This window comes from Aeromonas sp. FDAARGOS 1409, assembly GCF_019048705.1.
Lineage (GTDB): Bacteria > Pseudomonadota > Gammaproteobacteria > Enterobacterales > Aeromonadaceae > Aeromonas > Aeromonas sanarellii.
The window spans coordinates 1,352,501-1,455,000 of sequence record NZ_CP077395.1; the positions used below are offsets into that span (position 1 = coordinate 1,352,501).

At 62.3% G+C, this 102,500-nt stretch carries 94 protein-coding genes, 4 tRNA genes, 2 pseudogenes and 1 riboswitch (2 of these 101 running past the window's edge); of the genes and pseudogenes, 36 read left to right on the forward strand and 64 right to left on the reverse strand.

Annotation, left to right across the window (positions count from 1 at the left end; genetic code table 11):
- The 6 genes in view from I6L39_RS06485 to I6L39_RS06510 are tightly spaced (at most 2 nt apart) and all read right to left on the reverse strand, a layout consistent with a single transcriptional unit that may run on beyond the window.
- A protein-coding gene (locus I6L39_RS06485; protein ID WP_216991357.1) for a hypothetical protein crosses the window boundary here: on the reverse strand, window positions 1-115 show its 5' end (the start). The gene continues 1,064 nt to the left of window position 1, outside the view; 115 of the gene's 1,179 nt are visible here — the first part of the coding sequence; the start codon lies at window positions 113-115; its stop codon lies off the left edge, out of view.
- A gap of 2 nt (window positions 116-117) precedes the next feature.
- Entirely contained in the window at window positions 118-780 is a 663-nt protein-coding gene (locus tag I6L39_RS06490) for an energy transducer TonB (protein ID WP_216991358.1), read from the reverse strand.
- Complete coding sequence (locus I6L39_RS06495) at window positions 777-1,178, reverse strand: biopolymer transporter ExbD (RefSeq protein WP_216991359.1); 402 nt, start codon at window positions 1,176-1,178, stop codon at window positions 777-779. Before I6L39_RS06495 ends, I6L39_RS06490 begins: the two co-directional genes overlap by 4 nt.
- Entirely contained in the window at window positions 1,175-1,705 is a 531-nt protein-coding gene (locus tag I6L39_RS06500) for a MotA/TolQ/ExbB proton channel family protein (RefSeq protein ID WP_005307253.1), read from the reverse strand. The genes I6L39_RS06495 and I6L39_RS06500 overlap by 4 nt, the downstream gene beginning before the upstream one ends.
- Window positions 1,702-3,009 (reverse strand): MotA/TolQ/ExbB proton channel family protein, encoded by a 1,308-nt coding sequence (locus I6L39_RS06505; protein WP_216991360.1) that lies wholly within the window; start codon window positions 3,007-3,009, stop codon window positions 1,702-1,704. The genes I6L39_RS06500 and I6L39_RS06505 overlap by 4 nt, the downstream gene beginning before the upstream one ends.
- On the reverse strand, window positions 3,006-3,767 hold the full coding sequence (locus I6L39_RS06510; protein ID WP_216991361.1) for a DUF3450 domain-containing protein: 762 nt from the start codon (window positions 3,765-3,767) through the stop codon (window positions 3,006-3,008). Before I6L39_RS06510 ends, I6L39_RS06505 begins: the two co-directional genes overlap by 4 nt.
- A 211-nt stretch (window positions 3,768-3,978) precedes the next feature.
- On the opposite strand from I6L39_RS06510, the gene I6L39_RS06515 reads away from it, so the two are divergent.
- Window positions 3,979-4,755: a LuxR family transcriptional regulator gene (locus I6L39_RS06515; protein ID WP_042079092.1), complete on the forward strand. Its 777-nt coding sequence runs from the start codon at window positions 3,979-3,981 to the stop codon at window positions 4,753-4,755.
- 64 nt (window positions 4,756-4,819) lie between these two features.
- Here I6L39_RS06515 and glmS read toward each other — a convergent pair whose 3' ends face one another.
- Window positions 4,820-6,652, reverse strand: a complete 1,833-nt coding sequence (gene glmS, locus I6L39_RS06520; protein WP_216991362.1) for a glutamine--fructose-6-phosphate transaminase (isomerizing) — start codon at window positions 6,650-6,652, stop codon at window positions 4,820-4,822.
- A gap of 55 nt (window positions 6,653-6,707) precedes the next feature.
- The gene (locus tag I6L39_RS06525) at window positions 6,708-7,481 is read right to left on the reverse strand and encodes a DeoR/GlpR family DNA-binding transcription regulator (RefSeq protein WP_216991363.1); all 774 of its coding nucleotides are present in this window, start codon (window positions 7,479-7,481) and stop codon (window positions 6,708-6,710) included.
- Between the two features lie 123 nt (window positions 7,482-7,604).
- Between I6L39_RS06525 and blrA the strand changes: the two genes are divergently transcribed.
- The 4 genes from blrA to creD all read left to right on the forward strand — a co-directional run bounded on the left by blrA (window position 7,605) and on the right by creD (window position 12,073).
- Window positions 7,605-8,279 carry a beta-lactam response regulator transcription factor BlrA gene (gene blrA / locus I6L39_RS06530; protein WP_216991364.1) on the forward strand — a complete coding sequence of 225 codons (675 nt, stop codon included), beginning with the start codon at window positions 7,605-7,607 and terminating at the stop codon, window positions 8,277-8,279.
- Between the two features lie 34 nt (window positions 8,280-8,313).
- Window positions 8,314-9,735: a beta-lactam sensor histidine kinase BlrB gene (blrB, locus tag I6L39_RS06535; protein ID WP_216991365.1), complete on the forward strand. Its 1,422-nt coding sequence runs from the start codon at window positions 8,314-8,316 to the stop codon at window positions 9,733-9,735.
- A gap of 99 nt (window positions 9,736-9,834) precedes the next feature.
- Window positions 9,835-10,629 carry a class D beta-lactamase gene (blaOXA, locus tag I6L39_RS06540; protein WP_216991366.1) on the forward strand — a complete coding sequence of 265 codons (795 nt, stop codon included), beginning with the start codon at window positions 9,835-9,837 and terminating at the stop codon, window positions 10,627-10,629.
- A 121-nt stretch (window positions 10,630-10,750) separates the two neighbouring features.
- Window positions 10,751-12,073: a cell envelope integrity protein CreD gene (creD, locus tag I6L39_RS06545; protein WP_216991367.1), complete on the forward strand. Its 1,323-nt coding sequence runs from the start codon at window positions 10,751-10,753 to the stop codon at window positions 12,071-12,073.
- 50 nt (window positions 12,074-12,123) lie between these two features.
- On the opposite strand, the gene glmU is transcribed toward creD, so the two are convergent.
- The 15 genes from glmU to mioC all read right to left on the reverse strand — a co-directional run bounded on the left by glmU (window position 12,124) and on the right by mioC (window position 25,904).
- Entirely contained in the window at window positions 12,124-13,485 is a 1,362-nt protein-coding gene (gene glmU, locus I6L39_RS06550; RefSeq protein ID WP_216991368.1) for a bifunctional UDP-N-acetylglucosamine diphosphorylase/glucosamine-1-phosphate N-acetyltransferase GlmU, read from the reverse strand.
- Between the two features lie 93 nt (window positions 13,486-13,578).
- Window positions 13,579-14,007, reverse strand: a complete 429-nt coding sequence (locus I6L39_RS06555; RefSeq protein ID WP_010672259.1) for a F0F1 ATP synthase subunit epsilon — start codon at window positions 14,005-14,007, stop codon at window positions 13,579-13,581.
- Window positions 14,008-14,025: 18 nt separating this feature from the next.
- Window positions 14,026-15,414, reverse strand: a complete 1,389-nt coding sequence (gene atpD, locus I6L39_RS06560) for a F0F1 ATP synthase subunit beta (RefSeq protein ID WP_010672260.1) — start codon at window positions 15,412-15,414, stop codon at window positions 14,026-14,028.
- Window positions 15,415-15,447: 33 nt separating this feature from the next.
- Window positions 15,448-16,314 carry a F0F1 ATP synthase subunit gamma gene (gene atpG, locus I6L39_RS06565; protein WP_042079084.1) on the reverse strand — a complete coding sequence of 289 codons (867 nt, stop codon included), beginning with the start codon at window positions 16,312-16,314 and terminating at the stop codon, window positions 15,448-15,450.
- 42 nt (window positions 16,315-16,356) lie between these two features.
- Window positions 16,357-17,898 carry a F0F1 ATP synthase subunit alpha gene (gene atpA, locus I6L39_RS06570; protein ID WP_042079083.1) on the reverse strand — a complete coding sequence of 514 codons (1,542 nt, stop codon included), beginning with the start codon at window positions 17,896-17,898 and terminating at the stop codon, window positions 16,357-16,359.
- 15 nt (window positions 17,899-17,913) lie between these two features.
- Window positions 17,914-18,447 carry a F0F1 ATP synthase subunit delta gene (gene atpH, locus I6L39_RS06575; protein WP_042079082.1) on the reverse strand — a complete coding sequence of 178 codons (534 nt, stop codon included), beginning with the start codon at window positions 18,445-18,447 and terminating at the stop codon, window positions 17,914-17,916.
- Window positions 18,448-18,460: 13 nt separating this feature from the next.
- A complete protein-coding gene (gene atpF / locus I6L39_RS06580) occupies window positions 18,461-18,931 on the reverse strand; it encodes a F0F1 ATP synthase subunit B (protein WP_010672264.1) in 471 nt (156 codons plus the stop codon).
- 51 nt (window positions 18,932-18,982) lie between these two features.
- Window positions 18,983-19,222 (reverse strand): F0F1 ATP synthase subunit C, encoded by a 240-nt coding sequence (gene atpE, locus I6L39_RS06585; RefSeq protein WP_010672265.1) that lies wholly within the window; start codon window positions 19,220-19,222, stop codon window positions 18,983-18,985.
- Between the two features lie 58 nt (window positions 19,223-19,280).
- Window positions 19,281-20,063 carry a F0F1 ATP synthase subunit A gene (gene atpB / locus I6L39_RS06590; RefSeq protein ID WP_010672266.1) on the reverse strand — a complete coding sequence of 261 codons (783 nt, stop codon included), beginning with the start codon at window positions 20,061-20,063 and terminating at the stop codon, window positions 19,281-19,283.
- 8 nt (window positions 20,064-20,071) lie between these two features.
- Complete coding sequence (locus I6L39_RS06595) at window positions 20,072-20,482, reverse strand: ATP synthase subunit I (RefSeq protein ID WP_042079080.1); 411 nt, start codon at window positions 20,480-20,482, stop codon at window positions 20,072-20,074.
- A 190-nt stretch (window positions 20,483-20,672) separates the two neighbouring features.
- Window positions 20,673-21,581 (reverse strand): ParB/RepB/Spo0J family partition protein, encoded by a 909-nt coding sequence (locus I6L39_RS06600; protein ID WP_042079079.1) that lies wholly within the window; start codon window positions 21,579-21,581, stop codon window positions 20,673-20,675.
- On the reverse strand, window positions 21,578-22,381 hold the full coding sequence (locus I6L39_RS06605; RefSeq protein ID WP_209794776.1) for a ParA family protein: 804 nt from the start codon (window positions 22,379-22,381) through the stop codon (window positions 21,578-21,580). The genes I6L39_RS06600 and I6L39_RS06605 overlap by 4 nt, the downstream gene beginning before the upstream one ends.
- Window positions 22,382-22,408: 27 nt before the next feature.
- Window positions 22,409-23,008, reverse strand: a complete 600-nt coding sequence (gene rsmG, locus I6L39_RS06610; protein WP_216991759.1) for a 16S rRNA (guanine(527)-N(7))-methyltransferase RsmG — start codon at window positions 23,006-23,008, stop codon at window positions 22,409-22,411.
- Between the two features lie 47 nt (window positions 23,009-23,055).
- Window positions 23,056-24,945, reverse strand: coding sequence for a tRNA uridine-5-carboxymethylaminomethyl(34) synthesis enzyme MnmG (mnmG, locus tag I6L39_RS06615; RefSeq protein WP_216991369.1), 1,890 nt, complete (start codon window positions 24,943-24,945; stop codon window positions 23,056-23,058).
- A gap of 509 nt (window positions 24,946-25,454) precedes the next feature.
- Window positions 25,455-25,904, reverse strand: coding sequence for an FMN-binding protein MioC (gene mioC / locus I6L39_RS06620; RefSeq protein ID WP_216991370.1), 450 nt, complete (start codon window positions 25,902-25,904; stop codon window positions 25,455-25,457).
- A 383-nt stretch (window positions 25,905-26,287) separates the two neighbouring features.
- On the opposite strand from mioC, the gene I6L39_RS06625 reads away from it, so the two are divergent.
- The 5 genes from I6L39_RS06625 (at window position 26,288) to fhuB (ending at window position 33,843) form a co-directional block, all read left to right on the forward strand.
- On the forward strand, window positions 26,288-28,396 hold the full coding sequence (locus I6L39_RS06625; protein WP_216991371.1) for a TonB-dependent siderophore receptor: 2,109 nt from the start codon (window positions 26,288-26,290) through the stop codon (window positions 28,394-28,396).
- Between the two features lie 61 nt (window positions 28,397-28,457).
- The gene (locus tag I6L39_RS06630; RefSeq protein ID WP_216991372.1) at window positions 28,458-30,116 is read left to right on the forward strand and encodes a multidrug ABC transporter permease/ATP-binding protein; all 1,659 of its coding nucleotides are present in this window, start codon (window positions 28,458-28,460) and stop codon (window positions 30,114-30,116) included.
- Window positions 30,117-30,138: 22 nt separating this feature from the next.
- On the forward strand, window positions 30,139-30,903 hold the full coding sequence (locus tag I6L39_RS06635) for an ATP-binding cassette domain-containing protein (protein WP_216991373.1): 765 nt from the start codon (window positions 30,139-30,141) through the stop codon (window positions 30,901-30,903).
- Window positions 30,904-30,916: 13 nt separating this feature from the next.
- On the forward strand, window positions 30,917-31,867 hold the full coding sequence (locus tag I6L39_RS06640) for an ABC transporter substrate-binding protein (RefSeq protein ID WP_216991374.1): 951 nt from the start codon (window positions 30,917-30,919) through the stop codon (window positions 31,865-31,867).
- The gene (gene fhuB / locus I6L39_RS06645; protein ID WP_216991375.1) at window positions 31,864-33,843 is read left to right on the forward strand and encodes a Fe(3+)-hydroxamate ABC transporter permease FhuB; all 1,980 of its coding nucleotides are present in this window, start codon (window positions 31,864-31,866) and stop codon (window positions 33,841-33,843) included. Before I6L39_RS06640 ends, fhuB begins: the two co-directional genes overlap by 4 nt.
- A gap of 70 nt (window positions 33,844-33,913) precedes the next feature.
- Here fhuB and mnmE read toward each other — a convergent pair whose 3' ends face one another.
- From mnmE to I6L39_RS06685, 8 genes are all read right to left on the reverse strand, one after another.
- Window positions 33,914-35,275, reverse strand: coding sequence for a tRNA uridine-5-carboxymethylaminomethyl(34) synthesis GTPase MnmE (gene mnmE / locus I6L39_RS06650; RefSeq protein WP_216991376.1), 1,362 nt, complete (start codon window positions 35,273-35,275; stop codon window positions 33,914-33,916).
- A gap of 85 nt (window positions 35,276-35,360) precedes the next feature.
- Window positions 35,361-37,007 carry a membrane protein insertase YidC gene (gene yidC, locus I6L39_RS06655; RefSeq protein ID WP_042079069.1) on the reverse strand — a complete coding sequence of 549 codons (1,647 nt, stop codon included), beginning with the start codon at window positions 37,005-37,007 and terminating at the stop codon, window positions 35,361-35,363.
- A 5-nt stretch (window positions 37,008-37,012) separates the two neighbouring features.
- Window positions 37,013-37,261: a membrane protein insertion efficiency factor YidD gene (gene yidD / locus I6L39_RS06660; RefSeq protein ID WP_084203073.1), complete on the reverse strand. Its 249-nt coding sequence runs from the start codon at window positions 37,259-37,261 to the stop codon at window positions 37,013-37,015.
- Window positions 37,228-37,587, reverse strand: a complete 360-nt coding sequence (gene rnpA / locus I6L39_RS06665) for a ribonuclease P protein component (protein WP_010672281.1) — start codon at window positions 37,585-37,587, stop codon at window positions 37,228-37,230. The genes yidD and rnpA overlap by 34 nt, the downstream gene beginning before the upstream one ends.
- Window positions 37,587-37,721: a 50S ribosomal protein L34 gene (gene rpmH / locus I6L39_RS06670; protein WP_005307156.1), complete on the reverse strand. Its 135-nt coding sequence runs from the start codon at window positions 37,719-37,721 to the stop codon at window positions 37,587-37,589. The genes rnpA and rpmH overlap by 1 nt, the downstream gene beginning before the upstream one ends.
- 271 nt (window positions 37,722-37,992) lie before the next feature.
- Window positions 37,993-38,727, reverse strand: coding sequence for an amino acid ABC transporter ATP-binding protein (locus I6L39_RS06675; RefSeq protein ID WP_042079068.1), 735 nt, complete (start codon window positions 38,725-38,727; stop codon window positions 37,993-37,995).
- Window positions 38,728-38,739: 12 nt separating this feature from the next.
- Window positions 38,740-39,408 carry an amino acid ABC transporter permease gene (locus tag I6L39_RS06680; RefSeq protein WP_081843891.1) on the reverse strand — a complete coding sequence of 223 codons (669 nt, stop codon included), beginning with the start codon at window positions 39,406-39,408 and terminating at the stop codon, window positions 38,740-38,742.
- The gene (locus I6L39_RS06685) at window positions 39,409-40,167 is read right to left on the reverse strand and encodes an amino acid ABC transporter substrate-binding protein (protein WP_042079067.1); all 759 of its coding nucleotides are present in this window, start codon (window positions 40,165-40,167) and stop codon (window positions 39,409-39,411) included. It abuts the gene before it with no gap.
- A gap of 310 nt (window positions 40,168-40,477) precedes the next feature.
- Here I6L39_RS06685 and dnaA point away from each other — a divergent pair, with 310 nt between their 5' ends.
- The 4 genes from dnaA (at window position 40,478) to gyrB (ending at window position 46,549) form a co-directional block, all read left to right on the forward strand.
- Window positions 40,478-41,848, forward strand: a complete 1,371-nt coding sequence (gene dnaA, locus I6L39_RS06690) for a chromosomal replication initiator protein DnaA (RefSeq protein ID WP_042079066.1) — start codon at window positions 40,478-40,480, stop codon at window positions 41,846-41,848.
- A gap of 83 nt (window positions 41,849-41,931) precedes the next feature.
- On the forward strand, window positions 41,932-43,035 hold the full coding sequence (dnaN, locus tag I6L39_RS06695) for a DNA polymerase III subunit beta (RefSeq protein WP_039040646.1): 1,104 nt from the start codon (window positions 41,932-41,934) through the stop codon (window positions 43,033-43,035).
- 2 nt (window positions 43,036-43,037) lie between these two features.
- Window positions 43,038-44,141, forward strand: coding sequence for a DNA replication/repair protein RecF (recF, locus tag I6L39_RS06700; protein WP_010672287.1), 1,104 nt, complete (start codon window positions 43,038-43,040; stop codon window positions 44,139-44,141).
- Window positions 44,138-46,549 (forward strand): DNA topoisomerase (ATP-hydrolyzing) subunit B, encoded by a 2,412-nt coding sequence (gene gyrB / locus I6L39_RS06705; RefSeq protein ID WP_209794793.1) that lies wholly within the window; start codon window positions 44,138-44,140, stop codon window positions 46,547-46,549. The genes recF and gyrB overlap by 4 nt, the downstream gene beginning before the upstream one ends.
- A 115-nt stretch (window positions 46,550-46,664) precedes the next feature.
- On the opposite strand, the gene I6L39_RS06710 is transcribed toward gyrB, so the two are convergent.
- Together I6L39_RS06710 and I6L39_RS06715 are read right to left on the reverse strand one after the other, a co-directional pair.
- Window positions 46,665-47,042, reverse strand: a complete 378-nt coding sequence (locus I6L39_RS06710) for a VOC family protein (RefSeq protein WP_216991377.1) — start codon at window positions 47,040-47,042, stop codon at window positions 46,665-46,667.
- Window positions 47,043-47,108: 66 nt separating this feature from the next.
- On the reverse strand, window positions 47,109-47,813 hold the full coding sequence (locus I6L39_RS06715; protein ID WP_216991378.1) for a YafY family protein: 705 nt from the start codon (window positions 47,811-47,813) through the stop codon (window positions 47,109-47,111).
- A gap of 235 nt (window positions 47,814-48,048) precedes the next feature.
- On the opposite strand from I6L39_RS06715, the gene I6L39_RS06720 reads away from it, so the two are divergent.
- Both I6L39_RS06720 and I6L39_RS06725 read left to right on the forward strand, forming a co-directional pair.
- On the forward strand, window positions 48,049-48,462 hold the full coding sequence (locus I6L39_RS06720) for an Hsp20 family protein (RefSeq protein WP_209794794.1): 414 nt from the start codon (window positions 48,049-48,051) through the stop codon (window positions 48,460-48,462).
- A gap of 93 nt (window positions 48,463-48,555) precedes the next feature.
- Window positions 48,556-48,996, forward strand: coding sequence for an Hsp20 family protein (locus I6L39_RS06725; protein ID WP_010635613.1), 441 nt, complete (start codon window positions 48,556-48,558; stop codon window positions 48,994-48,996).
- 67 nt (window positions 48,997-49,063) lie between these two features.
- On the opposite strand, the gene I6L39_RS06730 is transcribed toward I6L39_RS06725, so the two are convergent.
- Complete coding sequence (locus I6L39_RS06730; protein ID WP_216991379.1) at window positions 49,064-50,314, reverse strand: valine--pyruvate transaminase; 1,251 nt, start codon at window positions 50,312-50,314, stop codon at window positions 49,064-49,066.
- A 283-nt stretch (window positions 50,315-50,597) separates the two neighbouring features.
- Between I6L39_RS06730 and I6L39_RS06735 the strand changes: the two genes are divergently transcribed.
- Window positions 50,598-50,831 carry a hypothetical protein gene (locus I6L39_RS06735; protein WP_042079061.1) on the forward strand — a complete coding sequence of 78 codons (234 nt, stop codon included), beginning with the start codon at window positions 50,598-50,600 and terminating at the stop codon, window positions 50,829-50,831.
- On the opposite strand, the gene I6L39_RS06740 is transcribed toward I6L39_RS06735, so the two are convergent.
- Window positions 50,761-51,585, reverse strand: coding sequence for a helix-turn-helix domain-containing protein (locus I6L39_RS06740; RefSeq protein WP_216991380.1), 825 nt, complete (start codon window positions 51,583-51,585; stop codon window positions 50,761-50,763). The genes I6L39_RS06735 and I6L39_RS06740 overlap by 71 nt on opposite strands.
- 91 nt (window positions 51,586-51,676) lie before the next feature.
- Here I6L39_RS06740 and I6L39_RS06745 point away from each other — a divergent pair, with 91 nt between their 5' ends.
- On the forward strand, window positions 51,677-52,804 hold the full coding sequence (locus tag I6L39_RS06745) for a multidrug effflux MFS transporter (protein WP_216991381.1): 1,128 nt from the start codon (window positions 51,677-51,679) through the stop codon (window positions 52,802-52,804).
- A 4-nt stretch (window positions 52,805-52,808) separates the two neighbouring features.
- Here the strand turns inward: I6L39_RS06745 and I6L39_RS06750 are convergent, their stop codons facing one another.
- From I6L39_RS06750 to I6L39_RS06795, 10 genes are all read right to left on the reverse strand, one after another.
- Complete coding sequence (locus I6L39_RS06750; RefSeq protein WP_216991382.1) at window positions 52,809-53,492, reverse strand: response regulator; 684 nt, start codon at window positions 53,490-53,492, stop codon at window positions 52,809-52,811.
- A gap of 53 nt (window positions 53,493-53,545) precedes the next feature.
- Window positions 53,546-56,134 (reverse strand): sensor histidine kinase KdpD, encoded by a 2,589-nt coding sequence (locus I6L39_RS06755; protein ID WP_216991383.1) that lies wholly within the window; start codon window positions 56,132-56,134, stop codon window positions 53,546-53,548.
- Between the two features lie 142 nt (window positions 56,135-56,276).
- Window positions 56,277-56,798: a potassium-transporting ATPase subunit C gene (locus I6L39_RS06760; protein WP_216991384.1), complete on the reverse strand. Its 522-nt coding sequence runs from the start codon at window positions 56,796-56,798 to the stop codon at window positions 56,277-56,279.
- A 158-nt stretch (window positions 56,799-56,956) separates the two neighbouring features.
- A complete protein-coding gene (kdpB, locus tag I6L39_RS06765; protein WP_216991385.1) occupies window positions 56,957-59,014 on the reverse strand; it encodes a potassium-transporting ATPase subunit KdpB in 2,058 nt (685 codons plus the stop codon).
- Window positions 59,014-60,696: a potassium-transporting ATPase subunit KdpA gene (gene kdpA / locus I6L39_RS06770; RefSeq protein WP_216991386.1), complete on the reverse strand. Its 1,683-nt coding sequence runs from the start codon at window positions 60,694-60,696 to the stop codon at window positions 59,014-59,016. Before kdpA ends, kdpB begins: the two co-directional genes overlap by 1 nt.
- 443 nt (window positions 60,697-61,139) lie before the next feature.
- Complete coding sequence (gorA, locus tag I6L39_RS06775; protein WP_216991387.1) at window positions 61,140-62,489, reverse strand: glutathione-disulfide reductase; 1,350 nt, start codon at window positions 62,487-62,489, stop codon at window positions 61,140-61,142.
- A gap of 76 nt (window positions 62,490-62,565) precedes the next feature.
- Complete coding sequence (locus tag I6L39_RS06780) at window positions 62,566-64,524, reverse strand: ATP-binding protein (protein ID WP_216991388.1); 1,959 nt, start codon at window positions 64,522-64,524, stop codon at window positions 62,566-62,568.
- 120 nt (window positions 64,525-64,644) lie between these two features.
- Entirely contained in the window at window positions 64,645-67,725 is a 3,081-nt protein-coding gene (locus I6L39_RS06785; RefSeq protein ID WP_042079049.1) for a multidrug efflux RND transporter permease subunit, read from the reverse strand.
- Window positions 67,726-67,740: 15 nt separating this feature from the next.
- Window positions 67,741-68,847: an efflux RND transporter periplasmic adaptor subunit gene (locus tag I6L39_RS06790; RefSeq protein ID WP_042079048.1), complete on the reverse strand. Its 1,107-nt coding sequence runs from the start codon at window positions 68,845-68,847 to the stop codon at window positions 67,741-67,743.
- Window positions 68,844-69,434, reverse strand: coding sequence for a TetR/AcrR family transcriptional regulator (locus I6L39_RS06795; protein ID WP_042079047.1), 591 nt, complete (start codon window positions 69,432-69,434; stop codon window positions 68,844-68,846). The genes I6L39_RS06790 and I6L39_RS06795 overlap by 4 nt, the downstream gene beginning before the upstream one ends.
- A 269-nt stretch (window positions 69,435-69,703) precedes the next feature.
- On the opposite strand from I6L39_RS06795, the gene I6L39_RS06800 reads away from it, so the two are divergent.
- From I6L39_RS06800 to I6L39_RS06820, 5 genes and pseudogenes are all read left to right on the forward strand, one after another.
- Window positions 69,704-69,780, forward strand: a tRNA-Arg gene (locus I6L39_RS06800).
- Window positions 69,781-69,831: 51 nt separating this feature from the next.
- Window positions 69,832-69,907: transfer RNA gene (locus tag I6L39_RS06805), tRNA-His, on the forward strand.
- A 20-nt stretch (window positions 69,908-69,927) separates the two neighbouring features.
- Window positions 69,928-70,013 (forward strand) — tRNA-Leu (locus I6L39_RS06810).
- A 64-nt stretch (window positions 70,014-70,077) separates the two neighbouring features.
- A tRNA-Pro gene (locus I6L39_RS06815) sits at window positions 70,078-70,154 on the forward strand.
- A gap of 179 nt (window positions 70,155-70,333) precedes the next feature.
- Window positions 70,334-70,845 (forward strand): annotated as a pseudogene (locus I6L39_RS06820) (ricin-type beta-trefoil lectin domain protein).
- A 58-nt stretch (window positions 70,846-70,903) separates the two neighbouring features.
- Here the strand turns inward: I6L39_RS06820 and I6L39_RS06825 are convergent.
- From I6L39_RS06825 to I6L39_RS06860, 9 genes and pseudogenes are all read right to left on the reverse strand, one after another.
- Window positions 70,904-71,716: a Cof-type HAD-IIB family hydrolase gene (locus I6L39_RS06825; protein WP_209794803.1), complete on the reverse strand. Its 813-nt coding sequence runs from the start codon at window positions 71,714-71,716 to the stop codon at window positions 70,904-70,906.
- A gap of 93 nt (window positions 71,717-71,809) precedes the next feature.
- Window positions 71,810-72,850: an alpha/beta fold hydrolase gene (locus I6L39_RS06830; RefSeq protein WP_216991389.1), complete on the reverse strand. Its 1,041-nt coding sequence runs from the start codon at window positions 72,848-72,850 to the stop codon at window positions 71,810-71,812.
- The gene (trmH, locus tag I6L39_RS06835) at window positions 72,840-73,586 is read right to left on the reverse strand and encodes a tRNA (guanosine(18)-2'-O)-methyltransferase TrmH (RefSeq protein WP_216991390.1); all 747 of its coding nucleotides are present in this window, start codon (window positions 73,584-73,586) and stop codon (window positions 72,840-72,842) included. Before trmH ends, I6L39_RS06830 begins: the two co-directional genes overlap by 11 nt.
- A 31-nt stretch (window positions 73,587-73,617) precedes the next feature.
- Window positions 73,618-73,698 (reverse strand): annotated as a pseudogene (locus I6L39_RS20250) (tRNA (guanosine(18)-2'-O)-methyltransferase TrmH); the annotation flags it as partial.
- Between the two features lie 107 nt (window positions 73,699-73,805).
- The gene (spoT, locus tag I6L39_RS06840; RefSeq protein WP_042079042.1) at window positions 73,806-75,923 is read right to left on the reverse strand and encodes a bifunctional GTP diphosphokinase/guanosine-3',5'-bis pyrophosphate 3'-pyrophosphohydrolase; all 2,118 of its coding nucleotides are present in this window, start codon (window positions 75,921-75,923) and stop codon (window positions 73,806-73,808) included.
- 135 nt (window positions 75,924-76,058) lie between these two features.
- The gene (gene rpoZ / locus I6L39_RS06845; RefSeq protein WP_005307060.1) at window positions 76,059-76,334 is read right to left on the reverse strand and encodes a DNA-directed RNA polymerase subunit omega; all 276 of its coding nucleotides are present in this window, start codon (window positions 76,332-76,334) and stop codon (window positions 76,059-76,061) included.
- 79 nt (window positions 76,335-76,413) lie between these two features.
- Window positions 76,414-77,040 (reverse strand): guanylate kinase, encoded by a 627-nt coding sequence (gmk, locus tag I6L39_RS06850; protein WP_209794806.1) that lies wholly within the window; start codon window positions 77,038-77,040, stop codon window positions 76,414-76,416.
- Window positions 77,041-77,136: 96 nt separating this feature from the next.
- Window positions 77,137-77,268: a guanylate kinase gene (locus I6L39_RS06855; protein ID WP_216991391.1), complete on the reverse strand. Its 132-nt coding sequence runs from the start codon at window positions 77,266-77,268 to the stop codon at window positions 77,137-77,139.
- Between the two features lie 27 nt (window positions 77,269-77,295).
- Window positions 77,296-78,408: a glycosyltransferase family 9 protein gene (locus I6L39_RS06860; RefSeq protein WP_216991760.1), complete on the reverse strand. Its 1,113-nt coding sequence runs from the start codon at window positions 78,406-78,408 to the stop codon at window positions 77,296-77,298.
- Window positions 78,409-78,535: 127 nt separating this feature from the next.
- Between I6L39_RS06860 and I6L39_RS06865 the strand changes: the two genes are divergently transcribed.
- Window positions 78,536-79,249, forward strand: coding sequence for a 3-deoxy-D-manno-octulosonic acid kinase (locus tag I6L39_RS06865; protein ID WP_209794827.1), 714 nt, complete (start codon window positions 78,536-78,538; stop codon window positions 79,247-79,249).
- Between the two features lie 238 nt (window positions 79,250-79,487).
- Window positions 79,488-80,351, forward strand: a complete 864-nt coding sequence (locus tag I6L39_RS06870; protein WP_200163980.1) for a sensor domain-containing diguanylate cyclase — start codon at window positions 79,488-79,490, stop codon at window positions 80,349-80,351.
- Window positions 80,352-80,426: 75 nt separating this feature from the next.
- Here the strand turns inward: I6L39_RS06870 and I6L39_RS06875 are convergent, their stop codons facing one another.
- A complete protein-coding gene (locus tag I6L39_RS06875; protein WP_216991392.1) occupies window positions 80,427-81,281 on the reverse strand; it encodes a carboxylate/amino acid/amine transporter in 855 nt (284 codons plus the stop codon).
- A gap of 42 nt (window positions 81,282-81,323) precedes the next feature.
- On the opposite strand from I6L39_RS06875, the gene I6L39_RS06880 reads away from it, so the two are divergent.
- The gene (locus tag I6L39_RS06880) at window positions 81,324-81,794 is read left to right on the forward strand and encodes a DUF6314 family protein (RefSeq protein ID WP_042079099.1); all 471 of its coding nucleotides are present in this window, start codon (window positions 81,324-81,326) and stop codon (window positions 81,792-81,794) included.
- 106 nt (window positions 81,795-81,900) lie between these two features.
- Here I6L39_RS06880 and I6L39_RS06885 read toward each other — a convergent pair whose 3' ends face one another.
- A complete protein-coding gene (locus I6L39_RS06885) occupies window positions 81,901-82,062 on the reverse strand; it encodes a hypothetical protein (protein ID WP_084203067.1) in 162 nt (53 codons plus the stop codon).
- Window positions 82,047-82,946: a DMT family transporter gene (locus I6L39_RS06890; RefSeq protein ID WP_042079037.1), complete on the reverse strand. Its 900-nt coding sequence runs from the start codon at window positions 82,944-82,946 to the stop codon at window positions 82,047-82,049. The genes I6L39_RS06885 and I6L39_RS06890 overlap by 16 nt, the downstream gene beginning before the upstream one ends.
- 91 nt (window positions 82,947-83,037) lie before the next feature.
- On the opposite strand from I6L39_RS06890, the gene I6L39_RS06895 reads away from it, so the two are divergent.
- Window positions 83,038-83,997: a LysR family transcriptional regulator gene (locus I6L39_RS06895; RefSeq protein WP_216991393.1), complete on the forward strand. Its 960-nt coding sequence runs from the start codon at window positions 83,038-83,040 to the stop codon at window positions 83,995-83,997.
- Here I6L39_RS06895 and trpS read toward each other — a convergent pair.
- Both trpS and I6L39_RS06905 read right to left on the reverse strand, forming a co-directional pair.
- Window positions 83,976-84,989: a tryptophan--tRNA ligase gene (gene trpS, locus I6L39_RS06900; RefSeq protein ID WP_216991394.1), complete on the reverse strand. Its 1,014-nt coding sequence runs from the start codon at window positions 84,987-84,989 to the stop codon at window positions 83,976-83,978. The genes I6L39_RS06895 and trpS overlap by 22 nt on opposite strands.
- Before the next feature lie 192 nt (window positions 84,990-85,181).
- Window positions 85,182-85,616: a universal stress protein gene (locus I6L39_RS06905; RefSeq protein WP_042079034.1), complete on the reverse strand. Its 435-nt coding sequence runs from the start codon at window positions 85,614-85,616 to the stop codon at window positions 85,182-85,184.
- 454 nt (window positions 85,617-86,070) lie between these two features.
- On the opposite strand from I6L39_RS06905, the gene fabV reads away from it, so the two are divergent.
- Complete coding sequence (gene fabV / locus I6L39_RS06910; protein WP_216991395.1) at window positions 86,071-87,258, forward strand: enoyl-ACP reductase FabV; 1,188 nt, start codon at window positions 86,071-86,073, stop codon at window positions 87,256-87,258.
- 27 nt (window positions 87,259-87,285) lie between these two features.
- Here the strand turns inward: fabV and I6L39_RS06915 are convergent, their stop codons facing one another.
- The gene (locus I6L39_RS06915; protein ID WP_042079032.1) at window positions 87,286-89,067 is read right to left on the reverse strand and encodes a diguanylate cyclase; all 1,782 of its coding nucleotides are present in this window, start codon (window positions 89,065-89,067) and stop codon (window positions 87,286-87,288) included.
- Window positions 89,068-89,276: 209 nt separating this feature from the next.
- Here I6L39_RS06915 and ftnA point away from each other — a divergent pair, with 209 nt between their 5' ends.
- On the forward strand, window positions 89,277-89,801 hold the full coding sequence (gene ftnA, locus I6L39_RS06920; RefSeq protein WP_042079031.1) for a non-heme ferritin: 525 nt from the start codon (window positions 89,277-89,279) through the stop codon (window positions 89,799-89,801).
- 158 nt (window positions 89,802-89,959) lie between these two features.
- Window positions 89,960-91,144 (forward strand): NAD(P)/FAD-dependent oxidoreductase, encoded by a 1,185-nt coding sequence (locus tag I6L39_RS06925; protein WP_216991761.1) that lies wholly within the window; start codon window positions 89,960-89,962, stop codon window positions 91,142-91,144.
- Window positions 91,145-91,219: 75 nt separating this feature from the next.
- Here I6L39_RS06925 and I6L39_RS06930 read toward each other — a convergent pair whose 3' ends face one another.
- Window positions 91,220-92,437: an MFS transporter gene (locus I6L39_RS06930; RefSeq protein ID WP_216991396.1), complete on the reverse strand. Its 1,218-nt coding sequence runs from the start codon at window positions 92,435-92,437 to the stop codon at window positions 91,220-91,222.
- Between the two features lie 299 nt (window positions 92,438-92,736).
- On the opposite strand from I6L39_RS06930, the gene leuE reads away from it, so the two are divergent.
- The 4 genes from leuE to I6L39_RS06950 all read left to right on the forward strand — a co-directional run bounded on the left by leuE (window position 92,737) and on the right by I6L39_RS06950 (window position 97,338).
- Window positions 92,737-93,375, forward strand: a complete 639-nt coding sequence (leuE, locus tag I6L39_RS06935) for a leucine efflux protein LeuE (protein WP_216991397.1) — start codon at window positions 92,737-92,739, stop codon at window positions 93,373-93,375.
- Between the two features lie 196 nt (window positions 93,376-93,571).
- Complete coding sequence (locus tag I6L39_RS06940) at window positions 93,572-95,245, forward strand: sensor histidine kinase (protein ID WP_216991398.1); 1,674 nt, start codon at window positions 93,572-93,574, stop codon at window positions 95,243-95,245.
- A gap of 46 nt (window positions 95,246-95,291) precedes the next feature.
- Entirely contained in the window at window positions 95,292-96,035 is a 744-nt protein-coding gene (locus I6L39_RS06945; RefSeq protein WP_216991399.1) for a LytTR family DNA-binding domain-containing protein, read from the forward strand.
- A 109-nt stretch (window positions 96,036-96,144) separates the two neighbouring features.
- On the forward strand, window positions 96,145-97,338 hold the full coding sequence (locus tag I6L39_RS06950) for an MFS transporter (protein WP_216991400.1): 1,194 nt from the start codon (window positions 96,145-96,147) through the stop codon (window positions 97,336-97,338).
- Between the two features lie 72 nt (window positions 97,339-97,410).
- Here the strand turns inward: I6L39_RS06950 and I6L39_RS06955 are convergent, their stop codons facing one another.
- Window positions 97,411-98,535, reverse strand: coding sequence for a 5-(carboxyamino)imidazole ribonucleotide synthase (locus I6L39_RS06955; protein ID WP_216991401.1), 1,125 nt, complete (start codon window positions 98,533-98,535; stop codon window positions 97,411-97,413).
- Window positions 98,532-99,041 carry a 5-(carboxyamino)imidazole ribonucleotide mutase gene (gene purE / locus I6L39_RS06960; protein ID WP_216991402.1) on the reverse strand — a complete coding sequence of 170 codons (510 nt, stop codon included), beginning with the start codon at window positions 99,039-99,041 and terminating at the stop codon, window positions 98,532-98,534. Before purE ends, I6L39_RS06955 begins: the two co-directional genes overlap by 4 nt.
- Before the next feature lie 207 nt (window positions 99,042-99,248).
- Window positions 99,249-99,427: riboswitch (cobalamin riboswitch) on the forward strand.
- 51 nt (window positions 99,428-99,478) lie between these two features.
- Between purE and I6L39_RS06965 the strand changes: the two genes are divergently transcribed.
- Both I6L39_RS06965 and murI read left to right on the forward strand, forming a co-directional pair.
- Window positions 99,479-101,344: a TonB-dependent receptor gene (locus tag I6L39_RS06965; protein WP_216991403.1), complete on the forward strand. Its 1,866-nt coding sequence runs from the start codon at window positions 99,479-99,481 to the stop codon at window positions 101,342-101,344.
- Between the two features lie 108 nt (window positions 101,345-101,452).
- Window positions 101,453-102,241 carry a glutamate racemase gene (gene murI, locus I6L39_RS06970; protein WP_216991404.1) on the forward strand — a complete coding sequence of 263 codons (789 nt, stop codon included), beginning with the start codon at window positions 101,453-101,455 and terminating at the stop codon, window positions 102,239-102,241.
- A 4-nt stretch (window positions 102,242-102,245) separates the two neighbouring features.
- Here the strand turns inward: murI and I6L39_RS06975 are convergent, their stop codons facing one another.
- Window positions 102,246-102,500 carry the 3' portion of an RNA-binding protein gene (locus tag I6L39_RS06975; RefSeq protein WP_042079006.1) on the reverse strand. Its footprint extends 240 nt past the window's final position, so only the last 255 of its 495 coding nucleotides appear in the window; the start codon falls outside the window, past its right edge; it ends in the stop codon at window positions 102,246-102,248.

Here is a 102,500-nt window from a genome sequence, read left to right on the forward strand (position 1 = left end):
CGGACTGATAGAGCTTCATCACGGGCTCCAGCTGGCGGGAGAAATGAGGGCTCACCTCCATCGCCAGACAGGCTTGGCTGACCAGGGCCAGCACACAGATCCAGATCCGCAACATGGTTATGACTCCAGTTTGAATTTGAGCGTGATGACTTGCACCAGCTTGTCGGTGGCGCCCGGTCTCGGCTGGTAGCGCCATTTGTTAATCGCCTGAATGGCCGCCCGCTCGAACTGACGCTTCGGCTTGGCCTCGACCACCTCCACATCCTGCACCCGGCCGTCTGCATCGACGCTGAAGCGCAAGGTCACCGACCCTTCGATGCCGGCCTGCTGGGCCCGATAGGGATAGACCGGCTCGATCCGCTGCAGCGGCATCAACATGTCGCCGGCACCGATCCCGACACCCTGCTGCTGGCCGTGGAAGTTGCCGCTCGCGACCGGGTTGGGGCTGGTTGCAACGCCAGGGGCATAGACCTGCACCGCACTGAGGCTGGAGACCAGATCCAGGCTCGGCTGCACCGAGGGCAGCGGGGCCGCCGCAGGCATAGGCAGCGGTGTCGAGGCCAGCGCGGCAGGCGGCTCCGGCAAGGGTTCCGGCTCCTGGGGTACCGGGCGCTCGCGCACCTGCACCTCGGTCACCTCGTTCTGCATATTGATGACGATGGATTTCTGCTCGGCGCTCGCCTTCTCCCCTCTGGGCGGCTCCACCAGGGTGGCCATGAACAGCAGGATCCCCAGACTGAGGGCAATCCCCAGTCCCAGGCTCATCAGCTTGTATTTCATTTCGTGGCCACCGCCACGGCGATGTTGGCGATGCCTGCCGCCTTGGCTTCATCCATCACCCGTACCACCTTGCCGTGGGGCACCCGCTCGTCGGCCTGGATCACCAGACTGGCATCAGGCTGTTCCGCCAGCAGGCGGGCGACGCTGGCCTGCACCCGCTCCACGTCGATCTGCTTGCGGTCGAGGAAGATCTGCCCCTGAGCGCCGATCGCCAGCATGATGCTGGAGGACTTCTGCGCCTTGGCCTGACTGGCCTGGGGCCTGTGCACCTCGAGCCCGGCTTCGCGCACGAAGGAGGTGGTGACAATAAAGAAGATCAACATGATGAAGACGATATCCAGCATGGGGGTCATGTCGATCTGCACTTCATCGCGCTGGCGTTTGGATTGCCGTCTCATTGCATTACCTTCTCTTCTCGCAGGCCGTCCCGGGTCTTGGCCAGCGCGCGCTTGGCCTGGCTCTCGAGTCGGCTGAGTAACAACACGCCGGAGAGAGCGACCACCATGCCAGCCATGGTAGGGATGGTGGCGCGGGAGATCCCACCCGCCATGCTCTCCGGGTTAAAGCGGTTGGCCGCGGCCAACGCATCGAATACGCCTATCATGCCGGTCACTGTACCCAGCAACCCCAGCATGGGGCAGAGCACCACCAGGGTGCGGATGAAGATCAGATGACGGTTGAGCTCAAGCTCGGCCTCGGCCAGCCAGCGCCCGCGAATCGCGCGAGCGTGCCAGCTGTGGCGCTCGCTGCGGGCCTGCCAGCGGCCAAGCAGCTGACGCTGCAACGGTGCAAACCCCAGGTTGAGGTAGAGCAGCCGCTCGATCATCAGAATCCACATCAGCACCAGCAAGGCCAGAATGACCCAGAGCACCGGGCCGCCACGGCCCATGAAACTCTGCAGCTGTTGCCAGATGTCGAGCATCATGCCACCCGCTCCATCCCGTCACGGTTGCTCTCGGCCCGCTCGGCCAAAATGCCGGCCACCTGCTGCTCCAGTACGTTGGAGAGTTCGGTGAAGCGGGATTGCAGCAGGCTGTGGGCCAGGATAAGCGGAATGGCCGCCACCAGACCCTGTACCGTGGTGACCAGCGCCATGGAGATGCCGCCCGCCATGATCTTGGGATCGCCGGTGCCGAACTGGGTGATGGCCTGGAAGGTGCCGATCATCCCGGTCACGGTACCGAGCAGGCCCAGCATGGGGGCAATGGCCGCGATCACCTTGACCATACCGATACCGCGCTCCATGCGAGGGGTCTCCTGCAGGATCGCCTCGTCGAGACGCAGCTCGAGGGTCTCCATACTCAGCTCGGGATGCTTGTCAGCCACCGTCAGCACCCGACCGAGGGCGTTGTCGGCATGATATTCGCCGCTCTTGAGCTGGCGACGAACCCGACCCAGTTCGCGGGAGAGGCTCCACAGCCGAACCCCGGCGATCCCCAGGCCGATGGCGGCCAGCAGCACGATAATGGCGCCAACCTGGCCGCCCTGCTGGACTTGCTGCCAGAAGGTGGGGGCTTGCGCCAGCATTGCCAGCAGGGTGCCGTGGGAGGGATCCAGCGGCAGCGCTTCCCCCTCCTGACCCTGATAGGCGGCCGCAGCGGAGAGCACGCTGCCGGGCAGACCCAGCACCGGGCTCAGGCCTTCGGCGGTTGGCTGCAGGAACCCCTGCTCGCCAAACAGCACGAAGCTGCCGATCCGGGTCAACGTCTGCTCGCTGGCAGCCCCCTGGGCATCCAGCACCTTGCCGTCGAACTGGGCAACCCGGCCCGATTCACGGATCTCCTGCAGCAGGGTGGCGGGCAGCAGGGCGAGGGCGGCGCGATCCGGCACCTGCTTCTCCTGCGCCATGGCCTTGAGCGGGGCGAGGCGCTCGGGGTATTGACCCTCGACGGCGGATTCGCTCAGCAGCTTGACCGCATCGCTGGCCCCCTGACGGGTCACCGCGAAGATCTCGTTCATGTCGCCGGAGGCCTGCTCCCACTGAGCATTGAGCTCCACCAGCTGCTTCTCGTTGCCGGCAAACTCGGCCGCCAGCTGCTTGCTCAGGCGCTGGGCCGCAGCCAGTTTGGCACGGGCACTGTTCAGCTCCTTGGAGACAGACGCCAGATCCTGCTGGGCCTGCTGCTCACGAGCCTGCTCCTGCTGCCGCCAGGCTTCATCGGCAACGGCAGTGGTGATGCCTAGGGAGAGGGCAATGGCGAGGGGGAACCACTTCATGGTGACGCTCATGACTGGGCCTCCTGACCACGGCTGACAGAAAGGGGGACATTCAACAACTGGGGAACCTTCTTGTCGGCAGCCATCTCCAGCGCCTCGGCAATGGGAGAGAGCCACTGGCTGTCGAGGGGCTGCCACTGCTTGCTCTGCGCAGACCAGCGCCAGGCCAGGGAGCGGTCGGCGGTCATCGCCAGCAGGGAGACCCGGCCCACCGCCAGCACATCGACCCGGCGCGGTGCGCCATCCAGCGCCAGCTCGGCAGAGTAGCTATCCAACCGGCTGCCGTATTCGGCTTCGATTTGGTAGGCCTGCAGCAGCTGGCGGAACTTCTCCGCCTCGCTCACGTCGGCGCGGGCCAGGGTCGCTTTCAACTGTTCAACCCGCGCCAGGCGATCTTCCTTGCGCAGCGGCATGTCATTTTGTACCAGCTGCTCCAGATCGGCCTGCATCTGCAGCATCAGCGGGATCAGGCCCTGCCGCGTCTCCTGTACCGCCTCCAGCTGCTGGCTCAGCTTGCCAAGCTCATTCTGCTGATCGGCCACCAGAGACTGCATGTAGCGGTTGTAGGCTTCCAGATCGCGCAGTTGCAGCTGGGCATTTTGCAGCTCCAGCCGGGCGGCAACGGCTGCATCGGCGGCTTTTTCCACGCGCTGCTGGGAGGCTTTCCCGGCGGCGATGCTGTTTTTCAGTGCCGGTGCGACCAACTCGTTGGCGCCAGCAGCGAAGTGGACTGACAGTGGCAACAAGGCCAAACCCCAAAACTTATTCATGATATAAATCTTAACAATGATAACTATTCTCATTGTCTCAAAGAGTCGGGCCAGTGGCAATCAGATGATTTTCTTGGCCTGCGGCTGAAAAAACAGGATACTTTTTAGACAAGCACGGGAATTACTGGCGTTGTTAGTCACAACACCATTCTAAATAACTAAAAAATGTCTTTTCGATCAGGATGATGAGTGGTCGAAAAAGGAGAGTTACATGTTTAACGATGCGATCTGGGAACACATAGATCGGTTCACCAAGGCCAAGAAAACGAGCGATATCCAGCAGCAACTGGAGCGCTTCAGCCATCAGATGGGCTTTGATTACTTTCGGCTGCTGATCATTTTTCCCATCAGCATGCAAAAGTCCCATGTGGCCTTGTTCAACAACTGTCCCACCAGCTGGTTTGACGCCTATTCGGAGCGCCACTACCTGACCCAGGATCCGGTCGTCTTCCTGGGACTGAAGCAGACCCAGCCCATCTTCTGGAACAAGCTAGATTGCGATTCCCCCTGGTTGCCCAGTGCCAGCCGGGAGGTGATGAATCTGGCCGCCGACTTCGGGGTGAGAAACGGCGTCTCCTTCCCGCTCCACACCCCGCAGGGGGAGCACGGCATCCTCTCCTTCATCAGCAAGGAGAAGTCCAATTCTGAACTGATGTTTGAAAACGCTCCCACACTGTCGTTTTGCGCCAGTTATATCTTCGGTGCGGCGCTGCAGTTGATAAAGCGCAGACCCGAGCTGATGAAGCACCTGACCGAGCTGTCGGACCGGGAGAAGGAGTGCCTGTTCTGGGCCAGCGAGGGTAAGACCTCCTGGGAGATCGCCACCATCCTCGGCATCAGCGAGCGTACCGTGAACTTCCACCTCAATCAGGTCACCAACAAGACCGACTCCAAGAACCGCAACCAGGCGATCGCCAAGAGCATCTCCAGCGGCATCATAGTGCCCTCCCTGGACGACGTGACCATCACCAACCTGCGGCTGTCATAACGGCCACTCGATCAGACAAACAAAAAGAGCCGCAATGCGGCTCTTCTTCATTTCTGGCGAGGGCTTATTCCACGGTCACGGATTTTGCCAGGTTGCGCGGCTGATCCACGTCGGTGCCCTTGATGAGGGCGACATGGTAGGAAAGCAGCTGCAACGGCACGGTGTAGACGATGGGCGCGATCACCTCTTCCACGTGGTTCAGGCTCATCACCCGCATGGTCTCGTCGCTCTTGAAGCCGGCGTCGGCATCGGCGAAGACGTAGAGGATACCGCCACGGGCGCGCACCTCTTCCACGTTGGACTTGAGCTTCTCCAGCAGGTCGTTGTTCGGCGCCACCACTATGATGGGCATCTCGGCATCGATCAGCGCCAGCGGGCCGTGCTTGAGCTCACCGGCAGCATAGGCCTCGGCGTGGATATAGGAGATCTCTTTCAGCTTGAGCGCCCCCTCCATGGCGATGGGGTACTGGCTGCCGCGACCGAGGAACAGGCTGTGGTGCTTGTCGGCAAACTCTTCGGCCAGGGTCTCGATCTGCTTGGCCAGCGCCAGGCCTTCCTTGATGCGCAGCGGCAGGGCCTGCAACGCCTTGACCAGCTCGGCTTCGGCGGCGGCACTCAGGTTGCCACGGCAGTGACCGACCGAGGCTACCAGCATCAACAGACCGGCCAGTTGGGTGGTGAACGCCTTGGTGGAGGCGACGCCTATCTCGGCACCGGCCCGGGTCATGAAGGCCAGGTCGGATTCACGCACCAGGGAGGAGCCCGGCACGTTGCAGATGGCCAGCGAGCTCATGTAGCCGGACTCCTTGGCCAGGCGCAGAGCGGCCAGGGTGTCGGCAGTCTCGCCGCTCTGGGAGAGGGTCACCAGCAGGCTGTTGGGGCGCACCACTGACTTGCGATAGCGGAACTCGGAGGCGATCTCCACGTCGCAGGAGACGCCGGCGATCTCCTCGAACCAGTAGCGGGCCACCATGCCGGAGTTGTAGGAGGTGCCGCAGGCCACGATCTGCACGTGTTCGACCTTGTCGAAGATGGCGCGGGCGCCGTTGCCGAAGGACTCGACCACCACGTGATCGCTGCCCAGACGGCCTTCCAGGGTGTTGGTGATGGCCTTGGGCTGCTCGTAGATCTCTTTCAGCATATAGTGGCGGTATTCGCCCTTGTCACCGGCATCGTGGGAGAGCTCGGACTCCAGCTCCTCACGTACCACGGCCTCGCCGTGGGTATCGAAGACATGCACGTCGCGACGGGTCACCTCGGCCACGTCCCCCTCTTCCAGGAAGATGAAGCGACGGGTCACCGGCAGCAACGCCATCTGGTCGGAGGCGATGAAGTTCTCACCGATGCCGCGGCCGATCACCAGGGGGGAGCCGGAGCGGGCCACCACCAGGCGGCTGTCGTCGCGGCTGTCCATCACGACGGTGCCGTAGGCGCCGCGCAGCTGCTTCACCGCAATCTGCATGGCGGCCAGCAGGCTAGGGGCGCTCTTCAGCTCGTGATGCACCAGATGGGCAATCACCTCGGTGTCGGTGTCGGAGCTGAACACATAGCCCAGCGCCTTCAACTCTTCCCGCAGCTCTTCGTGGTTCTCGATGATGCCGTTGTGTACCACCACGATATGCTCGGAGACGTGGGGGTGGGCGTTGCGCTCGGACGGCTCGCCGTGGGTCGCCCAGCGAGTGTGGGCGATGCCGGTGCCGCCGTGCACGGACTGCTCTTCGAGCGCCTTGGCCAGCTCGGCCACCTTGCCCAGACGGCGAACCCGCTGCAGCGGTCGATCGGCGCTGAACACGGCCACCCCGGCGGAGTCATAACCACGGTATTCCAGACGGCGCAGGCCCTCTACCAGGATTTCAGCCACATCACGTTGGGCGACGGCCCCGACGATGCCACACATAGACTTCTCCTTGAGACGTAAGACGTTAATTCGGTTGGATAATGGATTGTTTTGGTCACAGGGCCACGGGGGCGCAAATCAGCAGGATCCCCCTGGCCTGGATCTGTTCTCTGGCCTCGCTGGCCAACCCCTCGTCGGTCACCAGGGTATGGATGCCGGACCAGGGCAGTTCGAGATTGGGGATCTTGCGGCCTATCTTCTCCGACTCCACCATGACGATGACCTCCCGCGACACCTCGGCCATGACCCGGGAGAGACCCACCAGCTCGTTGAAGGTGGTGGTGCCTCGCTCAGGGTCTATGCCGTCGGCGCCGATGAACAACTGGTCGAAGTCATAGGAGCGCAGCACCTGCTCCGCCACCTGACCCTGGAAGGATTCGGAGTGGGGATCCCAGGTGCCGCCTGTCATCAGCAGGGTGGGTTCGTTCTCCAGCTCGCGCAGGGCGCCGGCCACGTTGAGGGAGTTGGTCATGACGATGAGGCCGCGCTTGCTGCCCAGCATGGGGATCATGGCGCTGGTGGTGCTACCGCTGTCGATGATGATGCGGTTGTGATCGCGGATCCGCTCGGCGGCGGCGCGGGCAATGGCCAGCTTTCGTTTCGAAACCTGATCAGGGTTGCTGTCCACCACCATCTCGCTGGGCAGGGGTACGGCACCGCCGTAGCGACGCAGCAACAGGCCACCGGTCTCCAGCACCGCCAGATCCTTGCGTATGGTCACTTCCGAGGTGGAGAAGTGTTTGGCCAGGGCGTCGACACTGACTTCACCCTGTTCCTGTACCAGGCTCACTATGGTGTGGCGACGCTGTTGAGTGTTGCGTTTGGTCATCGTTAAGTTTCGATTCGAAAGAATGGCGAAATATTAATGCCTTTTCGGGAAAAATCAAACGGCAAATAGGATCCGATTTGCTTCGATGCCAGAATGGGCAAGCCGATTTGCGACGAGGACGCCATGCAAAAACGACTCATCTGGCTGGTGGAAGACGAGACCAGCATTGCCGACACCCTGATCTACGCCCTGCAGACCGACGGTTTCGAGGTGGAGTGGTTCCCCCTCGGACAGCCGTTGCTGGCGCGACTGGAACAGACGCGACCGGATTTTTTGATCTTGGATGTGGGACTGCCGGACATCAGCGGTTTCGAGCTGTGCAAGCAGGTGCGGACCCTGACCGATATTCCCCTGATGTTTCTCACCGCCCGCAGCGAGGAGATAGACAGGCTGATCGGGCTGGAGATAGGGGCTGACGACTACGTGGCCAAGCCCTTCTCGCCCCGGGAGGTGTGCGCCAGGGTGCGGGTCATCCTGCGCCGCAGCCAGCCGGCCACGCCCCCACCGAGCCAGCTGCTGACTCTGGACGAGGAGCGGGCCCGCATCTGCCTCCACGGCCAGCCGCTGGCGCTCACCCGCTACGAATACCTGCTGCTCAAGACCCTGATGCTGGCGCCGGGCCGGGTCTATTCCCGCCAGCAGCTGATGGACCTGGTGTGGAGCGGGGCGGAGGAGAGCATGGATCGCACCGTGGACACCCATATCAAGACCCTGCGCGCCAAGCTGCGGGAGCGGGACCCTGACGCCAACCTGATCCTGACCCACCGCGGGCTGGGCTACAGCCTGGAGCTGGCATGAACTCAGGGTTGCCGGGCACCGGCAGGGGGATGAGATGAGAATCGGATTGCAACTGCTGTGCGGGCTGGTGCTGATCTTCGCCCTGGCCGCCTGGTTCGTGCTGGAGATCTTCGTCGAGGAGATAAAACCCGGGGTGCGCAGCGCCACCGAAGATACCCTGGTCGACATGGCCCAGATGCTAGCGCCGCTGGCCCTGGACGACATGCAGGAGGGCAGGATGGCGAATGGCCGGCTCGCCAGCGCCTTCGCCCGCCTCAACCAGAGCCCCATCAACGCCCTGATCGATGGTCACCTCAAGCAGCAGGCGGAGTACCGCATCTATGTGGTCGACCGCTGGGGCAAGGTAGTCTACGACTCGGACGGGGTGGATCTCGGCAAGGACTACTCGCGCTGGAACGACGTCTATCTGACCCTGCGGGGCGAATATGGCGCCCGCAGCACCCGCAGCGATCCGGACGATCCCGCAAGCTCGGTGATGCACGTGGCCGCCCCGCTGCGAGAAGGGGACGACATCCTGGGCTCCCTCACGGTCGCCAAACCCAACCGCACCCTGCTGCCCATGATAGAGCGCAGCGAACACCAGCTGCTACAGGGGGCGGCCCTGCTGCTGTTCATCTCGCTGCTCATCGGCGCCCTGCTGGTGTGGTGGCTCAACCGCGCCATCGGCAAGCTTGTGCACTACGCCGATGCGGTCAGCCAGGGGCAGCCTGCCAGCCTGCCGCGCCTCTACAGCCCGGAGCTGGATCGACTCGGCCGATCCCTGGAAACCATGCGCCGCCAGCTGGACGGCAAGGCCTACATCGAAGCCTATGTCCACAGCCTGACCCACGAGCTCAAGAGCCCGCTGGCGGCCATTCGCGGGGCAGGGGAGATCCTGGCCGAGGCACCGCCGGCCGAAATAGCGACGCACTTTATCGGCAACATCAATCTGGAGACGGCCCGCATGCAGCAGCTGATCGAGCGCATGTTGCAACTGGCCAGACTGGAATCTGGGCAGGGGCTGGACAGACAATCAGTCGAGCCGGCCCGGCTGGGCAGACGGGCGCTCGACGCCCGCCAGATAGTCGCAGCCCGTCGCCATGTGGCCCTGACGGCAGAGCTCGCCGACGCCCCCAGGCAGAAGTGGGATCCCCTGCTGGTGGAGCAGGCCCTCGGCAACCTGCTGGACAACGCCCTCGACTTCTCACCCGCCGGGGGGCATATCCGGCTGAGTGGCGCCATGGAGCAGGGGGGTTACTGCTTCCGGGTGCGGGATCAGGGACCAGGTATTCCCGACTTTGCGCTGCCCAGGATTTTCGAGCGCTTCTATTCGCTGCCCAGACCCGACAAGGGCAAGAGCAGCGGCCTCGGGCTCAGCTTCGCCACTGAGGTGGCGCGCCAGCACGGCGGCCGGCTGACCCTTGCCAACCAGCCGGACGGCGGCGTGCTGGCAGAGCTCTGGCTGCCCGGCAACTGAGGGCACTTCACACTGAGCACACAGAGCCGGGCTAAGCTGCGCCTCCTCGATGACGACCTTCCCCGTCGATGCGCATTCCCATGAATCAAGGAGAGAGTGATGCCCCGTATGCTGTTGTCCGGCCTGCTTGCCGCCGGCCTCTTCTGTGCCCTGCCCGCCAGCGCCGCCTCTGGTTGCATGCTGTTTGCCGATGCCACCGGCAAACCCCTCAGCACCCAGGGGGAGTGTGCCGCCCAGTTGACCCCGGCCTCCACCTTCAAGATCCCGCTGGCCCTGATGGGCTATGACAGCGGCTTCCTGGTGGATGAACAGCTGCCCGCCCTGCCGTTCAAACCCGGTGACCCTGACTTCCTGCCGGTGTGGAAGCAGACCACCACCCCAAGCCGCTGGATGCAATTCTCGGTCATCTGGTACTCACAGCGCCTCACCGAGTGGCTGGGAGAGGCGCGCTTCCAGCACTATGTCGACCGCTTCGACTACGGCAACCGGGATCTCTCGGGCAACCCGGGCAAGCACGACGGTCTGACCCAGGCCTGGCTCAGCTCCAGCCTCGCCATCAGCCCCCAGGAGCAGGCCCGCTTCCTCGGCAAGATGGTGAGCGGCAAGCTGCCGGTCTCCGCCCAGACCCTGCGCCATACCGCCAACCTGATGCGTCAACCCGGCATCGACGGTTGGCAGATCCACGGCAAGACCGGTATGGGTTACCCCAAGCTGCTGGATGGCAGTCTGGACAGGGAGCAGCAGATCGGCTGGTTCGTCGGCTGGGCCAGCAAGCAGGACAAGAAGCTCATCTTCGTCCACACCGTCATCCAGAAGCCGGGTAAACAGTTTGCCTCCCTGAAGGCCAGGGACGAGGTATTTGCCGCCCTGCCGGTCGAGCTGAAGAAGTTGTAATGCCAACAAGAACCGGCGCCTGGCGCCGGTTTTTTTACCCCCTTCACCACCCCTTCACACAGCCCCACCTTCCCTTCACCCGACCCCGGCACACTCCCTTTCAACCACAAGGAGATGAGTCATGGTCAAACAGATTTTCAACCACAAGATCTTTCTGCTGCTGTTGCTCAGCCTGCTGCTGATGGTGCCGGTGCAATCCATCATGGAGCTGAACCGGGAGCGCCAGGCTTATCGCTCAGAAGCCATCCAGCAAATCATGGCCAGCACCAGCGGGCCGCAACGGCTGCTGGGGCCGATCGTGGTACAGCCGTACACAAGCGAGAACATCCTGATCGATGGTGAGGAATCCCGGCGAGAAGTGGAAACCCTCTATCGCTACCTCCTACCGGAACAGCTGGATGCTACTGTCGACATGGAAGTTACTCCGCGCAAACTGGGGATTTACCAAACCCAACCATATCAGGCCAACGTCACTCTGACCGGTCAATTACCTTCGCTCCCTGATTGGCAACCTCCGCGCAACAGCCTACCCGGCCAGCCCTATCTCAGCCTGGTCGTCTCCGATGCCCGCGGCATCACCCAGATCCCGGCCATCACCCTCGCCAACGAACCACTGGCCGTCATCCCAGGAGCCCGTCTTGGCACCTTGTCCGGCGTGCATGTCCCGCTGACGACCAAACAACAGCAAGGAGGGCGTTTCGAGGTAAGGTTTTCCCTGCAGGGCATGGAGAAATTCTCCCTGATCCCGATAGGCCGTGACAGCAAGCTGACCCTCTCTGGTAACTGGCCTCATCCCAATTTTCTCGGTGACTTCCTGCCGACCAGCCGCAAGGTACAAGAGAAAGGATTCAACGCTCACTGGCAGACCAGCTGGTTTGCCACTGATATGGAAAATCAGTTCCACGACTCAATCTTCGGGCCCTCAGAAAAGCTGCCTAGTTTCAGCGTCAGCCTGGTGCAACCGGTGGATCACTATCAGCTTAACGAGCGGGCCGCCAAGTATGCCCTGCTGTTCATCGGCCTCACCTTCCTCAGCTTCTTCATGTTCGAGCTGCTCAGGGGGCTGCGGGTGCACCCGATCCAGTACGCCCTGGTGGGCATGGGGCTGGCCATCTTCTATCTGGTGCTGCTGGCGCTGACCGAGCATCTGGGCTTTGCCTGGGCCTATCTGATTGCCGCCCTGGCCAGCGTGGCCCTCAACGGCTTCTACCTGAGTCATGTGCTGGGCGGCCCGAAACAGGGTATGGGATTCTCAGCCCTGCTCGGGCTGGTCTACGCCATCCTGTTCGGCTTGCTGCAGGCCGAGGAGACAGCCCTGCTGCTCGGCGCCCTGCTGCTGTTCGCCATACTGACGCTTGTCATGGTGCTGACCCGCAAGCTGGACTGGTACCGGGTGATGAGCCGCCCGGACGACCAAATCCCCGCAGCTGAACAGGCAGACTGAAAACAAAACCGGCGCCATCAGGCGCCGGTTTGCATTTCATTGATCGGGCATCACTTCTTCTTGACCGGGCGGGCCCAGTTCTGGATGTGACGCTGGGGCACCCGGGTGATCACCAGCTCGTTCTCCGCCACGTCCTTGGTGATGGTCGAACCCGCCCCCAGGGTCGCCCCCTTGCCGATGCGCACCGGCGCCACCAGCTGGGTATCGGAGCCGACAAAGACGTCGTCCTCGATGATGGTCTGGAACTTGTTCACCCCGTCGTAGTTGCAGGTGATGGTGCCGGCACCGATATTCACCTTGGCACCGATCTCCGCATCCCCCAGATAGGTGAGGTGACCGCACTTGGAGCCCACCCCGAGGCGCGCCTTCTTCATCTCGACGAAGTTGCCGACGTGGGCATCCTGCTCCAGCACGGCGCCGGGGCGCAGACGGGTGAAGGGACCGACCGAGCACTGATCCGCGATCTGTGCCCCTTCGATGACGGAGTAGGGTTTCACCTCGGTGTGGTCGCCAATCACGCAATCCTTCAGCACGCTGCCGGCCCCGATGTGGACATGGTTGCCGAGCACCACCTTGCCTTCGATGATGACGTTGACATCGATCACCACCTCTTCCCCGATCTCCAGGGTGCCCCGCAGATCGAAACGGGCGGGGTCGATCAGGGTGGCGCCGGCGATCATCAGCTTCTCGGCCTGCATCTGCTGGTAGCTGCGTTCGAGCTGGGCCAGCTGCACCCTGTTGTTGGCCCCTTCCACTTCCATGGCGTCGTCCGGGTGGACGGCGGCGATGGGGCAGTTGTCGGCATGGGCCATGGCAATCACGTCAGTCAGATAGAACTCGCCCTGGGCATTCTTGTTGTCCAGACGCGACAGCCAGCTGCGCAGCTGGCCGCCGTTCGCCACCAGCACGCCGGTGTTCACCTCGCGGATGGCGAGCTGCTCGGCGTTGGCATCCTTCTGCTCGACGATGCCGACCACCTGACCGTTGCTGCGCACGATGCGGCCATAGCCGGTCGGGTTGTCCAGCACCACGGTCAGCAGGGCCATTCCACCTGCCGCCTTGGCGGCCAGCAGCCGTTGCAGGGTCTCCGGCTGGATCAGCGGGGTATCGCCATAGAGCACCAGCACATCGTCTTCGTCGTTCCAGAAGGGGATGGCCTGAGCCACCGCGTGGCCGGTTCCCAGCTGCTGGGCCTGCAGTACCCAGTTCACATCTTCCGCGACGATCCGCTCCTTCAGCAGCTCGGCACCGTGGCCATAGACCAGATGCAGCTGTTCGGCACCGATCTGGCGAGCGGTATCGATCACATGGGAGACCATGGGCTTGTTGGCCACGGGGTGCAGCACCTTGGGGAGAACAGAACGCATACGAGTACCTTTACCCGCAGCCAGGATCACGACATTGAGAGACATAGCTAGCCTTTGAAACAGGTGGAAATGCTAGGCGGAGTCTATCCAACGGGCAAAAAAAAAGCGACCCGAAGGTCGCTTTTTGCATCACCGTGATTAGCGGTAATTCTTTTTGACGATATCGATAACCCGCAGCTGGGCCATCGCTTTGGCCAGCTCGGCAGATGCCTGAGCGTAGTCGATATCACCATGGGAGCTGTTGATCCGCTCTTCGGCGCGACGCTTGGCTTCCTGGGCTTTCGCCTCATCCAGGTCGTCGGCACGAATGGCGGTATCGGCCAGCACGGTCACGGCTTCGGGTTGTACTTCCAGCATGCCGCCGGAGATGTACAGCACCTCTTCGCTACCATTTTGCTTGATCAAGCGGACCAGGCCCGGCTTGATGGCAGTCAGCAACGGAGCATGACCGTGGCGGAGACCCAGCTCACCTTCGGAGCCTGATACCTGGGCAGATTGCACCCGACCGGAAAACAGTTTTCCTTCGGCGCTCACCACATCCAGGTGAAAGGAGATCATCTCAGCCATGGGCCCTCCTATCGAGGCTTACAGTTTCTTGGACTTCTCGACGACTTCGTCGATGCCGCCAACCATGTAGAACGCCTGCTCGGGCAGATCGTCGTACTCGCCCTTCAGGATGCCCTGGAAGCCACGGATGGTTTCCTTCAGCGGCACGTACTTGCCCGGAGAACCGGTAAATACTTCGGCCACGAAGAACGGCTGGGACAGGAAACGCTCGATCTTACGGGCACGGGCTACGGTCAGTTTGTCTTCTTCTGACAGTTCATCCATACCCAGGATGGCGATGATGTCCTTCAGCTCCTTGTAGCGCTGCAGCACGGTCTGGACACCACGAGCGGTCTCGTAGTGCTCCTTGCCTACCACCAGCGGATCCAGCTGACGGGAGGTGGAGTCCAGCGGGTCAACGGCCGGGTAGATACCCAGTGCCGCGATCTGACGGGACAGTACGACGGTCGCATCCAGGTGGGCGAAGGTGGTCGCCGGAGACGGGTCGGTCAAGTCATCCGCAGGGACGTAAACGGCCTGTACGGAGGTGATGGAACCGGTCTTGGTGGAGGTGATGCGCTCTTGCAGAACACCCATCTCCTCGGCCAGGGTCGGCTGGTAGCCTACTGCGGAGGGCATACGGCCCAGCAGTGCGGATACCTCAGTGCCCGCGAGCGTGTAACGGTAGATGTTGTCCACGAAGAACAGCACGTCACGACCCTCGTCACGGAACTTCTCGGCCATGGTCAGGCCGGTCAGCGCCACGCGCAGACGGTTTCCGGGCGGCTCGTTCATCTGACCGTAAACCAGAGATACCTTGTCCAGTACGTTGGACTCCATCATCTCGTGGTAGAAGTCGTTACCCTCACGGGTACGCTCGCCCACACCGGCGAACACGGAGTAACCGCTGTGCTCGATCGCGATGTTACGGATCAGCTCCATCATGTTGACGGTCTTGCCTACACCGGCGCCGCCGAACAGACCAACCTTACCACCCTTGGCGAACGGACATACCAGGTCGATAACCTTGATGCCGGTCTCCAGCAGCTCGGTGCTGTTGGACTGATCTTCGTAGCTGGGGGCTTCGCGGTGGATGGACCAACGCTCTTCTTCGCCGATCGGGCCCTTCTCGTCGATGGGATCGCCCAGTACGTTCATGATACGGCCCAGGGTCGAGGTACCGACCGGTACCTGGATGGCCTTGCCGCTGTTAACTACTTCCAACCCACGACGCAGACCGTCGGAGGAACCCATGGTGATGCAACGCACGACGCCGCCGCCGATCTGTTGCTGAACTTCCAGTACCAGACCCTGGCCTTGGCCTTCGCTGACAACCTTCAGTGCATCGTACACCTGGGGCACGGCATTCTGCGGGAACTCGATGTCCACCACAGCGCCGATGATTTGGACGATGAAACCGTTACTCATGTCAAATCCTCTAAACCTTTGATAACCCTTGCCTTACACCGCGGCAGCACCGGAAACGATCTCTGTGAGCTCCTGGGTAATACTGGCCTGACGGGCCTTGTTGTATACCAGTTGCAGATCGTTAATCAGGTTGCCGGCGTTGTCAGTCGCGGCTTGCATGGCAACCATTCGGGCTGCCTGTTCACTTGCCAAGTTTTCTACCACACCCTGGTAGACCTGGGATTCGACGTAGCGAATCAGCAGGGTATCCAGCAGTTGCTTGGGATCCGGCTCATAGAGGTAGTCCCAGTGGTGCTTCTTGGCGAGCTTGCTGTCTTCTGTTACGGGCAAAGGCAGCAGTTGATCGACTTTTGGTTGCTGAACCATGGTGTTGACGAACTTGTTGTACACCAGATACAGCCTGTCAATCTCACCGTTGTCGTAAGCCTTCAGCATGACCTTCACTGAACCAATCAGGTCATTGACGCTCGGGTTGTCACCCAGTCCGGAGACATGGGCTTTCACCTTGGCGCCGTGCCGTTCAAAGAAGTTGGAGGCCTTGTTACCGATCAGTGCCAGGTCAACCTTGGCACCGTTCGCGCTCCATTGCTTCATATCGTTGAGGGCAGCCTTGAACAGGTTGATGTTCAAACCGCCACACAGGCCACGGTCGGTGGAGACGACGATGTAACCCACTCGCTTCACCTCACGTTCCATGAGGTAGGGGTGCTTGTATTCCAAGTTCCCCTGGGCGATATGGCCGATCACCTTGCGCATGGTTTCAGCGTACGGACGGCTGGCAGACATGCGTTCCTGCGCACGGCGCATCTTGCTCGCTGCCACCATTTCCATAGCGCTGGTGATCTTCTGAGTGTTCTTCACACTCCCGATCTTGTTACGTATCTCTTTTGCGCCGGCCATCTCTTCTCTCCATCAGGTGGCAGCTTGCGCTGCCACACACGCTTACCAGGTCTGGGTTGCCTTGAAGTCATCCAGCAACGCAGTCAGCTTGCCAACGATCGCATCGTTGTAGTCAGCCTTGGCATTGATTTCAGCCATCAGCTCACCATGCTGGGTATTGGCGTAAGAGAGCAGAGCGGCTTCGAAGTCGACGATCTTGCTCAGTTCGACATCGGCGAGATAACCCTTCTCGGCGGCGAACAGCACCAGGGATTGCTGGGCCACGCTCATCGGAGAGTACTGCTTCTGCTTCATCAGCTCGGTCACTTTCTGACCGTGATCCAGCTGCTTGCGGGTCGCATCGTCCAGATCGGAGGAGAACTGGGCGAAGGCCGCCAGCTCGCGGTACTGGGCCAGCGCGGTACGGATACCACCGGACAGCTTCTTGACGATCTTGGTCTGAGCCGCACCACCCACACGGGATACGGAGATACCCGGGTCAACCGCCGGACGGATGCCGGAGTTGAACAGCTGGGAGGTCAGGAAGATCTGGCCGTCGGTGATGGAGATCACGTTGGTCGGAACGAACGCGGAGACGTCGCCGGCCTGGGTTTCGATGATCGGCAGGGCGGTCAGAGAACCGGTCTGGCCTTTCACGGCACCCTTGGTGAACTTCTCGACGTACTCGGCGTTCACGCGAGCGGCACGCTCGAGCAGACGGGAGTGCAGATAGAAGACGTCACCCGGATAGGCTTCGCGTCCAGGCGGACGGCGCAGCAGCAGGGAGATCTGGCGATAGGCAACGGCCTGCTTGGACAGGTCATCATAGATGATCAGCGCGTCTTCACCGCGGTCACGGAAGTACTCACCCATGGAGCAACCGGCATAGGGAGCCAGGTACTGCAGGGCGGCGGCTTCGGAGGCAGAGGCGACGACGACGATGGTGTTGGCCAGGGCACCGTGCTCTTCCAGCTTGCGCACCACGTTGGCGATGGTGGAGGCCTTCTGGCCGATCGCAACGTAGACGCACTTAATGCCGGAGTCTTTCTGGTTGATGATGGTGTCGATGGCGATGGCGGTCTTACCTACCTGACGGTCACCGATGATCAGCTCACGCTGGCCACGACCGATGGGGATCATGGCATCGATGGCTTTCAGACCGGTCTGGACTGGCTGGTCAACAGACTTACGCTCGATAACGCCCGGGGCGATCACTTCGATCGGCGAGTAGCCGTCGTGTTCTACCGGACCCTTACCGTCGATCGGCTGACCCAGGGTGTTGACCACCCGGCCCAACAGACCACGACCGACCGGCACTTCCAGAATACGGCCGGTACCCTTTACCTTCATCCCTTCCGCCAGGTTGGCATAGGGACCCATGACAACGGCACCAACGGAGTCACGCTCCAGGTTCAATGCCAGAGCGAAGCGGTTGCCCGGCAGCTCGATCATCTCACCCTGCATGGCATCGGCCAGACCGTGGATACGAATGATACCGTCGCTCACAGAGACGATGGTACCCTCGTTACGCGCTTCGCTTTTGACATCAAACTGCGCAATGCGCTGCTTGATCAGCTCGGCGATTTCAGTGGAATTCAGTTGCATGCTCTAATACCCCAATCAAGATTGCAGCGCATCGGCCATGCGATCCAGCTTACCGCGGACCGTGCCGTCGATAACGAGATCACCGGCCTTGATGAGCACCCCGGCCATCAAGGACGCATCTGTGCTGCAATTCAGCTTCACTTTGCGCGCGAGACGTTGTTCCAGAGAAGCCTGAATATTGGCTTTCTGCTGGTCGGTCAGTTCGATCGCCGAAATCACGTCAGCCTGAACTTCTTTGTCCAGTTCAGCCTTGAGCGCGACGAATTCGGCAACGACCGCCGGCAGCACACCCAAGCGACCATTCTCGGCCATCACCCGGATCAGGTTCTGACCGTGCTCGTTGAGCTGCTCACCGCAGACACCGACAAACAGGTTTGCCAGTTCTTCGGCAGCCACGGAGCCGTTTACCAGGTTGTGGATGGTCTCGTTCTCTGCCACCTGAGCGGCGAAATCGAGCATCTCCAGCCATTGGTCAACCGCCTTGTGCTCAACGGCAAACTCGAAAGCAGCCTTGGCGTAGGGGCGAGCGATTGTAGTCAGTTCAGACATAGCCCCGTTCCCGTTACAGTTCTGCTACCAGTTTGTCGACGATGTCGCTGTTGGCAGCCTGGTCGATTTGGCGTGCCAGGATCTTCTCTGCACCCGCGATGGCAAGAGCAGCAACCTGCTTGCGCAGTTCTTCTTTGGCACGATGACGTTCAGCTTCGATCTCTGCACGGCCCTGAGCCAGGATTTTTTCCCGCTCTGCTTGAGCTCCGACAGCGGCCTCGTCAATGATCTGGGCTTTGCGTTTGTTGGCCTGATCGATGATTTCAGCAGCCTGAAGCTTGGCTTCTTTCAGCTGATCGGTGGCGTTGGCCTTGGCCAGCTCCAGATCTTTCTTGGCACGCTCTGCAGAAGAGAGGCCGTCAGCGATTTCTTTCTGACGGGCTTCGATGGCAGCCATCAGCGGCGGCCATACGTACTTCATGCAAAACACTACGAAGATGAAAAAAGCAACTGCTTGGCCGAGGAGGGTGGCGTTGATATTCACAGCCGATGTCCTCTTTAGTTAGTTAATGGGTTCTGCGTGAGTCGAGACGACTTAGGCAACCGCAAACATCACGTACAGACCCAGACCAACGGCGATCATCGGGATCGCATCCACCAGACCCATCACGATGAAGAACTGGGTACGCAGAACAGGGATCAGGTCAGGTTGGCGAGCCGCACCTTCCAGGAACTTGCCACCCAGGATACCGATACCGATGGAGGCGCCGATAGCCGCCAGACCCATCATCATTGCAGCAGCGATGTACAGCAGGTCCATGTTCAAGTTTTCCATGAGGATCTCCATTTATTTAGATGTAATTGATTGTATAAAAAGGATTATTTGAGTTGCATCAACCATGGTCTTCCTGCGCCATCGACAGATAGACGATGGTCAGAACCATGAAGATAAACGCCTGCAAAGTGATGATCAGGATGTGGAAGATTGCCCAAGGCACGGACAGGATCCACTGTGACCACCAGGGTAACAAACCCGCAATCAGGATGAAGATCAGTTCGCCAGCATACATGTTGCCGAACAGTCGCAGACCCAATGAAACAGGCTTGGAAATCAACGTGACGGTTTCAAGGATGAAGTTAACCGGGATGGCAGCAGGGTGGTTGAAAGGCTGAAGCGTCAGCTCCTTCACGAACCCGCTGATACCCTTGACCTTGATGCTGTAGTACAGGATCAAGAAGAACACGCCCAAAGCCATGGACATGGTGATGTTAACGTCAGCAGAGGGAACCACACGCAGATAGGGAACACCCATCAACTGTGCAGCGTGAGGGATAAAGTCAACGGGGATCAGGTCCATGAAGTTCATCAGGAAGATCCACACGAACACCGTCAGAGCCAAAGGCGCGATGACCTTGTTGCGACCATGAAAGATGTCTTTGACGTTACCATTCACAAACTCGACCAGCATCTCCACAAAGCACTGAAGCTTACCGGGCACACCGCTGGTGGCCTTGACGGCAACCTTGCGGAACAACCAGATAAACAGGGCGCCTAGCACGACGGAAAATATCATGGAATCGATATTCACCGTCCAGAACCCGGACCCTACTTGCAAATGGGTCAGGTGGTGGGAGATATATCCCTGAGGAGTCAGGACTTCTCCGGTTGCAGACATGAGTTTTCCTAATAGTGGTTGTTAAGCGTGAATGAAACTATCCACTGTACAACGAGGGCGAGGATATAAGTGGCGAAGAACGAGACGGTGTCGACCTCGATCCCGGCGCCAAACATCAGGGCGAAAAGTCCTGTTGTAGTAATGAGCTTAATCCCTGCCCCACCATAAAAGTCCCGCAAGACCAGGCCCACGCTCTCTTTCGTCACCTTGCGGCGCAGAACCCAGAGCGTGAACAGGGCCTGAGGAACCCAGTACATCCCCCCTCCGTAGAGAGAGGATTGTCCGGCAAAGACCCCCTTCTGATAAAACCAGACGGAGCCGATTGCCAGGATCAGGATGAGCTGACAAACGAGCATAGCCAAGGCCAGCGTCAAACCTTCCAAGGCTATTTTCTGCTTCACCAACCTACCCCTGAACATTACAGAACTGTAAAAAATCGGGATCCGAAGACCCCAGGTTCACAGCTCGAAAAGCCGGTCAAATTATACCCGTGGAGACGGCTATTGCAACATGGCAAAAATCCTTAATTTTTGCGGCTTTCCGCGCGAAATTAAGGTTATGTTCATAACGAAAGGAATGGATGTTTTATTACTACAAAAAGCGTAAAAATCACGATTCTGACAGGCCAAAATAGCCCAATACCCGGTCCAAATCCGCTAAGTTATCGTAACTAATTACTAACTTGCCGCTATCTTTTTTGCCCGGCTGAAGTTGCACCTGATTGCCAATTTTTTCTGAAATCTGGCGCTCGAGATAACCAAACTGGGGATCGCGGACAGGCTCGACCCTGGTTTTTGCCGGTTCCAGCGCTTTTTGCACCAGCTTCTCGGTATCTCGCACTGTCAGCCCCTTCTGGGACACCAGTTTGGCCAGCTCGGACTGGGCCGGGCCGCTCAGGGCCAGCAGGGCACGGGCATGGCCCATGTCGAGATCGCCATGCTCCACGAAGCGCTTCACGTCCTCGTTGAGCTGGTTGAGGCGCAACAGGTTGGTCACCGTGGTGCGGGACTTGCCCACCGCATCGGCCACCTGCTGATGGGTCAGTTCGAACTCGGTCAGCAGGCGCTGCAGGGCGACCGCCTCCTCGATGGCGTTGAGATCCTCGCGCTGGATGTTCTCGATCAGCGCGATGGCGACAGCCGCCTCGTCAGGCACCTCCTTGACCAGGCAGGGTACCACCTCGAGCCGGGCCAGCTGGGAGGCACGCCAGCGCCGTTCACCGGCGATGATCTCGAATCGATTCTCGCCGATGGAGCGTACCACTATGGGCTGAATCACACCTTGCGCACGGATGGAGTTGGCCAGATCCTCCAGCGCATCCTGTGACATGTCCTTGCGGGGCTGGTACTTGCCGGACTGCAGCCACTCCACCGGCAGCTTGCGCAGCTCGCCCTGATTGGCGGGGGCCATGGCTTGTTCGGTACGCTGGTCGCTCATCACCTGTTTCTGGCGGGCGGCCGTGCTGGTGCTGAGCAGGGCGTCCAGCCCCTTGCCCAACCCACGTTTCTTCGGCGTCATAGGCTCTCTCGATCTGCGGTGATCGGCTGGAATTCCTGCTCCTGGCGACGCAGGATCTCGCCAGCCAGGGCCAGATAGGCCTTGGCTCCCACCGATGATTTGTCATAGTGCATGGCCGGAGCGCCAAAGCTCGGCGCCTCCGCCAGTCTTACGTTGCGGGGGATGATGGTGCGGTAGACCTTGTCCCCGAAATGCTGTTTCAGCTGATCGGACACATCATTGGCCAGCCGGTTGCGGTGATCGAACATGGTGCGCAGCACCCCCTCGATCTTCAGCTCCGGATTGACCACGGCTGCCAGCTTGCTGATGGTGTCCACCAGGGCGGTGAGCCCTTCCAGCGCATAGTATTCGCACTGCATGGGTACCAGCACGGAGTCGGCGGCGGCCATGGCGTTGACGGTCAGCATGTTGAGAGAGGGCGGGCAGTCGATGAAGACGTAGTCGTACTTGTCCCGGACCGAGGCCAGGGCGTTGCGCAGGCGGATCTCGCGGGCAAAGAACTCCATCAGGCGGATTTCTGCCGCGGTCACGTCGGCATTGGCGGCGATCAGGTGATAGCCTCCCGAGGTCTCGGGGATGATCACCTCGCCGATGGGGGCATCTTCGATCAGCAGTTCATAGGCGGTGCGTTCGACATCGTACTTGTCGACACCGCTGCCCATGGTGGCATTGCCCTGCGGATCCAGATCGATCACCAGCACCTTGCGCCGGGTGGCGGCCATGGAGGCGGCCAGATTCACACAGGTGGTGGTTTTACCCACTCCACCCTTCTGGTTGGCTATGGCAATGACTTTTCCCACACTGTCCCCTAAATGAATGCGGCGGCCCTATTCGGGCTGGATGGCTTTAAACTCCAGCAGATGGCGCTCGCCTTCCAGTTCCGGCACCACCAGCTTGTGGGTGGCGACCAGACGAATGCTGGCAGGCAACTGTGCCAGTTCCTGCTCGGGGTACTGTCCCTTGAGCGCCAGGAAGCTGCCCTCGGGTGACGGCAGATGATGGCACCAGCTCAGCATGTCCTCCAGGGAGGCGAAGGCCCGGCTCAGTACACCATCAAATCCCGTCTCGGGTTGATACTCCTCCACCCGGGATTTGACAGGGGTCACATTGGTCAACCCCAGCTCCAGGATCACCTGGCGGATGAAGTTGATCCGCTTGCCCAGGCTGTCGAGCAGCACAAACTCTTTGTCCGGATTGATGATGGCCAGCGGCAGGCCGGGCAGGCCCGGGCCGGTCCCCACATCGATGAAACGCTTACCCTGCAGGTGAGGGCTCACCACCAGGCTGTCGAGGATATGCTTGACCAGCATGGCGTCCGGATCTCGCACCGAGGTGAGATTGTAAGCCTTGTTCCACTTGTGCAGCAACTCGACCAACTGCACCAACTGGGTCTTCTGGGTATCGGTGATAACAATGCCGGCCTGCATGAGCAGGCCGTTCAATCTTTCCAGCTTGTTTTCCAACGGGGAATTCCTCAGGCGGTTTTACGCAGCAGGCCGTGTTTCTTCAGGTGTACCAGCAGGATGGAGATGGCGGCCGGGGTAATGCCGGAGATGCGGGAAGCCTGACCTATGGTCTCTGGCTTGGCATCGTTCAGCTTGGCGATCACCTCGTTGGAGAGACCATTCACGTCGCGGTAGTTCATGTCCAGCGGCAGCAGGGTGTTCTCGTTGCGCAGCTGCTTCTCCACCTCGTCGTGCTGACGCTCGATGTAACCGGCATACTTGATCTGGATCTCCACTTGGTCGGCGGCGGCGGCGTCTGCCAGGGCAGGGCCCACACCCTCGATGGCCATCAAGGCATCGTAGGTCACTTCGGGGCGACGCAGCAGCTCTTCCAGGCTCTGCTCCCGGGTCAGCGGGGTGTTGACCAAGGCATTGACGGCCTCCAGAGATGGATGTTGCGGGTGGATCCAGGTCGAGCGCATGCGCTGGCGCTCCTGCTCCACCTGTTCCACCTTGGCGTTGAACAGGCTCCAGCGATGATCGTCCACCAGACCCAGCTCGCGACCGATGGCAGTCAGGCGCAGATCGGCGTTATCTTCCCGCAGCAGCAGGCGATATTCGGCACGGCTGGTGAACATGCGATAGGGTTCGCGGGTCCCCAGGGTGGAGAGGTCGTCCATCATCACGCCCATGTAGGCCTGATCCCGGCGCGGGTGCCAGGCTTCCTTGCCCTGGGCGCGCAGACCGGCGTTCAGACCGGCCATCAGCCCCTGGGCGGCGGCCTCTTCATAGCCTGTGGTGCCGTTGATCTGGCCGGCGAAGAACAGGTTCTCGATGCACTTGCTCTCCATGTTGGCCTTGAGATCCCGCGGATCGAAGAAGTCGTATTCGATCGCGTAGCCCGGGCGGGTGATGTGGGCGTTCTCGAAGCCGCGGATCGAGCGGACGATCTGCACCTGCACGTCGAACGGCAGGCTGGTGGAGATCCCGTTCGGGTAGAGCTCGTGGGTGGTGAGGCCTTCCGGCTCGACGAAGATCTGGTGCGCCGTCTTGTCGGCGAAGCGGGTGATCTTGTCCTCGATCGACGGGCAGTAGCGCGGGCCAATGCCTTCGATCACCCCGGCGTACATGGGGCTGCGATCCAGGTTGTTGCGGATCACCTCGTGGGTCTGCTCGTTGGTATGGGTCACGTAGCAGGGCACCTGGCGCGGATGCTGGCTGGCGTTGCCGATGAAGGAGAAAACAGGGCGAGGATCGTCGCCATGCTGCTCCTGCATCACGGAGAAATCGACGGTGCGGGCATCGATGCGCGGCGGCGTGCCCGTCTTGAGACGATCGATGCGCAGCGGCATTTCACGCAGGCGCTGGGCCAAGGCGATCGAGGGAGGATCCCCGGCGCGACCGCCCTTGTAGTTTTCCATCCCGATGTGGATCAGGCCGTTCAGGAAGGTGCCGACGGTCAGTACGACCGTCTTGCCACCGATGCGGATCCCGCTCTGGGTAACGACACCGGCCACCCGATCCCCGTCCATGATGAGATCGTCGCAGGCCTGCTGGAAGATCTTCAGGTTCGGGTAGTTCTCCAGCGTCTGGCGCACCACCGCCTTGTAGAGCAGGCGATCCGCCTGGGCACGGGTAGCCCGTACGGCAGGCCCCTTGGAAGAGTTGAGCGTGCGGAACTGGATCCCGCCGAGATCGATGGCCTGGGCCATGACTCCACCGAGGGCATCCACTTCCTTGACCAGGTGTCCCTTGCCGATCCCGCCAATCGCCGGATTGCAGGACATATGCCCCAGCGTGTCTATGTTGTGGGTCAGCAACAGGGTGTTGAGGCCCATACGGGCAGCTGCTGTCGCTGCTTCTGTGCCTGCGTGACCGCCACCGACGACGATCACATCAAATTGTTCATGGTATTGCATTGGGGATCACCTTGATCTGCACGCCTGAAGATCGTTGTTTGCCTGGTCTGAAGGGCGGATCATTCTATCTGTTTAGCATCCGGAGGGGAACGTCTACTTCAGGATCAGTATGGATCAGGGATCCGCTAAATAGATCTTAAGGATCTTTAGATCGATCTTTTATTGGATCTCTTATTAGGATCCGACACTTCTGTTGATAAGCCATTTTTGATCATAAAGATCATTCGCTTAAAGACGATCGCTGCTTGTGGAAAAGCTTGGATCCTGGAAGGGCGAACGGGGGGATAACCCTGGTTTTTATACACAGGAGCACGTCACATGGGATCTAATACATGAATAACTATAGGTTTTGCAGAGCTTTGCACCGTAGTTATGCACATTTATCCGGAGTGCTGTGGGTGACGAGCCGGAACAACTTCTCCGGATCCCCCTGTTAATAACCTGGTGGATAGGGATCTGGGGATAAAGGGGGAGATCGGGGGAGTGAGACCGGATCTCCCGCCCCCTGATCAGGCGATCGAGGCCATCCAGTCGTGGATCCAGGCTTCGGCGGCGTCTTCCGGGATCTCGTGCTGGGTCACGTCTATCTCCAGACGATCCCCGATCCGGCTTGCTCCGCACTCGGCCAGCAGCCGATCCAGCGTCTTGCCACCCTGGCAGAAGGTGTCATAGCTGCGATCCCCCAGGGCGATCACCCCATATTTCAAGGCGCTGAGATCCGGGCGCTGGTCCGCAAGATCCTTGGCGAAGGGTTGCAGATTGTCGGGCACGTCGCCGGCACCGTGAGTGGAGGTGATCACCAGCAGTATGGCCTCGGGCTCGGCCAGGATCTCGGCCAGCCTGGCCGGGTTGTGGATCTCGGCTTGGTGGCCCGCCTGTTCCAGCAGGCTGGCCACATGATCTGCGACATATTCGGAGGCCCCCAGCATGGAGCCGACGACGAGGTTGAGTTTGGCCATGGAATGATCCTGATGTCATCGAAAGAGTGAAGAGCAGGGATCTTACCGCCAAAGCATGTGGATAAATATGGATAAAGCTTGGGGATAAGGATCCTTCACTATTTTTATGGCAGAGGCCGCCCTCACCATCTTTTTTATCTTCCCCTGTGTTCCCTTCTTTTGACCACCCATCCTGAATGAGTCTTTCTGCCGGAAAAGTCGTCCGTTGATACAGCAGGTAACAATAGAGATGCAAATGATTAGCAATTATTGAATCGATTCGATCATGGCTCCTGTAGTAGCATTGTGCCGCTTTATTCGCCTAAGGAGTCGGGCAAACCGGCCGCATTGGGCACCCATAATAAGAAACCAAATTATAACTCATTGATATTTGAGACACTTATATGATTGCGCAAAGAAATACCCAGAATGCAGTGATGCGAAAGAAGGGGGCCCAGCTGTTGCCGCTCTCCTGCCTGCTGGCGAGCCTGCCGGTGCTGGCCGCCGAACCGGCGGACAAAGAGCTGCCCAAGGCGGCTGAAACCATGGTGGTCACCGGCACCGCCATGAAGGTCGAGGTGCCCATGGCCGAGACTCCTCGCGCCGTCTCCGTGGTCAACCGTGAAGAGCTGGATCAGCACGCCGTGCAGCAGCTCGACGAGTCCGTGCGCTACCGCTCCGGCGTGCTCACCGGTTTCTATGGCTCGGACAACAATACCGACTGGTTCAAGGTGCGTGGCTTCGATGCCGCCCAATACCTCGATGGCAACCGGCTGTTCGGCACCGGCTACTATGTCTGGACACCGGAGCCATTTGGTCTGGAAAGCGTGGAGCTGCTCAAGGGCCCGGCCTCCATCCTCTACGGCGAGGCGCCTCCCGGCGGTGTGATCAACGCCATCAGCAAGCGTCCCACCGCGACCCCGCAAGGCCTGGTCAATCTGCAACTGGGCAACCGGGATCTACGCCAGGTCGGGGTCGACTTCTCCGACGATCTGACCGATGACAGCCGCTACCGCATGGTTGCGCTCTATAAGGAGCGCGACGGCGTGCTGGATGGCACCTACAACGAGCGCGCCTATCTGGCGCCAAGCGTCACCCTGGACATCTCGGATCGCACCAGCCTCACCCTGCTGGCCAGCTTCCTGCACGACGAAGGGGTGCCCACCAACGGTTTCTTCCCCGTCTATGGCACCCTGAACACCTCGGGCGGCCAGATCGATCCCGCCACCAACCTGAGTCAGCCGGATTACGATCGCAACCGCAACACCCAGATCTCCACCGGTTACGAGCTGGCCCACCAGTTCAACCAGACCTGGGAGTTCAAACAGAACGTCCGCTTCAACTACAACGATCTGCTGCTGCGCCAGACCTATATCTTCCCGACTTACGAAGGCACCACCGCCTACCGTGGCCTGGTCTACCGTGACGGCGACACCAAGAGCGCCACCATGGACAACCAGCTGGTGGGCTACTGGAACACGGATCGCACCGAGCAGACCCTGTTGATGGGGATCGATCTGCAGCGCCACGTGAACGAAGGGGTCGAGGCCGACAACTACGGTATGGGGTCCATCGACACCATGAACCCGGATTACAGCGGCTTCCCCGGCTTCGATGAGTCCACCGCCACCTATCAGAAGAACACCAAGGGCCAGAGCGGTCTCTACGCCCAGCATCAGATCCGCTGGGACGATCGCTGGTTGCTGACCGCAGGTGGTCGCTTCGACTATGTGGAGACCCACAACATCAGCGAAGCCACCAGCAAGAACGAGAAGCAGTATGACGACAACCTCTCGCTCTCCGGCAGCCTGATGTATCTGGCCGACAACGGCCTCTCCCCCTACTTTGCCTATGCGGAGTCGTTCGAAGTGTTGCCGGGCATAGATCCGAACACCAAGAACTCCTACAAGCCGCTGGAAGGCAAGCTGTATGAGACCGGCATCAAGTACGCCCCCAGCTTCCTCGACGGTTACATCAACCTGGCGCTGTTCGATCTGGAGCAGACCAACTCGCTCGTCTCTACAGGATCCGGCCAGCAGACCCAGGCCGGCGAAGTGACCTCCCAGGGCGTCGAGCTGGAAGGGAGCGTACAGGCCACCGAGGCGCTGCGCCTGACCGCTGCTTATACCTACACCGATGCCAAGACCAACGACACCGGCAACGGTGATCGTCGCGCCAGCCTGATCCCGCGTCACCAGGCCTCCTTCTGGGGCAATTACAAGGTGCAACAGGGTCCGGTCTCCGGACTGGAAGTGGGTTCCGGGGTGCGTTACATCGGATCCAGTGTCGGCATAGGTGCCGTGAATGCGGACTACACCCCCATCTATGGTTCGGCCCAGGTGCCGGCCCAGACGGTGTGGGATGCGATGATCGGGTATGACTTCGCCAAGAACTGGCGTGCCCAGGTCAACGTCAACAACCTGCTGAACGACACCTATGTGGCGAGCTGTGACTACTACTGCTACTACGGTGAGCCGCGCAGCATAGTCGGCTCCGTCAACTACCGCTGGTAAGATCCAGGCCGGGCGGGAGCCTCAAGCTCCCGCCCTCCTTCTTTTTGTACACAGGCCTGTCATGGAACTCTTGTCACTGGTTTACCGCCAATACCGTTGGCCCTTCATCGCCATCAGCCTGCTCAGCCTGCTCAGCGCGGTGAGCGGGATAGGCGTTATTGCCTTTATCAATCAATCTCTTATCGAATCTTCTGGCGATCCGCTGCCGATCCTGGGCCAACTGCTCGGCCTTATCCTGCTGTTGCTGGTGATTACGCTCGGATCCCAGCTAGCCCTGACCACACTCGGTCATCATTTCGTCTACGGGTTGCGCGGCCGCCTGCTCAAGCAACTGCTGGACACCGACGTCGCCCGCATTCGCCAGATAGGGCAGGGGCCGCTGCTGGCCTCCCTCTCCAGCGACATCGGCCAGATCACCATCGCCTTCGTGCGCCTGCCGGAGCTGGTGCAGGGGCTGGTGCTGACCCTGGGCTCCATCATCTACCTCGGCATGCTGTCGCCCGCCCTGCTCACCGTCACCGCCCTCTGGGTCACCTTCACCATGGTGGTGGGCTGGTTGCTGGTGAACCGGGTCTATCGCCACCTGTCCCGCATGCGTCAGGCCGAGGACAGGCTCTACCAGAACTACCAGTCCATCATCGCCGGCAGCAAGGAGCTGGCGCTCAACCGCGAGCGGGCCCACTTCGTCTACCACAGGCTCTATGAGCAGAACGCCCGGGACTACCGCCGTCACATCATCAGCGCCGATACCTATCACCTGAGCGCGGTGAACTGGTCGAACATCATGATGCTGGGGGCCATAGGCCTGGTCTTCTTCCTGGCCAATGGCCTGGGATGGGCCAATACCAACGTGGCCGCCACCTTCGCCCTGACCCTGCTGTTCCTGCGCACCCCGCTGCTGCAGGGCATCGGCGCCCTGCCGACCCTGATCGCCGCCCAGGTGGCGTTCGACAAGATTGCCGCCCTGAATCTTGCCCCGCCTGCTCCCGACTTCCCGCTGCCGCCTGCGCCTCGCGCCTGGCGGCGCATCCAGCTGGAGCAGGTGAGTTTCCACTATCCGGGGGAGGGCGGCTTCGCGGTCGGTCCCATCGATCTCACCATCGAGAAGGGGGAGCAGATCTTCCTCATCGGGGGCAACGGCTCCGGCAAGTCGACCCTGGCCATGCTGCTGACCGGGCTCTACCAGCCGGTGTCGGGCCGGATTCTGCTGGATGGGGAGCCCGTCGCGGATCGCAACGCCTACCTGGCGATCTTCTCCGCCATCTTCACCGACTACCACCTGTTCCAGCACCTGCTGGGGCCGGAGCCCAAAGAGGCGCTGATCGCCGAGTGGCTGGATCGGCTGCAGATGGGCAGCAAGTTGCACATCGAGGATGACTTCATCACTGACATCGACCTCTCCCAGGGGCAGCGCAAGCGGGTCGCCCTGCTGCTGGCACTGGCGGAGCAGCGCGAGGTGATGCTGTTCGACGAGTGGGCGGCGGATCAGGATCCCCAGTTTCGCCGCATCTTCTATCAGGTGCTGTTGCCGCGCTTGAAGGAGATGGGCAAGACGGTGATCGCCATAAGCCACGACGATCTCTACTTCTCTCTGGCGGATCGTCTGCTGGAGATGCGTCAGGGCCAGCTTACCGAGCTGACCGGCGAGCGGCGCGAGCAGGTGAGCCGGGATGCCGTCACCCATCTGGACACCGATTTGAATGCAGAGGTGCCGGTCTGAATCCGGCCAACAGGAACACCTTATGTTTGAGATGAAAGCCGCCAGCTTCGTGGTCAACGACCGCCAGTTGCTGCACCCCACGGATCTGCGCTTCGAACAGGGCCAGGTCCATGGCCTCATCGGCCACAATGGTTCCGGCAAGTCGACCCTGCTCAAGCTGCTGGCCCGCCAGCAGCCCCTGAGCGGCGGCGAGATACTGTTCGACGACAAGCCTCTGTCCGACTGGGGAAACCGGGACTTCGCCCGCCAGGTGGCCTATCTGCCCCAGCACCTGCCAAGCGCCGAGAACCTGCTCGGCCGCGAGCTGGTGGAGATGGGGCGCTACCCCTGGCGCGGCCTGCTGGGCCGCATGCAGGAGGCCGATCACCGCCAGGTGGAGAAGGCCATCGCCCTGACCCACACCGAGCCCTTCGCCGATCGGCTGGTGGATACCCTCTCCGGCGGCGAGCGGGGGAGGGTCTGGCTCGCCATGCTGCTGGCCCAGGGGAGTCGCTTCATCCTGCTGGACGAGCCCCTGGCCGCCCTGGACGTGGCCCATCAGGTGGAGGTGCTCACCCTCGTCAAGCAGTTGAGTCGCCAGCTCAACCTGGGGGTCATCATCGTCATCCATGACATCAACATGGCCTCCCGCTTCTGCGACAGGCTGGTGGCGCTGCACAGCGGCCGCCTGCTGACCCACGGCGTGCCAGACGACATCATGACCGGCGAAACCCTGCACGCCATCTACGGCATCCCGATGGAGGTCATTCGCCACCCGGCCCATGACCATGCCATCGCCATCGTCTAGCGGGGCTACCTCGATGCGTTTATTGAAGAAGACGGGCTGGTTCTGCTGCCTGCTGACCCCCCTGCTGTTGCAGGCCGAGCCAGCACAGCCTGCCGCTGCAGACCTCCCTCAAGCCGAGGTTGTGAAGTCGGTACCCCGCATTGCCACCGTCGACTGGACTGTGGCGGAGACCCTGCTGGCCCTGGGCGTGGCGCCGCTGGCCATGGGGGATGTGGAGTCTTATCGCGCCTGGGTGGGGGAGCCGACGCTGCCGGCGGAGGTGGTGGATATCGGCCTGAGGATGCAACCCAACCGCGAGCTGCTGGCGGAGCTCAAGCCCGACCTCATCCTCATCTCGCCGCTGATGGAGTCGTTGGAGACCACCCTGTCCCGCATCGCCCCGGTGCAATCCATCGCCCTCTACGAGCCGGATGCGGATCTGTGGCAGCGACTGCACGAGGCGACCCTGACCATAGCCGCCCTGGTGAACAAAACCGCCGAGGCCGAACGCCAGATCGCGGCCCTGGATCGGGAGCTGGCACGGATGAAGGGACAACTGCCGACCGATCTGCCGCCCTTGCTGGTGGTGCAGTTTATCGATGAGCGCCATGTGCGGGTGTTTGGCCGCCACAGCCTGTTCAAGGCGGTGATGCAACGGCTGGGGCTGCGCAACGCCTGGCAGGGGGAGACCAACGCCTGGGGCTTCTCCGTGGTCAGCCTGGAGCAGTTCCTGGCCCTGCCTGAGACCCGGCTGGTGGTGGTCGATCCCGTGCCGGTGGGGGTGAGCGAGCGGCTGCAGGAGCCGGGGCTGTGGCAGCATCTGCCGCTGGTGAAGCAGGGCAAGGTATTGCACCTGCCCGCCGTCTGGAGCTTCGGTGGCCTGCTCGCCGCCCGTCGCTTCGCCGATCTGTTGAGTGGCGCCCTGAAAGGGGAGATACCCTCCGATCCGGCAACCCGGGTGACCGCCAAGGGGGCCACCCGATGAACCAGCTTCTTCCCGCCTCCCTGCTGCGCCCCGGCCTTTGCCTGCTGCTGCTGACCTTCTCCCTGGCCGGCTGGGAACTGGCCCACCAGCTACCGGATGTCTCCTGGTGGCAGGCCATCTTCTCGCCGCAACTGGAGGATGCCCGTCAGGCGGTGATCCACTTCAGCTGGCTGCCGCGCCTCGCCATCTGCCTGCTGGCCGGTGCCGCCCTCGGCCTTGCCGGTACCCTGCTGCAGCAGGTGCTGCGCAACCCCCTCGCGTCTCCCACCACGCTCGGGGTGGCCTCAGGTGCCCAGCTGGCATTGATGATGGTGACCCTGTTTGCCCCCGCCTGGCTGCTGATCGGGCGCGAGTGGATCGCCATGGCGGGGGGGAGCCTCGCCATGGGGCTGGTGTTCGCCCTGGCCTGGCGCCGCCAGCTCAATCCGGTGGTCATCGTCTTCGCCGGTCTGGTGATCAACCTCTATCTGGCGGCCATCAGCATGGGGCTCTTGCTGTTCTTCCAGGAGGAGCTCAAGGGTCTGCTGGTGTGGGGCAGTGGCTCCCTGGCCCAGAACAGCTGGAGCGGGGTCGGCTACCTGCTGCCACGGCTGCTGGTGGCCAGCGTACTGGCGGCGCTGCTGGCCCGTCCCCTGGCAGTGCTGGAGCTGGACGATGCCAGCGCCCGCAGCCTGGGGGTCTCCCTCAAGCATCTGCGCTTCGCCGGCCTCGGCCTCGCGGTGTTCATCACCGCCTGTGTGGTGAGCGTGGTGGGGCTCGTCGGCTTCATCGGGCTGGCGGCCCCCGTCATGGTGCGCATGCTGGGAGTGAGGCGGCTCGGCCTGCGTCTGTTGTGGGCGCCCGTGCTGGGCGCCCTGTTGCTGGCTGCCACCGATCTGTTGCTGCAATCCCTGACCCGTTTCTGGCCCGTGTTGATCCCGACCGGTGCCATGACGGCCCTGCTCGGGGCGCCGCTGCTGCTCTGGCTGATCCCGCGCCTCACCCTCAAGTCCACTCCCAGGGCGTCCGCCGGGCTGGTGGTGGCACGTCACCCTGCGCCTGCACGCCTTGTCGGCCTGATGTTGACGGGGCTGGTCTTGGCGGTGATCGCCTCCCTGCTGTTTGGTCAGGGAATGCATGGCTGGGATTGGCCGAGCTGGCTCAGGTGGGAAGCTCAGCTGGAGTGGCGATTGCCGCGCACCCTGGCGGCAGGGGCGGCCGGCGTGCTGCTGGCGCTGGCGGGCACCCTGCTGCAGCGAGTCAGCAACAATCCCATGGCGAGCCCCGAGCTGCTGGGGGTGAGCGGTGGCACCTTTATGGGGGTCATTGCCGCCGCATTATTGCTGCCTGCGCTGCCGCTGCCCATGATGCTGCTGGGAGGCGTGCTGGGGGCCTTTGGCTGCCTGCTGCTCTTGGTGCTGATCAACCGCAAGCACGGTTTTCAGCCGGAGCGGATCCTGCTCTCCGGCATCGCCATCACGGCGCTGTTCGAGCCGCTACAGGCCATAGCGCTGGCCAACGGCGATCCGCGGGTGCAGCAACTGCTCTCCTGGATGTCCGGCTCCACCTATTATGTCACCCAGCCGGTGGCCATGGCGCTGGCTGTGCTGGCGCTGCTGATGCTGGCGGCCTGTCTGCTGGTGAGCCGCTGGCTGGATCTGATGCCCATGGGGCCGGCGGTTGCGACGGCGCTCGGCATTCGACTCAGCCGCGCCCAGCTCGTCATCCTGCTGCTGGTGGCCGTGCTCACCGCCAGCGCCACCATGGTGATAGGGCCGCTCTCCTTCGCCGGCCTGCTGGCGCCGCACCTGGCCAGGATGATGGGACTGGTGCGGGCGCGCTGGCATCTGCTCGGGGCGGCGGGCTGTGGCGCCCTCTTGATGGTGTCGTCGGACTGGGTCGGCCAGCAGATCCTCTTCCCCCAGGAGGTTCCGGTCGGTCTGGTCTCCACCCTGTTAGGGGGCGCTTACTTCATGTGGTGCCTGCGCCGGCTGTAGGGTTTAGCATAAAAAGCGCACAAAAAAAGCCCGGGATCATCCCGGGCTTTTCATTGCCTGCCGTGCAGGTTTACTTGCCGATGCAGAAACTGGAGAAGATGCGACCCAGCAGGTCATCCGAGCTGAACTCACCGGTGATCTCGGAGAGGGACTCCTGCGCCAGGCGCAGCTCCTCGGCCACCAGCTCACCGGCCACATAGATCTCGAGTTGGTCCTTGGCCACCAGCAGCCGCTCGGCGGCGCGCTCCAGCGCGTCCAGGTGGCGGCGGCGGGCCATGAAGCCCCCCTCGGTGTTGCCCTGGAAGCCCATGCACGCCTTGAGGTGCTCGCGCAGTGCGGGCAGCCCCAGCTCGGTCTTGGCGGAGATGCGGTAGACGGCGTGGCCCTGCTCCTGACTCGGAGCCAGATCTTCGCCGGTCAGGTCGGCTTTGTTGCGCACCACGGTGAGGCCGATCTTTTTTGGCAACCGATCAACAAATTCCGGCCAGATCTCCCGCGGGTCGACCGCATCCGTGGTGGTGCCATCCACCATGAACAGCACCCGATCGGCCTGTTCTATTTCGGCCCAGGCACGCTCGATGCCGATTTGCTCCACCTTGTCCTGGGTATCGCGCAGGCCGGCGGTGTCGATGATGTGCAGCGGCATGCCATCCAAATGGATGTGCTCGCGCAGCACGTCGCGGGTAGTGCCGGCGATCTCGGTGACGATGGCGGACTCGCGGCCGGCCAGGGCGTTGAGCAGGCTCGATTTGCCGGCGTTGGGGCGACCGGCGATCACCACCTTCATCCCTTCCCGCAGCAGGGCGCCCTGCTTGGCCTCGCCGCGCACGGCATCCAGTTCGTCCATGATGGCGTAGAGATCGCCAGCCACCTTGCCGTCGGAGAGAAAATCGATCTCCTCGTCCGGGAAGTCGATGGCCGCTTCCACGTAGATGCGCAGCCGGGTGAGGCTCTCCACCAGCTGCTGCACCTTGTCGGAAAACTGGCCCTGCAGGGAGTGCATGGCGCTGCGGGCGGCCTGCTCGCTGGAGGCTTCGATGAGATCGGCGATGGCCTCGGCCTGGGCCAGATCCAGCTTGTCGTTGAGGAAGGCGCGCTCGCTGAACTCGCCGGGGCGGGCGGGGCGGATGCCCTCGATCTGCAGGATGCGGCGCACCAGCATGTCGAGGATGACGGGGCCGCCATGGCCCTGCAGCTCCAGTACGTCTTCACCGGTGAAGCTGTTGGGGGCCTTGAACAGCAGGGCTATGCCCTGATCCAGCGGCTGGCCCTGCTCGTCCCTGAATGGCAGGTATTCGGCATAGCGCACCCTGGGCAGCCTGCCGAGCACGGTTTCGGCGACCCGCTCGGCGGCGGGGCCTGAGACCCGGACTATGCCGACGCCGCCACGGCCGGGGGCGGTGGCCTGTGCCACTATGGTGTCTGTTGTCATCTTGCTTGACTCGTCTGTTCGGTGATTGCGGACATTGTAATAAAAAAGGCGGCCCGAAGGCCGCCTCTTTTGTCATCAGGGAAGATTAGCTGCGGGAATGCAGGCCCTTCTTCTCCAGCTGACGATAGATGATGGTCTGCTGGATGATGGAGATGACGTTGCTCACCAGCCAGTACAGGGTCAGACCGGCCGGGAACCAGAGGAACATGAAGGTGAAGATGATCGGCATGAACTGCATCACCTTCTGCTGCATCGGGTCCGTGATGGTGGTCGGGCTCATCTTCTGCAGATACCACATGGAGGCACCCATGAGGATCGGCAGCACGAAGAAGGGGTCCTTCACCGACAGGTCGGTGATCCACAGGGCGAACGGCGCGTGACGCAGCTCAACAGACTCCATCAATGCCCAGTAGAGGGCGATGAAGATGGGCATCTGTACCAGGATGGGCAGACAGCCACCCAGCGGGTTGACCTTCTCCTTCTTGTACAGCTCCATCATGCCCTGGGACATCTTCTGGCGATCGTCACCGAAGCGTTCCTTGAGCGCCGCCAGCTTGGGCTGGAGCATGCGCATCTTGGCCATGGAGGTGTACTGGGCCTTGGTCAGCGGGAACATGATGCCGCGCACCAGCAGGGTCAGCATGATGATGGCCAGACCCCAGTTCTGGACGAAGCCGTGGAACACGGTCAGCAGCCAGTGCAGCGGCTGGGCGATGAACCAGAGCCAGCCGTAGTCGACGGTCAGGTCGAGGTGGTTGGCCACCTTGGCCATCTGATCCTGCAGCTTGGGACCGATCCACAGCTTGCCGCTCACCTCGGCCTGCTGGCCGGCGGCGACGTCAACCAGGGGCGCCTTGTAGCCGATGATGGCCTGGTCCTTGCCCGGGATCACGCGGCTGTAGAAGCTGTTGGTGTCCTCGGCATTCGGCGCCCAGGCGGAGACGAAGTAGTGTTGCAGCATGGCGACCCAGCCACCCTTGGTGGTCTTGTTCAGGTCGGCATCCTTCATCTCGTCGAAGGTGTACTTCTTGTAGCGGTTGTCGTCGCTGGAGAAGGCACCACCACGGTAGGCGCTGGCCACCATGGCATGGCCTTCCTGATCCTTCGGCGTGGTCATGGTCTGCTTCAGCTGACCGTAGAACTGCACCTGGACCGGCTCGGCAGACTTGTTGTCGATCTTGTAGTCGACACCCACGGCGTAATCGCCGCGCTTGAGGACGAACTCCTTGGTGAAGACCACGCCCTTGCTGTCGGTCCAGGTCATGGGGACCACGACCTGATCCTGACCGTCGGCCAGCTGATAGCTGGTCTGGGCCACATCATAGGTGGGACGGCCCTCGGCCTGACTGTCCGGGCCGTTGCGACCGACCAGGCCGCTCTGGGCGACATAGAGGTGCGCCGGCTGGCTGGTCAGCAGGGTAAACGGCTGTTCCTTGCCTTCTTCCAGCTTGTGGGCCAGCAGTTCGGCAGAGACGATGTCACCGCCCTGGGTATCCAGGGTCAACTTGAGCACGTCGGAGGAGACGGTGATCAGCTTGCGTGCGGCGTTACCATTTGCTTGCTCGGAAACCTGGGGAATATCACCGGTCTGACCGGCTTCAGGTACGAAATGTTCGGTTTGGGCCACGGTCGTCGGGGCCGGCTTCGGAGCCTTGTCGGACTCCCACTGTTGCCAGAGCAAGAAGCTCACGAACAGCAAACCGATCAGGAGTAAATTGCGTTGTGATTCCATAGTCTTCAGTTTCTTCGCTTTGGTTGCGGAACCGGGTCATAACCACCCTCGGATAAGGGATGGCATTTTAATAGACGTTTGCTGGCTAACCAAACGCCTTTTATGAAACCGTGAAGTCGGATTGCTTCTATCGCAAATTGGGAACAAGTCGGGGTGAAACGGCAGCGCGGCCCGAGCAGGGGACTAAGGATTAGCTGATACAGGCGTATCAGTTTGATGGCTACCCATTGCAACGGCGTGACAGAGTGCGCCATAGCTTTTCCAGTAACTTGAACAGCGCTTCGTTGTCCATCTCCTTCACGCCACCCTTGGCGATCACGACGATGTCGATAGCGGGCAGATTGGCTTGATTGAGGCGAAAACTTTCCCGAACCACTCGTTTTACACGGTTGCGCCAGACGGCACGCTTGAGCGCCTTTTTAGGCACGGCGAGACCAAGACGGGGGTGTTCGAGGGAATTGGGGCAAGCAAGAAGCGTAATTTGCGGAGAAGCGGCCCGGACAGGCTCGGCGAAAACGCGTTTGAAGTGTTCGGGAGTTAACAGACGTAACTCCCGAGAGAAGGTGTGCTGGGTAGGCATTAGACTACCAGGCGGGCACGACCCTTGGCACGACGAGCGGCCAGAACTTTGCGACCGTTGGCGGTAGCCATGCGGGCGCGGAAACCGTGAGAGCGCTTGCGCTTCAGGTTGGACGGTTGAAAAGTACGTTTCATGATTCGATTCCGTATTTCTGTACAGTTTTGATTGTCACACTTAGCCGACGCGCCAGCTATAGCGTGTGACGACTAGCAAAAGAGGCCGAATTCTAAACAGAGTTCGGCTTCTCGTCAATCCGCCGTTCCCTCCCGTCTCGCCCTGCTCGTCAAACAAGAGCAGGAGAAGCTGGCAGGATCCGGAGGATCAAGGGCCCCGAATTATACTGGCAACCCTGGGTTAAACAAGGATCCGCCAAGAAAAAAGGCGGCAGAGCCGCCAAAGAGAGAGCTATTTCAGCACTTTGCGCAGGAATTCCCGGGTACGGGGATCCTGCGGATCGACCAATATCTGGCTCGGCGGGCCCTGCTCCACGATCCGGCCCCCCTCCATGAAGATCACCCGATCGGCGACATCACGGGCGAACTCGATCTCGTGGGTCACCACCACCATGGTCTGGTGCTGGCGGGCGAGCTGCTTCATCAGGCCCAGCACCTCGTCGACCCATTCGGGATCCAGGGCCGAGGTGGGCTCGTCGAACAGGATCACCTTGGAGTGGGCCGCCATGGCCCGGCCGATGCCGACCCGCTGCTGCTGGCCGCCGGAGAGGGAGGCCGGGTAGGCATCCTGCTTCTCGGCGAGGCCTATGTCCTTGAGGATGCCGAGGGCGGTGGCGCGGGCCTCCGCCTTCGGCTGTTTCCAGACGGTGATGAGCCCCTCGGCGATATTGTCCAGCGCCGTCTTGTTGGCGAACAGGGCATAGTTCTGGAACACGAAGGAGGCGCGCTTGCGCAGCTCGATGGCCTGCTGGTCGCTGGCCCTGGCCAGATCCAGCTGCAGATCATCGATGGCGAGCCGGCCGGCGTCCGGGGTCTCCAGCAGGTTCAGGCAGCGCAGCAGGGTCGACTTGCCGGTGCCGGAGGGACCGATGATGACGACGATTTCCCCCTTTTTCACCTCAAGATCGATGCCGTTGAGCACCTGATTTCCGTCATAGGCCTTGGAAAGACCCGTTAGCTTGATCATGACAGGTCTCCTTTAATAGGCGCGGTTCAGGCGCACTTCCAGCAGGTGCTGCAAGCGGGTGAAGAAGATGACGACGACCCAGTAGACCAGGGCTACCGCCATGAAGCTCTCGAAGAACTTGAAGGAGGAGGAGGCCTCCATCTGAGCCTTGCCCATGATCTCGGCCACCCCCAGGGTAAACGCCAGTGAGGTGCTCTTGATCATGTCGATGAAGTAGTTCATCAGGGACGGCGTCGCGATGCGGGCGGCCTGGGGCAGGATGATCCGCTGCATCGCCTGCAGCCGGCTCATGCCGATGCTGAGGGCGGCCTCCATCTGGCTCTTGTGGATGCCGAGGATGGCGGCCCGGATCGACTCGGCCATGTAGGCGGCAAAGTGCAGGGTCAGGCCTATGATGGCGGCGGTGAAGGCATCCATCCCCACGAAGATGGGGAAGAGCTGCGGCAGCCCGTAGTAGAGCAGGAACAGCTGGACGAGCAGCGGGGTACCCCGGAAGAACGAGATATACAGCATCGCCAGCCAGTGAATTGCGGGAACGCGAAAGACCCGTACTATCGCCAGGATCAGCGACAGTACGAGTGCCAATACGAATCCCCACAGGGCCATTTCCATCGTGGTGCCCAGGTATTTGAGCAGGATGGGGAACAGCCCTAGTGTGTACTCGAGATCAAATTCCATCATTTATTTGCTGGTGATGTCCGCAGAGAACCATTTTTCCGAGATCTTGGTCAGGGAGCCGTCTTTGCGCATGGCGGTCAGGGCCTCGTCGACCTTCTTCAGCAGTGCCTGCTTCTCCGGAGTCTTCAGGAAGGGCAGGGCGTTCTCGATGGTTTCGAACGGTGCGCCAGCCTGTTGCAGCGGCAGCTTGGATTCCTTGATCAGCTGGGCGGTGGAGACGCGGTCCATTACGAAGGCATCGATGCGACCCAGGGCGACGTCCTGCTCGAAGGCGGAGTCATAGGTGCGGATGTCGATCTTCTTGTTCGGGTCGTTCTTGCGCAGCAGCTCTTCGAAGTTGGAGCCCAGGTTCACCGCAACGGTCTTGCCTTCCAGATCCTTGAGACCCTGGATGCTGTTGTTGCCCTTGCGCACCACGATCTGTGCGCCGTCATAGACGTAGGGCTGGGAGAAGTCGTACTTGGCCTTGCGCTCGTCGGTGATGGTGATCTGGTTGGAGATGGTATCGACGCGGCCGGTTTCCAGCATGCCGAACAGGCCGGAGAAGCTGGCGGTCACGAACTCGACCTTGTAGCCGGTGCGCTCACCGATCTGGTTCCACATGTCCACCTCGAAGCCTTGCAGCTTGTCCTGCTTGACGAAGGTGAACGGGAAATACTTGCCGGACATGCCGACCTTGATGGTTTCCTGGGCGATGGCTTGACCGGACAGGCTGGCCAGCAGAATGGCGGCGCCGGAAATCAGTTTGATGGTGGATTTCATGGGGATTCCTCTCTCTGTAGTGCTGTATTTTTAGTTGTAATCACGGGACGGCGCTGATGTTATTGGAATAAAATATAAAAAATAAATGATATTTGGTTATATAAAATAACTGTGGTCGCAGAGTTCCATTCTGTCCACATCGCCGGTTGGCGGCTGTGGGTAACTTTGGGGATGAAATGAGATCCTGGGGCGTTGGATCCTTGAAAGTCAAGGATCTTATTTGCTGGATCCGTGCGGCGGCAACTGGAGATCCGGCCACTAAAAACGTAGAATAGCCGGTCTTTACTTAATCAATTGACGGGAGTCTAGAGTGACTGCTTCGCTATGGCAGCAGTGCCTTAACCGGCTGCAAGATGAGTTGCCCTCGGCAGAATTCAGCATGTGGATCCGGCCGCTTCAAGCGGAGTTGAGTGACAATACTCTGACCCTGTATGCACCGAACCGCTTCGTTCTGGACTGGGTACGCGACAAGTACCTGCTCCGGGTCAACGGCATCATCAACGAGCTGTGCGGAGCCGATGCTCCCACCCTGCGTTTTGACATCGGCAATCGCCCCCATCCCGTCGCGGTCGCCAGGGCGCCGGCACGAGGTGTCGATCCTGTGAATAACTCTCCCAAGAGCTGGGAGAACAAGGCCGAAGCCAAGCCCGAGCCGAATCACAAGAGCAACACCAACGTGAACTACACCTTCGAGAATTTCGTCGAGGGTAAGTCCAACCAGCTGGCCCGTGCGGCTGCCCGTCAGGTAGCAGACAATCCGGGTGGCGCCTACAACCCGCTGTTCCTCTACGGTGGCACCGGTCTGGGCAAGACCCACCTGCTGCACGCCGTTGGCAATGCCATCAAGGATCGCAAGAAAGACGCCAAGGTCATCTACATGCACTCCGAGCGGTTCGTGCAGGACATGGTGAAGGCGCTGCAGAATAACGCCATTGAAGAGTTCAAGCGTTATTACCGTAGCGTCGATGCCCTGCTCATCGATGACATCCAGTTCTTCGCGAACAAGGAGCGCTCCCAGGAGGAGTTCTTCCACACCTTCAACGCCCTGCTCGAAGGTAACCAGCAGATCATCCTGACCTCGGATCGCTATCCGAAGGAGATCAACGGGGTGGAGGATCGTCTCAAGTCCCGCTTCGGCTGGGGTCTGACGGTGGCGATCGAGCCGCCCGAGCTGGAGACCCGGGTTGCGATCCTGATGCGCAAGGCGGACGAGAACCAGATCCACCTGCCAGACGAAGTGGCCTTCTTCATCGCCAAGCGGCTTCGCTCCAACGTCCGTGAACTAGAAGGCGCCCTCAACCGGGTGATCGCCAACGCCAACTTCACCGGCCGCGCCATCAACATCGACTTCGTGCGCGAGGCGCTGCGCGATCTGCTGGCCTTGCAGGAGAAGCTGGTCACCATCGACAACATCCAGAAGACGGTGGCGGAGTACTACAAGATCAAGCTGGCGGATCTGCTCTCCAAGCGCCGCTCCCGTTCCGTTGCCCGCCCGCGCCAGCTGGCGATGGCGCTGGCCAAGGAGCTGACCAACCACAGCTTGCCTGAGATAGGGGATGCCTTTGGTGGCCGTGACCACACCACGGTTCTTCATGCCTGCCGCAAGATCGAGCAGCTGAAGGAAGAGAGTCACGACATCAAGGAAGACTATTCCAACCTGATCCGTACCCTTTCTTCCTGATAACGGAACGGAGTGCACAGATGCAGATTGCATGTTCCAGCCTGATCCGAACCCTTTCCTCCCAATAACAACGGAGAGCACAGATGCAGCTCGAAATTAGCCGTGAGGCCCTGTTACGTCCCCTGCAACTGGTGTCCGGTGCCCTGGGTGGCCGGCCGACCCTGCCCATCCTCGGCAACGTCCTGCTCGATGTCAGCAATGGCCTGCTGTCGCTGACCGGGACCGATCTCGAGGTGGAGATGATCGGACAGGTCTATCTCAACAGCGACAGCCAGGATGGCCGCACCACAGTGCCGGCGCGCAAGCTGCTGGACATCTGTCGCGGTCTGCCGGAAGGGGCGGAGATCCGCCTCAGTACCGAGGGAGAGCGCCTCATCATCCGTTCCGGCCGCTCCCGCTTCAACCTGTCGACCCTGCCGGCGACCGAATACCCGAACATCGAGGATTGGGAATCCGTGCTCGAGTTCGACATCAGCCAGCTGGAGCTGAAAAAACTCATCGACGCGACCCAGTTCTCCATGGCGAGCCAGGACGTGCGCTATTACCTGAACGGCATGCTGTTCGAGAGCGAAGGCCACGGCTTGCGTACCGTGGCGACGGACGGTCACCGGCTGGCCACCTGCCGCCGCGAGGTGGTGGGGGAATCGCTGCCCGATCATCAGGTCATCCTGCCCCGCAAGGGGGTGTTGGAGTTGGTGCGCCTGCTGGAAGCGGAAGACAAGCCGGTACGGCTGCAAGTGGGCCGCAGCAACCTGCGCGCCGCCCTGGATGGCTTTATCTTCACCTCCAAGCTGGTGGATGGCCGTTTCCCGGACTGGCGCCGCGTCATCCCGAGAGGGAGCGACAAGGCCCTGATCGCCGGTCGCGAGGATCTGCGCCAGGCCTTTGCCCGTGCCGCCATCCTCTCCAACGAGAAATTCCGTGGGGTGCGTCTCAATCTGCAGGAAAACCTGCTGCGCATCACCGCCAACAACCCGGAACAGGAAGAAGCCGAAGAGCTGCTTGACGTACAATACGCCGCTGGCGAGATGGAGATCGGCTTCAACGTCTCCTATGTGCTGGACGTGTTGAATACGTTAAAATGTGACCAAATCCGGATCAGCCTGAGCGATTCCATCAGCAGCGCCATTATTGAGGATTTTGAGAACCAAGATGCCCAGTACGTGGTGATGCCGATGCGGATCTAGTCGTGTCCCTGGTCAAACTCCAGCTCAGCGACTTTCGCAACATCCAGCACGCCAGTCTCGCGCTGTCTCCCGGCCTCAATATCCTGGTCGGGAGCAACGGCAGCGGCAAGACCAGCGTGCTGGAAGCCATTCATTATCTTGGTCTCGGCCGCTCGTTTCGTACCCATTTGACCGGGCGGGTCATCCGCCAGGGCGAGCGGGCCTTTACCCTGTTTGCCCAGTGCGAGCTGGAGGGGCGTCAGGTGCCCATCGGGCTTGCCAAGGACAAGGGGGGCGAAACCCAGCTCAAGATCGCTGGTGCCCAGGCCCAGCGCCTGGCCGATCTGGCGGAGCTGTTGCCGGTACAGTTGATCCACCCCGATGGTTTCAGCCTGCTGACCGGTGGGCCCCAGGCTCGCCGGGCCTGGCTCGACTGGGGTGTTTTCCATCAGGAGCCGACCTTCTTCTCCCTCTGGGGGCGGGTGCGTCGGCTGTTGAAGCAGCGCAATGCCTTGCTGCGCCAGAGCACCCAGTATCGTCAACTGGCGTTCTGGGATCAGGAATTGGTACGGCTGGGCGGTGAATTGGCCGGGTTTCGCGCCAGCTATTGTCAGGCCATTACGCCCCTGATCAAGGAGATGACGGCAGATTTTCTGCCGGAGTTCGACATCAGTCTTGGATTCTATCGAGGCTGGGAAAAAGACACTCCCCTCGACGCATTGCTGGAGGCGGGGTTCGAACGGGATCGTTCGCTGGGGTACACTGGGGTCGGTCCGCAGAAGGCGGACGTGCGGCTCAAGGCGAACGGCGTGCCCGCGCAGGATATTTTGTCCAGGGGTCAGCTGAAGTTGCTGGTCTGTGCCATGCGGCTGGCCCAAGGGCTCTATTTGAATCAACATAGCAGCCGCGGCTGTATTTTTTTAATTGATGATTTTGCCTCTGAACTGGATGTCGACAAACGTCGTCTGCTGGCCGCAAGGCTGAAGCAGTGCGCGTCCCAGGTGTTCATCACCGCCATCGATACCGGTCAGCTCGCAGACATGATGGATGCGAGTGACTGCAAGCTGTTCCACGTGGAACAAGGCAAGATCTCCGAAACGTTAGAGAAGGCAGAGAGTAAGCTATGAGTGAAAATACTTACGACTCCTCGAATATCAAGGTGCTCAAGGGCCTGGATGCGGTCCGCAAGCGCCCGGGGATGTATATCGGCGATACGGACGATGGATCGGGCCTGCACCACATGGTGTTCGAGGTCGTCGACAACTCCATCGACGAGGCTCTGGCTGGCTACTGCTCCGATATCCAGGTCAAGATCCATTCCGACGGCTCCGTCTCCGTGCGGGACAACGGTCGCGGCATTCCGGTGGACATCCACCCGGAAGAGGGCCGCTCCGCCGCCGAAGTCATCATGACCGTGCTGCACGCAGGCGGCAAATTCGATGACAACTCCTACAAGGTGTCCGGCGGTCTGCACGGTGTGGGCGTCTCCGTGGTGAACGCGCTTTCCGACAAGCTGCTGCTGACCATCCGCCGTAACGGTCATGTCTACGAGCAGACCTATCACCTGGGCGAGCCGCAGGCACCCCTCAAGCAGATTGGTGACAGCACTGGCACCGGGACCGAAGTCCGCTTCTGGCCGAGCCCGACCATCTTCAGCGATACCCTGTTCCACTACGAGATCCTGGCCAAGCGTCTGCGCGAGCTCTCCTTCCTCAACTCCGGCGTCTCCATCCGTCTGATGGACGAGCGTGATGGCCGCGAGGCGCACTTCTGCTACGAAGGGGGCATCAAGGCCTTCGTCGAGTACCTGAACCAGAACAAGACCCCGATCCATCCCAAGGTGTTCCACTTCACCACAGAGCAGGACGGTATCGGTGTTGAAGTCGCCATGCAGTGGAACGACGCCTATCAGGAAGGGGTCTACTGCTTCACCAACAACATTCCGCAGCGGGATGGCGGTACCCACCTAGTGGGCTTCCGTACCGCGTTGACCCGGACGTTGAACAACTACATGGACAAGGAGGACTACAGCAAGAAGGCCAAGTCCGCCGCCAGTGGTGACGACGTCCGTGAAGGTCTGATTGCCGTTATCTCCGTCAAGGTGCCTGATCCCAAGTTCTCCTCCCAGACCAAGGACAAGCTGGTCTCGTCCGAGGTGAAGACCGCCGTGGAACAGGCGATGGGCGAGAAGCTGGCCGACTTCCTGCTGGAGAACCCGGGCGACGCCAAGATCGTGGTCAACAAGATCATCGATGCGGCCCGTGCCCGCGAAGCGGCCCGCAAGGCCCGCGAACTGACCCGCCGCAAGGGCGCGCTGGATATCGCCGGTCTGCCCGGCAAGCTGGCGGACTGTCAGGAGAAAGACCCGGCGCTCTCCGAACTCTACATAGTGGAAGGGGACTCTGCTGGCGGTTCCGCCAAGCAGGGTCGCAACCGGAAGAACCAGGCCATACTGCCGCTCAAGGGCAAGATCCTGAACGTGGAGAAGGCCCGTTTCGACAAGATGATCTCCTCCCAGGAGGTGGGCACCCTGATCACCGCCCTGGGCTGTGGCATCGGTCGCGACGAGTACAACCCGGACAAGCTGCGCTACCACAACATCATCATCATGACGGATGCGGACGTCGATGGTGCGCACATCCGAACCCTGCTGCTGACCTTCTTCTATCGCCAGATGCCGGAAATCATCGAGCGTGGCTACGTCTTCATCGCCCAGCCGCCGCTCTACAAGGTCAAGAAGGGCAAGCAGGAGCAGTACCTGAAAGACGAGGACGCGCTGCTGCAGTACCAGACCGCCATGGCGCTGGATGGTGCGACCCTGCACGTCAACGAGTCTGCCCCGGCCATCGGTGGCGAGGCGCTGGAGCGTCTGGTGAACCAGCATCGCTCCGTGACTCACCTCATCACCCGCATGTCCCGCCGCGCGCCGGAAGCCGTGCTGACCCAGCTGATCTATCAGCCTGAGTTGAACGAAACCCTGCTGGCCAGCGAGAGCGATCTGCAGGCCTGGTGCCAAAGCATGGAGGCCGTGCTCAACGAGAGCAACCATGGCATCCAGTACCAGATGCAGGTGCGCCGCGACGAGGAGCGCAGCCTGTTCGTGCCCCACGCCGTGGTACGCCAGCACGGGGTCGACCGTGAATACCCGCTGAGCTACGACTTCCTGCAGTCCGCCGAGTACCGTCAGCTGGTCTCCCTGGGCAAGGAGATCGCCAACCTGATCGAGGAAGGCGGTTACATCAAGCGTGGCGAGAAGGTGAAACCGGTCGCGAACTTCGTGGAAGCGGTCGAGTGGCTGATGGGCGAAGGCAAGCGCGGCATCTACATCCAGCGCTATAAAGGGCTGGGGGAGATGAACCCGGAGCAGCTGTGGGAGACCACCATGGATCCGGAAGCCCGTCGCATGCTGCGCGTCACCATAGACGACGCGGTCGGCGCCGACCAGCTCTTCTCCACCCTGATGGGGGATGCCGTAGAGCCCCGTCGCGACTTCATCGAGACCAACGCCCTGCGGGTTGCCAACCTCGACGTCTAATCAGACGGTCCGACAACAATCAAAAGCCGCTCCTCGTGAGCGGCTTTTTGTTTTCTGGGTGGAAGGGACATGGCGCGTTCCACGTGAAACATGGCTCCGTCTTGATGGTGCCGGTTCAGCCCAGTTCGGGGGCCGGGCAGTAGAGGCGCAGACGATGGCCATCCGGATCGAGCGCCATGCAGGTGTAGCCAAACTCCATCCGGGTCGGTGCCTGGATCAGGGTGAGACCGCGTGCCTGCCACTCGGCAGACTGTCTATCGACGGCGACATCATCGGGGAGGGCGAAGGCCAGCTCCATCGCTCCGGCTGCTTGGGTCACTGCGGGCTCGACCGTGGTGCTGGACCAGAGTGCCAGTCTGGCGCCTGATTCGAATACGAACATGGCAAAGGTGGGGGACTCCTCCACCGGTGAGTGTCCGAACAGCTCGCGATAGAAGAGAGTGCTATGAGCCGGGTTGGCAACGTAGAGGATGGTGAACTGGGGGACTAACATGGTGATGCACCTTGCTGATGAAATGGCGCAATGGCGCCGACCCCGTCAGCATGGCGCGACCTGCTGTCAGTTTCTGTCAGCAATGAATCTGGGTTGCGGGATCTGCTGGCTGTCGCGCCACTCCTTCAGCAGGCTCTCTCTGCTTTTGGGATAGCGACAATCTTCAGTCTGCATCCGGGTGATGAGATCGACCCGAAAGTGGCGAAAGCCCTGACGCAGCTCGCACCAGGCCACCAGTACCCGCACCTGGTCGAAGTAGCCGAGGGCGAAGGGCCAGACGGTACGCTCCGAACTCGCTTCCTTGAGATCCCGATAGTTTAGAGTCACCTTGCGCTGCTGGCGGATGGCGCTGCGCAGCGGAGCCTCGTCGACGGGGCTGTCACCGCGAGCGGTGCCGATCAGCAGGGCATTGGCATGCAGCTGTTGGCGATAATCGGCGGGCAGCACGGCCTCTATCTTGGCCAGCGCGCTGCTGGCGGCGGTGCTGAGGGCATGATCGGCATGGGCCGCCACCCAGCGTGAGCCCAGTACCAGTGCATCCAGTTCCTCTTCGCTGAACATCAGCGGCGGCAGCATGAAGCCGGGGCGCAGCACATAGCCGATACCTGCTTCCCCCTCGATGTGGGCGCCCTGTGCCTGCAGGGTGGCAATATCCCGATAGAGGGTGCGCAGACTGATGCCAAGCTGGCTGGCCAGCTCGCTGCCGGTAATGGCGTAGCGGTGGCCGCGTAGCAGTTGCAGCAAAGCCAGCAGGCGTTCGGAACGGGACATGATGTGGCTCCTCAAGATCTACGCTCAGGGTGCCATGTTTGTGACTGGGGAAGGAAGCCCAATAAGGAAAATGCCTGCAATGGGCGGCGAGAAGATTTTTCGATCAGAGCCCTTGAAAGCCGAAAGCGGGCCCCTATATAGATAACAAGGCCGGAACGCTCGACAGAGGTTTCGACCAGGCGCCCGTTCATCAGGAGGGCAAACAATCCGTTATCGCTCATAAGAGGGTAATACTATGCGTTCTATCGACTTTTCTCCGCTCTATCGTTCTGCCATCGGTTTCGATCGTCTGGCCAATCTCATCGAATCTGCCGCCAGCAATGGCAATGCCGGTTACCCCCCCTACAACATCGAGCAGCTGGGTGACAGCGACTACCGCATCAGCATGGCGGTGGCGGGCTTTACCCAGGAAGAGCTGGAGCTGAGCTTCCAGGAAAATCTGCTGACGGTGAAGGGCAACAAGCAGGCCGACACCGAGCGCAACTACCTCTATCAAGGCATAGCCGAGCGCGGCTTCGAGCGCCGCTTCCAGCTCGCCGACTACGTGCGGGTGAGGGGGGCCGACCTGAAAAACGGTCTGCTGCACATCGATCTGGTGCGCGAAGTGCCCGAGGCGATGAAGCCCCGCAAGATCGAGATCAACGGCTGACAGCCTGACCTCGTTGCATTGTTGATGTTTCCCGGGTGCCGATTGACGGGCCCGTGGAGAGTAAACCCTGTTGCTTGTTAGAAGGATAGGATCATGCGTAACCTCGATTTTTCTCATCTCTATTCCAACGCCGTCGGCTTCGAGCGAATGGCCCGCGAGCTGGAAGGCCTGTTCGATCAGAAGACCTCGGCCTACCCCCCGTACAACATCGAAAAGCGCGATCACGACAGTTACCTCATCACGGTTGCCGTGGCCGGTTTCGATCGCAATGAGCTGGAGCTGGAGACCGAAAACGGCACCCTCAAGGTGAAGGGGCGCAAGGTCGCCACCATGGGCGAGCGCCAGTTCCTCCACCAGGGGATCGCCGAGCGGGACTTCGAGCTCGCCTTCAAGCTGAGCCAGCACGTGGAAGTGCAGGGGGCTAAACTGGAGCACGGTCTACTGACCATAGAGCTGGCCCGGGAGCTGCCGGAGGCGCTCAAGCCCCGCGCCATTCCCATCGGCAAACCCGAGCAACTGGCGCTGCCCGGTTAAGCAAACCGGATCGCGACAAACAAGAGAGGCCTGCATTTGCAGGCCTCTCTGTTTTTGCAGCATGGGGTTAGCCGGCGTAGAGGCTGTTGATCTCGTCGGCCAGGATGGCGATGCCGCGGCGCACCAGCTCCTCGCTCTGGGAGTAGTTGAGGCGGATGCACTCCTGGCTGTGGCGCCACTCGGGGTCGTCGATGCCAGGGAAGAAATAGTGGCCGGGCACGATCAGCAGGTTCTTCTCCTTCAACCGCTCGTAGAGCGCCTGACTGTGGATCGGCAGGTCTTCGAACCAGAGCCAGAGGAAGAGGGCACCCTCCGGCTTGTGGATGTGGAAGCGCGGATCCGGAATGGCCTCGCGCAGCAACTGGACCGCGAAGGCGGCTTTCTGCTGGTAGAAGGGTTTCACCACCTGTTCGCTCAGGGTGATGATGTCACCGCTCTCTATCATTGGAATGGTGATGGCGGGGCCCAGGCTGCCTGGCGCCAGATTGATGATGCCGCTCAGGTTGGTGATGGCCCGGATGATCTTCTCGTCGGCGATGACGATGCCGCAACGGGTGCCCGGCAGACCGAGCTTGGAGAGGCTCATGCAGAGGATGGTGTTGGCGTTCCAGAACGGCTTGGCTTCGCTGAAGATGATGCCGGGGAAGGGGACGCCGTAGGCGTTGTCGATGAGAAGCGGGATCCCCTTGTCACGGGCGATCTGATCGAGGTGCTCGATCTCCTCGTCGGTGAGCACGTTGCCGGTGGGGTTGGTCGGCCGGGAGACGCAGATCACCCCGATGTCGTCGCCCACCTGCAGGCTCTCGAAATCCACGTGGTATTTGAACTGGCCGTCGGGCAGCTTCTCTATGGTGGGCTTGTAGGCGACGAAGTGATCGTCCGAGAGGGCCGAGTCGGCATAGCCGATGTATTCGGGGGCCAGGGGGAACAACACCTTCTTCTTGCGACCGTCGGCGAACTCGCCGGCCAGCAGATTGAACAGATAGAAGAAGGCGTTCTGGCTGCCATTGGTCAGGGCGATGTTGCGGGCCGAGATCTCCCAACCCAGCTCCTTGCTGAGCAGGGTCGCCAGCGCCCTGGTGAACCTGTCCTTGCCCTGGGGGCCATCGTAGTTGGCCATGGCCTTGATCAGTTCGCCGTTGTCCAGCAGGGTCTTTGCCTCGGTCTGGAAGCGCTCAAGCATGGCGGGGATGGGGGCCGGGTTGCCGCCTCCCAGCATGATGGCGTCTGGGTTCAGCAGTCCCTGATTGAGGTCATCCATGAGTTGGGTAATACCGGCGTGGCGAGTGAACTTCTCGCCGAACAAGGAGAATTCCATTCGGTGGCAAATCCAGAGTCAGTTAGAGGAAGAGCTTGCACCATAGCTCAGTTTAAAAGCGGGTGTCGATGAAAAAAACGGGACGTTCCACGTGGAACAGGGTTGTCATTATGGAGGTGGTAAAAAAAACCATTTATAGGTTTTAAAATAACCAATATTCGATCCGGGAAGGGGCGTGGAGGCATCAAAAAATCATTTATATCAATAAAATCATGATTTTATAAATCTGGCACAACTATTGGAATAACTCTCTGGTCATCTCAACCACACCGGAGCACACCAGATGAAGATCCTGATCGCTACCCTGATTGCCAGCAGCCTGAGCCTGAATGCCATGGCCGCCGAGAACCCCAGACCCGAACTGGACAGCGCCGGGTTGCAGCAGGAGGTGCTGGCCCTGCAGCAGCAGGCATCCCATGACGTAGTGGCAGAGGCCATCCACAACCTCAAGCCGCTGGCCCTGGAGACCCTGGTGGTGGAGGCGAGCTCGGCCGATGCGACTCACCCCGAGAGTTGAGGTAGCGCAAGGGGGTCTGCCCCGTGTGCTGCCTGAAGAAGCTGATGAAGGCGCTGTCGCTGGCAAACTCCAGGGCAGCCGCCACCCGGCTGGTGGGCTCGGCATCGGCCAGCAGTTCCATGGCCCGCAACAGCCGCCACTGCTGGCGCCAGGCCTGGTAGCTCATGCCGGTCTCCCGCATGAAGATGCGACCTATGGTCTTGTCACTGGCACCCACCCGTTCGGCCAGCCGGTTGAGCCGATCGGGCAGGGTGTCACCCCGCTTTATCTCCTGCAGCCAGTCGACCAGACGCCCGTCTGACGGCAGCGGCAGCTGCCAGGATTCCCGCGGCGCTTGCGCCAGCTCCTCCTTCAGCAGCGCCAGGGTGCAATGCTGTTCCACCTCCGGTTTGTCCCACGGCCAGAGTGCCATCCGCTCGATGATCTCCCGCAGCAGCGGGTTGACCGCCAGCACCGCCATCTCGGTCGGCAATGCTGGTCTCGGCTGGAAATAGAGGGAGCGATAGGCCACCACCCCGCGCATCAGCACCCGATGGGGCAGGCCCGCTGGCAGCCAGGCTGCCCGCGTCGGCGGGAGCAGGCAGACCCGATTGTCCAGCTCTATGGTCATGCAGCCGGCCTGGGCGAACAGCAGCTGATGACGCCGGTGTTGATGGCGGCCGGAGTCGTGCCAGCCGAGGGCGGCGGCGATGCCAACCACGGGGCCATAGTGCTGGTCGGGGTCGAAGGGGTGATCGGGAAGAATAAAGGCCATGTGTCCGATTATTGATGTTTATAGTCCTGCTTATTGTAATCGGACAATCGGTGACTCTCTAGAATGACGCCTCTTGTGAAGGAGGTGTGTCATGGACAACAGGTTGCCGCCACTCTGGCTGGTGGTCGGATTGATGATGTTTCCCCAGATAGTGGAGACCATCTACAGCCCGGTACTGACCCATATCGCCACTGAGTTTCGGGTGAGCGAGGGGCAGGCATCCCAGACCCTGTCGGTCTATTTTCTGGCGTTTGCTGCGGGCGTGGTCTGCTGGGGCCGGCTGTGCGATCTGGTCGGGCGGCGCCCCGCCATGCTGGCGGGGTTATTTACCTATGGCACCGGCACCCTGCTGGCGCTGCTGGCCACTCAATTTGAAACTCTGCTGCTGGCCCGGATCATCGCGGCCTTCGGTGCCGCCGTGGGCTCCGTGGTGACCCAGACCATGCTGCGCGACAGCTATCGGGGCAGCGAGCTGGCGCGGGTCTTTTCGGTGATGGGCATAGCGCTCTCCCTGAGTCCGGTGCTGGGGTTGGTGAGCGGCGGCCAGCTGGCGAGCTGGTTCGGCTATCTCGGGGTATTAGGCGCCCTGCTGGCGTTGGCCGCCGGATTGCTGTTGGTGGCCTGCTGGCAACTGCCGGAGACCCGGCCGGCCACCACGCAACAGATAGCCCTCTGGCCGCTGGCATGCCGGATGGCCCGTGACCCTGGCTTGTGGCGCAGCGCCGCTCTGGTGGCCCTGTTCAACACCATGCTGTTCGGTTACTACAGCCTGGCGCCGTTTCTGTTTGCCGGGTTGGGGCTGAGTGCTGGCGAGTTTGGTTACACCGGGATCCTGCTTGCTCTGGCGACCCTGGGGGGCAGCCTCCTGAACCAGCGGCTGCTGGGGCTTGGTTGGCAGCCGGCCTCAGTGGTTCGGCTGGCCTGCGGCCTGGCACTCATCTGCGGAGCCTGGGTGTGGCTCAGTCAGGGCGGCCTCTGGTTCCTGTTGCCCATGATGGGGGTGGTGGTGGCGTTTGGGCTGGCGATCCCCAATGTGCTGAGCCAGGCGCTGCTGGCCTATCGGGAGGTGGCGGGCAGTGCCGGCGCCTTGTTCGGGCTCGGCTACTATCTGCTGCTCGGTCTGGGGTTGGCCATCGCCGCCCTGTTGCAGGATCTTGGCCTGCTGCTCGGCGGCTGCGGTCTGCTGGCATTGATCTGTGGCTGGCGCCGTTCCACGTGAAACATCAGCTGCCGATAAAGCGGTAGCCGATGCCGGATTCAGTCTCGATAAGGGCGGGTTGATGGGGATTGTCCCCCAGCTTCTTGCGCAGGCTGGCGATGACGATGCGCAGGTAGTGGGTGTCCTCCTTGTGGCTCGGTCCCCAGATGTCGTTGAGAAGCTGGGTCTGCTGCACCAGCTTGCCGGGGTGGCACACCAGGGCCTGCAACAGGGCGAACTCCTTGCGGGAGAGGGGGACCTCTTCGCCTTGCAGCGTGACTCTGTGGCTGCTGCTGTCCAGGGTCAGCCCGCACTGGGGGAAGTGGCGGCACTCGCCGCTGGTGGCCCCCGCACGCTGGCGCAGCAGCACCCTGATGCGGGCCATCATCTCGCCGACGCCGAACGGCTTGCTCATGTAGTCGTTCGCTCCCGCATCCAGCAACCGCACCTTCTCCTGCTCGGAGTCCCGCGCCGACAGCACCAGCACTGGGTTGGCGTGGTGCTTGCGAATGGCCTGCAGCACCTGGAGACCGTCACCGTCCGGCAGGCCGAGATCCAGGATCACCAGGTCGGGATTGAGGTGGCGATACTGCGCCAGCCCCTCGCCGACACTCACGGCTTCGCTCACCTGGTGCCCCTCGGCGACCAGGCTGATGCGCAGGAAGCGGCGGATGGCCGCTTCATCATCTATGATCAGGATATGGGCCATTCGACCTCCGGCAGTGAAGATGGAAGAGAGAGAAACCGGCCAGGCCTGTGCATCTACACCTCGGGCGCATTGAGGGCCAGCGGCAGGGAGATGCGCATGCAGGTGCCGTTGCCGTTAGGCCCGGCGAATGCCCAGATGCGACCGCCGTGGGCCTCTATCATAGCGCGGGAAATGGTGAGGCCAAGCCCGGTGCCGCGGCTGCCGCAGTCGCCGACCGGCTGGGTGTAGAAGAGGTTGAAGATCTTGTCCCTGTCCGACTCGGCGATGCCGACCCCGATATCGATGATGTCGATGATGAGGTCGGGGTCCGCCAGCATCACCTTGAACTCGATGGGGGTGCCGGCCGGTGAGTAGCGGGAGGCGTTGTCGAGGATGTTGACCAGCACCTGCTCGATCAGGGCGCCGTGCACATAGAGCCGGGGGAGCTGCTGATCGAAGTGCACCAGCAGCTTGTGCTGGCGCCAGGAGGAGTCGAGCCGCTTGCGGGCGCTCTCCACCAGATCGGCGAGCTCGACCCAGTCCCGCTTCAGCTGGAAGTCCGGCGAGCCGATGCGGGTCATGTCCAGCAGGTTCTGCACATAGCTGTGCAGGCGGCGCGCCTCGTCCTGCACCGAGTGCAGCAGTTCGCTGCGATCCTCCGCACTTATCCGATCACCGTATTCCAGCAGGGTGCTGCCGGCCCCCATGATGGTGGCGAGCGGCGTCTTGAGATCGTGGGAGACGGAGGAGAGCAGGGCGGCACGCATCCGATCCGTCTCCGCCTGCAGCTGGCTGTCCGCCAGCCGCTCGTTGAGATCGATACGGGCCAGGGCTGCACGGATGTCGGTGAGCAGCGCCTGCAGTTGATGCTCGGCGGAGGAGGCGAGCGGTTTGGCCAGCCGGATGCCGAGCACCAGCTCGTCGCTGAGGTGATGATACTGGGCCTCGGCCGCGTTGAGGGTGGCGGTGTGGGCGCCGGCGCTCTGCTTCTGGGCCAGGCACCAGTCGATAGCCGCCTTGTCGGTCTGGCCGGGTCCCCGCAGTTCGTCACCGGCCCTGTGCTGGTAATCCTCGTCGAGGGCAAACACCGGCTGGCCCAGGGCCAGGGCGATGGCCTGGGTGCCCTGTCGCAGCACTTCCACCGGGTTGCTGGCGGTGGCCAACCCCTGGCTCAACGACAGCAGGGCATTGCCGAGCTGCTGGGTCTCGCGCAGCCCTACCAGCTGCTGGCGCTGGCGTGAGGCGAGCCGGCCGGCCGCGATGCCGACAATAAGCAGCACGAACAGGGTGAGCAGGTCGCTTTGGCTGGCCACGCTGAGTGAGAAATAGGGGGGCGTGAACAACAGGTTGTGGGCCACGAAGCCGAGCACCGCCGCCAGGATGGCGGGCACCAGGCTGGTGGTGAGGGCGGTGGCCAGCACCCCCAGCACGAACAGCATGGGCAGGGAGGCGGGTGGCAGCCAGTGGGAGAGCCCCCAGACGACGGCCGAGGTCGCACCCATGATGGCGACTGCCAGCAGGCTCTGGCGGATGTCCTTGGGAGCGACGGGGTGCAGACCCTTACCGGGCTTGCGCGTCTCCGTATCCACTAGCGTGATCTCGAACCCCTTGGCCTGTTTCAGCAGGTGCTGCACCAGGGAGCGGCGCCAGGGGGGATTGTGCGGTTTACCGAGCAGCAGCTGCGATACCTGCTGCTGCTCGGCGGTCTCCAGCAGGGCATCGGCCACCGCCGGGTTGGAGAGGGTCAGCACCCTGGCGCCGAGCTGGGAGGCCAGCGCCAGCGCCTGCTCCACCTCGGCCGAGCGTTGCCCCTTGCTGTCGATGTGCACCACCAGCCAGGGTAGCTGCCGGCGCTGGGCGAAGCGGTGGCCGTAGCGCACCAGGGAGGCGCCGTGCTGTTCGCCGAGGCAGACCATCAGCTTGCCCCGCAGCGGCAGGGTGCTCTTGCCGGCGGCCTGCCACTGCAGTTGCAGATCCCCCTCCACATGGCTGGCGGCGGTCTGCATCGCCAGCTCGCGCAAGGCGGTCAGGTTGTTGAGGGAGAAGAAGGATTGCAGGGCGGCCTTGGCCTGGTGGGGCACATAGACCTTGCCCTCCTTGAGGCGGTCGAGCAGCTCCTTGGGGGGCAGGTCGATCAGGATGATGCTGTCGGCATCCAGCAGCACCTGATCCGGCAGGGTCTCCTTGACCCTGACCCCGGTCAGCTGCCACACCAGATCGTTGAGACTCTCCAGGTGCTGCACGTTCAGGGTGGTGTAGACGTCGATGCCGGCGCCGAGCAATTCCTCCACATCCTGCCAGCGCTTCTCGTGGCGGCTGCCCGGGGCATTGGTGTGGGCCAGCTCGTCCACCACGGCGATGGCGGGCTTGCGCTCAAGCAGGCCATCGAGGTCCATCTCTTCCAGCCGCTGTTGACGGTGAGAGTAGAGTTGGCGCGGCTGGATGGGCAGTTTGTCCAGCAGGGCCAGGGTCTCCTGGCGGCCGTGGGTCTCCACCACGCCGATCAGGATGTCGACACCCTCCCTGGCCTGTTCCCGCACCGCCTGCAGCATGGCGTAGGTCTTGCCGACCCCGGGGGCGGCGCCGAGGAAAACCTTCAGCTTGCCCTTGTGTTCTTCTTCCAGGCTGGCCAGCAAGGCGTCGGCCCTCACCTCATCACGCATCTTAGTCCCCATCGAGCGGTAGCCGGCTCGGCTCAAGAATCTGTATCACTGCCTGTATGTCACCGAGTCAGCCTGGACTGTCGTCGTGTTTCTCTGTCTCAGCCAAATGGCAGACCCGGCACAAGCTGCCGGGTCATCATCATCAGGCGTCCTTATCGAGCTGCAGGTTCAGCTCGAGGATGTTGACCACTTGCGGGCCAAGGATACCAGCTTGTGTCGCCGATTTGACCCGCTCCGTCAGCACGGCGGGATCCAGTCCCCGTTCCTTGGCCACCCTGTCCACCTGGGACAGCACAGCATCCAGCGGCAGGTGGGGATCCAGCCCCGAGCCGGAGCGCGTCAGCAGGGTCGGTGACGGGTTGCCGGGCTGGGCCTTGGCCGCCTCATTGGCAAACTCGGCCCGCAGGGGGGAGCTCATGCCGAGGTTGCTGGCGCCGCTGCCGATGGTGGCGAAGTCGGTGGCGGAGGGGCGGGAGTGGAAGTACTCCGCCCGCTCGAACTTCTGGGCCAGCAGGGCGCTGCCGATCAGCTGCTGCTTGTCATTGGCCAGTTGGCTGCCGTTGGCCTGCCAGGGGAACAGCACCTGGGCCAGCCCGGTGACGGCCAGCGGGTAGCCTACTCCCAGCAGCAGGGTCAGGGTCAGCAGGGTTCTGATTGCGATCATGATGTGGTTGCTCCAAATGTGTTGAGTGGATGCGGGTCTGCCCCGCATCCGTTGATGCCGTTACACCAGCCCCAGGCCGGTGATGACCAGGTCGATCAGCTTGATGCCGATGTATGGGTGCACGATCGGGCCGTGGATACCATCGCGCGGCGTTTTCATCACACCAGCCCCAGGCCGGTGATGACCAGGTCGATCAACTTGATGCCTATGAAGGGCACTATCAGGCCACCGACGCCATAGATCAGCAGGTTGCGGCGCAGCAAGCTGGCGGCCGACTCCTGCAAGCTGACCCCGCGCAGGGCCAGCGGCACCAGCGCCACTATGATCAGGGCGTTGAAGATGATGGCCGACAGGATGGCGCTCTCCGGACTGCCTAGCTGCATCAGGTTCAACACCCCCAGCTGCGGATAGGCGGCGATGAACAGGGCCGGCAGGATGGCGAAGTACTTGGCCACGTCGTTGGCGATGGAAAAGGTGGTCAGGGCGCCGCGGGTCACCAGCAACTGCTTGCCCACCAGCACCACGTCCAGCAGCTTGGTGGGGTTGGAGTCGAGATCCACCAGGTTGCCCGCCTCCTTGGCGGCCTGGGTCCCCTCGTTCATGGCCAGCCCCACGTCGGCCTGGGCCAGCGCAGGGGCGTCGTTGGCGCCATCCCCGCACATGGCGACCAGGCGGCCGTCTGCCTGCTCCTGGCGGATGTAGGCCAGCTTCTTCTCCGGGGTCGCCTCGGCGATGAAGTCGTCCACCCCGGCCTCGGCGGCGATGGCGGCGGCGGTCAGCGGGTTGTCCCCGGTGATCATCACGGTGCGTATCCCCATGTGGCGCAGGGTCTGGAAGCGTGCCTTGATGCCGGGCTTGATGATGTCCTTGAGGTACACCACCCCCAGCAGCTGCTCGTGGGTGCAGACCAGCAGCGGTGTGCCCCCCTGGCGGGCGATGTGATCGACGGATTTGAGGATGAGCTCGGGCACCCCCTTGCGCTCGAGGGAGAGGTAGCGCAGCACCGCATCCACCGCCCCCTTGCGGTATTGGTGGCCGTTGCGATCCAGCCCGCTCAACCGGGTTTCGGCGCTGAAGGGGATCACCTTGTCGCTCTCCAGCTGACTCGGCTTGGCCATGCTCTTGCCGGCCAGGGTCAAGATGGACTTGCCCTCCGGGGTGTTGTCACCCAGGGAGGCCAGCATGGCCGCCTGGGCCAGCAAGGAGGGATCCACCCCGGGTGCCGGGATCAGCTCGTCCGCCATGCGGTTGCCGAAGGTGATGGTGCCGGTCTTGTCCAGCAGCAGGGTGCGTACGTCACCGGCGGCCTCCACGGCACGGCCGGATTTCGCGATCACGTTGAGCTTCACCAGCCTGTCCATGCCGGCGATGCCGATGGCGGAGAGCAGGCCGCCTATGGTGGTCGGGATCAGGGTGATGAATAGCGCGATCAGATAGAGACGCGGGACCTGGGTGTCGTTGTAATTGAGGAACCAGGGCAGGGTGGCGACCACCAGCAGGAAGATCAGGGTCAACCCCACCAGCAGGGCGTCCAGTGCCATCTCGTTCGGGGTCTTCTGGCGCTTGGCCCCTTCCACCAGGGCGATCATGCGATCCAGGGTGCTTTCCCCCGGGTTGTTGCTGACCCGGATCCAGATCTCGTCGGAGACGACTGTGGTGTTGCCGGTCACGCCGCTGCGGTCGGTGCCCGACTCGCGGATCACCGGGGCGGATTCCCCCGTGATGGCCGCCTCGTTGACCGAGGCGATGCCGGCGATGACCTCGCCGTCCGCCGGGATCATCTCGCCGCTGCGAACCAGCACCAGATCGCCCTTGAGCAGGCTGGTGGCGGGTACCCACTCGCCCCTGGTATCCCGCGGATGGGTGACCTTGCGCGCCTTGAGCTGGCTCAGACCCGCCTTCAGGCTGTCGGCCCGCGCCTTGCCGCGCCCTTCGGCCAGGGTCTCGGCGAAGTTCGCAAACCAGAGGGTGAGCCAGAGCCAGGCGGTCAGCTGCCAGGCCAGGCTGGGGGCCACCCCGGACAGGGGTTGGCCCAGCAGGGACTCGACGGTCGCCATCACGGCGGCCAGCCAGAGGGTGAACAGTATGGGGCTGCCAAACAGCGCCTTGGGATTGAAGCGATAGAGGGCTTCAATCATGGCCATGGCAACCTGTGAACGACGTGACTTGGCCTTGACCTTGTCGGTGCCGGTGGTCACTGAAATGGATTTGCTCATTAGAAAGCTCCCTGCATCAGGGTGAGGTGTTCGGCCAAGGGTCCCAGTGCCAGCACGGGCAGGAAGGAGAGGCCGCCTATCAGCAATACGGTGATGATCAGCAGGGTCACAAACAGCGGGCCGCTAATCGGGAATTCCCCTGTGCCCACCTCCTGGCGTTGGGCGCGGGCCAGCTGGCCGGCGATGGCCATCACGGGGATGATGTAGCCGAAGCGACCGAGCAGCATGGCCAGCCCGATGGCGATGCACTGCCAGCTGTCGGCGGCGGCAAAGCCGGCGAAGGCGGAGCCGTTGTTGCCGGCGGCCGAGGCGTAGGCATAGATCAGTCGTGACAGGCCATGGGGGCCATCGTGACCGATGACGGTGGCGGAGTTCGGCATCAGCAGGGTAATGCCGCCGATCACCAATACCCCGACCGGCATCACCAGCATGCTGGCGACCACCCACTTCATCTCGGTGATGCCGAGCCGCTTGCCCAGATAGGTCGGGGTACGCCCCACCATCAGGCCGCACAGAAACACGGTCAGCAGCACGAACAGCATCATGCCGTAGATGCCGGCGCCCACGCCGCCGAACACCACTTCACCCAGCAGCATGTTGATCATGCCGACCATGCCGCCGAGGGGGGTGAAGCTGTCGTGCATGGCGTTGACCGAGCCGTTGGAGGCGGCGGTGGTGGCCACCTCCCAGATGCTGGACAGCACGGGGCCGAAGCGACTCTCCTTGCCTTCCCAGTTGCCGGCTTCGCTGGTGAGGTGGGCGAGGGCGGGATCCGGTTTCAGCTCCTGGCCGATGGCGAGGCAGAGCCCCAGCACCAGCATGATGGTCATGGCGATGAGGATGGCGCGGCCGTGGCCGCTGTGCTTCACGTAGCGACCCAGGGTGCAGACCAGAGCGGAGGCCAGGGTCAGCAGGGCGACCATCTCCAGCCAGTTGGTAAAGGCCGTCGGGTTCTCGAACGGATGGGCCGAGTTGACGCCGAAGAAGCCGCCGCCGTTGGAGCCGAGCTGCTTGATGGCGATCTGGGAGGCCGCCGGGCCGAGCGGCAGCAGCTGCTCCTGCCCTTCCAGGGCGTGGAACGGCAGGTAGGCCGACAGGCTCTGGGGCACCCCCTGCCAGACCAGCAGCAGCGCCATGACGAATGCCATGGGCAGCAGCACGTAGAGGCAGAAGCGCACCAGATCCTGCCAGAAGTTGCCGAGGTGGGTGGTCTGCTGGCGGGCGATGCCGCGGAACAGGGCGACGGCGACGGCGGCACCGGTGGCGGCGGAGACGAAGTTCTGGGTGGTGAGCCCCACCATCTGGCTGAAGTAGGAGAGGCTGGCTTCGCCGGAGTAGGCCTGCCAGTTGGTGTTGGTCATGAAGCTGACCGCGGTGTTGAAGGCGAGTTGCCAGTTCAGCCCGGGCAGCTGTTGCGGGTTGAGGGGCAGCAGCCCCTGCGCCATCAGGATCAGGAACAGCAGGCCGAAGCCGGCACCGTTGAAGGCCAGCAGGCTGATGGTGTAGCCCTTCCAGTCCTGCTCCCGTCCATCGGACCCACAGCAGGCCATGATCGCTCGCTCGACGGGGGATAACCAGCGGGTCTGCCCCTCGAACACCCTGTACATGTAACTGCCAAGCAGGGGGGCCGGCAGCAGGACCAGCAGCACGAAGGCGACTGGATAGATGATCTCTTGCCACATGATGGGGTCCCTCATTCATGACTGCGCGTGAGTGCGCGCAGCAGATAGCCCAGCAGGGCGAGGACCAGCAGCAGATATAGCCAATTCATAACGACTCCGTTGAGGTAATTAGCGTCAGGGATCGATGCATATCCGTGTCGATCCCATAGGTCTCATTGACGCTGAAAGGGTATGTAAAACGGGCGTAAAGGCGCCATAAAGCGGCCGGGAGCGGGCGTAAAATCGGCGTAAAGAAGGCGGGTGTTGCCGGCTGGTGGACGGGCAAGGCACAAAAAACCCGGCTTGGGCCGGGTTTGGTAGCAAGTGGCTGAGAGTGGTCTGATGGTGACAGGCCAGCTTCAAACACGCTTATCGCATTGTCACAAACTCTTCCGCGCTGGTGGGATGAAGAGGGAGAACGCAGTTGTCGAACAGTCCTCGAATTTCTCCCCCTCACACGGCCATCAGCGCATCGTTACAAGCTCTTCCGCACTGGTCGGATGGATGGCGACGCAGTTGTCGAAGTCCGCCTTGGTGGCGCCCATCTTCATGGCGACGCCGAAGCCTTGCAGGATCTCGTCCATGGCGAAGCCGATGCCGTGCAGGCCGACCACCTTCTCTTCCGGTCCGACGCAGACCAGTTTCATCCGGGTGGGTTGGCGATGCTGGGTCAGGGCCGAATACATGGCGGTGAACTGGCTGCGGTAGACCTTGACCTGATCTTCCCCGTATTCGGCGACGGCTTCCGGCTCGGTCAGCCCTATGGTGCCGATGGGCGGGTGGCTGAACACCACGGTCGGCACCAGATCGTAGTTGAGGTGCTCGCCCGGCTTGTTGTTGAACAGCCGCTCCGAGAGGCGGCGGCCCGCCGCGACGGCCACCGGGGTGAGCTGGATGCGGCCGGTGTTGTCACCGACGGCATAGACGTTGGCGACATTGGTGTTCTGGAACTTGTCGGTGGGGATGAAGCCCTTCTCGTCCAGCTCGATGCCGGCGGCGGCCAGATTGAGGCTGTCGGTGGCCGGGACGCGGCCGATGGCCCAGATGAGGCAGTCGACGGTGAGGTGGCGACCATCTTCCAGTTGCAGGGTCAGGCTGTCGTCGGCGTTCTTGATGACGGCCTTGGGAATGGCGTGGGTGTGCAGTTTGGGCCCTTCCTGCGCCATGATCTCCACCAGGGTCTCGTGGATCATGGGGTCGAAGTTGCGCAGCGGCGCGTGCTTGCGCACCACCAGATGGGTCTCCGAGCCGAGCGCCTGCATCACGCCGGCGATCTCCACGGCGATGTAGCCGGCACCCACCACGGCGACCCGTTTGGGCTGGCTTTGCAGGTCGAAGAAACCGTCGGAGTCGATGCCCAATTCGGCACCCGGAATGGTCGGGACCTCGGGGCGGCCGCCGGTGGCGATCAGGATGTGATCGGCCGTGTACTGTTCGCCGTTCACCTCGACGGTATGGCTGTCGACGAAGCGGGCGAAGCCCTTGATGACGGTGATCTGGTTCTTGCCCAGCACGTTCTGGTAGGACTGGTGAATGCGGCCGATGTAGGCCTGACGGGACTCGACCAGCCTGGCCCAGCTGAAGTGGTTGAGGGTGGTGTCGAAGCCGTAGTCGGCACCGTATTTCAGGGCATCGGCGATCTGGCCTGCATACCACATGGCCTTCTTCGGCACGCAGCCGACGTTGACGCAGGTGCCACCCAGCTCTTTGGCTTCGATCAGGGCGACTCTCTTGCCGTACATGGCGGCCCGGTTGGCCGAGGCGATGCCGCCGCTGCCGCCACCGATGGCGATGTAGTCAAAATGCTGTGCCATTGCGAGGTTCTCCGCTCGTTGAGGATGCAATCACAGCATGATGGGGACAAAGCGGCCGGCTCACAAGAGCCGGTGCTCAGTTCTGCTGGATGGGCAGGCGAATGTGGAACTGGGCACCCTGTCCCGGTTCGCTGGCGCAGTGGATGCGGCCGCGCAGCAGTTGCACCACCAGGTTGTAGATGATGTGGGTGCCGAGCCCGCTGCCGCCATGACCCCGCTTGGAGGTGACGAAGGGATCGAAGATGCGCGGCAGTATCTCCGGCGGGATGCCGCGACCGTTGTCGCTGTAGTCGATGACCAGCTCGTCTCCCTGCTGCTCCACCTTGATGGTGATCTTTCTGGGTCTGTCCCAGTCATCGAAACCGTGATGGATGGAGTTGAGGATCAGGTTGGAATAGATCTGGGTGAAGCTGCCAGGGAAGGAGTAGAGGGTCAGCTTGGGATCGCATTGAATGTCGACCTCGCACTGGGCCTTCTTCAGCTTGTAGCCGAGGGAGACCACCACCTGGTGCAGGTTGTCGGCGAGGCTGAAGTTGTAGCGCGCCTCGGACGACTGATCGACCGCCACCTGCTTGAAGCTGGCGATGAGCTCGGAGGCCCGCCTCAGGTTGCCTTGCAGCAGCTGCATCGACTCGTCGAGATTCTGGGTGAACTCGTTGAGGTAGGAGCGGGAGAGCTGCTTGGCCTCGAGGTGCTGCTTGAAGTCGACGACTCGCTCCTGCAGATAGGAGGAGGCGGTCACGCTGATGCCGATGGGGGTGTTGATCTCGTGGGCCACGCCGGCGACAAGGGATCCGAGGGAGGCCATCTTCTCCGATTCCACCAGGGTCTGCTGGGCCTGCTTGAGATCGTCGTAGGCCTTGCCGAGCTGCTCGTTGGCATCGCTCAGGCTGCGGGTACGCTCCGCCACCTTGCCTTCCAGCTGCTCGTTGAACAGGGTGATCTCCCGCTCCACCTTCTTGAGGGGGGTGATGTCGTAGCCAAAGCCGATCAGGTACTTGAGATTGGGCCCCTCATAGAAGGGGGCGAAGGTCCACTGCAGGACCAGCTCGTTGCCCTGCTGGTCGTGCATGGTGATCTCCCTGTCCTCCAGCGCCCCCTGTTCGGTCAGGATGGCGGCCAGCTCGTCGCGCTGCTCCTGGCTGACGAACAGATCCAGCCAGTTGTGCTGCAGCAGCTCCTCATGGTGATAGCCGGTCAGCAGTATGGCCGCCGGGTTGATGCTGGCGATGTTGAGATCCGGCTCCATGCAGCAGATGACCATGTTGGCGGAGTTGATCAGGGTGGCGGAGAAGTCCCGCTCCTGTTGCAGCTGATCGGCGGCCTGGTGGCGGGCCGTGAATTCGTCGTTCAGCCGGGTGCGCATCTGGTTGAGGGTGGCGGCCAGCGCATCGAACTCGTCCGGATGCTTGCGGGGCAGGGGGCGCCCCTCCAGGGTCAGCTCGACCGCCAGGCGATCCAGGCTCAGTTTCTGGGCGTAGCTGACGATGCGGTTGATATGACGGATCACCAGATAGTAGATGATGACCAGGATGCAGAAGGAGACCACCAGGGTCTTGATGGTCTGGCTGACCAGGATCAGCACGGACTTCTCGATGAGGCGCTGATAGACCTGATCCAGGGAGGCGGCGACGAACAGCTTGCCAACCACTTCCCCCTGGTAGCTGAGGGTGAATTCGCGGGAGATGTCGTACTGGGCCTGCTCCACTCCCTGGGTCAGCAGGGGCACCTCGGAGTTGCCCAGCATCTCCTTGACCATGACGAACTGCATGTTGGGCAGGTTCATGATGCCCTCGATCTGCACCTTGACCTGCTCTTCATCCAGGTTCCACAGGCTGGCGGAGATGGGCTGCAGGAAGGAGGCCTCGATCTGGTCGATGCTGGCCTCGATGACGGTCACGTCCTTGTTGTAGTCCCAGGCGAGCTGCAGCACAGTGATGGCCAGCGCCAGCAACGTGCTGCAGATCAGAATGTAGGAAAGCAGACGATATGAGAGTCCGTTAAGGCCGACGGCCTTGGAGAAGAGTCCTGACATGGCGTCCTTGCGGTCTGGATTGAGAACGGTTTAGTGTAACTGCTTCATGGACTTGTGTCGTGTGTGATCAAATGGATAAAAATAAGGCCCCTTTCGGGGCCTTGTTTGTGTGGGCAGGGATCAGTGACCGCCCTTGGCCTTGGCCGGAATGGACTCGTCGAATTCCGGCAGCGGCTTGTGCTCCGAGGCCAGGAAGGTGTAGATCACCGGCAGCACGAACAGGGTGAACAGGGTGCCGATGGCCAGCCCCGCCACGATGACGATGCCGATGCTGAAGCGCTGGGCCGCGCCCGCCCCCGAGGCATAGAGCAGGGGGATCAGACCGGCGATCATGGCTGCCGTGGTCATCAGGATGGGACGCAGACGCACCTTGGCGGCCTGCATCACGGCCTGCATCCGGTTCAGGCCGTGCAGCAGCTGCTCCTCCTTCGCCACCTCGCAGATCAGGATGCCGTGCTTGGTAATCAGACCGACCAGGGTGATGAGACCGACCTGGGAGTAGATGTTCATGGTGGCCATGCCCCATGCCAGGGCGATCAGCGCGCCGCTGATGGCGAGCGGCACCGACACCATGATCACCAGGGGATCGCGCACCGATTCGAACTGGATCGCCAGCACCAGGAAGATGATGGCCAGGGCCAGGGCGAAGGTGGCGTAGAGCGCATTGCCTTCGGTCACGAACTGGCGGGCTTCCCCCATGAAGTCATAACGATAGCCTTGGGGCAGCTTCTCTTCCGCGGTGGCCTTGAACCAGTTGATCGCATCCCCCATGGCCACACCCGGTGCCGGAACGGCGCCTATGGTGGCGGAGTTCAGCTGGTTGAAGTGGGGCAGGGCACGGGGCTCGCCCACCACCTCAATCTTGATCAGGCTGCCCAGCGGGATCGACTTGCCGTCGGCGGCACGCACGTAGTAGCCCTTGAGGGACTCGGGGTTCAGGCGGTACTTGCGTTCCACCTGCGGGATCACCTCGTAGGAGCGGCCATCCAGATCGATACGGTTGACGTAACCGTCCGCCATCATGGTGCCCATGGTGATGCCGATGTCCTGCATGGTGATGCCGTAGGCACCCGCCTTGTCCTTGTCGATGCTGATCTTCATGGTGGCCGAGTCGTAGTTCAGATCGAGATCCGAATAGACGAACTGGCCGTTGGCCTGGGTGGCCGCCAGCATCTCACCCGCGATCAGGAACAGGCTCTCGAAGCTGTTCGGGGTGGTGATGACGAACTGGATGGGCAGACCGCTCGACGCACCCGGCAGCTCGGGGAACTGGAAGGTGGTGATGGCCATCCCGGGGATGCCCTGCACCAGACCGGCGACCCGATCCAGCACCTCTTTCTGGCTCGCCTCACGCTGGCTCCAGGGCACCATGGAGGCGATGCCGAAGGCCTGGTTGGCGTTGAACACCCCGGAGAAGACCTGGGAGTAGGCGATCTCGGGCTGGTCGTCCAGGATCTTGTTCACGTCCGCCATGGTGTTTTCGATGTAGTCCAGGTTGGCGTTGGAGGGCGCCGTGCCCAGCACGGCCATGACCCCCTTGTCCTCGGACGGTGCCAATTCGCTCGGGATGAACTTGAACAGCAGCGGCAGGCTGGCGAACACGATGACGGCGAACAGGATGACCACGATGCGCTTTTGCATCACGGCATGCAGCATGCTGTCGTAGCGGGCCGTCATCCGGTCCAGCAGATCGTGCACGGTACGCTCGAACTTGCCCGGCTCCTCGTTGGCCCTGAGCATCTTGGCGCACATCATGGGCGACAGGGTCAGGGCGATGATGCCGGAGACGAAGACCGCCCCCGCCAGGGTCAGCGCGAACTCCTTGAACAGGGAGCCTGTGATGCCCCCCATCAGGGCGATGGGCGCGTACACCGCGGCCAGGGTGACCGTCATGGCGATGACGGGCACGGCGATCTCCCGGGTGCCTATGATGGCGGCCCGGAACGGCTCTTCCCCTTCCTTGATGTGACGGTCGACGTTCTCCAGCACCACGATGGCGTCATCCACCACCAGGCCGATCGCCAGCACCATGGCCAGCAGGGTCATCAGGTTTATCGAGAAGCCGAACATGTCCATCATCATCACCACCCCGATGAGGCTCAGCGGTATGGTGATGATGGGGATGATGACCGCCCGGAACGAACCCAGGAACAGGGTGATCACGACCAGCACTATGGCGGCCGCCTCGAGGATGGTCTTGATCACCTCGTGGATGGACTCGTTGATGGCGATGGTGGAGTCATACAGGACGTTCACCTGCATGGTGCTCGGCATGTTGCTCTTCAGGCTCGGCAGCAGCTCCAGCACATCGTGGGCGATGTTGATGGGGTTGGCGGTCGGCGCCGCGTTGATGGCCAGTACCACGGCCTCGCGGCCGTTGGCGCTGGCGCGATAGATGTCGTGGCTCTTCTCCAGCGACACCTTGGCGATGTCGGAGAGGCGGATCACCTTGCTGTCCCGGGTCGCCACCACCAAGCGCTTGAGCTCCTCGATGTTGCTGACCTGGGTTTCGGCGTTGCCGTTGAACAGGGTGAAGTAACCCGTGGCCTGGCCGGTGGCTGACTGATAGTTGTTGCTGTTGAGCACCGTCATCACGTCGCTGGAGGTCAGGTCAAAGGCGGCCATCTTGGCCGGATCCAGCCACACCCGCAGGGCGAACTCGACCCCGCCGTACAGATCCACCTTGGAGACCCCGCCCACGGTAAACAGCTGGGGCTTGATGACCCGTTCCAGGTAGTCGGTGATCTGGCTGGAGTTGAGCTCAGGGCTGGTGAAGCCCATGTAGAGCACCGCCGTGGTGGAGCCGGTGGAGGAGGTGACCGAGGGGTCTTCCGCCTCTTTGGGCAACTGGGAACGCACCGAGTTGACCTTGGCCAGGATGTCGGACAGCGCGGCATTGGGGTCGGTGTTCAGCTTCATGTAGGCCGTTACCGTGGAGCTGCCCAGCTGGCTCGAGGAGGTCATGAAGTCGATGTTGTCGGCTTGTGCGACCGCCTGCTCCAGCGGCTGGGTGATGAAGCCCTGGATCAGGTCAGAACTGGCGCCGTAGTAGCTGGTGGTGACCGTGATCACCGTGTTGGTGACCTCGGGGTATTCCCGCACCTGCATCTTGAAGATGGCCTGGAAGCCCAGCAGGGCTATCAGGAAGCTGAGCGAGATCGCCAGCACCGGCCGTTTTATGAATATGTCGGTAAATCGCATCGCAGATCTCCGCGTTTACAGCATCGGGGTTTGTGCCGGGACGGCGAGGGCATCGTTCTCGACCACGCGTACCTTGGTGTCGTTGCTCAGGCGAACCTGGCCCGACAGCACGATTTGATCGCCGGCCTTGATGCCGGAGAGCACATGGACGTCGTTGCCACGGCGCTCACCCGCCTTGACCACTACCTGCTTGGCGCGTTTCACGCCGTCCACCTCGTGAATGACGTAGACGTTCTCGCCATAGAGGGTGAAGGAGATGGCGGATTGCGGGATCACGATCTGATCCTTCACCGTGGGCAGTATGATGCTGGCGCGGGCGAACATGCCGGAGCGGAGCTGACCCTCGTTGTTCGGGATGTCCGCCTGCACCTGGACCAGGCCGCTCTGGTAGTTGACCGCAGGTTCGATGGCGGTGATCTGGCCGTCAAACTGGGTCTGGGGATAGGCATCCACGTTGATCTTGATGGTCTGGCCCAGGGTAATCCTGGAGATGTCGGTCTGGGGCACGGTGAAGCGCAGGCGCATCACGCTGGTGTCTTCCAGCCGCACTATCTCGGTTCCCGGCTCCAGGTACTGACCGAGGAAGACATTGCGCAGGCCCACGGCGCCGCTGAAGGGGGCGCGCACTTCGCGACGGGCTATGGTGGCCTTCAGGCTGTCGATGTCCGCCTCCAGGGAGCGGTAGCTCGCCTCGGCATCATCCAGCTGGTCCCGGGAGATGGAGTTCTTCTGGTACAGGTTCTTGTAGCGCTCGAACTTGGCTCGGGCCGCCGGCAGTCTGGCTTGGGAAGAGTTCAGGTTGGCCTTTTCCACGCTGGAGTCCAGGCTCAGCAGCAGCTGATCCGCCTTGACGTGCGCCCCGGATTCAAACCGGATGGCGTCGATGGTGCCTGACAGCTCGCTGGAGAGGGTGACCCCCTGGTTCGGCTCGATGAAGCCGATCGCCTCTATGGTGGGGACCCAGTCCTGGGCCTTGGTGACCATGGCGGTGACCGGGAACTCAGGCTCGGGACGATTGGCCATGAACTCTGCGATCTTCTTCTGTTTGAACATATTGAAACCGATGACACTGCCAAACAGGGCGAGTGCTATCAGCAGCATGACGGCCATCCACTTTTTCATGAACAGGCTCCTGTGATGGAAACATTAGGGTTTAAAATGGCATTCCAGCTGGCCCGGATGACCGTCTCCAGCTGTTCCTGCGTCAATTCGAAATCGTGAACCCGGCGTTGCTGTGCCAGGTTGGCCACGCAATCCAGACTCAATGCCTGCAACACCAGGACGGGGAGGTCGATGAAGAGTCCCTGCTGGCGTCCCTGCTCGAAGAAGCGCTCAAGTGGCGCCCACGTCGCCATTATGACCGGATCCCGCTCCAATTCAGCCCCCAATGGAGAACTTTCGTACTGCAATTTGCACTTGAGTGCATTGGGGTAGCTGGTAAAGATGGCATCTATGTTGAGCCAGAGGCGGCGATACTGCCGATATGACACCTCCTCTATCTGCACGCCCTCCATGACCAGGGGATGACATTTGAGAATAGTGTGCTGATAGAGCTGGCGGATCAGATCATCCTTGTCGCTGAAGTAGCGATAGATGGTCCCTGCCGCCACCTTGGCTTTCTTGGCGACCACGGCAATGGAAAGGCCGTAGAAGCCTTGCTCGCCGAGGATCTCGTGAGCCGCTTCAAAAATGCGTTCTTTCTTATCCATGGTTATCAGAAATCAATGACTGAATGAACGTTCATTCATTCTAGGTGGGTCGTGAGGCAAGTCAAGACTCTGCCCGTCATCGATCGCTGTATGGTGGCTGTATGAGGGGAGTCAAAAGTAGCGGGTAAAGCTGGATCCAGGCTGAACAAAACAAAAATACTTGAAAAGGACCGAAAGTGATTGAAAAACAGTCACTTGATTCTTTGTGTCAAAAAAAGAGTGGACAAGGTGAGCGCCATCATCAATAATGCGCCCCGTTCGACAGCGTAGCGCCCGTAGCTCAGCTGGATAGAGCGCTGCCCTCCGGAGGCAGAGGTCACAGGTTCGAATCCTGTCGGGCGCACCATCCAACGTGCGCCGGTTAAACGGGCGTGTTGAAGAACGAAAAACAGCTGTGGTGGCTGTAGCTCAGTTGGTAGAGTCCCGGATTGTGATTCCGGTTGTCGTGGGTTCGAGCCCCATCAGCCACCCCATTTTACAGCTTGTCAGGTATGCGAAGGTGGCGGAATTGGTAGACGCGCTAGCTTCAGGTGTTAGTGCCCCCCGGGTGTGAGGGTTCGAGTCCCTCTCTTCGCACCATACTTGCTGTATAACGAGGATGACCACAGGGTCGTCTTTGTTTTTTGTAAAATCAAAATAGTTTCGGTGATTAGCGCAGCCCGGTAGCGCATCTGGTTTGGGACCAGAGGGTCAAAGGTTCGAATCCTTTATCACCGACCACATTCTGAAAAACCCCGCCATGCGGGGTTTTTTGCTTTCTGTCCTCTGGCGGCCTTTCCGCTCTGTCACGTCTGTTTACAATTCAGTTAGCTCTTTCCCGTACAGGCTTCGGGTATGCTGGGGCTGACCCGCTATCCGCGGGCATTCGTGATCGAACACACTGCAGGCCTGCATGCCCTATGTCCCCTAACACTGTTCGCGCCAACGCCCTGGCGCTGGCTGTCGTGGCCCTCGGTGGCTGCGCCTACAAGCCGCAACCCGACGAGCTCCTGATGGGGGCCGCCCCCATGCAGAGCCCCCCCCTGCCTCGGCGCTGGTGACAGACGGGGGCTTCTGCGTGGCCATGGATGCCCGGGAGCGGCTGATCACCCAGCCTTGTGACCTGAGTGTCCGCCAGCAATTCAGCTGGGATGCCGGCGCCCTGCAACTGGCGCAGCGTTGCCTGGTCGCCAGAGGGGAGGGAGAGCTGGCCATGGCCGAGTGTGGAGATGAGAGCCGCCAATGGCAGTGGCAGGGGGATCGCCTGTTCAACCGCAAGACCGGCCTCTGCCTGGACGTGGCTGGACGTCGCCACCAGCCGGGAACACCGCTGCGACTGGCCGAATGTTACGGCGGCGCCAACCAGAGTTTCGCGTGGCAGCCGGAAGAGGGGATGATGACACTGCCGGATCTGAAAAGCCTCATCCGCTGAGGCGCAGGTCGTTGCAGAGGATGGTGCCATGGGTAGGGGATGCCCATGGCGGAAGGGGTCAGGCGACGTTGACGCCGGTCAGTGCGAACAGCTGCTCCAGATAGACGGCGACACCGTCTTCATCGGAAGTGAGGGTCTGCTCATGGTGCGCCAGGGCCAGCTTGAGGCGATCGTGGGCGTTGCCCATCACCACACCACGACCCACCATGCTCAGCATCTCGAAGTCGTTCATGCCATCGCCGAAGGCCACCGCCTGGGACATCTCCAGCCCGTGCTGCTCCAGCACGGCGCGCACGGCATTGCCCTTGTGCACACCGGCGTGCATCACCTCGAGACAGTCCGGCAGGGAGAAGGTGACGTTGATCCGGTCGCCGTAACGCTGGTTGAGTTCGGCCTCGATCAGCAGCAGTTTCTCGTGGTCGCCGATGTAAAACACCTTGTTGATCTTGTCCAGCGGGTGGCTGGCGAGATCGGTCAGACGGTAGCTGAAGCCGGAGTCGTGATGGAACTGCAGCAGCCAGGGCATCTCCTCTTCCACCAGCCACTCGTCACCGTAGTAGACGTTGATGTGGATGGAAGGATCGCGCTCCAGCGCGATCAGCTCGGCCGCGACCGTGCTCGGCAGCGCCTGGTTGTAGACCAGCTGATCCTGCTTGTCGTGCACCACGGCGCCGTTGGAGGTGATGAGATAGATATCGAGTCCGAGGGTGTCGCGGATGCTGCGCACGTCCACATGGTGCCGGCCGGTGGCCACCACGAACTTGACACCCTGTGCCACCAGGCGGTGCAGGGTATCCCGGGTACGGGGGGAGATCTGGTGCTGCCCGTTGAGCAGGGTACCATCGAGATCGGATACAACGACCTTATACATCATCACCTCGGGGTTACGAATGAAAGCGGGAGCAGTGTACAGCAACCGCTCCCGCGACCCCATTTATTTAGGGGTACAAAAAATAACCATCCGCTAGTAGCGTGCGAAGAAGGCCAGGGTTGCGATGAGCGCGGCCTGGCGCTGGGGATCCGCCTCGATGAAGAGCTCGTGCCAGGCCCCCTCGATGCGAAGCGGCTTGCCCCCTTCGCAACGGGTGTTGGCACAGAAGACATCCTGCGCCGCGTTGTCCACCACGCTGTCGTCGCCGGCCTGCAGCACCAGCAGCGGCGTCTTGATGGCGCCCGCGTCGGCCACGGCGGCATCGGAGCCGGCGATGCCCTGGTGGATCCAGTGAGCGGTGGCACCCCCCAGCCGGATCTGCGGATGCTGCGCATAGACCTGCCGGAAGGCCTGATAGCGCGCCTCGCTGTGGGTCAGCTCGTTGTCGGCAAAGCCGTGATCCTCGTAAGGCCCCTGGCCAGGACCATAAGGGGCCTCGCCAAACCAGCCACCGACCCTGCCCATGGTGGCCGCCAGCCCCTTGGCCAGCCACTTGGGCAGGCCGCCCAGATTGATGCCCATCATGGGGGAGGAGAGCACCGCCGCCTGGATGTCGTCCGGCCAGCGCTCCAGATAGCGGGCCGAGATGGCGCCGCCCATGGAGTGGGCCAGCAGGAACAGCTTGGCGGGCTTGTCCGCCGCGATCACCTCGTCATGGAACTGCTTGAGATCCACCACATAATCGTCGAACTGGTCGACATACCCCTTCTCGGGGTCCGCCAGCATCCGGCCGGAGAGCCCCTGGCCGCGGTGATCGATGAGGTAGAGGCTGTAACCCTGGCGCCACAGATCCCAGGCCAGCTCCTGGTACTTGAGATAGCTCTCGACCCGGCCGTTGACGATGAGGATGGCTCTGTCCACCTTGGCCTGGCGCAGGGCGGCGTAGCGGATGGTGATCCCGTCCTTGCCCTTGAAGGCCCCCTCGACGGCGTGCTGGCGCCAGAAGTCGGGCAGGGTCTGCTGATAGAGGGCGGGGACCTCGTGCTCTGTGGTGAGGGGGACGGCATGGTTCACGGCAAGGGCTCCGGCAGAAAACAGGGTCAGGGCCAGCAAGGGCAGGCAGTTAATTTTCATCGTCGGGATACTCCATCTCCATCGTCTCTTCCTGTTGTGCGGCCCACCCCTTGCGGGTCAGCTGCATCTGCTGCCACCAGCGCTCGTCCGCCAGGATTTCGCCGGCCGGGCCGAGCTGGGGGTAGGGCATCTCTTTCTCCTTGCAGAGCTGGGCATAGACGGGATAGCCCCCCTCGAACAAGATGGTGTTCTGCTCTTCCAAACTGAGCGGACAGCCGCGCTGGTAGCAGCCGGCCAGTTCGCGCTGGCGCTGGGCCTCATAGAGGATGGCTGCGGCGGCCACCGAGACGTTGAGGGACTGCACCATGCCCACCATGGGGATGACGATATGGTGATCGGCCAGGGCCAGCGCCTCTTCACCGATGCCGTGCTTCTCCTGGCCCACCAGGATGGCGGTGGGCCTGGTGTAGTCGATGGCGCGAAAGTCCACCGAGCTGTCGGAGAGGTGAGTCGCCAGGATCTGCATGCCGGAGGCTTTGAGTTCGGCCACCGCGCTGCCGATGTCCGGATGCAGCTTCACGTCCACCCAGTTCTGGCTGCCGCGGGCGGTGCCCTTGCGCTTGTGGATCCAGCTCTTGGGCCAGACCGCGTGCACCCGGTGGATGCCGATGGCGTCGGCGGTACGCACGATGGCGGCCAGGTTGTGCGGCTTGTGGACCTCTTCCATGCAGACGGTCAGATCGAGCTGGCGTTGGGCCAGCATGTCGGTGATGCGCTTGAAGCGTTCAGGAGTCATATCAGTTTCTATGTCGTGAGGCTTGTGCACGCATCTCTTGCATGCAGACGGTCAAATCGAGCTGGCGTTGGGCCAGCATGTCGGAAATGCGTTTGAGGCGTTCAGGAGTCATATCGGTTTCTATGTCGTGAGGCTGGTCCACGCAACAAGGCTGGTGGCCTGCCGCATGGGGCCATGGGTATCTCTTGAAAAGCAGCAGGCGGCTTGCGCCGCCTGTGTTCAGTTCTTCTGTCGGCTCACCCTGAGCACGTTCGGCATCACCCGGATCTTGCGCATGATGTTGGCAAGGTGGATCCGGCTCTTGGTGGTGATGAGCAGGGTGACCACATAGACCCGGCCATCCTTCTCCTCGGTGCTGATGGCGTGGATGTTGGCGCCGGTGGCGGCAATCACGTTGGCCAGTTCCGCCAGGGCGCCCTGGTGGTTGACGATCTCGATGCTGATGCCGGTGCGGAACTCCTGTTCCTGCTCCTTGTCGACTTCCCACTGTACCGGCAGGTACTTGTCCGGTTCGCGGCTGTAGCCCTTGATGTTGCGGCAGGACTCCTGGTGGATCACCAGGCCCTTGCCCGGGCTGATGTGGGCGATGATGGCATCCCCCGGAATGGGGCGGCAGCAGTTGGCGAAGGTGACCAGCATGCCGTCGGCCCCCTTGATCGGCATCTTCTTGCTGGTGGATTTGGGCTGCTCTTCCGGTGGCAGTTCATCTCCCAGCATGCGGCGCGCCACCATGACGCTCATGGCGTTGCCAAGGCCCACGTCGGCCAGCAGCCCCTGCAGGTTCTCGTGTTTGGTGTCGGCCAGCACCTGCTTGACGCGGGCTTCCGGGATGTCTTCGATGTTCTTGGCGCCGAGCGCGTGGTTCAGCAGGCGGCGGCCCAGCACCACCGACTCCTCGGTGCGCAGGTTCTTGAGGAACTGGCGGATCTTGGAGCGTGCCTTGGTGGTCACCACGAAGTTGAGCCAGGCCGCGTTCGGGCGGGCGCCCGGCGCCGTGATGATCTCCACCGTCTGACCCGAGTGCAACGGGCTGCTGAGCGGGTAGGGGTGGCGGTCGACCCGGGAGCCGACGCAGGCGTGGCCGATGTCGGTGTGCACCGTGTAGGCGAAGTCCACCGGGGTGGCGCCGGCGGGCAGCTCCATGATGCGCCCTTCCGGCGTGAAGACGTAGATCTCGTCGGGGAAGAGGTCGGTCTTGACCCCCTCGATGAACTCGAAGGAGCTGCCGGCGCTCTGCTGCAGCTCCAGCAGGCTCTGCATCCAGCGCTGGGCGCGGATCTGGGCCGTGGTGCCCGAGCTGTCGCCATCCTGCTTGTAGGCCCAGTGGGCGGCGACCCCCTTGTCGGCCATCTGGTCCATGAACTCGGTGCGGATCTGCACCTCCACCGGCACCCCGTGCGGCCCCACCAGGGAGGTGTGCAGGGACTGGTAGCCGTTGGTCTTGGGGATGGCGATGTAATCCTTGAAGCGACCGGGGCGCGGCTTGTAGAGGCTGTGCATCTGCCCAAGCACCCGGTAGCAGGTGTCGATGTCTTTCACTCTCACTCTGAAAGCATAGATATCCATCACTTCGTGGAATTGCAGCTCCTTCTTCTCCATCTTGTTGTAGATGGAGAACAGGTTCTTCTCGCGTCCACTCACCTGGGCGTCGATGCCGGCTTCCCGCAGACGCCCCTCAATCTCGCTCTGAATGGAGTCGATGATCTCGCGGCGGTTGCCACGGGCGCGACGCACCGATTCCCGCAGCACCCGGGAGCGCATGGGGTAGAGCGCTTCGAAGCCGAGCTCTTCCAGCTCGTTCTTCATGGTGTGGATGCCGAGACGGTTGGCGATGGGGGCGAAGATCTCCAGGGTCTCGCGGGCGATGCGGCGGCGCTTGTCGGGCCGCAATGAGCCCAGGGTGCGCATGTTGTGGGTGCGGTCGGCGAGCTTGATCAGGATGACCCGGATGTCCTGGGTCATGGCCATCATCATCTTGCGGAAGTTCTCGACCTGGGCTTCCTTGCGATCGCGGAATTTCAGCTTGTCGAGCTTGGAGACGCCGGAGACCAGCTCGGCGACGGCATTGCCGAACAGCTCGGCCAGGTCGTCCTTGGTGACCGGGGTATCTTCGATGACGTCGTGCAGCACGGCGGCCATCAGGGTTTCGTGATCGAGGCGCATGTCGCCCAGGATGCGGGCCACGGCAACGGGGTGGGTGATGTAGGGTTCACCGCTGGAACGCATCTGTCCCTGGTGAGCGTCGCGGGCTACCACATAGGCTTGCCTGAGCTTCTCAACCTGCTCGGGTGGCAGGTAGGAACTGGCTATTTCTTTAAGGTTTTCAAATAAATACAAGACAGTCCCCGCAGCGGTTAAACGGCAATCCGTGAAATTGAGGGTATGCCCTCGAGTTTGCGAGGTTTTCGAGCGGTTGTAAATGGGGATAACAGCCGGCACCCGGGCGGGCGCCGACTATGGGAAACGACTGACTTAGCCGCGACCTTCGGCGATGGCGGCAACGGCAGCCAGCTCGGCGGCTTCCTGCTCTTGCTGCTCGTAACGGTCCTGGGTATCCATCACCTGGTTGTTGACCAGACCCAGTTCGATCTCGCGCAGGGCGATCACTGTCGGCTTGTCGTTCTCTTCGTCGACCAGGGGATCCTTGCCTTGTACCGCGATTTGACGGGCGCGGCGCGCGGCGACCAGCACCAGGTCAAAACGGTTACCTACCTGTTTTACAGCATCTTCTACAGTAACGCGGGCCATGCGGGACTCCAGTGTTTGGGCTTTCTGTGATTGAAAAAGCGGTGTTTAAAAATGACGCAAAAGTTTACTTGTTTTTGGCTTACTCTGCCAGTAGCTGTTTCAGCAAGTTTTGCTGGGCCTGCTGCTGCTGGCGCAATTCCAGACGCTGGCACTCTATGATGGCCCTGAGCTGGAACAGTGCCTGCTCAAAGTCTTCATTGATGATGACATAGTCATATTCGTCATAGTGCACCATTTCGGCAATGGCTTTCTCCATCCGGCCCTTGATCACCTCGGCACTGTCCTGGCCACGGCCGATCAGGCGGCGCTCCAGCTCCTCGCGGCTGGGGGGCAGGATGAAGATGGACTTGGTCGGCATCAGTTCGCGGATCTGGCGGGCCCCCTGCCAGTCGATGTCGAGGAAGACGTCGATCCCCTGAGCCAGGCAGGCCTCGATGGCGGCGCGGGAGGTGCCGTAGTAGTTGCCGAACACCTCGGCCCACTCCAGAAAGTCGCCGCGCTCGATCAGCTCCTTGAAGGTCTCCACCTGCACGAAGTGGTAGTGCACCCCGTGCTGTTCGCCGGGACGGCTGGCGCGGGTGGTGTGGGAGACCGACAGCTGCATCTTGCCTGCGCTGTTGTGTTTGGTCAGCAAGGCGTTGAGCAGACTGGACTTACCGGCCCCGCTCGGGGAGGAGATGATGTAGAGAGTGCCTTGTTGCGCCATGTCTGTACCTTTAAACGATGAGCCGCGCTTTGGTTGTAGCAGAGGCCGCCGTCTTGTGCCCGACAGGGAGACGGTTGCTCGCAATACGCGGAAGAATCAGAGCCAGGAGGATGTAAAGGCGGCGAATGTTAGCAGATGGGGGCGGATAAAAAAACGGCCGGAATCATATTCCAGCCGATCAAAATATTCGTAGCTTGCTGCGGGAGCGTTACCCACATTGGCTGCCATTCTGCCTCCGGTGCCGGGGGAGGGCCATCAGATTATCCCTGCCTCATGGCTCGGAATTTCCGAGTTGCCCCGGGCGGGCAGGAGATGGCGAGCGGCGCAGAGGCGGTCGAAGGCGGCGATGACGCTCTCGCGGGTTATCTTGCTCATGGCGTCCGGATCCTTGAGGCGGGTACGCCAGTCGAGCTCGGCCAGCGGCTTGCCGGTCTCCAGCTCGATCAGTTCCTGATAGACGCTGACCAGGTAATCGCGGCACAGGTAGGGGCCGGTGCGCGCCGGGTTGTGGTGGGCGTAGAGGCCGATCACCGGTGTCCCCACCAAGGTGGCCATGTGGGCCGGGCCGGTATCCGGGGCCAGCACCAGGCTGGCTTCGCTGATCAGCGCCAGCAGCTGCTTGAGGTTGGTCTGCCCCACCAGATCCACCGGTTTGCTGCGGCTCAGGCGCTGGATGTCGGCGGCGAGATCCCGCTCCAGCCTGGCCGGGCCGCCGCACAGATAGACCTGAAAGCCCTTGCCGGCCGCGTGATCCGCCAGGGCGGCATAGCCTTCGGCGGTCCAGTTCTTGAAGGGTTTGCTCGCGGCGGCGCAGATGAGCAGGGTCGGTTTGCCGCCGATCGTCTCCCTGGCCCAGACCTGGTGCTCGGCGCTAAGGGGGAGCTGCCAGTCCGGGGTCAGATCTTCGATGCCGAGCTCTTTGGCAAAGGCGAGAAAGCCGTCCAGCACGTGGGGGGAGGCTGGGGACGGTACTTTATGGTTGGTGAACAGCCACTGGCCGTCGTTGGCCCGCTCCTTGTCGAAGCCGAGTTTGACTTTGGCCTTGATGCCTAGGGTCGCGATGCTGGCTCGCAGGGCCGCCTGCAGATGGAGCAGTGCATCGAACCTGCGTCCCTTTAGGGTGCGCCAGAGATCGCGATAGCCACGCCAGCCCTTGCTCTTGTCGAAGGGGATGACCTCGACGCCGGGCAGATCGGCAAACAGCGTTGCCTCTATCTTGCCGGTGATCCAGGTGATGCGGGTCTCTGGCCACGCCCGCTGGATGACGCGCACCAGCGCCAGCGCGTGGCAGCAATCCCCGATGGCGGAGAGCCGCAGGATGCAGATGGAGGAGGGCGGCGTTTGGAACAGCGGCATGATGTGGCGCAACGATGGCAAAATGGATGGATGGCATTATGCAAACTCCCCTGCGGATTGTAAAATTGCGCCAGCTGCCCGACCGGCACAGTCCCCTGAAGGGGGGCCCTGCATCCCACTATCGACCGGAATTCTCATGATGCTGACACAGACCACCCACAACCAGATCTGCTGGTATGCCGACGGTGCCTTCCGCGATCCTTCCCCCTCCCTGTTCGATCCGGCCTGGTGGCAGACCCATCGTCAGGTGGTGGGTTCCTCCATCGGCCGCGGAGTGACCTGGTTCGTGAAGGATGAGTCGCGCCACCTGGTGCTGCGCCACTACTACCGTGGTGGCATGGTGGGCAAGCTGGTGCGGGATCGCTTCTGGTTCGAAGGGGTTGAGTCGAGCCGGGCCATGGCCGAGTACCGCCTGCTGGCCACCCTGAGCGAGCAGGGACTGCCGGTGCCGCGCCCGTTCGCGGCGCGCATGGTCAAACAGGGGCCCTTCTATCGGGCCGACATCCTGATCGAGCGCATCCGCGGTGCCAAGGATCTGGTGGCCCTGCTCAAGCAGGGGCCGATCGCCGGTGAGGTCTGGCACAAGATAGGCAAGACGGTGCGCCAGCTGCACGATGCCGGCGTCTATCACGCGGATCTCAACAGCCACAACCTGCTGCTCGACAAGGAGGGCAAGGTGTGGGTGATCGACTTCGACAAGGGGGCGATCCGCTCCCCAGGCAGCTGGCAGCAGGCCAATCTGGAGCGGTTGCTGCGCTCCTTCAACAAGGAGTCCCAGCTGCATACCAGTTTCCACTTCGTGCCGGAGAACTGGCATGAACTGATGAATGGCTATCAGGACAAGACGGACTGAACCCGGTCTCCACTTCGTGTCTGGAGGCTGGCAGGCACTGATAAAGGGCTATCAGGACAAGACGGACTGAGCCCGACCTCCACTTAGTGTCTGGAGGTTGGCAGGCTCTGATAACGGACTATGAGGGCCTGGAGGGGTGAGGAAGTGGTGCTGGCGCGGTTGCTCGGCGCCAGTGCCAATGTTACTTATTGAGAGTGTTTGATTGGTCAGATATTCGGATCCGGTGTCGAGGCGCGTGATGGAAAGGTATGAGACTCCCAGGGTTGAGGTCACCACTCCCCTTGAGGTGACGCTGATGGCACAAGCCATGGCGATGTTGGAGGCCGGGATCTGGACCTGGTCGGCCGAGCGCGGCCTGAGGCGCGATCCCTCTTGCCTGCAGCTGCTGGGGCTGGAGGGAAGCGAGCTGGATGATCTCGGCTGGCTGGACCGGGTGCACCCGGACGATGCCCCCCGCCTGGCCGAGGCCCTGGAGGCCTGTCAGGAGGGACGCAGCAGCGGGCTGCGGCTCGAATACCGCATCCTGCACCATCAGGGCCATTACATTCGGCTGGAGGAGCGGGTTCGTCGCGACGAGCGGGGGCAGTTGCTGGGAGTGGTGCGCCATCTGGATGCGGCCATGCCGCCCCTGGACGATCGCCATGACACGGATCCCCTCACCGGCCTCGAGAGTCGCAGCCACTTCGAGATGCTGCTGGACGAGCGGCTGGCCAGCGAGAGCGGCAGCTTCTGTCTGCTGCAATTCAGCGTGGATCACCGCAGCAAGATCCTGCAGCTGTTCGGGGAGGCCGCCTGCGACGCCATGCTGGCCAAGCTGGCCCGTATCGTGCGCCGCGAGCTGCGGCGGGAAGATCCCTTCGCCCGCTGGGACGAGGACGGCTTCATCCTGATGCTGTCCCAGACCGATCGCCTGAGCGGGCTGGAGATCGCCGAGCGGCTGCGCCTCGAAATCGCCGACGCCAGCCTGCTGCCCCAGCGCCCGGTGACCGTCAGCATCGGCCTGGTGCAGAGCCAGAGTGCCGAGCAGCTCGATCATCTGCTGGCCCGACTGGCCTCCTGCCACGGCCAGGCGAAGCGGGAACACAACACCGTCGTCGGCTGATCTTCAGTCAGCGCTCACTCACCCGCGAATACCTGTGGAACCAAAGAGGGCCAGCCTGGGCGGGCCCGTTTCCTGTCAACCTTCACTGACCCGGCGACGCTGGCAGACCCAGAGGGATGCCAGCATCAGCAGGGCACCCAGGGTGAGCCTGAGCAGGTCGGTATCCTTGCCCCAGAGCACCAGATTGACCAGCAGGCCCGCCGGGATCAGGGCGTTGTTCATGATGGCCAGCACGCCGCTGCTGACCAGGGTTGCCCCCTTGTTCCACAGGAAGTAACCGAGCCCGGATGCCCCCACCCCCAGCCAGATCAGAATGCCCCATTGCAGGTTGCTGGTCGGGTACTGGGGCTGGCCAAGCAGCCACCAGGCTGGCAGCGCGATCACCAGGGCCCCCAGATAGAAGCAGCCGAACACGGCGAGCTGGGGCGGCTGCTCGGCCTCCCGTGCCAGCAGCACCTTGTAGCCCACCTGGCCCAGGGCGAAGCAGACGTTGGCCCCCTGCACCACCAGGAATCCCAGCACATAGCTTTCGGTCAGACCGTCGAAGCGAATGACGGCCGCACCCAGCACCGCCAGCAGGGCCCCCCAGAGATAGGTCGGCTTGAAGCGGCCCTCCAGCAGATCGTGGGTCAGGGTCACGTAGATGGGGGTGAAGATGGTGAACACCAGCACTTCCGGTACCGTCAGCAGCAGGAAGGAGTGGTAGTAGAAGAGGTACATGATGCCAAGCTGGATGGCGCCGAGCGCCATCAGCTTGGCGACCAGATCGGGGCGCAGCCAGCGGCGGCGCAGGAAGGGCAGGAACACCAGGCTGGCGAGGACGATGCGGGTCAGCACGGAGAAGTAGGCATCCACCTGGCCGGCGAGGTAGACCCCGATCAGGCTGAAGGAGAAGGACCAGAGCAGGGTAACCCCTATCAAGTAGTTCATGTGATTGAAATGTCGTCAATTGTCAATTTGGAGGGCGCTATGATGGCCGAGTTGGAAGGCGCGATCCAGCGTTTATGGGAAGGCTTGCCACAGATCGGAGCATTTGCCTTCGAGGCGAGCAACGGGGCTGGCTCCGCCACCGACTGGTGCGGCCGCGGCGAGGGGGTTGTGACTGTGACCGATCACCAGGGAGGCTGGTTGTTTGCCGAGCGAGGCCACTACACCACCCCCCATGGCCGGGTGCTGGCCATGCACAACCGCTTCTGGTGGCAGCGTACCCCGAGGGGGATTCTGCTCTCCCACCTGCGCTACGAGCAGCCGGTGGCGCTGTTCGAGCTGCTGCCCCAAGCGGATGGCCGCTGGCTCACCGCCGAGCCCCACCTGTGTGGCCAGGATCACTACAGTGCCGAGCTGACCGAGACAGAGGGCGGCTTCCTGCTCGGCTGGCAGATCCGGGGGCCGCGCAAGAACGAGCGGCTGAGCTACCGCTACGGGCCCGGGGGGCAGGCATAAAAAAACCGGCGCAGGGCGCCGGTAGAAGGGACAAATCGGAGGTTTTTTCAAAACGGTCCCAAAAAACAGGAGAGACTCACTCTCGTCACACACGCAGAGAGGGTCTTCAGGCACTCAGCGCATAGTTCAGCATGGCTTGCAGCTTGCTGTCGAAGAACCAGGGCAGCAGCACCATCAGCAGACCCAGCACCCCGGCCAGACGGTGGCGATACTGCCAGCTGGCGATCAGCACCAGGCCGCCGCAGAGCGTGGTCAGGATGCCTGACATGGGGCGGCCTCCCGCTGGTTGCGGCGCTGCTGGGCCCACTGGTTGAGGGCGACCGAGCCCAGGATCAGCGCCAGCGCCACACCCGTGGTGGACTGGATCTGCTCGCCGAGGAACAGGGCCCCCAGCATGACGCCGAACAGCGGCACCAGGTAGTTGCTGAAGGAGGCGAAGGTCGGGCCCGCCTTCTGGATCAGCGCCATATAGAGGAAGTAGACCAGACCGGTGCAGAAGATCCCCAGCATGGCGACGGCGCCCATGGCCTGCTGGCTCGGCAGGGTGAAGGCGCTCAGGTCCGCGACGAAGGGTGCGGCCAGCAGCAGCTGCGCGGCGGACGAGATCAGGATGTTGCGCGCCACCACCACGGGGTGATCCTTGGCGAAGCGCTTGATCATCAGCAGGCCGATGGCGAAGCAGCTGGCCCCGAACAGTATGGCCATGGCGCCGAGCAGGCCGGCATTCATGCCGCTGGCCAGCTTCGGCCAGAACAGCACCAGCACGCCGACGAAACCGATGAGCACGGAGACGAGGCCACCCTTGGTGATTCTTTCACCAGAAATAAACAAGGGGGCCGCCAAAATGGTCACAAAGGGGATACAACCCATGACCACGGCGGCGATGGCGCTGTCCACGTACTGCTGGCCCCAGGCCACCATGATGAAGGGGAGGGTGGCGTCGAGCAGGGCGATCAGCATGTAGGTGCGCCAGGGGGTGTGTTCGCTCTTGAGGCGCATGAACAGGCAGAGCAGGCCCAGGGTCAGGCTGCCGCACAGGGCGCGGCCGGCCGCCACCAGGATGGGGGGCAGTTCCGCCACGGCCTGGTGCATGAAGATGAACTGGGAGCCCCACAACAGGCCGATCGCCAGCAACAACAGATAGCTACGCATTTGAATCTCCGATGTAATTCGCCTGCGCATTCTATGCAATCTGCTACTATGCCAAAAATGAATTGTCATCATTCAACTATGGTTAATATCGATGGAACTGCCCCTCTCTCGTCTCGACCTCAACCTGCTCACCGTGTTCGACATGCTGATGCAGGAGCGCAACGTTACCCGCGCCGCCGAGCGGTTGCACCTCTCCCAGTCCACCGTCAGCCACGCCCTGGGGCGGCTGCGCAGTGCGCTGGATGACCCCCTGTTCGTGATGAGCCGGCGCGAGATGATGCCGACCGAGCGGGCCAAGGCGCTGGCGGGACCGGTACGCCAGGCGCTGGCCATGCTGGAGCAGGGGCTGCGGCAGGCCAAGGACTTCGATCCCGCCAGCGCCCAGCGGGTGTTTCGCATCGCCACCCCGGGGTCGGTGGAGCACGGCCTGGTCCCGACGCTGGTGGAGCGCATGGTGCAGCTGGCGCCCCACTGCCGTCTGGAAGTGTGCGAGCTGGCGGACAGCGACTATGAGCGGGAGCTGGAGAAGGGGGAGCTGGATCTGGTGATCGGGTTCGCCGGCGCCAACCATCTCTCCCCCCGGCTGTGGCGGGAGGAGTGGTTCAGCAATCCCCTGGTGTGCCTGTCGCCGCTTGGCAGCGCGCTGCCCGAGGCACTGGGGCCGGACGATCTGGTCAGCCGGCCCCACATCCACACCTCCAGCTGGGGCCACAGCCAGGCCATGGTGGAGCTCTGGCTGGGGCGCTTCGGGGTGGAGCGGGAATTAGGTGTCCGACTGCCGAGCTTCATGGCGGTGCCGCCCCTGATGGCGACCGGACGCTACCTGGTGGTGGTGCCCGAGATGATAGGGCGCCACTTCTGCCGCCATTATCCGCTGCGCCTCCATCCGCTGGATCCCGCCATCCCCATCGTCTATCTGATGGCGGGCCACCCGCTCAGCGCCCACGACGAGGCGATCCGCTGGTTCAAGAGCCTGCTGCACGGCCTCGCCTTCGAGCGCTACGGCGAGGCCGCACTGGGCACGCCGGCTCAGCGCAGCCCGGCAAAGTAGTCCAGCCCCATGGCTCCCTTCACCTCGGCCAGCACCTCGTCGGTGAGGGCCCGGGCCTGCAGCGTGCCCCGGTGCAGCAGCGCCAGCAGCTGGCCCTTGTCGGCGATGGCGGCCTGGCGCCGCTCCCGCATGGGGGCGAGCAGACTCTGCAGGCAGTCGTTCAGCTCCTGCTTGCAGCGCATGTCGCCGAGGCCGCCGCGCCTGTAGTGCGCCTTCATCTCGGCCACCAGGGCCTTGTCCGGGTGGAAGGCATCCAGATAGGCGAACACCGTATTGCCCTCCACCCGACCCGGGTCGCTCACCTTGAGGTGCTCGGGGTCCGTGTACATGGCGAACACCGCCTGTTTGATCTCGTCCCTCGACATGCCGAGCTCTATGGTGTTGCCGAGGGACTTGGACATCTTGGCCTTGCCGTCGATGCCGGGCAGGCGGCCGGTGTCGCTCAGTATGGGCTGGCACTCGGTCAGCACCTCCTTGCCCACCAGGGCGTTGAAGCGGCGCACTATCTCGTTGGTCTGCTCCAGCATGGGCAGCTGATCCTCCCCCACGGGCACATGGGTGGCGCGAAATGCCGTGATGTCGGCGGCCTGGCTGACCGGGTAGACCAGGAAGCCGGCGGGCAGGCTGCGCTCGAACCCTTTCTGCTGGATCTCCGCCTTCACCGTGGGATTGCGCTCCAGCCGGGCGACGCTGACCAGGTTCAGGTAGTAGCAGGTGAGCTCGGCGAGGGCGGGCAGGGCGCTCTGCAGGCAGAAGGTGGTCCTGGCCGGGTCGAGGCCGGCCGCCAGGTAGTCGGCCATCACCTCCAGCACGTGATCTGTCACCTTGGCCGGGTTGTGGCCGTTGTCGGTCAGCGCCTGCAGGTCGGCGATCATCACGAACTGGCGGTAATGGGACTGGGCCTCGACCCGCTGGCGCAATGAGCCGACGTAGTGGCCGATGTGCAGGCGGCCGGTGGGACGATCGCCGGTCAGTATGATGGGGTTGTGCATTTCACTCTCTCCGGTTGGGGTGGGCCGGGAGGCGACACAGGGATGAAAACAATGACCGCCTCTCGGCGGTCACGGTGTTTTCTTTGGGAAAATTTACATAGAAAAGCAGCACCGCCTGTTTAGAAGCGGCACCACCAGTTCTTGTGATTGAATGAGGTCATGTTCATGGCAAATCAAGCTACGCCTGTTTGATCACTTCTGCAAGGGCACGACCAGCAGATCGCAGGGCACGGTATTCATCAGCTGGCGGGCACTGGAGGTCAGCAGGCTCCAGAAGCTCTGACGATGGCCGCACACCAGCAGATCTATCTGGTAATCCTTGACCGCCTGGTTGACCCGCTCGCTGAGATCACCGCAGATCACCAGCTTCTTCTCGATGGGGTAGTCCACCGAGGCCAGGAAGGTTTCCAGCTTCTCCTTCGCCTCGGCGATCACCTGGTCCTGCACGTTGTCGATGTCGATGTCGATCATCTCGGTGTAGAGATCCTTGAGGTCCACATCCACATGGATCACCGACAGCTTGGCGCCGTTGGAGCGGGCCCGGTCGACCGCCTTCTCGATCACCTTGCGGTTGTCTTCCGACAGGTCGATCGCGGCCAGTACGTGTTTGTAATAGGTTCCATTCATGGGAGTTCTCCTCACTGATCCTGGGTCCACTATACCAATGTCTGCTGAAACTAAAACGGCGGCGTTGCCACAGTTTCAGGATTTGCATGGGCCCCGTACACCCGGGCTGCCGTGCCCGATGAAAAGGTAGTGCATATTTTGAACAGGAGTTTGAAGCCGATCACAGGCGGTCTATTGCCCCGACAGAGGGAGGGGCATAGGATGTGCCCGTGCTTCGCAATGAACACAAAACAACAAAAAGCATCTGAATACCGCTTTGGGGAGCCTCGCGCTCCCTTTTGTTTTTCTGCCCTTTTCCCGTCGATATTCCGCCCCATGTCAAGGTAATCCCCCGCCGCTTGGTTATGCTGTAGCCAGTTCCCTTGGCAAACCGTCGTGCGTCACCGGGCCCCGAGAGCGGGCCGGCCCGCCACGGACGTTCCTCCTGTTGCACCCCTTTCCCGGAGACTCCTCGATGATCATTCACCCGCAAATCCAGGGCTGTGTTGCCCGCAACTGCCACCCCATCGGCTGCCGCGCCGCCGTGATGCAGCAGATTGCCAGCGTCAGGGCGGAGGGATCGTTCAACGGGCCCAAACGGGTGCTGGTGCTTGGGGCCTCGTCCGGTTTCGGGCTGGCGTCTCGCATCGCGCTCGCCTTCGGTGCCGGTGCCGACACCGTCGGCGTGTCGTTCGAGCGCGGCCCCTCCGACAAGGGGCTGGGCAGCGCCGGCTGGTACAACAACATCTGGTTTCGCAAGGAGGCGGAGCAGGCAGGGCGCATCGCCGTCAACCTGATCGGCGATGCCTTCTCCGATGCCATGCGCCAGCAGGCCATCGAGACCATACGCCAGCAGCTCGGGCAGGTGGACCTGGTCATCTATTCGCTGGCGAGCGGCATCCGGGTGCTGGCCGATGGCACCCAGGTGCGCTCCGTGCTCAAGACCACGGGCCAGCCCTTCAGCGGCTGGGGGCTGGATCTGGAGCATGACGCCCTGGTACAGCAATCCCTGGCTCCCGCCACCCCGGAGGAGATCCGCGACACCGTCACCGTGATGGGCGGCGAGGACTGGCAGCTCTGGATGCAGGCGCTGCAACAGGCGGATTGCCTGGCCCCCGGCGCGCAAACCGTGGCCTATTCCTACATAGGCCCCGAATCCACCTATCCCCTCTACCGGGACGGCACCATCGGCTATGCCAAGGAGCATCTGCACGCCACCGCCGAGACCATCAACCTGCAACTGGCGGAAGTCGGCGGCCACGCCTGGGTGTCGGTCTGCAAGGCGCTGGTGACCAAGGCGAGCGCCTACATTCCGGTGCTGCCTGTCTACCTCGGCCTGCTGATGGGGGTGATGAAGGAGCGCGGTGTGCACGAGGGCTGCATCGAGCAGATGCAGCGGCTGTTCGCCACCAAGATGTACGGACCCAGAGGGGTGGTGGCCGACGGCAACCGGCTGATCCGGATGGACGACCACGAGCTCGACCCGGCCATTCAGGCCGCCGTCTCGGCGCTCTGGTCCAAGGTGACGCCGGACAACTTCCACGCCCTGGGGGACTTTGCCGGGCTGCGTCAGGATTTCCTGCAGCTCAACGGTTTCGGGCTGCCGGGGGTGGACTACGGGGAACCGGTGAGTGTGGCGTCGCTCACCGAGCTGATGCCCTGATCCTGACGGTAGGCCCGGGCCTACGTCTCAGGCGACGTTGCAGGCGAGTTCGTCCTGGGCCTGGGGAGCCAGGGCCAGGACGGTCTGGTTGCGCCCCTGGCGCTTGGCCTGATACATGGCCATGTCGGCCCGGTGGATGAGCTGGCCCAGGTTGTCATCGTCCGGTGAACGCTCCGCCACCCCTATGCTGATGGTCATGTGGGGGGCGGCAAGGTAGGCGATCCGGTTTCTCAGCTGTTCGGCAAGCCGCCAGCAGGTGGCGCCATCCTGCTCCATGGCCACCAGAAATTCCTCCCCGCCCAGGCGCCCGATCTGGTGCTGGTCCGGCGCCCAGCTCTTGAGCTCCCTGGCCAGTTGCCGGATGGCCTGGTCCCCGGCCTGGTGACCGTGCCTGTCGTTGATCTGCTTGAAATGATCGATGTCGATGATGATCAGGGTCAGGGGAACTTCCAGCTGCCACTGCTGCGCCAGCCGCTCCAGCAGGGCTCGCCGGTTCGGCAGCCCGGTCAGTTGATCGAAGGTAGCCAGCTTGTAGAGGTGGCGCGAGCTGCGGTGCAGCCGGTGGGTGGTGAGCCCGAGCAGCAGCAGGGCGCCGGCCAGCAGGCCGACCAGCATCAGCTGGTAGTAACGGGCGCTCTGCTGATGCAGCAGTTGCTGGCGCTTGCTCTCGTTCTCCTGCTGCAGCGCCCGGTTGCTGGCCTCGCTGCGGGCCAGATCCATCTCGGCCTGGAAGGCGGCAGCATGCTGACTCAGGGTCTGGTTGAAGTGCTGCTTGTAGTCGCTCACGTATTCGCTGAGCGCCCGGTAGGCCTCGGGATAGCGTCCCTGATCGGCCAGCAGGCTGGCCTGCAGCGCCTTGCTGCTGGCTCCCGCGGCGCCCCGGGTGGTCAGCAGTTGCAGTGCCAGCTGCTTCTCGCCAGTGCCCTGTAGTGCCCGGGCCCGGGTCTCCAGCAGGCGTGCTCCGGCATCCGGATAACCCAGCTGCTGATAGAGCGCCTGGGCCTCGTCCAGGGTGCGCAGGGCACCCGCCCAGTCGCGCTGTGCGTTGAGCGCCATGGCCTGATAACCCAGGATGATGGCGCGGTAATCCGGTGCCAGCGCCGGGTTGGCCAGCAGGTTGTCGAGCAGTCGCCTGGCCTGGGCGGGGCGATCCGTATCGATATAGAGTCGCGCCATGTTGGCGCGGATGATGATCTGGCTGTTGGGCTCGTTCAGCAGCACCATGCGTTGCAGGGCCTCCAGATAATAGCCTTCGGCCTCCCGGGGCAGGCTCAGATCGGCATAGAGGTTGCCCAGCGTCATCAGCAGGCGGGCACACTGCAGGCTGGCGATGGGGGAGTCGGGCGCCGCCTGCTTGAGGCGGAAGGCGGTCTTGAGCTCGGCGATCGCCGCGCTCAGCTGCTGGGTGCGATAGAGGGCGAGTCCGTTGAGGGCGTGCCACTCCGACAGCAGGGCAGGGTGGTCGCCGATCTCGGGTTGCAGCAGCGCCAGCAGCCGGAGGGCCCGGTGCGGTTCTTCGGTATCCAGGGTGAGGGCCGCCTGCTGCAGCCGGAAATCCAGCAGTCGGGTGGTTTCATGGCGGGCGGTGGCCAGGGCGCGGGCACGGGCGTTGTCCAGCAGGGCGTCGGGATAGCGCCCCAGCGCCGCCTTGGCCAGGGATCTGGCATGAAACAGCTCCATCTCCTGCTGGGGGCTGGCATCGAGGCGTTGAAGATATCCGATAGGATCCCTTGCTGCCTGCAATTCTGCCTCGCTGAGCAAGGAGGGAGCGGCCTGCAGCTGGATCATCCAGAGCAGTGCCAGTGTCATAATGAATCTCATTGAATCCTGTCCCTGACCACTGGCGCCATCATAATGGCTGACGTCACCTACACCATGTTTCTTTGCTTCTCTATAACCGTATGGGGGACAGGATGAGGCGGGAAACCGTCATGACTGCGCGCGCCGACGGTCGTATCTGGTTGCGTCAGGATGCAACAGTGGCGACAATCGTGAGCAAATCACAGTGGAGAATCATCATGTTGGCCAAAGCCATGATCGAGAAGTTGAACGAGCAGATTAATCTTGAATTCTATTCCTCCAACCTCTACCTGCAGATGAGCGCCTGGTGCGAGGACAGGGGCTTTGAAGGGGCGGCCAACTTCCTGCGCCAGCACGCCGTCGAGGAGCGCCAGCACATGGAGCGCCTGTTCACCTATGTGAGCGAGACCGGTGCCATGCCGCTGCTGGGGGCCATCGAGGCGCCTCCCCACGAGTTCAACTCCCTTGGCGACATCTTCCGCACCACCCTTGAGCACGAGTACCACATCACCAAGTGCATCAACGGCCTGGCCCACGTGGCCTTCACCACCCAGGACTACTCCACCTTCAACTTCCTGCAGTGGTATGTGGCCGAGCAGCACGAGGAGGAGAAGCTGTTCAAGAGCATCGTCGATCGTCTGTCGCTGGTGGGCGAGGATGGCAAGGGCCTCTACTTCATCGACAAGGAGCTGGCCGAGCTGGCCAAGGGCGCTCCCGCCAGTATCATGGACGGCGCTGCCTGATAGTCGTGGACACTCAGTGTTCAGCCAGTACAATGACGGCCCCTTGCAAAGGGGCCGTTTTTTATTGGACATGCCATGAAACCGCGGCGATGGTTTCTGCCGGGTACAATGACGGTCTTTCGTACAGGGGCCGTTTTTCTTTTGATGGGTGAGTGATGATGAAGCAGCTTGACGTGGTGGTGATCGGCGCCGGGGCGGCCGGGTTGATGTGTGCGGCCCAGGCCGGTTATCGGGGCCGTTCCGTGCTGGTGCTGGACAACGCCAAGAAGCCGGGCCGCAAGATCCTCATCAGCGGCGGCGGTCGCTGCAACTTCACCAACCACCATGCCGGGCCCCACGCCTTCCTCTCGGCCAACCCCCACTTCTGCAAGTCGGCGCTGGCGCGCTACACCCAGCAGGACTTCATCGATCTGGTGGACCGGCACGGGCTGCGCTATCACGAGAAGACGCTCGGCCAGCTGTTCTGCGACGAGAGCGCCAAGGAGATCGTCGACATCCTGCTGACCGAGTGCGACTGGGCCGGCGTGACCCTGCAGTTCCAGACCGAGATCCTCACCGTCAGCAAGACCGAAGAGGGCTTCATGCTGACCACCAGTCAGGGAGACGTCAGCTGCCACTCCCTGGTGGTGGCCACCGGCGGCCTCTCCATGCCCAAGCTCGGTGCCACCCCCTACGGCTTCAAGCTGGCGGAGCAGTTCGGCCTCAGGGTGCTGCCGACCCGTGCAGGCCTGGTGCCCTTCACCCTGCATCAGGCCGACAAGGAGGCCTTCGCCGATCTGGCCGGGGTCAGCCTGCCGGTGGCGGTGACCGCCGAGGATGGCACCCGCTTCAAGGAGGCCATGCTGTTCACCCATCGCGGCCTCTCGGGCCCGGCCATCCTGCAGATCTCCTCCTTCTGGCTGGCGGGGGAGAAGATCCACATCAACCTGCTGCCGGAGCTGGACATTCCGACGGCCCTCAAGGAGTGGGCCCAGGCCCACCCGGCCCAGGAGTTGAAGACGGTGCTGGGGCGCGAGCTGCCCAAACGCTTCGTCGACAAGCTGGTGGAGCTGGGTCAGCTGGTCAGCAAGCCGATGCGCCAGTACAACGAGCGGGAGCTGGAGGCCGTCGCCACCCTGCTGGGGGACTGGCAGATCCTGCCGAACGGCACCGAGGGCTATCGCACCGCCGAGGTGACCCTGGGGGGGGTGGACACCAACGAGCTCTCCTCCAAGACCATGGAGGCGCGCAAGGTGCCCGGACTCTACTTCATCGGCGAGGTGGTGGACGTGACCGGCTGGCTCGGCGGCTACAACTTCCAGTGGGCCTGGTCATCCGGCTGGGTGGCCGGCCAGTACTGCTGACCTGCCCTTGTTCTCATCCACTTCAGACGCGGCCTCTCAGGCCGCGTTTTTTATGGTCGGCATTCCTCGCGGGCGCTAGCCCTTTCTGATGGTCGGCAAGCAGGCGGTCAGCAAGCCGATGAGCGGCAGGTAGGCGCAGACCTGATACACGGTCTCTATGCTGGTGGCATCCGCCAGCCGGCCCAGCAGGGCCGCCCCTATGCCCCCCATGCCGAAGGCGAAACCGAAGAAGAGGCCGGAGATGGTGCCGACCTTGCCGGGGACCAGATCCTGGGCATAGACCAGGATGGCGGAGAAGGCCGATGCCAGGATCAGGCCGATGATCATCGACAGCACCGTGGTCCAGAACAGGTCGACATGGGGCAGCAGCAGGGTGAAGGGGGCGACGCCCAGGATGGAGATCCAGATCACCCGCTTGCGGCCGATGCGGTCGCCGACCGGCCCGCCGAGCACTGTGCCCGCCGCGACGGCAAACAGGAAGGCGAACAGATGGAGCTGGGCTCTGTCCAGCGACAGGCCGAACTTGTCCATCAGGTAGAAGGCGTAATAGCTGCTCAGGCTGGTCATGTAGAAGAACTTGGAGAACATCAGCAGGCCCAGGATGGCCAGGGACCAGCCGATCTGGCGGCGACTCAGGCCGTTGCCGATCTGGGCCTTCATCCTGCGGTGGAAGTGGGCACCGTGCTGGCTTGACCAGCGCCCGACGAAGACGAGCACCACGACACCGACCAGGGCGAACAGGGAGAACCAGGCGGCGCTGCCCTGACCCTGCGGCACTATGATCAGGGCCGCGAGCAGGGGACCTATGGCCGATCCCAGGTTGCCGCCGATCTGGAACAGCGACTGGGCCAGGCCGGGCTGGTTGCCGGCCGCCATGCGGGCGACCCGGGAGGATTCCGGGTGGAACACCGACGAGCCCATGCCGATGAGCATGGCCGACAGCAGCACGGCGCCGAAGCTGTCCGCCTGGGAGAGGGAGAGCAGTCCCACCAGGGTGAACCCCATGCCGAGGGGCAGGGAGTAGGGCATGGGCCTGCGATCGGTGCAGAGGCCGATCAGCGGCTGCAACAGCGAGCCCGTGAACTGGTAGGTGAGGGTGATGAGGCCGATCTGGGCGAACGACAGGTCGAGACCAAGTTTGAGCAGCGGATAGATGGCCAGCAGCACCGACTGCATCATGTCGTTCAACAGGTGCGAGAAGCTGATGGCGGCGATCACGGGGTATCGGGTGGTGTTCAGGGCATCGGCTGCGGGGGGCGCGTCGAGCGTCTCTGTGCTCAGGGTCTTTTCCATGGGGTGTGGTGTCTGTGGCTCAAAACGCCTTCTACCATGCCTTATCCCGGCGCGTCTGGACATAACCAAAGTGGGCGAACTCCGGGGTGGCTCTCGATCGGCGCGCAGGCCGTTCATCCTGAAAGCGTGTGGAGAGCAGGCCAGATCTTGTGCTTGGCGGGGGGCGGATTAGTATAGAAGGCCTGCCGCCGTTATCCGGTTCATCACCCGCCATGGAGGGAACATGTTCGAAAGCCTGGGTTTCATCAACGTCTGGGCCTGCCTGACCGGGCTATTTTCCAAGTCCAGGGGGGCGCGTCATGTTTGAGAGTTTGGGAGTCATCAACGTCTGGACCTATCTGGTGGGTCTCTTCTTCATCATCATAGCGCCGGGGCCCAACTCCCTGTACGTGCTGCGTACCGGAGTGGTGCGCGGCATAGGCCCGGGTTACAAGGCGGCTCTCGGGGTCTTCGTCGGCGACGCCATCCTGATCTTCTGCGCCTACCTGGGGATCGCCTCCCTCATTCGCACCACCCCATTGCTGTTTACCCTGGTGCGCTACCTCGGCGCCCTCTATCTGCTCTACCTGGGGGTGAAGATATTGCATGCCAACTTCGTCGCCAGAAAGGCGGGGCAGGCGTCGGTGATGGACCCGGGGGAGCGCTACTTCACCAAGGCGCTCACCTTAAGCCTCACCAACCCCAAGGCGATCCTGTTCTACGTATCGTTCTTCGTGCAGTTCATCGACTTCAGCTATGCCCACACCTGGATCTCCTATCTGGTGCTGGCCGGCATGCTGGAGGCCATGAGCTTCGTCTACCTTACCCTGCTGATCTTCGGCGGCACCCTGATGGCGCGCTTCTTCGCGCGCAAGCGGCGGCTTGCCCGGCTCGGCAACGGCCTGATCGGCCTGTTCTTCATGGGCTTCGCCGCCCGGCTGGCAACCCTCTCCTCCTGACACCCTCCAACCGGCTGGCCGTCTCCCGGCCAGCCGGCAATGCCGTTGCTCCCTTGGCGGGTCGTCTGAGGTAAACTGGGGCCCGCTCAGGGGTTGCCCATCCTGCTGTGTTCTCCTTTCCCCTTGCTCGGGGCCGGCAACCCATGACCCCATACACCCTATAGTGCGCCCCTCGTGGCCCTAGGCCGGAGGCCCCATGCTCGAGAATCAGATGATGTTGTTGGCGGTGTTTGAGCGGGCGGCGCTGATGTTGATGACGCTCTTCCTCCTGACCCGCACCCGGCCGTTCCAGCGGCTGTTCCAGAAGCGGGACCACACCCCGGCCGAGCTGGTACTGGTGGCCGCCATTTTCTGCCTGTTCGCGGTGTTCAGCACCTACACCGGCATCCCGGTGGAAGGGGCGCTGATCAACGTGCGGATCATCGCCATCATCTCCGGCGGCATCCTGTTCGGCCCCTGGGTCGGCATTCCGGCCGGGGTCATCTCGGGGCTGCACCGCTACCTCATCGACATGGACGGTCACACTTCTATTCCCTGTCTCATCGCCAGCATCATCGCAGGCCTGCTGGCCACCTGGCTGCACCTGCGCTGTCGCAAGTCGCGGCTCTGGCTCTACGGCATCCTGGCGGGGATGGCCTGCGAGGGGCTGACCATGCTGCTTATCTGGCAACTGACCGAGCCCCATGCGGTAGGTGTGGAGATAGTCAGTCATATTGCCTACCCGATGATCGCCGGTGCGCTCTGTATCGGGCTCATCATCAAGCTGGTGCAGGATCTGGATGACGAGAAGGAGCTGATTGCCGCCAAGCAGGCCAAGCTGGCGCTCGACATCGCCAACAAGACGTTGCCGTTTTTCCAGAACATCGATCGCCACTCCCTGAGCCAGGTGTGCGGCATCATTCGCAGCGAGATCAGCGCCGATGCGGTGGCCATCACAGATACCCGCGACGTGCTGGCCTATGTGGGGGTGGGCAAGGATTACTACGAGCTGGACGAGCATCACGCCATCAGCGACATGACCCACAGAGCGGTGCTGCTGGACCAGATCATCATCAACAACGATCTGCGCCAGTATCACCTCTCCGATTTTCACTCGGTCATCATTATTCCGCTGCGGGAAAACGGCGCCGTCAGCGGCACCCTCAAGATCTACTATCGCCGCACCCACAGCATCACCAGCTCCCTCAAGGAGATGGCGGTGGGTCTCTCCCAGCTCATCTCCACCCAGATGGAGGTGTCGCGTATCGAGCAGCTCAAGGAGATGACCCGCAAGGCGGAGTTCACCGCGCTGCAGAGCAAGATCAACCCCCACTTCCTGTTCAACGCCCTCAATGCCATCTCGTCGCTGATCCGCATCCGTCCCCAGCAGGCACGCCAGCTGATCGCGAACCTCGCTGACTACCTGCGCTACAACCTCAACAAGGGGGACACCCTCATCGACATCCAGGAGGAGCTGCAGCAGGTGCGCGACTACGTGGCCATCGAGCAGGCCCGCTTCGGCGACAAGCTGGAGGTGGTGTTCGAGGTGGACGACGTGCATATCCAGGTGCCGAGCCTGCTGTTGCAGCCGTTGGTGGAAAACGCCATCCTGCACGGCATCCAGCCCCGCAGTGCGCCGGGTCGGGTCACCATCGAGGTGAAGCAGCTGGCGGGCGGCATCCGGGTCGCGGTGCGCGACACCGGCTACGGCATCAGCCAAGCGGTGATCGACGGGGTGGCCGCCGGTCGGGTGGAGAGCCGCAGCATCGGCCTGATGAACGTGCATCAGCGGGTCAAGCTGCTCTATGGCGACGGCCTGCACCTTAAGCGGCTGGAGCCCGGCACCGAAGTCTGTTTCTATCTGCCGGATCCGGAGGCCATGCCGTGCTGATCGCCATCAATATTGATAAGAACGCCATGACGCGAGAGGGACAGCCATGTTGAGAGCCATCATCGTCGAAGATGAATACCTGGCCAGGGAGGAGCTCGCCTATCTGGTGAACCAGCACAGCACCATAGAGATAGTGGCGAGCTTCGAGGACGGGCTGGAGGCGTTCAAGTACCTGCAGGATCACGAGGTGGACGTGGTGTTCCTCGATATCCAGATCCCCGCCATCGACGGCTTGCTGCTGGCCAAGAACCTGCACAAGTCCAGTCACCCGCCCCACATCGTCTTCGTCACCGCCTACAAGGAGTTCGCGGTGGAGGCGTTCGAGCTGGAGGCGTTCGATTACATCCTCAAGCCCTACAACGAGCCGCGCCTCATCAATCTGCTGCAGAAGCTCGAGCATGCGGGCAAGTCGCAGCCAGCCACCACGGGGGAGGCGAGCGGCGAGGGGAGCAGCCCCCACAATCGCACCGTCAATCTGGTGAAGGGGGAGCGCATCATCGTCACCCCCTGCGAGCAGATCTACTATGCGGAAGCCGACGAGAAGCTGACCTATGTCTACACCCGTACCGATCGCTACGTGATGACCATGACCCTCAGCGAGTTCGTCAGCCGGCTGCCCGCCGAGGGCTTCTTCCGTTGTCACCGCTCCTACTGCGTCAACATCAACAAGATCCGCGAGATAGTGCCCTGGTTCAACAGCACCTATCTCATCCGGCTCCATGACCTGCCGTTCGAGGTGCCGGTCAGCCGCAGCAACATCAAGGCGTTCCGTCAGCTGATGCGGCTCTGATTGTCATTCATTCCCGCCGATCTGCATTTCATGCCGTAATCGGTCGGCGGGAGCGGCGTCTTGCCTATAGTGGCCCCAGTTTCCTTAAGGCCATCGACCGAGACGCATCATGACCAGAGAGATGAATCGCACCCGCTACCTCACCCTGTTGGGGACCATCATCACCCAGTTCGCGCTGGGATCCGTTTACACCTGGAGCCTGTTCAACGCCCAGCTCTCCGACAAGCTGGACGAGCCGGTGAGCCAGGTCGCCTTCGCCTTCGGCCTGCTCAGCCTCTCCCTGGCGGTGGCCTCCTCCCTGGCGGGCAAGCTGCAGGAGAAGTTCGGGGTGCGCAACGTTACCCTGGGGGCCGGCGTGCTGCTTGGCATCGGCTTCTTCCTCACCGCCCATGCCAGCAACCTGGCCATGCTCTACCTCTGCGCCGGCATCCTGGTGGGCTTCGCCGACGGTACCGGCTACCTGATGACCCTCTCCAACTGCGTGAAGTGGTTCCCGGAGCGCAAGGGGCTGATCTCCGCCTGCTCCATCGGTGCTTATGGCCTCGGCAGCCTGGGCTTCAAGTACATCAACCTGCTGCTGCTCTCCAGCAACGGCCTTGAGACCACCTTCCAGCTGTGGGGGCTGATCGCCATGTCCATGGTGCTGGTGGGCGGCATGCTGATGAAGGACGCACCCAAGCAGGCGGCCGCCGTGCAGCAGAGCGAGAGCCGCGACTTCACCCTGGCCGAGGCGATGCGCAAGCCGCAGTACTGGATGCTGGCACTGATGTTCCTCACCGCCTGCATGAGCGGTCTCTACGTTATCGGCGTGGCCAAGGACATCGGCGAGAAGATGGTGGGCCTGCCTGCCGTGGTCGCCGCCAACGCCGTCGCCATCATCGCCATGGCCAACCTGGGTGGCCGGCTGGTGCTGGGCATCCTCTCCGACAAGATGTCCCGCATCCGGGTCATCACCATCGCCCAACTGATTACGCTCGGTGGTATGGGATTGCTGCTGTTCGTGCCGCTCAACGCCAACCTGTTCTTCGTGGCGGTGGCCTGCGTGGCGTTCAGCTTCGGCGGCACCATCACCGTCTACCCCTCGCTGGTGAGCGACTTCTTCGGCCTCAACAACCTGACCAAGAACTACGGCGTCATCTATCTGGGCTTCGGGCTGGGCAGCATCATCGGCTCCATCGTCGCCTCCCTGTTCGGCGGCTTCATGGCGACCTTCAACCTGATCCTGGTGCTGCTGGTGGTGGCCCTGGTGCTCTCCCTCACCATCCGCCTGCCGGCTCCCGTTGCGGCTGTCGACAGGGCCTGACCCCTCTCGCTTCTCAAGTCATAAAAAAAGACCCGGGCCTTGGCCCGGGTCTTTGCATGTCAAGGGGTGGACTCAGCGCGGGGGCAGACCCAGCAGGGCGCGCAGCTGGTGCGCGGTGGCCTCGACCGCCGGCCAGTCGTGGCCAGTGACGGTGACGTGGCCCATCTTGCGACCGGGGCGGGCTTCGCTCTTGCCATAGAGGTGAAGGTGCACCCCGGGCAGGGCCAGGGCGCCGGCCCAGTCCGGCGTGCCGTCTTGCCACAGATCCCCGAGCAGGTTGAGCAGGATGGCGGGCTGAACCTCAGCCTGTGCCGGCAACGGCAGATCGCACAGGGCGCGCACCTGCAACTCGAACTGGCTGCAACCGGCGTTGTCGATGCTGGGATGACCCGAATTGTGGGGCCGGGGGGCCATCTCGTTGACCAGCAGCTCACCGCCGACCAGGAAGAACTCCACCGTCAGCACGCCCACATAGTCGAGGGCGGCGATGATGTGCTCGGCGATGCGCTGGGCCTCGCGCTCCAGGGCGGGCACATTGGCCGGGGAGCGGGTCTGATCCAGGATGCCGCCGCTGTGCCAGTTCTGCACCAGGGGCAGGGCACTGATGGCACCGCTCGGACTGCGGGCCAGGGTGAGGGCGAACTCCCCCTCCAGCGGCAGCCGCTTCTCCAGCACGCAGGGCACGCCGCTGGCGGCCAGGGCCGCTGGCAATTCGCCCGCATTGTGGATAGTCCACTGCCCCTTGCCATCGTAGCCCTCGCGGGCGGTCTTGAGGATGGCGGGGAAGAGGTCGCTTGGCAGGGCGGGCAGCGGCTCGCCCGGCAGCAGGGTCAGGTTCGGGGCGACCGGTACGCCGGCGCGGGTCAGGAAGGCTTTCTCTTCCCGGCGATCCTGACAGACACGCACTGCGCTCGCAGCCGGGCGCACCGGCTTGTACTGCTCCAGCAGGGCCAGGGAGGCGGCGGGCACGTTTTCGAACTCGCAGGTGATGGCGTCGCTGCGGCTGGCCAGATCGCGCAGGGCATCGGCATCGTCATAGGCGGCAACGATCTGCTCGTCGGCGGCTGCACCGGCGATGCTGACGGGATCCGGGTCCAGCACTATCACCTTGTAGCCGAGACGGTGGGCAGACATCACGAAGTAGCGGCCGAGCTGGCCGCCACCGAGCATACCCAAAGTGGCGGGGGGCAGTATCATGCCGGCTCCTCCAGGGTGAGGGCCAGCACCCGGTCGCGCTCCTTGGCGCGGAAGCCGTCGAGCTGCTGCTGATAGCGGGGAGCGTCGCCATCCTGGGCGACGGAGAGCAGAGAGACGGCGAACAGACCGGCGTTGGCGGCACCCGCCTCGCCGATGGCGAAGGTGGCGACCGGCACCCCCTTGGGCATCTGGACGATGGAGAGCAGGGAGTCCATCCCCTTGAGCTGTCGGGTGGGGATGGGCACGCCCAGCACCGGGATCGTGGTCTTGGCGGCCAGCATGCCCGGCAGGTGGGCAGCCCCGCCGGCACCGGCGATGATGGCGCGCAGACCGCGTTCGCGGGCGCTGGCAGCATATTCGAACAGCAGATCCGGGGTGCGATGGGCGGATACGACGCGCGCTTCATAGGGCACGCCGTGCTCCTTGAGGATGCGGGCGGCGGCCTGCATCACGGGCCAGTCAGAGTCGGAGCCCATTACCAGGCCGATCATAGGGGGGGTCGTCATTACGGCTTCCTCGGATGTCAAACGTTTGCCGCATGTTACCAAAAAGCCGTGGGCTCTGGCTCAACATTTCGCGTCTCTGTCCCTCTCCGAGGGTCGTCAGCGGGCCTGACGGCAGAGGAGGGGGTAGTAACTGAGCCACTCGGCTCTGCCGGAAGGGAAAAAACGAAAACAGAAATCCAGATGGCTATACATCCAACATGGCTCTGCCTATAATCCCCCCGCTTTGGCGCATCCTGCTTAAAAGGGAATCCGGTGAGAATCCGGAGCTGGCGCGCAGCGGTAAGGGGGAACGAAGCGACATCAGGGCACTGCCGTCAGGTGGGAAGCCGTCGCCTTAGGCCATCAGCCCCCAAGCCCGAAGACCTGCCAAAGTTCGTATTTCGGGCCGAGAGAAACCGGCCACGAAGTAGATGCTTACGCGAACCTAAGGATCTCTCATGTCCAAGACATTATTGGCGGCTGCCCTGTTGCCAACGGCGGCCTTTGCCCAACAACTGACCATTCCCGTCAACCCCACCATGGTGGTGACCGCCACCCGCGTCGCCCAACCCGCCTCCAGCGTGCTGGCCCCCGTCAACGTGGTGACCCGTGACGAGATCGATCGCCTGCAAGCCCAGACCGTGACCGATGTGGTCAAGACCCTGCCCGGCGTGGAAGTGGTCAGCAACGGCGGTCGCGGCCAGCTCAGCTCGCTGCGGGTGCGTGGCGGCACTTCCTCCCAGACCCTGGTGCTGGTGGACGGGGTGCGCAGCGCCTCCCTGACCGCCGGGATGACAGAGCTCAACAACCTGCCCCTCAACCAGGTGGAGCGGATCGAATATATCCGCGGTGCGCGCGCCACCATCTACGGCTCGGATGCCATCGGTGGGGTCATCAACATCATCACTCGCCCGGATCAGGGGACCAATCAGCACAAGTTCAACCTGGGGGTCGGCTCCAACAAGCAGCGCCAGGCCGCCTTCAGCAGCGCCAGCCAGGTCGGCGAGGCGGGCCAGCTCAAGGTTGCCGGGGGCTTCGATGACGAGACCGGCTACAACGTGCACCCCATTCCGGGGGTGAACGATGGGGACAAGCACGGCCACCGGGGCTACAACGCCATGGTGGATTATCAGCAGGCGCTGGCCAGCAACTGGGATCTGTTCGGTACGACCCGCTGGTTCCGCAACATCGCCCAGTACGACAGATCCTCTGCCGCTTCCGCCTGGGGCCCGGCGTTTCATCAACGCAACGAAACCTGGACCGAGAACCAGAGCTACCAGCTCGGCTCCCGCTATCATGACGAGCGCTACCTGAGCGAACTGCGCGGCGCCTTCTCCAAACAGGATGCCTACGACTACCCGGATACCAGCGGCCGCGATCAGTCCGCCGATCGACTCTATACCCGTCAATACACCCTGAACTGGGTCAACAGCGTCAAGCTGGACGAACGCTGGACCCTGGGCGGTGGCGCAGACTGGCAGCGCGACATGCTGGACGAGCGTTCCCGCTCCTCTGGCGTCGCCTTCCCGAGCGATGCCGATGAGCGCGACAACACAGGGCTCTATGCCCTGGCCCAGTTTGACAACCAGGTGTGGCAGGCGGAGCTGAGCGGTCGCAGCGATGACAACGAGCAGTTCGGCCGTCACAACACCTGGCAGACTGGCGCTGGCTGGCGCTTCGTGGAGGATTACCGTCTCAGCGCCCGCTACGGCACCGGCTTCCGCGCCCCCTCCTTCAACGATCTGTATTACCCGGGCTCCGGCAACCCCGAGCTGAAGCCGGAAGAGTCGAAGAGCAGCGAGCTGATGCTGGATGGCCAGACCGCCGGCGTGGAGTGGCGTGTGACCGGCTATCGCAACGACTTCGAGCAGATGATCCAGTGGGCACCGGACAGCCAGGGCATGTGGACGCCGCAAAACGTCGGCAAGGCGCGGATTGAAGGGGTCGAGCTGGAAGGGGAGTTCGAGACCGGCTGGTTGACCCATCGAATCTCCGCCGAATACAAGGATCCCAAGGACAAGGTCACCGACAAGCAGTTGCAGCTGATCTCCCGCAAGGGGGCCAAATGGGTTGGCCTGGCACAGTGGCAGCAGTTCGACGGCTCCCTGAGCTGGATCTACCAGGGTGAGCGCTATGGTGACGCCGCCAATACCACCCAGCTGGGCGGTTACAGCGTGTGGAACCTGGCGGTCGGTTATCGGGTCGCGCCTTCCTGGAAGGTCTCCGGCAAGATCAGCAACCTGCTGGACAAGGAGTACCAGACCTCGGTGGGCTACCCGGCGGACGAGCGTGCCTACTATGTGACGGTGGACTACGCGCTCTGATCCCGTCGTCCGGATCGGAAAAATCAGGGGCCCTGCCATTGGCGGGGCCTTTTCTATTGGCGCCGGGCGGGAGTATGATCGCCGCCTCGCATCCAAGGGGGAGCTCAGGTGGCCAATATTCTCGTGTTCGACTCCGGTATGGGCGGGCTGACCGTCTATGGGGAGATCCGTCGCGCCCTGCCGGCACACAACTATTTCTACTGTTTCGACAATGCCCACTTCCCCTACGGCGAGTTGAGCGAATCAGAGCTGATTTCTGCCTGCACCGGATTGGTCAGCCACATGGTGGCCAAGCACGCCATCGATCTGGTGGTGATCGCCTGCAACACCGCCAGCACCATAGCGCTGCCTGCCCTGCGTGCCTCCCTGAATATCCCGGTGGTGGGGGTGGTGCCCGCCATCAAGCCCGCTGCCGCCCTGACCCGCAATGGCTGCATCGGCCTGCTGGCCACGCCAGGCACCGTCAGCCGCGCCTATACCCATGAACTCATCGCCCAGTTTGCACCGGGCAAGCGCGTGTTGCTCAAGGGGGCCACCGAGCTGGTGATCGAGGCCGAGCGCAAGCTGGCGGGATTGCCTGTCAACATGGCTCTGCTGAGAGAGGTACTGGCGGATTGGATAGAAGGAGAGGAGAGGCCGGATACTCTGGTGCTGGGGTGCACCCATTTCCCGCTGCTGAATGAAGAGATTCGACAACTGATGCCGGAGTGTCAGCTGGTGGATTCGGGCTGTGCCGTCGCAAGGCGGGTGGCCCATCTGCTGGCGGCGATTCCGTCCTCCCTCCCCGACGAGGGGACAGGTCTTGCCTACTGCAGCCGGTTGGATGCCGAGGCCCAAAAACTGACAGCCCCCTTGCAGGCATGGGGGCTGTCATCACTGGAAGAGGTCGAATGCTGATCTCTCAGGCGTCGACGTCGTTTCCTTCCTTCTCATCCCTGTCCCGCTTGTCATTGGCCTCGCGTACTTTCAGAGTGCGCTGCTGATACTCCTTGTCGTTGAGCGCGGCGATGGCCTTGGCCGCATCGGCGACGGGCATCTCCACAAACCCAAAGCCCCTGCGCTTGCCGGTGGCCTTGTCTTTCATCAGACGGACCGAGATCACCTGACCCTGTTCGGCAAAGAGCTCGCGTACGGCGATCTCGTTGGCGCGATAGGG

Coding starts and splice junctions, on each gene's coding strand:
- I6L39_RS06755 (WP_216991383.1), bottom strand. CDS start 56,134: ATGCGTGATGAGGTGAGGGCCGACGCCTTGCTGGCCAGCCTGGAAGAA.
- glmS (WP_216991362.1), bottom strand. CDS start 6,652: ATGTGTGGCATCGTCGGGGCCGTCGCCCAACGTGATGTGGCTGAAATC.
- rnpA (WP_010672281.1), bottom strand. CDS start 37,587: ATGCCTACCCAGCACACCTTCTCTCGGGAGTTACGTCTGTTAACTCCC.
- I6L39_RS06870 (WP_200163980.1), top strand. CDS start 79,488: ATGGAAAGGTATGAGACTCCCAGGGTTGAGGTCACCACTCCCCTTGAG.
- rpoZ (WP_005307060.1), bottom strand. CDS start 76,334: ATGGCCCGCGTTACTGTAGAAGATGCTGTAAAACAGGTAGGTAACCGT.
- ftnA (WP_042079031.1), top strand. CDS start 89,277: ATGTTGGCCAAAGCCATGATCGAGAAGTTGAACGAGCAGATTAATCTT.
- I6L39_RS06500 (WP_005307253.1), bottom strand. CDS start 1,705: ATGATGCTCGACATCTGGCAACAGCTGCAGAGTTTCATGGGCCGTGGC.
- I6L39_RS06635 (WP_216991373.1), top strand. CDS start 30,139: ATGTTTGAGATGAAAGCCGCCAGCTTCGTGGTCAACGACCGCCAGTTG.
- I6L39_RS06915 (WP_042079032.1), bottom strand. CDS start 89,067: ATGACACTGGCACTGCTCTGGATGATCCAGCTGCAGGCCGCTCCCTCC.
- trmH (WP_216991390.1), bottom strand. CDS start 73,586: ATGACTCCTGAACGCTTCAAGCGCATCACCGACATGCTGGCCCAACGC.
- blrA (WP_216991364.1), top strand. CDS start 7,605: ATGCAAAAACGACTCATCTGGCTGGTGGAAGACGAGACCAGCATTGCC.
- I6L39_RS06940 (WP_216991398.1), top strand. CDS start 93,572: ATGCTCGAGAATCAGATGATGTTGTTGGCGGTGTTTGAGCGGGCGGCG.
- I6L39_RS06750 (WP_216991382.1), bottom strand. CDS start 53,492: ATGGCCCATATCCTGATCATAGATGATGAAGCGGCCATCCGCCGCTTC.
- I6L39_RS06495 (WP_216991359.1), bottom strand. CDS start 1,178: ATGAGACGGCAATCCAAACGCCAGCGCGATGAAGTGCAGATCGACATG.
- kdpA (WP_216991386.1), bottom strand. CDS start 60,696: ATGTGGCAAGAGATCATCTATCCAGTCGCCTTCGTGCTGCTGGTCCTG.
- I6L39_RS06740 (WP_216991380.1), bottom strand. CDS start 51,585: ATGGCCTTTATTCTTCCCGATCACCCCTTCGACCCCGACCAGCACTAT.
- blaOXA (WP_216991366.1), top strand. CDS start 9,835: ATGCCCCGTATGCTGTTGTCCGGCCTGCTTGCCGCCGGCCTCTTCTGT.
- I6L39_RS06790 (WP_042079048.1), bottom strand. CDS start 68,847: ATGAAAAAGTGGATGGCCGTCATGCTGCTGATAGCACTCGCCCTGTTT.
- I6L39_RS06640 (WP_216991374.1), top strand. CDS start 30,917: ATGCGTTTATTGAAGAAGACGGGCTGGTTCTGCTGCCTGCTGACCCCC.
- dnaN (WP_039040646.1), top strand. CDS start 41,932: ATGCAGCTCGAAATTAGCCGTGAGGCCCTGTTACGTCCCCTGCAACTG.
- atpE (WP_010672265.1), bottom strand. CDS start 19,222: ATGGAAAACTTGAACATGGACCTGCTGTACATCGCTGCTGCAATGATG.
- atpA (WP_042079083.1), bottom strand. CDS start 17,898: ATGCAACTGAATTCCACTGAAATCGCCGAGCTGATCAAGCAGCGCATT.
- atpD (WP_010672260.1), bottom strand. CDS start 15,414: ATGAGTAACGGTTTCATCGTCCAAATCATCGGCGCTGTGGTGGACATC.
- I6L39_RS06745 (WP_216991381.1), top strand. CDS start 51,677: ATGGACAACAGGTTGCCGCCACTCTGGCTGGTGGTCGGATTGATGATG.
- I6L39_RS06505 (WP_216991360.1), bottom strand. CDS start 3,009: ATGAGCGTCACCATGAAGTGGTTCCCCCTCGCCATTGCCCTCTCCCTA.
- atpB (WP_010672266.1), bottom strand. CDS start 20,063: ATGTCTGCAACCGGAGAAGTCCTGACTCCTCAGGGATATATCTCCCAC.
- atpG (WP_042079084.1), bottom strand. CDS start 16,314: ATGGCCGGCGCAAAAGAGATACGTAACAAGATCGGGAGTGTGAAGAAC.
- gmk (WP_209794806.1), bottom strand. CDS start 77,040: ATGGCGCAACAAGGCACTCTCTACATCATCTCCTCCCCGAGCGGGGCC.
- fhuB (WP_216991375.1), top strand. CDS start 31,864: ATGAACCAGCTTCTTCCCGCCTCCCTGCTGCGCCCCGGCCTTTGCCTG.
- gyrB (WP_209794793.1), top strand. CDS start 44,138: ATGAGTGAAAATACTTACGACTCCTCGAATATCAAGGTGCTCAAGGGC.
- I6L39_RS06825 (WP_209794803.1), bottom strand. CDS start 71,716: ATGTATAAGGTCGTTGTATCCGATCTCGATGGTACCCTGCTCAACGGG.
- yidC (WP_042079069.1), bottom strand. CDS start 37,007: ATGGAATCACAACGCAATTTACTCCTGATCGGTTTGCTGTTCGTGAGC.
- rpmH (WP_005307156.1), bottom strand. CDS start 37,721: ATGAAACGTACTTTTCAACCGTCCAACCTGAAGCGCAAGCGCTCTCAC.
- I6L39_RS06715 (WP_216991378.1), bottom strand. CDS start 47,813: ATGTCCCGTTCCGAACGCCTGCTGGCTTTGCTGCAACTGCTACGCGGC.
- I6L39_RS06675 (WP_042079068.1), bottom strand. CDS start 38,727: ATGATCAAGCTAACGGGTCTTTCCAAGGCCTATGACGGAAATCAGGTG.
- I6L39_RS06515 (WP_042079092.1), top strand. CDS start 3,979: ATGTTTAACGATGCGATCTGGGAACACATAGATCGGTTCACCAAGGCC.
- I6L39_RS06830 (WP_216991389.1), bottom strand. CDS start 72,850: ATGAAAATTAACTGCCTGCCCTTGCTGGCCCTGACCCTGTTTTCTGCC.
- purE (WP_216991402.1), bottom strand. CDS start 99,041: ATGACGACCCCCCCTATGATCGGCCTGGTAATGGGCTCCGACTCTGAC.
- I6L39_RS06685 (WP_042079067.1), bottom strand. CDS start 40,167: ATGAAATCCACCATCAAACTGATTTCCGGCGCCGCCATTCTGCTGGCC.
- I6L39_RS06895 (WP_216991393.1), top strand. CDS start 83,038: ATGGAACTGCCCCTCTCTCGTCTCGACCTCAACCTGCTCACCGTGTTC.
- leuE (WP_216991397.1), top strand. CDS start 92,737: ATGTTTGAGAGTTTGGGAGTCATCAACGTCTGGACCTATCTGGTGGGT.
- I6L39_RS06720 (WP_209794794.1), top strand. CDS start 48,049: ATGCGTTCTATCGACTTTTCTCCGCTCTATCGTTCTGCCATCGGTTTC.
- I6L39_RS06625 (WP_216991371.1), top strand. CDS start 26,288: ATGATTGCGCAAAGAAATACCCAGAATGCAGTGATGCGAAAGAAGGGG.
- I6L39_RS06885 (WP_084203067.1), bottom strand. CDS start 82,062: ATGTCAGGCATCCTGACCACGCTCTGCGGCGGCCTGGTGCTGATCGCC.
- kdpB (WP_216991385.1), bottom strand. CDS start 59,014: ATGAGCAAATCCATTTCAGTGACCACCGGCACCGACAAGGTCAAGGCC.
- fabV (WP_216991395.1), top strand. CDS start 86,071: ATGATCATTCACCCGCAAATCCAGGGCTGTGTTGCCCGCAACTGCCAC.
- I6L39_RS06795 (WP_042079047.1), bottom strand. CDS start 69,434: ATGGATAAGAAAGAACGCATTTTTGAAGCGGCTCACGAGATCCTCGGC.
- trpS (WP_216991394.1), bottom strand. CDS start 84,989: ATGCACAACCCCATCATACTGACCGGCGATCGTCCCACCGGCCGCCTG.
- I6L39_RS06890 (WP_042079037.1), bottom strand. CDS start 82,946: ATGCGTAGCTATCTGTTGTTGCTGGCGATCGGCCTGTTGTGGGGCTCC.
- I6L39_RS06600 (WP_042079079.1), bottom strand. CDS start 21,581: ATGACGCCGAAGAAACGTGGGTTGGGCAAGGGGCTGGACGCCCTGCTC.
- I6L39_RS06955 (WP_216991401.1), bottom strand. CDS start 98,535: ATGATACTGCCCCCCGCCACTTTGGGTATGCTCGGTGGCGGCCAGCTC.
- I6L39_RS06965 (WP_216991403.1), top strand. CDS start 99,479: ATGTCCAAGACATTATTGGCGGCTGCCCTGTTGCCAACGGCGGCCTTT.
- mnmG (WP_216991369.1), bottom strand. CDS start 24,945: ATGCAATACCATGAACAATTTGATGTGATCGTCGTCGGTGGCGGTCAC.
- I6L39_RS06760 (WP_216991384.1), bottom strand. CDS start 56,798: ATGATCGCAATCAGAACCCTGCTGACCCTGACCCTGCTGCTGGGAGTA.
- I6L39_RS06950 (WP_216991400.1), top strand. CDS start 96,145: ATGACCAGAGAGATGAATCGCACCCGCTACCTCACCCTGTTGGGGACC.
- I6L39_RS06555 (WP_010672259.1), bottom strand. CDS start 14,007: ATGGCTGAGATGATCTCCTTTCACCTGGATGTGGTGAGCGCCGAAGGA.
- gorA (WP_216991387.1), bottom strand. CDS start 62,489: ATGGCACAGCATTTTGACTACATCGCCATCGGTGGCGGCAGCGGCGGC.
- I6L39_RS06595 (WP_042079080.1), bottom strand. CDS start 20,482: ATGTTCAGGGGTAGGTTGGTGAAGCAGAAAATAGCCTTGGAAGGTTTG.
- rsmG (WP_216991759.1), bottom strand. CDS start 23,008: ATGCAGGCCGGCATTGTTATCACCGATACCCAGAAGACCCAGTTGGTG.
- I6L39_RS06875 (WP_216991392.1), bottom strand. CDS start 81,281: ATGAACTACTTGATAGGGGTTACCCTGCTCTGGTCCTTCTCCTTCAGC.
- creD (WP_216991367.1), top strand. CDS start 10,751: ATGGTCAAACAGATTTTCAACCACAAGATCTTTCTGCTGCTGTTGCTC.
- I6L39_RS06785 (WP_042079049.1), bottom strand. CDS start 67,725: ATGCGATTTACCGACATATTCATAAAACGGCCGGTGCTGGCGATCTCG.
- I6L39_RS06510 (WP_216991361.1), bottom strand. CDS start 3,767: ATGAATAAGTTTTGGGGTTTGGCCTTGTTGCCACTGTCAGTCCACTTC.
- I6L39_RS06945 (WP_216991399.1), top strand. CDS start 95,292: ATGTTGAGAGCCATCATCGTCGAAGATGAATACCTGGCCAGGGAGGAG.
- I6L39_RS06490 (WP_216991358.1), bottom strand. CDS start 780: ATGAAATACAAGCTGATGAGCCTGGGACTGGGGATTGCCCTCAGTCTG.
- I6L39_RS06710 (WP_216991377.1), bottom strand. CDS start 47,042: ATGTTAGTCCCCCAGTTCACCATCCTCTACGTTGCCAACCCGGCTCAT.
- I6L39_RS06725 (WP_010635613.1), top strand. CDS start 48,556: ATGCGTAACCTCGATTTTTCTCATCTCTATTCCAACGCCGTCGGCTTC.
- I6L39_RS06735 (WP_042079061.1), top strand. CDS start 50,598: ATGAAGATCCTGATCGCTACCCTGATTGCCAGCAGCCTGAGCCTGAAT.
- I6L39_RS06630 (WP_216991372.1), top strand. CDS start 28,458: ATGGAACTCTTGTCACTGGTTTACCGCCAATACCGTTGGCCCTTCATC.
- I6L39_RS06855 (WP_216991391.1), bottom strand. CDS start 77,268: ATGGCAGCCAATGTGGGTAACGCTCCCGCAGCAAGCTACGAATATTTT.
- mioC (WP_216991370.1), bottom strand. CDS start 25,904: ATGGCCAAACTCAACCTCGTCGTCGGCTCCATGCTGGGGGCCTCCGAA.
- mnmE (WP_216991376.1), bottom strand. CDS start 35,275: ATGACAACAGACACCATAGTGGCACAGGCCACCGCCCCCGGCCGTGGC.
- I6L39_RS06905 (WP_042079034.1), bottom strand. CDS start 85,616: ATGAATGGAACCTATTACAAACACGTACTGGCCGCGATCGACCTGTCG.
- I6L39_RS06780 (WP_216991388.1), bottom strand. CDS start 64,524: ATGTCAGGACTCTTCTCCAAGGCCGTCGGCCTTAACGGACTCTCATAT.
- I6L39_RS06930 (WP_216991396.1), bottom strand. CDS start 92,437: ATGGAAAAGACCCTGAGCACAGAGACGCTCGACGCGCCCCCCGCAGCC.
- I6L39_RS06865 (WP_209794827.1), top strand. CDS start 78,536: ATGCTGACACAGACCACCCACAACCAGATCTGCTGGTATGCCGACGGT.
- atpH (WP_042079082.1), bottom strand. CDS start 18,447: ATGTCTGAACTGACTACAATCGCTCGCCCCTACGCCAAGGCTGCTTTC.
- yidD (WP_084203073.1), bottom strand. CDS start 37,261: ATGGCGCACTCTGTCACGCCGTTGCAATGGGTAGCCATCAAACTGATA.
- I6L39_RS06730 (WP_216991379.1), bottom strand. CDS start 50,314: ATGGAATTCTCCTTGTTCGGCGAGAAGTTCACTCGCCACGCCGGTATT.
- I6L39_RS06680 (WP_081843891.1), bottom strand. CDS start 39,408: ATGATGGAATTTGATCTCGAGTACACACTAGGGCTGTTCCCCATCCTG.
- I6L39_RS06925 (WP_216991761.1), top strand. CDS start 89,960: ATGAAGCAGCTTGACGTGGTGGTGATCGGCGCCGGGGCGGCCGGGTTG.
- blrB (WP_216991365.1), top strand. CDS start 8,314: ATGAGAATCGGATTGCAACTGCTGTGCGGGCTGGTGCTGATCTTCGCC.
- I6L39_RS06880 (WP_042079099.1), top strand. CDS start 81,324: ATGGCCGAGTTGGAAGGCGCGATCCAGCGTTTATGGGAAGGCTTGCCA.
- I6L39_RS06525 (WP_216991363.1), bottom strand. CDS start 7,481: ATGACCAAACGCAACACTCAACAGCGTCGCCACACCATAGTGAGCCTG.
- glmU (WP_216991368.1), bottom strand. CDS start 13,485: ATGTCTCTCAATGTCGTGATCCTGGCTGCGGGTAAAGGTACTCGTATG.